The 112,146-nt window shown below is 64.9% G+C and carries 114 protein-coding genes and 1 other RNA gene (2 of these 115 cut by a window edge); 59 read left to right on the top strand and 56 right to left on the bottom strand.

The genetic code is table 11. The features are described 5' to 3' along the window. The 6 genes from ACV7JP_RS13645 to ACV7JP_RS13620 all read left to right on the top strand — a co-directional run. A protein-coding gene (locus ACV7JP_RS13645) for an EF-hand domain-containing protein (protein ID WP_457796213.1) crosses the window boundary here: on the top strand, positions 1-200 show its final stretch. It extends 202 nt beyond the left edge of the window; the window shows 200 of its 402 coding nt (coding positions 203-402); its start codon lies beyond the left edge, outside the window; the stop codon is at positions 198-200. A gap of 62 nt (positions 201-262) precedes the next feature. Next, positions 263-1,441 (top strand): ABC transporter substrate-binding protein, encoded by a 1,179-nt coding sequence (locus ACV7JP_RS13640; RefSeq protein ID WP_457796212.1) that lies wholly within the window; start codon positions 263-265, stop codon positions 1,439-1,441. Then, the gene (locus ACV7JP_RS13635; protein WP_457796211.1) at positions 1,438-2,403 is read left to right on the top strand and encodes a YVTN family beta-propeller repeat protein; all 966 of its coding nucleotides are present in this window, start codon (positions 1,438-1,440) and stop codon (positions 2,401-2,403) included. Before ACV7JP_RS13640 ends, ACV7JP_RS13635 begins: the two co-directional genes overlap by 4 nt. Positions 2,404-2,680: 277 nt before the next feature. Then, complete coding sequence (locus ACV7JP_RS13630) at positions 2,681-3,445, top strand: ABC transporter ATP-binding protein (protein ID WP_457796210.1); 765 nt, start codon at positions 2,681-2,683, stop codon at positions 3,443-3,445. A 51-nt stretch (positions 3,446-3,496) separates the two neighbouring features. After that, a complete protein-coding gene (locus ACV7JP_RS13625; RefSeq protein WP_457799091.1) occupies positions 3,497-4,363 on the top strand; it encodes an ABC transporter permease in 867 nt (288 codons plus the stop codon). Then, a complete protein-coding gene (locus ACV7JP_RS13620; RefSeq protein WP_457796209.1) occupies positions 4,364-5,104 on the top strand; it encodes a class I SAM-dependent methyltransferase in 741 nt (246 codons plus the stop codon). It abuts the gene before it with no gap. Between the two features lie 11 nt (positions 5,105-5,115). Here the strand turns inward: ACV7JP_RS13620 and ACV7JP_RS13615 are convergent, their stop codons facing one another. From ACV7JP_RS13615 to ACV7JP_RS13605, 3 genes are all read right to left on the bottom strand, one after another. Next, positions 5,116-5,895, bottom strand: coding sequence for a hypothetical protein (locus tag ACV7JP_RS13615; RefSeq protein WP_457796208.1), 780 nt, complete (start codon positions 5,893-5,895; stop codon positions 5,116-5,118). A 194-nt stretch (positions 5,896-6,089) separates the two neighbouring features. Beyond that, a complete protein-coding gene (gene infC / locus ACV7JP_RS13610; RefSeq protein ID WP_457796207.1) occupies positions 6,090-6,617 on the bottom strand; it encodes a translation initiation factor IF-3 in 528 nt (175 codons plus the stop codon). A 274-nt stretch (positions 6,618-6,891) separates the two neighbouring features. Next, entirely contained in the window at positions 6,892-7,116 is a 225-nt protein-coding gene (locus ACV7JP_RS13605) for an FmdB family zinc ribbon protein (RefSeq protein WP_457796206.1), read from the bottom strand. 129 nt (positions 7,117-7,245) lie between these two features. Here ACV7JP_RS13605 and ACV7JP_RS13600 point away from each other — a divergent pair, with 129 nt between their 5' ends. Further along, positions 7,246-8,970: an acyl-CoA dehydrogenase gene (locus tag ACV7JP_RS13600; protein ID WP_457796205.1), complete on the top strand. Its 1,725-nt coding sequence runs from the start codon at positions 7,246-7,248 to the stop codon at positions 8,968-8,970. A 284-nt stretch (positions 8,971-9,254) separates the two neighbouring features. Here the strand turns inward: ACV7JP_RS13600 and glpD are convergent, their stop codons facing one another. From glpD to ACV7JP_RS13570, 6 genes are all read right to left on the bottom strand, one after another. Next, complete coding sequence (gene glpD, locus ACV7JP_RS13595) at positions 9,255-10,715, bottom strand: glycerol-3-phosphate dehydrogenase (RefSeq protein WP_457796204.1); 1,461 nt, start codon at positions 10,713-10,715, stop codon at positions 9,255-9,257. A 311-nt stretch (positions 10,716-11,026) separates the two neighbouring features. Then, a complete protein-coding gene (locus ACV7JP_RS13590; RefSeq protein WP_457796203.1) occupies positions 11,027-12,388 on the bottom strand; it encodes a DEAD/DEAH box helicase in 1,362 nt (453 codons plus the stop codon). A gap of 478 nt (positions 12,389-12,866) precedes the next feature. Further along, on the bottom strand, positions 12,867-14,627 hold the full coding sequence (locus ACV7JP_RS13585; protein WP_457796202.1) for an OprO/OprP family phosphate-selective porin: 1,761 nt from the start codon (positions 14,625-14,627) through the stop codon (positions 12,867-12,869). A gap of 230 nt (positions 14,628-14,857) precedes the next feature. Beyond that, positions 14,858-15,064, bottom strand: a complete 207-nt coding sequence (locus ACV7JP_RS13580; protein WP_457796201.1) for a hypothetical protein — start codon at positions 15,062-15,064, stop codon at positions 14,858-14,860. 161 nt (positions 15,065-15,225) lie between these two features. Next, entirely contained in the window at positions 15,226-15,939 is a 714-nt protein-coding gene (locus ACV7JP_RS13575) for a tetratricopeptide repeat protein (RefSeq protein WP_457796200.1), read from the bottom strand. An 88-nt stretch (positions 15,940-16,027) separates the two neighbouring features. Further along, positions 16,028-17,605: a porin gene (locus ACV7JP_RS13570; protein ID WP_457796199.1), complete on the bottom strand. Its 1,578-nt coding sequence runs from the start codon at positions 17,603-17,605 to the stop codon at positions 16,028-16,030. Between the two features lie 298 nt (positions 17,606-17,903). Here ACV7JP_RS13570 and ACV7JP_RS13565 point away from each other — a divergent pair, with 298 nt between their 5' ends. Beyond that, entirely contained in the window at positions 17,904-19,124 is a 1,221-nt protein-coding gene (locus ACV7JP_RS13565; RefSeq protein WP_457796198.1) for a TCR/Tet family MFS transporter, read from the top strand. Between the two features lie 18 nt (positions 19,125-19,142). Here the strand turns inward: ACV7JP_RS13565 and ACV7JP_RS13560 are convergent, their stop codons facing one another. The 3 genes from ACV7JP_RS13560 to ACV7JP_RS13550 form a co-directional block, all read right to left on the bottom strand. Further along, positions 19,143-22,895 carry an AAA family ATPase gene (locus ACV7JP_RS13560; protein WP_457796197.1) on the bottom strand — a complete coding sequence of 1,251 codons (3,753 nt, stop codon included), beginning with the start codon at positions 22,893-22,895 and terminating at the stop codon, positions 19,143-19,145. Next, positions 22,896-24,116 (bottom strand): exonuclease SbcCD subunit D, encoded by a 1,221-nt coding sequence (locus ACV7JP_RS13555; RefSeq protein WP_457799090.1) that lies wholly within the window; start codon positions 24,114-24,116, stop codon positions 22,896-22,898. A gap of 89 nt (positions 24,117-24,205) precedes the next feature. Further along, on the bottom strand, positions 24,206-25,708 hold the full coding sequence (locus tag ACV7JP_RS13550) for an exopolysaccharide biosynthesis polyprenyl glycosylphosphotransferase (RefSeq protein WP_457796196.1): 1,503 nt from the start codon (positions 25,706-25,708) through the stop codon (positions 24,206-24,208). Positions 25,709-26,109: 401 nt separating this feature from the next. Between ACV7JP_RS13550 and ACV7JP_RS13545 the strand changes: the two genes are divergently transcribed. Both ACV7JP_RS13545 and ACV7JP_RS13540 read left to right on the top strand, forming a co-directional pair. After that, a complete protein-coding gene (locus ACV7JP_RS13545) occupies positions 26,110-26,628 on the top strand; it encodes an HNH endonuclease (protein WP_457799089.1) in 519 nt (172 codons plus the stop codon). Positions 26,629-26,649: 21 nt separating this feature from the next. After that, positions 26,650-27,135 (top strand): hypothetical protein, encoded by a 486-nt coding sequence (locus ACV7JP_RS13540; RefSeq protein ID WP_457796195.1) that lies wholly within the window; start codon positions 26,650-26,652, stop codon positions 27,133-27,135. A 25-nt stretch (positions 27,136-27,160) separates the two neighbouring features. Here the strand turns inward: ACV7JP_RS13540 and ACV7JP_RS13535 are convergent, their stop codons facing one another. Then, positions 27,161-27,760 (bottom strand): hypothetical protein, encoded by a 600-nt coding sequence (locus ACV7JP_RS13535; RefSeq protein ID WP_457796194.1) that lies wholly within the window; start codon positions 27,758-27,760, stop codon positions 27,161-27,163. A 109-nt stretch (positions 27,761-27,869) separates the two neighbouring features. Between ACV7JP_RS13535 and ACV7JP_RS13530 the strand changes: the two genes are divergently transcribed. Further along, on the top strand, positions 27,870-29,072 hold the full coding sequence (locus tag ACV7JP_RS13530) for a hypothetical protein (RefSeq protein ID WP_457796193.1): 1,203 nt from the start codon (positions 27,870-27,872) through the stop codon (positions 29,070-29,072). A 290-nt stretch (positions 29,073-29,362) separates the two neighbouring features. Here the strand turns inward: ACV7JP_RS13530 and ACV7JP_RS13525 are convergent, their stop codons facing one another. Next, positions 29,363-30,463, bottom strand: a complete 1,101-nt coding sequence (locus tag ACV7JP_RS13525; RefSeq protein ID WP_457796192.1) for an ATP-dependent DNA helicase — start codon at positions 30,461-30,463, stop codon at positions 29,363-29,365. A 501-nt stretch (positions 30,464-30,964) separates the two neighbouring features. Between ACV7JP_RS13525 and ACV7JP_RS13520 the strand changes: the two genes are divergently transcribed. Beyond that, positions 30,965-31,978, top strand: a complete 1,014-nt coding sequence (locus ACV7JP_RS13520; protein WP_457796191.1) for a sterol desaturase family protein — start codon at positions 30,965-30,967, stop codon at positions 31,976-31,978. On the opposite strand, the gene ACV7JP_RS13515 is transcribed toward ACV7JP_RS13520, so the two are convergent. Together ACV7JP_RS13515 and hemN are read right to left on the bottom strand one after the other, a co-directional pair. Next, positions 31,968-32,354, bottom strand: a complete 387-nt coding sequence (locus ACV7JP_RS13515) for a hypothetical protein (protein WP_457796190.1) — start codon at positions 32,352-32,354, stop codon at positions 31,968-31,970. The two genes, ACV7JP_RS13520 and ACV7JP_RS13515, sit on opposite strands and share 11 nt — an antisense overlap. A 31-nt stretch (positions 32,355-32,385) precedes the next feature. After that, entirely contained in the window at positions 32,386-33,732 is a 1,347-nt protein-coding gene (gene hemN, locus ACV7JP_RS13510) for an oxygen-independent coproporphyrinogen III oxidase (protein WP_457796189.1), read from the bottom strand. A 196-nt stretch (positions 33,733-33,928) separates the two neighbouring features. On the opposite strand from hemN, the gene ACV7JP_RS13505 reads away from it, so the two are divergent. After that, positions 33,929-34,303 (top strand): AprI/Inh family metalloprotease inhibitor, encoded by a 375-nt coding sequence (locus ACV7JP_RS13505; RefSeq protein ID WP_457796188.1) that lies wholly within the window; start codon positions 33,929-33,931, stop codon positions 34,301-34,303. A gap of 171 nt (positions 34,304-34,474) precedes the next feature. Here the strand turns inward: ACV7JP_RS13505 and ACV7JP_RS13500 are convergent, their stop codons facing one another. After that, complete coding sequence (locus ACV7JP_RS13500; protein ID WP_457796187.1) at positions 34,475-34,786, bottom strand: hypothetical protein; 312 nt, start codon at positions 34,784-34,786, stop codon at positions 34,475-34,477. A gap of 313 nt (positions 34,787-35,099) precedes the next feature. On the opposite strand from ACV7JP_RS13500, the gene ACV7JP_RS13495 reads away from it, so the two are divergent. After that, the gene (locus tag ACV7JP_RS13495) at positions 35,100-35,765 is read left to right on the top strand and encodes a response regulator (protein ID WP_457796186.1); all 666 of its coding nucleotides are present in this window, start codon (positions 35,100-35,102) and stop codon (positions 35,763-35,765) included. Between the two features lie 38 nt (positions 35,766-35,803). Here ACV7JP_RS13495 and ACV7JP_RS13490 read toward each other — a convergent pair whose 3' ends face one another. From ACV7JP_RS13490 to ACV7JP_RS13480, 3 genes are read right to left on the bottom strand one after another with little or no spacing between them, the layout of a single operon-like run. Continuing rightward, entirely contained in the window at positions 35,804-36,277 is a 474-nt protein-coding gene (locus tag ACV7JP_RS13490) for a Rab family GTPase (RefSeq protein ID WP_457796185.1), read from the bottom strand. A 14-nt stretch (positions 36,278-36,291) separates the two neighbouring features. Further along, complete coding sequence (locus ACV7JP_RS13485; protein ID WP_457796184.1) at positions 36,292-37,977, bottom strand: OmpA family protein; 1,686 nt, start codon at positions 37,975-37,977, stop codon at positions 36,292-36,294. Continuing rightward, complete coding sequence (locus ACV7JP_RS13480; protein WP_457796183.1) at positions 37,970-38,290, bottom strand: hypothetical protein; 321 nt, start codon at positions 38,288-38,290, stop codon at positions 37,970-37,972. Before ACV7JP_RS13480 ends, ACV7JP_RS13485 begins: the two co-directional genes overlap by 8 nt. A gap of 241 nt (positions 38,291-38,531) precedes the next feature. Between ACV7JP_RS13480 and ACV7JP_RS13475 the strand changes: the two genes are divergently transcribed. Next, entirely contained in the window at positions 38,532-38,990 is a 459-nt protein-coding gene (locus ACV7JP_RS13475; protein WP_457796182.1) for an integration host factor subunit alpha, read from the top strand. An 89-nt stretch (positions 38,991-39,079) separates the two neighbouring features. Here ACV7JP_RS13475 and ACV7JP_RS13470 read toward each other — a convergent pair whose 3' ends face one another. Beyond that, positions 39,080-40,603, bottom strand: a complete 1,524-nt coding sequence (locus tag ACV7JP_RS13470) for an acyl-CoA synthetase (protein WP_457796181.1) — start codon at positions 40,601-40,603, stop codon at positions 39,080-39,082. 148 nt (positions 40,604-40,751) lie between these two features. On the opposite strand from ACV7JP_RS13470, the gene ACV7JP_RS13465 reads away from it, so the two are divergent. Beyond that, the gene (locus ACV7JP_RS13465; protein ID WP_457796180.1) at positions 40,752-41,624 is read left to right on the top strand and encodes a hypothetical protein; all 873 of its coding nucleotides are present in this window, start codon (positions 40,752-40,754) and stop codon (positions 41,622-41,624) included. Positions 41,625-41,823: 199 nt separating this feature from the next. Here the strand turns inward: ACV7JP_RS13465 and ACV7JP_RS13460 are convergent, their stop codons facing one another. After that, complete coding sequence (locus ACV7JP_RS13460; protein ID WP_457799088.1) at positions 41,824-42,756, bottom strand: ribose-phosphate pyrophosphokinase; 933 nt, start codon at positions 42,754-42,756, stop codon at positions 41,824-41,826. 213 nt (positions 42,757-42,969) lie between these two features. Between ACV7JP_RS13460 and mnmA the strand changes: the two genes are divergently transcribed. The 4 genes from mnmA to ACV7JP_RS13440 all read left to right on the top strand — a co-directional run bounded on the left by mnmA (position 42,970) and on the right by ACV7JP_RS13440 (position 45,744). Further along, on the top strand, positions 42,970-44,211 hold the full coding sequence (gene mnmA, locus ACV7JP_RS13455; RefSeq protein ID WP_457796178.1) for a tRNA 2-thiouridine(34) synthase MnmA: 1,242 nt from the start codon (positions 42,970-42,972) through the stop codon (positions 44,209-44,211). Beyond that, positions 44,208-44,930, top strand: coding sequence for a class I SAM-dependent methyltransferase (locus ACV7JP_RS13450; RefSeq protein WP_457796177.1), 723 nt, complete (start codon positions 44,208-44,210; stop codon positions 44,928-44,930). Before mnmA ends, ACV7JP_RS13450 begins: the two co-directional genes overlap by 4 nt. Before the next feature lie 40 nt (positions 44,931-44,970). Next, positions 44,971-45,125: non-coding RNA, 6S RNA (ssrS, locus tag ACV7JP_RS13445), on the top strand. A gap of 31 nt (positions 45,126-45,156) precedes the next feature. Then, positions 45,157-45,744, top strand: a complete 588-nt coding sequence (locus ACV7JP_RS13440) for a 5-formyltetrahydrofolate cyclo-ligase (RefSeq protein WP_457796176.1) — start codon at positions 45,157-45,159, stop codon at positions 45,742-45,744. An 89-nt stretch (positions 45,745-45,833) separates the two neighbouring features. Here the strand turns inward: ACV7JP_RS13440 and ACV7JP_RS13435 are convergent, their stop codons facing one another. From ACV7JP_RS13435 to rplS, 3 genes are all read right to left on the bottom strand, one after another. Then, positions 45,834-46,754 (bottom strand): LysM peptidoglycan-binding domain-containing protein, encoded by a 921-nt coding sequence (locus ACV7JP_RS13435; protein WP_457796175.1) that lies wholly within the window; start codon positions 46,752-46,754, stop codon positions 45,834-45,836. Between the two features lie 69 nt (positions 46,755-46,823). After that, positions 46,824-47,846, bottom strand: coding sequence for a nicotinate-nucleotide--dimethylbenzimidazole phosphoribosyltransferase (gene cobT, locus ACV7JP_RS13430; protein WP_457796174.1), 1,023 nt, complete (start codon positions 47,844-47,846; stop codon positions 46,824-46,826). A gap of 75 nt (positions 47,847-47,921) precedes the next feature. After that, the gene (rplS, locus tag ACV7JP_RS13425; RefSeq protein WP_457796173.1) at positions 47,922-48,305 is read right to left on the bottom strand and encodes a 50S ribosomal protein L19; all 384 of its coding nucleotides are present in this window, start codon (positions 48,303-48,305) and stop codon (positions 47,922-47,924) included. 236 nt (positions 48,306-48,541) lie between these two features. On the opposite strand from rplS, the gene ACV7JP_RS13420 reads away from it, so the two are divergent. Then, positions 48,542-48,919: a hypothetical protein gene (locus ACV7JP_RS13420; RefSeq protein ID WP_457796172.1), complete on the top strand. Its 378-nt coding sequence runs from the start codon at positions 48,542-48,544 to the stop codon at positions 48,917-48,919. Positions 48,920-48,970: 51 nt separating this feature from the next. Here the strand turns inward: ACV7JP_RS13420 and ACV7JP_RS13415 are convergent, their stop codons facing one another. Both ACV7JP_RS13415 and nifA read right to left on the bottom strand, forming a co-directional pair. Next, entirely contained in the window at positions 48,971-49,189 is a 219-nt protein-coding gene (locus ACV7JP_RS13415) for a dodecin (RefSeq protein WP_457796171.1), read from the bottom strand. A gap of 166 nt (positions 49,190-49,355) precedes the next feature. Continuing rightward, complete coding sequence (gene nifA, locus ACV7JP_RS13410) at positions 49,356-51,083, bottom strand: nif-specific transcriptional activator NifA (protein WP_457796170.1); 1,728 nt, start codon at positions 51,081-51,083, stop codon at positions 49,356-49,358. 435 nt (positions 51,084-51,518) lie between these two features. Between nifA and nifB the strand changes: the two genes are divergently transcribed. The 14 genes from nifB to ACV7JP_RS13340 all read left to right on the top strand — a co-directional run bounded on the left by nifB (position 51,519) and on the right by ACV7JP_RS13340 (position 59,147). Next, positions 51,519-53,087, top strand: a complete 1,569-nt coding sequence (nifB, locus tag ACV7JP_RS13405; protein WP_457796169.1) for a nitrogenase cofactor biosynthesis protein NifB — start codon at positions 51,519-51,521, stop codon at positions 53,085-53,087. 111 nt (positions 53,088-53,198) lie between these two features. Continuing rightward, positions 53,199-53,423, top strand: a complete 225-nt coding sequence (locus tag ACV7JP_RS13400; protein ID WP_442754127.1) for a 4Fe-4S dicluster domain-containing protein — start codon at positions 53,199-53,201, stop codon at positions 53,421-53,423. Beyond that, positions 53,424-53,765, top strand: a complete 342-nt coding sequence (locus ACV7JP_RS13395; protein WP_457796168.1) for a HesB/IscA family protein — start codon at positions 53,424-53,426, stop codon at positions 53,763-53,765. A 9-nt stretch (positions 53,766-53,774) separates the two neighbouring features. Continuing rightward, complete coding sequence (locus ACV7JP_RS13390; protein WP_457796167.1) at positions 53,775-54,314, top strand: hypothetical protein; 540 nt, start codon at positions 53,775-53,777, stop codon at positions 54,312-54,314. After that, a complete protein-coding gene (locus ACV7JP_RS13385) occupies positions 54,304-55,104 on the top strand; it encodes a 4Fe4S-binding leucine-rich repeat protein (RefSeq protein ID WP_457796166.1) in 801 nt (266 codons plus the stop codon). The genes ACV7JP_RS13390 and ACV7JP_RS13385 overlap by 11 nt, the downstream gene beginning before the upstream one ends. Further along, entirely contained in the window at positions 55,101-55,394 is a 294-nt protein-coding gene (locus tag ACV7JP_RS13380) for a nitrogen fixation protein NifZ (protein ID WP_457796165.1), read from the top strand. The genes ACV7JP_RS13385 and ACV7JP_RS13380 overlap by 4 nt, the downstream gene beginning before the upstream one ends. After that, positions 55,394-55,627, top strand: a complete 234-nt coding sequence (locus ACV7JP_RS13375) for a nitrogen fixation protein NifZ (protein WP_457796164.1) — start codon at positions 55,394-55,396, stop codon at positions 55,625-55,627. The genes ACV7JP_RS13380 and ACV7JP_RS13375 overlap by 1 nt, the downstream gene beginning before the upstream one ends. 47 nt (positions 55,628-55,674) lie before the next feature. Beyond that, complete coding sequence (gene nifT, locus ACV7JP_RS13370; RefSeq protein ID WP_457799087.1) at positions 55,675-55,878, top strand: putative nitrogen fixation protein NifT; 204 nt, start codon at positions 55,675-55,677, stop codon at positions 55,876-55,878. Position 55,879: 1 nt separating this feature from the next. Then, a complete protein-coding gene (locus tag ACV7JP_RS13365; RefSeq protein WP_457796163.1) occupies positions 55,880-56,152 on the top strand; it encodes a hypothetical protein in 273 nt (90 codons plus the stop codon). Continuing rightward, positions 56,149-57,300 carry a DegT/DnrJ/EryC1/StrS family aminotransferase gene (locus tag ACV7JP_RS13360; RefSeq protein WP_457796162.1) on the top strand — a complete coding sequence of 384 codons (1,152 nt, stop codon included), beginning with the start codon at positions 56,149-56,151 and terminating at the stop codon, positions 57,298-57,300. The genes ACV7JP_RS13365 and ACV7JP_RS13360 overlap by 4 nt, the downstream gene beginning before the upstream one ends. Positions 57,301-57,334: 34 nt before the next feature. Next, positions 57,335-57,640 (top strand): 2Fe-2S iron-sulfur cluster-binding protein, encoded by a 306-nt coding sequence (locus tag ACV7JP_RS13355; protein WP_457796161.1) that lies wholly within the window; start codon positions 57,335-57,337, stop codon positions 57,638-57,640. A 19-nt stretch (positions 57,641-57,659) separates the two neighbouring features. Further along, on the top strand, positions 57,660-57,872 hold the full coding sequence (locus ACV7JP_RS13350; RefSeq protein ID WP_457796160.1) for a hypothetical protein: 213 nt from the start codon (positions 57,660-57,662) through the stop codon (positions 57,870-57,872). A gap of 37 nt (positions 57,873-57,909) precedes the next feature. Further along, complete coding sequence (locus ACV7JP_RS13345; protein WP_457796159.1) at positions 57,910-58,794, top strand: SIR2 family protein; 885 nt, start codon at positions 57,910-57,912, stop codon at positions 58,792-58,794. 20 nt (positions 58,795-58,814) lie between these two features. Beyond that, complete coding sequence (locus ACV7JP_RS13340) at positions 58,815-59,147, top strand: (2Fe-2S) ferredoxin domain-containing protein (protein WP_457796158.1); 333 nt, start codon at positions 58,815-58,817, stop codon at positions 59,145-59,147. Between the two features lie 215 nt (positions 59,148-59,362). Here the strand turns inward: ACV7JP_RS13340 and ACV7JP_RS13335 are convergent, their stop codons facing one another. Both ACV7JP_RS13335 and ACV7JP_RS13330 read right to left on the bottom strand, forming a co-directional pair. Next, on the bottom strand, positions 59,363-59,782 hold the full coding sequence (locus ACV7JP_RS13335) for a group III truncated hemoglobin (protein ID WP_457796157.1): 420 nt from the start codon (positions 59,780-59,782) through the stop codon (positions 59,363-59,365). Positions 59,783-59,799: 17 nt separating this feature from the next. Beyond that, positions 59,800-60,237: a response regulator gene (locus tag ACV7JP_RS13330; RefSeq protein ID WP_457796156.1), complete on the bottom strand. Its 438-nt coding sequence runs from the start codon at positions 60,235-60,237 to the stop codon at positions 59,800-59,802. A gap of 358 nt (positions 60,238-60,595) precedes the next feature. Here ACV7JP_RS13330 and nifH point away from each other — a divergent pair, with 358 nt between their 5' ends. The 21 genes from nifH (at position 60,596) to ACV7JP_RS13225 (ending at position 78,964) form a co-directional block, all read left to right on the top strand. After that, positions 60,596-61,477 (top strand): nitrogenase iron protein, encoded by an 882-nt coding sequence (nifH, locus tag ACV7JP_RS13325; protein ID WP_457796155.1) that lies wholly within the window; start codon positions 60,596-60,598, stop codon positions 61,475-61,477. 63 nt (positions 61,478-61,540) lie between these two features. Beyond that, positions 61,541-63,007, top strand: coding sequence for a nitrogenase molybdenum-iron protein alpha chain (gene nifD / locus ACV7JP_RS13320; protein ID WP_457796154.1), 1,467 nt, complete (start codon positions 61,541-61,543; stop codon positions 63,005-63,007). 70 nt (positions 63,008-63,077) lie between these two features. Next, the gene (gene nifK, locus ACV7JP_RS13315; RefSeq protein WP_457796153.1) at positions 63,078-64,637 is read left to right on the top strand and encodes a nitrogenase molybdenum-iron protein subunit beta; all 1,560 of its coding nucleotides are present in this window, start codon (positions 63,078-63,080) and stop codon (positions 64,635-64,637) included. Between the two features lie 104 nt (positions 64,638-64,741). After that, positions 64,742-66,409, top strand: a complete 1,668-nt coding sequence (gene nifE / locus ACV7JP_RS13310; RefSeq protein WP_457796152.1) for a nitrogenase iron-molybdenum cofactor biosynthesis protein NifE — start codon at positions 64,742-64,744, stop codon at positions 66,407-66,409. 8 nt (positions 66,410-66,417) lie between these two features. Continuing rightward, positions 66,418-67,809 carry a nitrogenase iron-molybdenum cofactor biosynthesis protein NifN gene (gene nifN / locus ACV7JP_RS13305; RefSeq protein WP_457796151.1) on the top strand — a complete coding sequence of 464 codons (1,392 nt, stop codon included), beginning with the start codon at positions 66,418-66,420 and terminating at the stop codon, positions 67,807-67,809. 16 nt (positions 67,810-67,825) lie between these two features. Next, positions 67,826-68,236 carry a nitrogen fixation protein NifX gene (nifX, locus tag ACV7JP_RS13300; protein WP_457796150.1) on the top strand — a complete coding sequence of 137 codons (411 nt, stop codon included), beginning with the start codon at positions 67,826-67,828 and terminating at the stop codon, positions 68,234-68,236. After that, positions 68,229-68,696, top strand: coding sequence for a NifX-associated nitrogen fixation protein (locus ACV7JP_RS13295; RefSeq protein WP_457796149.1), 468 nt, complete (start codon positions 68,229-68,231; stop codon positions 68,694-68,696). The genes nifX and ACV7JP_RS13295 overlap by 8 nt, the downstream gene beginning before the upstream one ends. A 13-nt stretch (positions 68,697-68,709) precedes the next feature. Next, positions 68,710-68,910 (top strand): CCE_0567 family metalloprotein, encoded by a 201-nt coding sequence (locus ACV7JP_RS13290; RefSeq protein WP_457796148.1) that lies wholly within the window; start codon positions 68,710-68,712, stop codon positions 68,908-68,910. After that, complete coding sequence (gene fdxB, locus ACV7JP_RS13285) at positions 68,910-69,227, top strand: ferredoxin III, nif-specific (RefSeq protein ID WP_457796147.1); 318 nt, start codon at positions 68,910-68,912, stop codon at positions 69,225-69,227. Before ACV7JP_RS13290 ends, fdxB begins: the two co-directional genes overlap by 1 nt. A gap of 6 nt (positions 69,228-69,233) precedes the next feature. Beyond that, a complete protein-coding gene (locus ACV7JP_RS13280; RefSeq protein WP_457796146.1) occupies positions 69,234-69,893 on the top strand; it encodes a nitrogen fixation protein NifQ in 660 nt (219 codons plus the stop codon). A 172-nt stretch (positions 69,894-70,065) separates the two neighbouring features. Further along, complete coding sequence (locus tag ACV7JP_RS13275) at positions 70,066-70,386, top strand: HesB/IscA family protein (RefSeq protein ID WP_442754152.1); 321 nt, start codon at positions 70,066-70,068, stop codon at positions 70,384-70,386. 16 nt (positions 70,387-70,402) lie between these two features. After that, the gene (gene nifU, locus ACV7JP_RS13270; RefSeq protein ID WP_457796145.1) at positions 70,403-71,386 is read left to right on the top strand and encodes a Fe-S cluster assembly protein NifU; all 984 of its coding nucleotides are present in this window, start codon (positions 70,403-70,405) and stop codon (positions 71,384-71,386) included. Positions 71,387-71,396: 10 nt separating this feature from the next. Then, the gene (nifS, locus tag ACV7JP_RS13265; RefSeq protein ID WP_457796144.1) at positions 71,397-72,599 is read left to right on the top strand and encodes a cysteine desulfurase NifS; all 1,203 of its coding nucleotides are present in this window, start codon (positions 71,397-71,399) and stop codon (positions 72,597-72,599) included. 9 nt (positions 72,600-72,608) lie between these two features. Continuing rightward, the gene (nifV, locus tag ACV7JP_RS13260) at positions 72,609-73,748 is read left to right on the top strand and encodes a homocitrate synthase (RefSeq protein ID WP_457796143.1); all 1,140 of its coding nucleotides are present in this window, start codon (positions 72,609-72,611) and stop codon (positions 73,746-73,748) included. After that, the gene (cysE, locus tag ACV7JP_RS13255) at positions 73,745-74,488 is read left to right on the top strand and encodes a serine O-acetyltransferase (RefSeq protein ID WP_457796142.1); all 744 of its coding nucleotides are present in this window, start codon (positions 73,745-73,747) and stop codon (positions 74,486-74,488) included. Before nifV ends, cysE begins: the two co-directional genes overlap by 4 nt. Beyond that, complete coding sequence (nifW, locus tag ACV7JP_RS13250) at positions 74,485-74,820, top strand: nitrogenase stabilizing/protective protein NifW (RefSeq protein ID WP_457796141.1); 336 nt, start codon at positions 74,485-74,487, stop codon at positions 74,818-74,820. The genes cysE and nifW overlap by 4 nt, the downstream gene beginning before the upstream one ends. A gap of 16 nt (positions 74,821-74,836) precedes the next feature. Beyond that, positions 74,837-75,688: an electron transfer flavoprotein subunit beta/FixA family protein gene (locus ACV7JP_RS13245; RefSeq protein WP_457796140.1), complete on the top strand. Its 852-nt coding sequence runs from the start codon at positions 74,837-74,839 to the stop codon at positions 75,686-75,688. Positions 75,689-75,761: 73 nt separating this feature from the next. Next, entirely contained in the window at positions 75,762-76,856 is a 1,095-nt protein-coding gene (locus ACV7JP_RS13240; RefSeq protein ID WP_457796139.1) for an electron transfer flavoprotein subunit alpha/FixB family protein, read from the top strand. A gap of 55 nt (positions 76,857-76,911) precedes the next feature. Further along, positions 76,912-78,219, top strand: a complete 1,308-nt coding sequence (locus ACV7JP_RS13235; protein WP_457796138.1) for an FAD-dependent oxidoreductase — start codon at positions 76,912-76,914, stop codon at positions 78,217-78,219. Between the two features lie 80 nt (positions 78,220-78,299). Next, entirely contained in the window at positions 78,300-78,590 is a 291-nt protein-coding gene (locus ACV7JP_RS13230) for a ferredoxin family protein (protein WP_363347010.1), read from the top strand. Positions 78,591-78,598: 8 nt separating this feature from the next. Continuing rightward, entirely contained in the window at positions 78,599-78,964 is a 366-nt protein-coding gene (locus ACV7JP_RS13225; protein WP_457796137.1) for a 2Fe-2S iron-sulfur cluster-binding protein, read from the top strand. A gap of 341 nt (positions 78,965-79,305) precedes the next feature. Here ACV7JP_RS13225 and ACV7JP_RS13220 read toward each other — a convergent pair whose 3' ends face one another. From ACV7JP_RS13220 to ACV7JP_RS13195, 6 genes are all read right to left on the bottom strand, one after another. Then, positions 79,306-80,799 carry a YcjX family protein gene (locus ACV7JP_RS13220; RefSeq protein ID WP_457796136.1) on the bottom strand — a complete coding sequence of 498 codons (1,494 nt, stop codon included), beginning with the start codon at positions 80,797-80,799 and terminating at the stop codon, positions 79,306-79,308. Positions 80,800-80,956: 157 nt separating this feature from the next. After that, positions 80,957-81,598 (bottom strand): hypothetical protein, encoded by a 642-nt coding sequence (locus ACV7JP_RS13215; protein ID WP_457796135.1) that lies wholly within the window; start codon positions 81,596-81,598, stop codon positions 80,957-80,959. Positions 81,599-82,384: 786 nt separating this feature from the next. Then, positions 82,385-83,671 carry a citrate synthase gene (locus ACV7JP_RS13210; RefSeq protein WP_457796134.1) on the bottom strand — a complete coding sequence of 429 codons (1,287 nt, stop codon included), beginning with the start codon at positions 83,669-83,671 and terminating at the stop codon, positions 82,385-82,387. A 252-nt stretch (positions 83,672-83,923) separates the two neighbouring features. After that, positions 83,924-85,342, bottom strand: a complete 1,419-nt coding sequence (gene gltX / locus ACV7JP_RS13205) for a glutamate--tRNA ligase (RefSeq protein ID WP_457796133.1) — start codon at positions 85,340-85,342, stop codon at positions 83,924-83,926. Positions 85,343-85,662: 320 nt separating this feature from the next. Then, positions 85,663-88,317 carry a DUF3772 domain-containing protein gene (locus ACV7JP_RS13200; protein ID WP_457796132.1) on the bottom strand — a complete coding sequence of 885 codons (2,655 nt, stop codon included), beginning with the start codon at positions 88,315-88,317 and terminating at the stop codon, positions 85,663-85,665. A gap of 62 nt (positions 88,318-88,379) precedes the next feature. After that, on the bottom strand, positions 88,380-89,423 hold the full coding sequence (locus ACV7JP_RS13195) for a lysine-2,3-aminomutase-like protein (RefSeq protein ID WP_457796131.1): 1,044 nt from the start codon (positions 89,421-89,423) through the stop codon (positions 88,380-88,382). A gap of 181 nt (positions 89,424-89,604) precedes the next feature. Between ACV7JP_RS13195 and ACV7JP_RS13190 the strand changes: the two genes are divergently transcribed. Further along, on the top strand, positions 89,605-89,856 hold the full coding sequence (locus tag ACV7JP_RS13190) for a hypothetical protein (protein WP_457796130.1): 252 nt from the start codon (positions 89,605-89,607) through the stop codon (positions 89,854-89,856). Position 89,857: 1 nt separating this feature from the next. Further along, complete coding sequence (locus tag ACV7JP_RS13185) at positions 89,858-90,646, top strand: tyrosinase family protein (RefSeq protein WP_457796129.1); 789 nt, start codon at positions 89,858-89,860, stop codon at positions 90,644-90,646. A gap of 2 nt (positions 90,647-90,648) precedes the next feature. On the opposite strand, the gene epmA is transcribed toward ACV7JP_RS13185, so the two are convergent. Beyond that, positions 90,649-91,704 carry an EF-P lysine aminoacylase EpmA gene (gene epmA / locus ACV7JP_RS13180; RefSeq protein ID WP_457796128.1) on the bottom strand — a complete coding sequence of 352 codons (1,056 nt, stop codon included), beginning with the start codon at positions 91,702-91,704 and terminating at the stop codon, positions 90,649-90,651. 128 nt (positions 91,705-91,832) lie between these two features. On the opposite strand from epmA, the gene efp reads away from it, so the two are divergent. Beyond that, positions 91,833-92,402 carry an elongation factor P gene (efp, locus tag ACV7JP_RS13175; protein ID WP_457796127.1) on the top strand — a complete coding sequence of 190 codons (570 nt, stop codon included), beginning with the start codon at positions 91,833-91,835 and terminating at the stop codon, positions 92,400-92,402. A gap of 137 nt (positions 92,403-92,539) precedes the next feature. Here efp and ACV7JP_RS13170 read toward each other — a convergent pair whose 3' ends face one another. The 20 genes from ACV7JP_RS13170 to ACV7JP_RS13075 form a co-directional block, all read right to left on the bottom strand. After that, positions 92,540-92,959, bottom strand: coding sequence for a very short patch repair endonuclease (locus ACV7JP_RS13170; RefSeq protein ID WP_457796126.1), 420 nt, complete (start codon positions 92,957-92,959; stop codon positions 92,540-92,542). A 4-nt stretch (positions 92,960-92,963) separates the two neighbouring features. Beyond that, on the bottom strand, positions 92,964-94,190 hold the full coding sequence (locus ACV7JP_RS13165) for a DNA cytosine methyltransferase (protein WP_457796125.1): 1,227 nt from the start codon (positions 94,188-94,190) through the stop codon (positions 92,964-92,966). A 235-nt stretch (positions 94,191-94,425) separates the two neighbouring features. Further along, positions 94,426-96,102 (bottom strand): ribonuclease J, encoded by a 1,677-nt coding sequence (locus tag ACV7JP_RS13160; protein WP_457796124.1) that lies wholly within the window; start codon positions 96,100-96,102, stop codon positions 94,426-94,428. Continuing rightward, positions 96,099-96,875 (bottom strand): biotin--[acetyl-CoA-carboxylase] ligase, encoded by a 777-nt coding sequence (locus ACV7JP_RS13155; protein ID WP_457796123.1) that lies wholly within the window; start codon positions 96,873-96,875, stop codon positions 96,099-96,101. Before ACV7JP_RS13155 ends, ACV7JP_RS13160 begins: the two co-directional genes overlap by 4 nt. 12 nt (positions 96,876-96,887) lie before the next feature. After that, entirely contained in the window at positions 96,888-98,324 is a 1,437-nt protein-coding gene (gene nuoN / locus ACV7JP_RS13150) for an NADH-quinone oxidoreductase subunit NuoN (RefSeq protein ID WP_457796122.1), read from the bottom strand. A 12-nt stretch (positions 98,325-98,336) separates the two neighbouring features. Further along, a complete protein-coding gene (locus ACV7JP_RS13145) occupies positions 98,337-99,845 on the bottom strand; it encodes an NADH-quinone oxidoreductase subunit M (protein ID WP_457796121.1) in 1,509 nt (502 codons plus the stop codon). Further along, the gene (gene nuoL / locus ACV7JP_RS13140) at positions 99,845-101,872 is read right to left on the bottom strand and encodes an NADH-quinone oxidoreductase subunit L (protein WP_457796120.1); all 2,028 of its coding nucleotides are present in this window, start codon (positions 101,870-101,872) and stop codon (positions 99,845-99,847) included. Before nuoL ends, ACV7JP_RS13145 begins: the two co-directional genes overlap by 1 nt. Positions 101,873-101,881: 9 nt before the next feature. Continuing rightward, positions 101,882-102,190, bottom strand: a complete 309-nt coding sequence (gene nuoK, locus ACV7JP_RS13135) for an NADH-quinone oxidoreductase subunit NuoK (RefSeq protein ID WP_442754177.1) — start codon at positions 102,188-102,190, stop codon at positions 101,882-101,884. 12 nt (positions 102,191-102,202) lie between these two features. Further along, the gene (locus ACV7JP_RS13130) at positions 102,203-102,805 is read right to left on the bottom strand and encodes an NADH-quinone oxidoreductase subunit J (RefSeq protein WP_457796119.1); all 603 of its coding nucleotides are present in this window, start codon (positions 102,803-102,805) and stop codon (positions 102,203-102,205) included. Between the two features lie 49 nt (positions 102,806-102,854). Continuing rightward, positions 102,855-103,343, bottom strand: coding sequence for an NADH-quinone oxidoreductase subunit NuoI (gene nuoI / locus ACV7JP_RS13125; protein WP_457796118.1), 489 nt, complete (start codon positions 103,341-103,343; stop codon positions 102,855-102,857). Between the two features lie 3 nt (positions 103,344-103,346). Then, entirely contained in the window at positions 103,347-104,378 is a 1,032-nt protein-coding gene (nuoH, locus tag ACV7JP_RS13120) for an NADH-quinone oxidoreductase subunit NuoH (RefSeq protein WP_457799086.1), read from the bottom strand. A gap of 22 nt (positions 104,379-104,400) precedes the next feature. Then, a complete protein-coding gene (gene nuoG / locus ACV7JP_RS13115) occupies positions 104,401-106,461 on the bottom strand; it encodes an NADH-quinone oxidoreductase subunit NuoG (RefSeq protein ID WP_457796117.1) in 2,061 nt (686 codons plus the stop codon). Positions 106,462-106,498: 37 nt separating this feature from the next. Beyond that, on the bottom strand, positions 106,499-107,803 hold the full coding sequence (nuoF, locus tag ACV7JP_RS13110) for an NADH-quinone oxidoreductase subunit NuoF (RefSeq protein ID WP_457796116.1): 1,305 nt from the start codon (positions 107,801-107,803) through the stop codon (positions 106,499-106,501). 18 nt (positions 107,804-107,821) lie between these two features. Beyond that, positions 107,822-108,430: an NADH-quinone oxidoreductase subunit NuoE gene (gene nuoE / locus ACV7JP_RS13105; protein ID WP_457796115.1), complete on the bottom strand. Its 609-nt coding sequence runs from the start codon at positions 108,428-108,430 to the stop codon at positions 107,822-107,824. Positions 108,431-108,434: 4 nt separating this feature from the next. Beyond that, positions 108,435-108,857 (bottom strand): endonuclease domain-containing protein, encoded by a 423-nt coding sequence (locus ACV7JP_RS13100; RefSeq protein WP_457796114.1) that lies wholly within the window; start codon positions 108,855-108,857, stop codon positions 108,435-108,437. A 134-nt stretch (positions 108,858-108,991) separates the two neighbouring features. After that, on the bottom strand, positions 108,992-110,185 hold the full coding sequence (locus tag ACV7JP_RS13095; protein WP_457796113.1) for an NADH-quinone oxidoreductase subunit D: 1,194 nt from the start codon (positions 110,183-110,185) through the stop codon (positions 108,992-108,994). A gap of 58 nt (positions 110,186-110,243) precedes the next feature. Then, complete coding sequence (locus tag ACV7JP_RS13090) at positions 110,244-110,636, bottom strand: four helix bundle protein (protein ID WP_457796112.1); 393 nt, start codon at positions 110,634-110,636, stop codon at positions 110,244-110,246. A gap of 46 nt (positions 110,637-110,682) precedes the next feature. Further along, on the bottom strand, positions 110,683-111,285 hold the full coding sequence (locus ACV7JP_RS13085; RefSeq protein WP_457796111.1) for an NADH-quinone oxidoreductase subunit C: 603 nt from the start codon (positions 111,283-111,285) through the stop codon (positions 110,683-110,685). 185 nt (positions 111,286-111,470) lie between these two features. Continuing rightward, positions 111,471-112,034: a NuoB/complex I 20 kDa subunit family protein gene (locus tag ACV7JP_RS13080; RefSeq protein ID WP_016918447.1), complete on the bottom strand. Its 564-nt coding sequence runs from the start codon at positions 112,032-112,034 to the stop codon at positions 111,471-111,473. Continuing rightward, on the bottom strand, positions 112,034-112,146 hold the final stretch of the coding sequence (locus ACV7JP_RS13075; protein WP_457796110.1) for an NADH-quinone oxidoreductase subunit A. It continues 253 nt past the right edge of the window; the window shows 113 of its 366 coding nt (coding positions 254-366); its start codon lies beyond the right edge, outside the window; its stop codon occupies positions 112,034-112,036. The genes ACV7JP_RS13080 and ACV7JP_RS13075 overlap by 1 nt, the downstream gene beginning before the upstream one ends.

The following is a 112,146-nucleotide window of genomic DNA, read 5'->3' as shown; positions in this document are numbered from 1 at the left end:
CCAAGGAGCTTCAGGGCCGTCTCTCCAAAAAGGAATTCAAGGCGGCGGATCCGGACAATGACGGCACGCTGGATAAGAATGAATTTCTTGCGGCCGTCGCGGCTCTCTTCAAGGAAGCCGACCCGGACAATGACGGCACGCTCGACGCCAAGGAATTCGCCTCCAAGAAAGGCAAGGCCGTTCTGCGCCTGACGCGCTGACGAGCGCGGGCGCGCGGTTCTTCGACTTGATCCCGCGCGCCAAAGCGGCCATTTAGAAGGCCATGAAACGCCTCGCCGCCGCTTGTTTTCTCCTTCTCGCCGCGAGCCCCGCCGCGGCCGACGCGCTGAACGTGAAGGTCGGCGTGCTGCATGAGCCGCATTCGCGCGAAACCCTCTCCATCCTCGACATTCCCGCCGCCGACGACACGCTCGCCGGCGCGCTGCTCGGCGCCGCCGACAACAACACGACCGGCAAATTCACCAATCAGACATTCGAGGCTGTGGACGAGAAGCTCGAGGAGGGCGCCGACGTCGCCGCTTCCGTCGATGCGCTGATCGACAAGGGCGCGCTGCTCATCATCGCCGATCTATCGCCTGATCGCCTGCTCGCGGCCAGCGAGCGCGCCAAGGCGAAGGGCGCTTTGCTCTTCAACGTTTCCGCGCCGGACGAACGTCTCCGCGAGGAGGATTGCCGCGCCAACGTCATCCATGTGGCGCCGTCGCGCGCCATGCTCGCCGACGGTCTCGCGCAATATCTCGTCTGGAAGCAGTGGCGCAAATGGCTCCTGATCAAGGGCTCGCATGAGAAGGACGAATTGCTCGCGCAGGCCTATCGCCGCGCGGCGAAGAAATTCGGCGCAAAGATCGTCGAGGAGCGCGCCTATGAGGATACGGGCGGCGGACGGCGCAGCGACTCAGGGTCGGTGCAGACTCAACGCCAGATGCCCGTGCTGACGCAGAGCGCGCCCGCTTACGACGCGCTGCTCGCCGTCGACGAGAGCGAAGTGTTCGCGGGCTATCTCCCCTATCGCACATGGGACCCGCGTCCGGTCGCGGGCTCGGCGGGCCTTTATCCCACGAGCTGGGATCCGGCGCATGAGCAATGGGGCGCGCATCAACTGCAGAACCGTTTCATGGCGACCTTTCGCCGCCTGATGAACGCCCGCGACAACAACGCCTGGCTCGCCATGCGCATGGTCGGCGAAGCGGCGACGCGCGCCAATTCCAACGCGCCGGAGAAGCTCAAGGAATTCATGCTCGGCAAGGAATTCTCCATCGCCGCCTTCAAGGGCGTGCGGCTGACGCTGCGCCCATGGAACCAGCAATTGCGCCAGCCTATCCTTCTCTCCGACGGCCGGATAACCGTCTCCGTCTCGCCGCAGGAGGGCTTCCTGCATCAGGCGACGGAGCTCGACACGCTGGGGCTGGATCAGCCCGAAACCAAGTGCAGGTTGAAATGAAGAAAGCCGCCTGGGCTCTGCTCCTGTCTTCCGCGCTCGTCGTTCCGGCGCACGCCTACACCGCTTATGTCAGCAACGAAAAAGGCAACTCGATCACCGTCATCGACACCGACAAGCTGGCGGCGATCGCGACCGTCAAGGTCGGCCGGCGCCCGCGCGGCATCGCGCTGAACAAGGAGGGCTCCGAGCTCTATATCTGCGCCGGCGACGACGACGCGATTCAGGTCCTCGACACGAAGACGCTGAAGCTCACCGGCAAGCTGCCCTCGGGGCCCGACCCCGAATTGCTCGCGCTGTCGCCCGGCGGCGACACGATCTACGTCTCCAACGAGAACGACAATCTCGTCACGCTCATTGACGTGAAGCGCAAGGAGCAGATCGGCGACATTCCGGTCGGCGTCGAGCCCGAAGGCATGGCGGTGAGCCCGGACGGCAAGCTTCTCGTCAATACGTCGGAAACGACGAATATGGCGCATCTCATCGACACGCAAACCAAAGCGATCGTCGCCAATATCCTCGTGGATGGGCGGCCACGCTTCGCGGAGTTCAAGAAGGACGGCTCCGAGCTTTGGGTGTCATCGGAAGTCGGCGGCACGGTCGCGGTGATCGATCCGATCAAGAAGGAATTGAAGCAGAAGATCACCTTCGAGATTCCGGGCATGTCGAAAGAGGCGATCCAGCCCATCGGCGTTTCCATCACCGGGGATGGCAAGCGCGCTTTCGTCGCGCTCGGCCCCGCGAACCGCGTGGCGGTGATCGACGCGGAGACGAAGAAGATCGAGAAATATCTTCTCGTCGGCCAGCGCGTCTGGCATCTCGCCTTCACGCCCGACGAGAAATATCTGCTGACGGCGAATGGCGTGTCGAACGACGTGTCGGTGATCGACGTGGCGAGCCTCAAGGTCGTGAAGTCGATCCCCGCCGGCTCCTTCCCCTGGGGCGTCGTGGTGGCGCCGAAATGAGGATGGCCGCGAATCGCGTTCCCTCTCCCCGTGAAAACGGGGAGAGGGTCAGGGTGAGGGGCGAGGCCGCATTAACGGGCCTTTGTCATGCGCAGCGCCCACTATTCCGCTCGCCCCTCACCCCGGCCCTCTCCCCGCAGGCGGGGAGAGGGGGCGCAGCGCGCGGCCAAACGCAGGCGTCGTCATTGCGAGGAGCGTCAGCGACGAAGCAATCCAGAGCCATATTGACGCTCCCGGATTGCTTCCCTGCGCTCGCAATGACGGGGAGAGCGGCGACATGAGCGTCGCGGCCCTCGCCATCCGCCATCTCTCCCATTCTTACGGGTCGCGTAAGGCCCTGGACGACGTATCCTTCGCCGTCCCGCCGGGGAGCTTCACCGTGCTGCTTGGCCTGAACGGCGCCGGCAAGAGCACGCTGTTTTCGCTCGTGACGCGGCTTTACGCGGCGCGTGACGGCGAGATCGACATTTTCGGCGCCAATGTCATGCGCGAGCCGGGCGCGGCGCTGCGGCGGCTCGGCGTCGTGTTCCAGGCGCGCACGCTCGATCTCGAACTCTCGCTGATCCAGAACCTCGTCTATCACGCGGCGCTGCACGGAATCGGGCCGCTGGAGGCGCGGCGCAGTGGCATGGAGGCGCTGAAGCGCGCCGGACTCGCCGAGCGCGCCAATGACAAGGCGCGCGCCCTCTCCGGCGGACAGATGCGCCGCGTCGAAATCGCTCGCGCGCTGCTGCACGGGCCGAAGCTGCTGCTGCTCGACGAGCCCACCGTCGGCCTCGACATCAAGGCGCGCGCCGATCTTCTCGCCCATGTGCGCGGCCTCGTGCGCGACGAGGGGCTCGGCGTGTTGTGGACGACGCATCTCATCGACGAGATCGAGACTAACGATCAGGTCGTGATCCTGCATCACGGCAAGGTGCTGGCGACGGGTCGCGCGGCGGATATTGTCGCGGAGAATAAGGCGGCGAATATCGGAGCGGCCTTCGCGCAGATCACAGGCGCAGATTCCCTCTCCCCGCAAGCGGAGAGAGGGCTAGGGTGAGGGGCAAGCGGCAATGACGATCATGCAGGCAAAGAGCGCGCTCATATGACGATGAGCCGGACCGGCGGCCCTGCCCCTCACTCCAACCCTCTCCCCGCGAGCGGGGAGAGGGGGTTCACGCCGCGCCAATATCTCATCTGCCTTTGGGGCGTGGTCGGGCGCGAGGGCTTGCGATTTCTGCATCAGCGCGAGCGTTTCATTTCCGCTCTGGTGCGGCCGCTCGTCTGGCTCTTCATCTTCGCGGCGGGCTTCCGGCAGGTGCTCGGCGTTTCGATCATTCCGCCCTATGAGACCTACGTGCTTTACGAAGTCTACATCGCGCCGGGCCTCATGGCGATGATCCAGCTCTTCAACGGCATGCAATCGTCGCTCTCCATGGTCTATGACCGCGAGATGGGCAATATGCGCACGCTCCTCGTCTCGCCCTTCCCGCGCTGGTTCCTGCTCGGCGCCAAGCTTCTCGCGGGCGTCGCCGTGTCGATCCTGCAAGTCTACGCCTTCCTGCTCATCGCCTATTTTTGGGAGATCGAGCCGCCGACGAAATGGGGCTATCTCACCGTGCTGCCGGCGCTCGCGCTCGGCGGGCTGATGCTCGGCGCGCTCGGCATGCTGCTCTCCTCGCTCATCAAGCAGCTCGAGAACTTCGCGGGCGTGATGAACTTCGTCATCTTCCCGATGTTCTTCGCCTCCTCCGCGCTCTATCCGCTGTGGCGCGTGAAGGAGTCGAGCCCGTGGCTCTATTACGTCTGCTCGGTCAATCCCTTCACCCACGCCGTGGAGCTGATCCGCTTCGCCTTCTATCAGCAGGTCGACTGGGTCTCGCTGCTCGCGGTCGCGGGCTATACGAGCGTCTTTCTTGTCGCGGCGATCGTCGCCTATGATCCGGCGCGCGGGATGCTGATGCGGAAAGGCGGGTAGATGCAATCCTGGAATGCGGGGGATTACCAGCGTCACGCCGCCTTCGTTCCGCAGCTCGGCGCGCCGCTGCTCGACCTGCTGGCGCCTGTCGCGGGCGAAAGGATTCTCGATCTCGGCTGCGGCGACGGCGCGCTCACGGCGCAGATCGCGCAAAGCGGCGCGCTTGTCGTCGGCGTCGATTCCTCGCCCGAAATGATCGCCGCCGCCCGCGCGCGGGGCCTCGACGCACATGTCGCGGACGGCGCGGCGCTGAATTTCGCGGAAGAGTTCGATGCGGTCTTTTCCAATGCGGCGCTGCATTGGATACGCGACTCGGACGCCGTCATCGCCGGCGTTCGCCGCGCCCTCAAGTCGGGCGGCCGCTTCGTGGGCGAATTTGGCGGGCACGGCAATGTCGCGGCGATCTGCGTCGCGCTGCTCGCGGTTCTGGAAAAGCGCGGCGTTCCGATCGCGGACGCGCTGCCCTGGCGTTTTCCCACGGTCGAGGATTACCGTCGCCGCCTCGAAGCGCATGGCTTCACGGTGGAAGACATCGCGCTCGTCCCGCGTCCGACGCCCTTGCCGACCGACATCGGCGGATGGCTCGACGTTTTCGCTAGCGGATTATTCGCGATGCTGCCCGAGGCCGAGCGGGCGGCGGCGCGCGACGACGCCATCCGGCTACTGCGCCCCGTTCTGTGCGACTCTATCGGAAACTGGACGGCGGATTACGTCCGCCTGCGTTTCGTCGCGCGGCTATAACGCCTGGGCGATCACCTCTTCTTCGCCTTCATCGCCGCCTCTTCCGCCGCGGCGGCTTCGGCATAGCCATCGGGAAGCTTCACGCCGCCCGCAAGCTGGGCGCCGAGCACAATGGCGCGAGCTTCGGTGAGACGGAGCGCGCAATAGCCGAAATCGGGCTCCTTGGCGTAGTTGCGGCACACTTCCTCGCGCCAGGAGGAAAAACCCGCCTGCTCCTTCACGACGAAGCTGCGAACCAGCTTGTCCTTCTTGTTGCGATCATAGAGCTCGCGGAAATCGGCGCGCACGGTTTTTTCCACCTTGGCGCGGGCGCCGAGCATCTCCTCGGCCTTCTTCGGGTCGAACTCGGCCTCGGCCATGCCCCAAAGACCGCTCGGATCGGCGCGGCAGTCCGCGACCTTGATCTCGCAAGCCTTGCCTTCATTGGTGACGAGGACGGCGCCGTCCAGCACGTCGAGCGCGAAGGGACAGGCCGGAAAGGCGATCTGATAGCGCCGCAAGCCCGAGCTGCTATTTTGCGGGGTCAGCTTCAGGGGCATGCCGGCCACGTCGACTCGGCACTCCTCGCCGGAGCGCGACAGGCGGTCGCCCGAAAGGGTAAGCTTCGAAACCTGGAGCTCCGTCCCGGCGCGCGAGAATTCGATCGCGCTGCCGGCGCCGTCGAGCTTCAGGGCCTTGCCGACGATGGTGTCGTCGGAGGGCGCCTTGGGCATGACGACCGGCCCGCGCGCCGCGCCCATCTCGCCGCTGCTGACCTTCTTCTTCGGCCTCGGCGCCGATGGCGTGGTCACTGTGCCCTCCGGCGTCGGCGCCACGGCCCCTGGGAGCGCAAGCTGGGACATTGCCGGAATCGAGGCCAAGATCAGCGCGGCCGACGCCGCTCCGGCGGCCGCCCGAGCGAAAATTCTCCAGGACCGCGCAATCGGCATCCGCAAAATCAGCCCCTCCCCCAACCCGCCGGATAGGAGCCGGCGAGCGAAACGCGTCATCTCGGCGCCAGCACCATCACCATCTGCCGGCCTTCCATCGACGGCTCGAGCTCGACTTTGGCCACGGTCGCCGTCTCGGACTTCACGCGCGTCATGAGACGATAGCCAATGTCCTGGTGAGCGATCTCGCGGCCGCGAAAACGCAGCGTCACCTTGACCTTGTCGCCCTCCTCGAAGAAGCGGTGGACCGCTTTCATCTTCACGCCGTAGTCGTGCTCGTCGATGCCCGGGCGCAGCTTGATCTCCTTGACCTCGACCACCTTCTGCTTCTTTCGGGCCTCGGCGGCCTTCTTCTGCTCCGCGAAGCGGAAGCGGCCGTAATCCAGGATCTTGCAGACGGGAGGCGTCGAGTTCGGCGCGATCTCGACAAGATCGAGCCCGGCCTGTTCAGCCATGCCCAGCGCGTCCAGCAATTGAACGACGCCGTGATTCTTGCCTTCGGAATCGATCAACTGCACTTCACGCGCGCGAATCTCTCGGTTGATGCGCGGGCCTTCCTTCTGCGGCGCCGCGGTGCTCTTCATTGGCCGGCGAATGGATCACTCTCCTTCAGCGGGCCGAACGTCTCGGCCTCGATTGCAAATGCGTCGACAGGGCGTCCGGACGGAAACCCCGAAGCACCGGAGATTCTCACGAAAGCGCGGCATGTCAACTGGCCAAATCGAGGGATTTGGCGTTATTCACGCCAAATCCTGCATTAAAGGAAATCATGGATGAGCGCCGCGGCTCGCCCGGCGCGCCATGGGGCGAAAAACGGCTTGGCTTCGCCGTCTTTCGAAGAAGGGCTCCATTCCCGCGTCAATCGGCCAAGGCCGGGCAGCTCGGACAGGGCGTCCCGCCCGACAAGGCGCCGCAGCCGGCACCCGCGCCCATATCGCCGCCCGGCGCCGGCCGCGCGATCAGGGAGAGCTGGCGCTCGACATGCGCGGCCCCGCAGGCGGGGCATTCCGGGGTCTCCTCGAAACGCGCCAAAGTCTCGAATTCATGGGCGCAATCCTGGCAGCGAAAGGCGTAGAGGGGCATGGCGGACTCACGGGCTGGAAAATTCGTGATCCTATGTTACGCCCTCGCGGCGCCGCGGCAAAGCAAGACCGCCCCGGCCGCCCGAATGCGCGCTAGATTTTACGTGACCACCCGCCCGCGAGAGAAGAAATGACCTACCGCATCCCCCTTCAAGACATTCTCTTCTCGCTCCGCCTCGCGGCGGGAGCCGACGCCGAGGGGCTCTATGCGGACATTGCCGGGGGCGTCGCCGAGCAGACGCTGAACGAGGCGGCGAAATTCGCGGAAGGCCAGCTTCTGCCGCTCGATCGGATCGGCGACCGCGCCGGCGTGACGTTCGTCGACGGCGACGTGACCACCGCGCCTGGCTGGCGCGAAGCCTATTCCAGGTGGCGTGACGGCGGCTGGAGCGCCATCGCCGCCGATCCGGAGCATGGCGGGCTCGGTCTTCCTGCGCTGCTCAACGCGGCCTGCACGGAAATCTGGAACGCGGCGAACATCTCCTTCGCGCTCTGCCCGCTGCTCTCCCATGGCGCGATCGAAGCGCTGGAGGCCCATGCGAGCGCGGCGCTGAAGGAGACCTATCTCGCGAGACTCGTCAGCGGCGAATGGACCGGCACGATGAATCTGACCGAGCCGCAGGCCGGCTCCGATCTCGCGCTGTTGCGCACGCGCGCCGGGCGCGGCGGCGACGGCTCCTATCGCATCTCGGGACAAAAGATTTTCATCACCTATGGCGAGCACGACCTTTCCGACAACATCGCGCATCTCGTGCTCGCGCGGCTGCCGGACGCGCCGGCGGGCGTGAAGGGCATCTCGCTCTTTCTCGTTCCGAAATTCCTTCCGGACGAAACCGGCGCCTTCGCGCGGCGCAACGCCGTGCGCTGCGGGGGCGTCGAGCATAAGCTCGGCATCCACGCCTCGCCGACCTGCACCATGATCTATGAGGAGGCGACCGGCTTCCTCATCGGCGAGGAGCATAACGGCCTCGCCTGCATGTTCACGATGATGAACAATGCGCGCCTCAATGTCGGCTTGCAGGGCGTGGCGCTCGCCGAACGCGCGACGCAGGCGGCGCTCGCTTATGCGCGCGAGCGCAAGCAGGGACGCGCGATCGGCGCCTCCGAGACGAGCGCGATCATCGCGCATCCCGACGTGCAACGCATGCTGCTCGCCATGGCGAGCCTGACGGCGGCCGCGCGCATGATCTGCTTCGAAACCGCGGCGTCGCTCGATCGCGCGCATCGCTTTGACGACGCCGAGAAGGCCAAAGAGGCCGACGAACGCGCGAGCCTGCTCACGCCCGTCGCCAAGGCCTTCTCGACCGATATCGGCAATGAGGTCACGTCGCTTGCCGTGCAGGTCCATGGCGGCATGGGCTATATCGAGGAGACCGGCGTCGCCCAGCTCATGCGCGACGCGCGCATCTGCGCGATCTATGAAGGGACGAACGGCATACAGGCGATCGACCTTGTCGGCCGCAAGCTGCCCATGTCCGGCGGCGCGGCGCTGAAGCGCGAGATCGCGGACATGCGCGCGATCGCGAAAGAGAGCCATTACGCGTCGGTGGGCGCAGCCGTCGAGGCCTTTGCGCAGGCGAGCGATTATCTCGCCACGGCATTGAAGGCGTCGCCCGCCGAGGCGCTCGCCGGCGCGACGCCCTATCTTCGCCTCTTCGCTCTGGCGCGCGGCGCGACGCTTCTGGAGAAAGGCGCGAAAGCCGCGCGCCGCGACGGCGACCCCAACGCCGCGCGCTACGAGACGCTCGCGCATTTCTTCGCAAAGAACGTCGCCGTCGCCGCGCCGGGTCTGGCGAAGATGGTGACGGAGGGGGCGGAGTCGGTGACGGAGGGCGGCGAGTTATTCACCCGCTGACGCCCGTCAGTGCGACGAGCCTATGGCGAAGTCGGGTATCCCGGCTTCGAAAAGTGCGACGAAGCAATCCAGCGGGCGCCAATGCGGCTCTGGATTGCTTCGCTCCGCTGCAATGACGGCGCGATCGACATCCCCTCTCCCCGCGAGCGGGGAGAGGATTAGGGTGAGGGGCGAGCCGCAGCGCGAGCCTTTCGTCGCTGCGCTGATGACCAGCATGCGGATGTGGCCTTGCCCCTCACCCCAGCCCTCTCCCCGCGAGCGGGGAGAGGGGGCGCGGTTCGTGATTAACCGCCCATATATTCCCGCAAAGCCTCCTGCTCTTCCCCGCTCATATGCAAGCCCAATTTCGAGCGGCGCCACAGCACGTCATCCGCCTTGCGCGCCCATTCGTTCTCGATGAGGTAACGCGCTTCCGTCTCGGTGAAGCCGCATCCGAAATCGCGGCCTAAATCATCCATCGAATGCGCGTGCTTCAGAAAACGCTCGGCGCGCGCGCCATAGGCGCGGGCGAGGCGCAGCGCGAGATCGTCGCCGAGAAACGGCTTGTCGGCTTTCAGATGCGCGAGAAAATCCTCGAAATCGACATCGCCGCCGGGAAAGACGGCGCTTTCCGTCCAGGCTTCGCCATGCGGCGGCAGGAAGCGGCGCAATTCCTCCATGGCATGTTCGGCGAGTCGGCGCGCCGTGGTGATCTTGCCGCCGAAGATCGACAGAACGGGCGCGCCTTCTTCGGGCGCGTCGAGATCGAAGGCGTAGTCGCGCGTGACGACCGAAGCGTCGAGCGAGCCGTCGTCATAGAGCGGGCGCAGGCCCGCAAAGCTCCAGACAATATCGTCGCGGGAGACGGGCGCGCGCAGGAAATGATTGATCGACTCGAGAAGATAGTCCGTTTCGGCGTCGCCGATCGACACCGCGCCCGGGGCGCCGTCATAGGGAACGTCCGTGGTTCCGATGAGCGTAAACTCGCGCTCATAGGGAATGGCGAAGACGATGCGGCCGTCGGGATTTTGCAGAATGTAGGCGTGCTCGCCCACATAGAGCTTGCGCGTCACGAGATGCGAGCCCTTCACCAGCCGCACATGCTTGCGCGAATGCACATGCAGCGCATCCTCGATCACCTGCGAAACCCACGGCCCGGCGGCGTTCACCAGCGCGCGCGCCTCAATCTCCGCGCCGCCTTCAAGCGTCGCGATCCAATGCGCGCCCTTGCGCTTGGCCTGAATGAGCCGCGTTCCCACGGTGATCGTCGCGCCGCGCTCCTTGGCGTCGAGCGCGTTAAGCGCGACGAGGCGCGAATCCTCCACCCAGCAATCGGCGTAGGTGAAGCCGACATTGTAGCTCTCGCGCAAAGGCGCGCCGAGCGCATTGCCTTTCAGCGACACCATATGCGAGCCGTCGAGCCGCTTGCGGCGCGCGAGATGGTCATAGAGAAAGAGGCCGAGCCGCAGCATCCAGACGGGACGCAGGCCCTTTTCATGCGGCAGGACGAATTTCAACGGCCAGATGATATGCGGCGCGGCGGCGAGCAGACGCTCGCGCTCGGCCAGCGCCTCATGCACGAGACGAAACTCATAGAGCTCCAGATAGCGCAAGCCGCCATGAATGAGCTTCGTCGACGCCGACGACGTGCCGCTCGCGAGATCGTTCTGCTCAACGAGGCGTACGGAGAGCCCCCGCCCCGCCGCGTCGCGCGCAATGGCGCAGCCATTGATTCCGCCGCCGATGATCAGAAGATCATATAACATGCGCGCCGCTCGCCTTGGCTCATGCCCAGTCTAATACGGTTTCCGCTTGATCACCTCGTTCGCGCGCCCCGTCATTGCGAGCCTTTTCTCGAAGTGGGTATACCCGACTTCGCAATACTGGCGAAGCAATCCAGAGCGTCGCCGCGGCCCCTAGATTGCTTCGCTTCGCTCGCAATGACGGCCGCGCGGGGAATGAATTAAACGAAACCGGTATTAAGGAAAAAGCAAGCGGGCGCAATCGCCGTCGTAATCCCGAAGCTGCGACGCCATCCTGCCCCTTGCGGGGAGGGATGGCGTCGCGACAAAGCCGATCAGGCCCTCGGCGCGTCTGGCCGTTGACGGGCGCCGCCGCCATGCGCGCGGCGCTTCTGGCCGTTCGCGGGACGCGGCGCGTTCTGCCGCTGCCCGTCGCGATGCGGCCCCTCGCGGCGCGGATGCTTCGGCGCATGGCGCGCGGCGCCGTGGCCGGCGGAATGTCCCTTGGGCGCGGCGCCATTGCCGCGCCGCGCGCGGCGCGCGGGCTCGGACTCCTCGTGACGCTGATCAGCGCTGCGGCGGTCGGTGGACGGGATCGACTGACGCGTCAGCTTCTCGATCTGGCGCAGCAGCGACCGCTCGCCATTGTCGCAGAGCGAGATGGCGCGGCCCGACGCGCCGCCGCGCGCCGTGCGGCCAATGCGGTGGACATAGGCCTCCGGAACTTCCGGCAATTCGTAATTCACGACATGCGTCACGCCGTCGACGTCGATGCCGCGCGCGGCGATGTCGGTCGCGACGAGCACGCGCGTGCGGCCCTTGCGGAAGGAGTCGAGCGCGCGGATGCGCTGGCTCTGGCTCTTATTGCCGTGAATCGCCTCGGCGCCGACGCCCGCCGCGTCGAGATGCTGCGCCACACGGTCCGCCCCGCGCTTGGTGCGCGTGAAGACGATGGCGCGGGAAATCTCGGCGTCGTTCATCAGCTCGATGAGAATGTCGCGCTTGGCGCCGCCATCGACGAGAAACACATGCTGATCGACGCGCTCGGCCGTCGTCGCGACCGGCGTCACGGAAACCTGCGCGGGATCGTTCAGCATGTCCTGCGCGAGGCCGGCGATCTCCTTCGGCATGGTGGCGGAGAAGAGCAGCGTCTGGCGCTTCTTCGGCAGCTTCGCGACGATCTGGCGGATCGGGACGATGAAGCCGAGATCGAGCATATGGTCGGCTTCGTCGAGCACCAGCACCTCGGTCGTCGCGGGCTTGAAGCGGCCGGAGGCGATGTGGTCGAGCAGGCGCCCCGGCGTCGCCACGAGCACGTCGAGGCCGCGCGCGAGCATGTCGATCTGCGGACGATGCGACACGCCGCCGACGATAACGCCGACGCTCGGGCGCAGGAACTGCCCATAGGCGCGGAAGCTGTCGGCGATCTGGGCGGCGAGTTCGCGCGTCGGCGCGAGCACCAGCGCGCGCGCCGTGAAGGGCGCGGGCCGGCGGCGCTCGGCGGCGAGCCGCTCGAGGATCGGCAGCGCGAAGGCCGCCGTCTTGCCCGTGCCGGTCTGGGCGATGCCGAGAAGGTCGCGGCCTTGAAGCAGAAAGGGGATGGCCTGAGCCTGAATGGAAGTGGGCGTCTCGTAGCCCTCGCGGTTCAGGGCGCGGAGCAGAATCTCGGCAAGGCCAAGATCGGAAAAAGTTGTCACTTAGCGTCTTTCATAGACGATCGCGCGCGCGCCTTGGCGGGGCGCGGTTCGCTCGATCCGGTTGAAATGGGAGACTTGCCCTGCGTAGCGGGCCGTCGATTGAGGCGTGGAGGCGGCTCGACAGCTGGTCGGAGGCCCCGAGAGGCAAGAATCCGATCTACGCGGCTGGAGGGCGCCTGCTGCGGCGCAGCGCCTTGTTCGTAGAGGAAGCGGCCGCCCCGGTCAATGCGGCTTTTTGCGCCGGACACGCGCCTCGCGGCCGCCATTGCGAGGGGGCTTCGCCGATGAAGCAATCCGGAACCGCAATCGCCGCTCCTGGACACATACGCGACCGCCAACAGTAACGATCCAGAAACAAAGCCTCGGGAGACGCCGGATATATTTTAGGCATTCGACCGGTCTCCATCCGCGGTCGAAACCAAGCGCCCGGCACGGCTCCGCCAGTTTGTGCCGGGCGCGCTCTTTGGCTTTCCGCCTCTCACCAATAGACCTGCGCGCGCGCCTCGAAGAGATCGGGATGGGCGCCGTTGAAATAGGGCCCCTGACGCGCCGGCGCGCCGGAAGTATAGAGCGCATAGTCGTTCAGCGGCGCCGACGCCTGCAGCACGTGAATCCAGTTGAACTGGAAATGGAATCCGTTGTCCGGATACCAGTTGAGGCCTAGCGTGACATTCTGCTGCCGGCCGCCCACGACGCCGGCATTGGCGATGGCCGTGGCGGCGGCGGGATTGGGCGCCACGAAGGTCGTATAGGCCAGCATATTGTAAAGACCGGAGCCGGAGAACGGACCGCTGTTGACATTCACTTCGCTATAGCGGGCGGCGACGCCGATGGCGCCGAAACCGCCGGCGCTGAGCGGATGCTTGATCTTGATCTGGTTGAAAGTCGCGCCGATCTTGTTCGTCACGTCATAGGCGGCGGCGCGCTCCTCTCCGGTCAGATACCACTGGCCATAAACATAATAGCCGCTGAAATAATGCGACGCGCCGCCCGGCGCGAAGGCGCCCGCCATGCGCGCGAGCATGAGATTCGTCTCATTGCGGTTGACCTGCTGCCCGAAATACTCCGCCTGCAAGGAGAGCGGCCCATGGGCGGCCGTGAGTTCGACGCCGAAGGCTTCGACATTGTTGACGCATCGGGCGGCGGCGGCCGTCGCCCAGCCCGGCAAGGCGATCGCGCCGCAGGAAAGATCCGGCGTCCCGAGCAGGCCCTGATTCAGTTGATAGGCCTCGGAGCGGATGCGGTTGCCGAGCCTCAGCACGCGGTCGTCGGAAAGTCCCGTCGCGCTGTTGGGCTGGTGATAGCGGCCGGAGACGCCGACATGCAGCAGATCATGCTCGGTCATGATCGGCGCATAGGTGGCGCGGCCGGTGAGCTCGAAATATTGACCGCCGCCGGTGGACGCCCAGCCCGCCTTGGGGGATACGCCGAAGCCGACCGGAACGCCGACCGCCGGCGTGGTGTTGAGGTCCTCGAAGCTCGTCGTGAAGACGCCGCCCTTGGCCGACCAATTGTCGCCATAGGCGCCGATGGCGGCGCCGAGGTGGCGGCTCGGCGCGAAGGTTTCGACCGGCATCGCGCGCTCGATGAAGTCGCGGAACCGCGACGACATGGTGAACTCCAGGCTGAACGGCTCGAAATAGCTGCCGATATGGATGAAGGCCGGGTCTTTCGTGAAGGGCAAGGAAAGCGCCGGATGCTGCAATCCGACATAGAAATCGCGAATGCCGCCCTGAACGGGCGCGTTGAAGGGCGTTCCGTATTGCGATCCCGCGAAGTCGTATTGCAGCTTGTAGAACCAGTATTTCGCGGCCTTGCCCTCCACTTCGAGGCGAACCTGCCGCACGCCGGCCTGCTCCGACCAGCCGTTGAGCGGCTGCGTCGTCGCGCCGCCGTCGAACTGCATGCGGCCGCCGATCTTGAAATTATACGCCTTGTCTTCCGTTTCGACGAAAAGGCCGTTCCTGAAGGAGACGAACACGGGCGGCGGGACGTTGGAATCGGCCTTGGCGTGCGCGGCGTTCGCGACATTGGTCGCCTTGCCTGCGGCGCTGGACGCCGCGGCGGCCTCCGCCTTCGCCGCGCGCGCTTCCTTGCGCAGCTTGGCGATCTCCGCCTCCAGCGCGCGAAGGCGCGTCTCGATGGCGGCTGAATCGGTCGCCGCATGCGCGGCGGAGCCTGTCATGAAAACCCCCAGCGCGCTCGCCGCGATGGCGCGCTTCTTCCTCGAAAAAATCATGCCTGCCCTCTCGAAGATCATTCGGAAAGGTGAGCGAAGACATCGAATGCTTCGCTGTCACACAACCGTCATGTTCTCAGATTTTGTGGCGAAAAGGCGCTGAAGACGGGGCGTGTCGCAGCCGGAAAATAATGGAGAAACAAAGCGTAGCGGCGGAAACGAAAGCGCGTTTCCTGAAATGAAAAGCCGCCTCGCGATGGCGAGGCGGCTGTGATTCCGCGCGGCGCTTCTTACCAATAGACCTGCGCGCGGGCTTCGAAGAGGTCCGGATGCGCGCCGTTGAAATAGAAGCCCTGCCGGCCCGGCATGGACGCACCGACGATGTTGTAATCGTTGAGCGGCGCCGAGCCGCCCGGCGCGAAGACGCCATTGGCGCGCGCCTGCAGGATCTTGGTCATGTCGCGCTGATAGTCGGTCGCGACATGTTCGGCCTGCATGTCATTGAGATTTGACCCGCCGGCCTTGGAATCAGCCCCCGTCCAATGGCCTGAATAAAGGGCTCAATGCTTATCGCCATAGGGGCGTGGTGGCGGACTTGGCTGAACGGTGCGTCGGCGGGTCCGCGGAGGAGCGGCAGGCCCTCGGCCAGGCGAGGGAGTCAGTCGCAACTCTTGAACTTCGATTCCCTGCACTTCTTCGCCATGGCCTGAGCCCTGGCGACGTCGTCCGCGGGAAGAGTCTTCGCGGATATTTCCTGCAATTCCTTCTTTTCGGCGGGGGCCATGGGCAAGGCTTCGAGTCCGACATTTGTCCACATGTAGCCGCGCAGCAGGTCGCGCTCCAGGCCCTGGCCGGTGACGTACATGGTCCCGAGATTCACCTGAGATTCGGCGTCTCCCCCCTCGGCGGCAAGGCGCATCCATTTCGCCGCTTCCCGGTAGTCCTGAGCGACGCCGCTGCCCTCGTAATACATGCTGGCGATGTTCGCCTGCGCCGCCGCGACGCCCTTGTCCGCCGCAAGCAGATTCCACTTCATAGCCTCCTTGTAATCCCGCTGGGCGAGCTGACCCTCGAGATACATCGTGCCGAGATTGGCCTGCGCGGCCGCGTCGCCGTTTTCGGCGGCGCGCCTGGTCCATTTCAGCGCTTCCTTGGGATCGGCGGTGACGCCCCTGCCGACCGCGTAAATGGCCCCGAGCTCGCCTTGCGCCCGCGCGTCGCCCTTCTCGGCGAGCGGCTTCAGGAGCTTGAAGGCGGCTGCAAAATCGCCTCGCTTGGTTGCGGCGGTCGCCGCCTCGAAATCATCGGCGCGGACAGGGCTCGCGCAGGCGACGGCGAGAAGAATCAGGAGAGAGTGGACGCGCTTTCGCATTCGAACGCCTATGGACTCCGCAAAAGACAATGAACGCCCCCGGATGACCGGGGACGTTCGCTTCGTTTGATAAGGTATCGAACTTCGCTCAGTAGTTCCACTGCAACTGCATGCGCAGCAGATCGGCGCTGAACTGGCGATAGGGAGCCGCGCCGGTATTGGTGCGGTTCATCTTGGTGTAGACGGCGGTCACCTCGACCTCGGGCAAGGGCTGCCATTCGACGCCGACGTCCAGTTCGTGAACGCGAGCGTAGGGCGCGTTCGTTTCGACCTTCCAGCCGCCGTTGAAATACTGCCACTTCACGAAGGGGAAGAAGGTCCCGAGGCCGTATAGCGTATCGTCGTATTTGTAGGTCGCCTCGACATAGCCGCCATTCAGGCCGGCCGAGCGGATATAGGTCTGGGTCGGGTCAAGAGCCGGACCGCGACCCCAGTTCCATTCCGCCTTCAGACCGAAGGGCTGCGGATAGATCACGCCGGTGATGGCGACGCGGTCGTCCTTGACGCCCTGACAGCCATTGGCGCAGCTATAGCTGTAGGCGTTCAGGGCAGGATAGGTGCCGAGAGTCAGGTTGCGGACGATGTCAAAATAGCCGGGCGCGTTGATGAAGGGCACGCCGGCGCCGGGATAGCCGACCGGACGGAAGCCCGCCCAACCCGTGGCCATGCCAAGAGACGGCGTGATTGAGGAGGTCGTCGGGACGTAACGGCCGGTATAGCCCTGGATCGACGCTTCGACGATCTGACCGTTCTCGAAGACGTAGGGATAGGTGAAGCGGCTGACGATGTGGACGCCGTTGTTCAGCTCGATGCGGTTCGCGCCCTGGCCGTTATAGATGCCGAGAGCGAACATGCCGTAGTCGCCCGTGCCCTTGAGGTTGTTCCTGACAAGGTCGCGGAGCAGGTGACGAACGTGCTCGGGCGTATAGTAGAAGAAGATGCCGAGATCGCGCTCGTCCTTGCAGCAGCTGTTGATCGCGTCCGCGCGGTCCAGCGCGAGGCGGTTTTGCGACGACTGCATGTTTTCGAAGCCGTAGGGGATCTTCGACTGACCGACGCGGAAGCGGAATTCCTTCTTGTCGTCGATCGAGATGTCGGCATAGGCGTCGCGCATCTGGGCGAAGTAGCCGGCCGAGTTGCCGTAGATGCCGATCTGCGGATTGTAGAACGCGAAGGTCGGGTTCGTGCCGGCGGTGTAGCTTGGGCTGAAGGTTCCCGACGGCGCGGAGGCGAGGTCCATCTGAACGTAAAGATACAGATGGCTGGAAACGTCGCCGCTGAAGATCAGACGCGTGCGGCGAAGCAGGAAGTTCCTGCGCGCGCCGACCGAACGATCATGCGGGCTATAGACGTCGTTCCACATATTGCCGTTGATGATGTCGTTATACCGCATCTGGGTATAGCCGCGCAGGCTGATCTTCTCGTACCAGTGCTTCGGCGCTTCCGGCGCGTGGCCGGCGGCGGCGACGGGAGCGGCGTGGGCGGCCTTCGCCGCCTCGGCCTTGGCGCGCTTGGCCGCAGCCTCTTCAGCTTCGAGCTTGTTCAACCGCGCCTTGAGGGAGCGGATTTCGGCGGCCGTGTCCGCCGCCGCCGGAGCGGCGGCGAAGGCGGCCGTGAAGCCGAACGCCGCAATGGCGAGGGCGCGATATCCAGGTCGGAATTTCATTGGTTGGTTCCCCAAGCGTTAACTTCCGAGCGGGAGTGAAGCCGTCGCTCCATGACAGAGACGTGACAATCTGGACCCAAGACAGACTGTGACAGATGACTCCAGCGCGGCTGTGTCCCGATTGCCACAGTTTAAGGGTCTACAGGACTGATTCGAGTGGCAGTCCCGCAACAGCGCGCCGTCATGTGAAGGTTGGCGCGCGCGTCGGGAGCCGCCCGGCGGCGACCTTCATCCTCGCCTTGCCGGGCGCCGCCGTTACCGCTATCGGAAGCGCCAGCCATTCAACCCAAGGCCGCCCATGATTTCCGCGCCCCAGCCTCGAAGAGAGGCGGCGTTCCTCTTCATCCTCATCACGGTTGCGCTCGACATGCTGGCGCTCGGCGTCGTCATTCCCGTGCTGCCGAAGCTCATCGCCCAGTTCGAGGGAGGGGACCTGCGCTCGGCGGCGCGCATCGCCGGCGTCTTCGGCTTCGCCTGGGCGGCGATGCAGTTCGTCTTCCAGCCCGTGCTCGGCGCCCTCTCCGACCATTTCGGCCGCCGTCCCGTCGTCCTCGCCTCCAATCTGGGGCTCGGTCTCGACTATATCTTCATGGCGCTGGCGCCGTCCCTGCCCTTCCTCTTCGTCGGGCGCGTGATCTCCGGCGCGACGGCGGCGAGCGTCGCCACCGCCAACGCCTATATCAGCGACATCACGCCGCCGGAAAAACGCGCCGGCCGTTTCGGCCTCATCGGCGCGGCCTTCGGCCTCGGCTTCATCCTCGGTCCCGCCATTGGCGGCGCGCTGGGCGATTACGACCTGCGCTTCCCTTTCTGGGCGGCGGCCTTCTTCAGCCTCGCCAATTTCGCTTATGGCTGGTTCATCCTTCCCGAATCGCTTTCGCCGGAGAAACGCGCGGAGAAGATCGTCTGGCGCAGCGCCAATGTGCTGGGCTCGCTCGAATTCCTGCGCAGCCGCCAGACGCTCTCGTTTTTCGCGGCGGCGCTCTTCCTCTCCTATCTCGCGCATGAGTCGCTGCCCGCGCTGTTCGTGCTCTATACGCAGGCCCGCTATAATTGGGACCCGAGCACGACCGGCTGGGCGCTGGCCATTGTCGGCGTTTCGCAGACCGTCGTCTCGGGCGGACTCGTGCGTCCCGCCGTCGCGCGGCTGGGCGAGAAGACGACGCTGATCATCGCTCTCGTCAGCGGCGCGCTGGGATTCCTCGCCTACGCCTTCGCCCCGACCGGCGCGATCTTCATGGCGGCGCCGCCGCTCATCGCCCTCTGGGGCATGGCCAATCCCGCCGTCCAGGGCCTGGCGACGCGCCTCGCCGGGCCGAAGGAGCAAGGACGGCTCCAAGGCGCGCTCGGGAGCCTGCGGGGCGTCTCCGGCATGGTCGGCCCGCTCTTCTTCTCCCAGATCTTCGCCCTGTCGCTGTCGCTCGATTTCTTCGTCGGCGCGGGATATTTCTTCGCCGCCCTCCTGCTCGCCGCGAGCCTCCTCGTCGCGCTGAAGGCGATCAAGCGAGGATCGCTTTAGGGGAATCTCAAGCGGCGGCTATCCCTCGAATCCCGGCGCCCGCAGCCGCACGCGGCTGACGCCGCCGCCCCGCCGCTCGACGCAGACCTTCGTCGCGATGCGCGCCTGCATCGATTCGACATGGCTGATCACGCCGACCTTGCGCCCCTGCCCTTGCAGATTCTCCAGCGCGTCGATCGCGACGTCGAGCGTCGCGGAGTCGAGCGCGCCGAAGCCCTCGTCGATGAAGAGCGTATCGACGAAGGAATCGCGCCCCTCCAGCCCCGCCAGCGCAAGGGCCAGCGCGAGCGACGCGAGGAAGCGTTCGCCGCCCGAGAGCGAGCGCGCGGAGCGGCGCTCGTCGCCGAGATCGCGATCGACGATCTGCAGCCCGAGCGATCCGATCTCGCCCGCGCGCTCGAGACGGTAGCGCGGCGACAAGAGCGCGAGGCGTCGATTGGCGAGCGCGACGAGCTGCTCCAGCGTCACGCTCTGCGCGAAGCGGCGGAACCTGTCGCCCTCCTTCGAGCCGATCGCCGCATTGATCTCGTCCCAGATCTTGCGCGCGGAGCGCGCGGCCTCGATCTCGACCGACAATGTTTCCGCGCGCGAGCGCGCTTCGTCGTCGCGAGCGAGCCTTTCGTGCAGCGCGCCGAGCCGCCCGGCGAGGCCGTCGAGCGCTTGCGCCGTTTCCGCCGCTTGCGCCTCGAGCGCCGCGCGCGGCGTTTCGGGCGCTCCTTGCGCTTCCGCCTCGCGAAGGACGTCGCCGCGCTGCTCGACGGCGGTTTGCGCGGCGCGAAGCGCGGATTGCGCGTTCTCGACCGCGCGACGCATCGCCTCCGCCTCGTCCGGAGAAATCGCGAGCAGCGCCGCGGCGGTATCCTCGTCGAAGCCGGAGGCCGACAGAAGAGCGGCGAATGCGGCGCCGGCCGCCTCCGACGCCCGTAGCGCCGCCTCTGATTCGCGCGCGGCGGCGGCGCGGCCCTCCTCGGCGGCGGCGCGCGCCTTGTCGGCCTCGGCGGCCATTGCTTGCGCCGTCTCGTGCGCCTCGCGGGCGTGAGCGCGCTTTTCCTCGTGACGCGCGCGATGCGCCGCCGTGGCTTCGCCGTCGAGCAGGCCCGCGCGGCGCGCGCGCAAGCCGGCGAGATCGGCCGCGCGCGCCGCATGATCTTCGGCGGCTGACCTTGCCCGCTCGACCGCGGCTTCGGTCTCCGCGCCGAGCGTCGCGATCCTGGGCGCCAGCTCGACGAGACGCGCTTCGGCGTCTGTCGACGCTTCGACCGCCGCCCGCCAGCGCGCCCCGGCCTCTTCCAGAAGCCGTCTCGCGCCCGACGGATCGCGATCGAGATCGCCGCTTGTCAAATCGCAAAGCGGAAGGAACGGCGAAAGCGCCCGGTCGAGGGACGCCATGCGCTCGCTTGCGCCGGCGAGCTTCTCCTCGAATCGCGCGCGCGCTTCGCCCGCGCTTCGCATGAGGCTCTCCGCCTCGGCGCGCGCGGCGCCGCGCGCTTCGAGCGCGTCGCGCGTCTCGTCGACGCGCTTGCGCAGGCGATCGACCTCATTTTGAAGATCGAGCGCGGTCGTGGCGATCGCCGCGAGCGCGGCGCGCTCATCCGCGAGCCGCCGCAGCGACGCGGCGATCGGCGCGGCGGCGCCTGCAATGTCGGCGGGCGCCCCCGCGTCGGGGGCTTGCGCGAGATGCGCCGCATATAGGCGCGCCGCATCGTCGCGCGCGACGCTCGCCGCCGCCAAACGCCGCCGGGCGTCCTCCGTCAAGGCGCGCGCCGTCGCCTCGCTTGTCGAGAAAGAGATGATCTCCTTCTCCGTCTGCGCCAGCGCGCGGCGCGCCGCGTCGCGTTTCGCGCGCAGAGTCTCCACCAGCTCGCGCGCCGCGCCGCTCGAATGGGCAAATGGATGTTCGCGCCCGCCGCACACTGGGCAGGGCGCATCCGCCTCGAGCGCCGCGCGCAGCTTCAGGGCGTGCGGGTCGGCGGCGGCGTCGGCCAGTTCGCCGAGACGCTCGGCTTCTTCGCGCCCCGCCGCCTGCGCGTCGCGGGACGCCTTTCGCGCTTCGATGTCGCGCAGAAGCGCGGCCGCGTCGGCGTCGAAGCGCGCAATGTCGGCCTCGGCGCTTTCAGCCTTCTCCCGCGCGGCGTCATATGCGGCCGCGCCGGCGGCCATGGCTTGCAGCAATTCCTGCGCGCGCGCCAGCTCGTCCCGCCTGCGGGCCGCCGCAGCCATATCGAGCGCCGCAAGCGCCGCCTCCCGCTCGCGCGTTTGAGACAGCGCCAGCGCGAGCGCCTCGCGATCCTCCCTGTCGGCCGCGTCGAAGGCGCGGCTCGAATCCGAGGCGCGCTTCAGGGCGTCGAGCGCTTCGGCCAGTTCACGCGCGGCCTCCCGCTTGTCTCGGACAAACTGCGCGCGCTTGGCGAGCCAATCCGCGATCTCGCCCCAGCGCTCGCTCAAGGGCCGCGCGGCCGAGAGCCCCTCCAGCGCCGCCCGCGCTGCGTCGCGCGACGCGGCGGCCGCGACCTTCTCCGATTGCGCCTCCGCCAGCGCCTTTCGCTTCCCGTCGAGCCAGGCCGAAGCCGCCGTTTCGGCCGCCTGCGCGCGCGCGGCTTCCTCGGCCAAAGCGTCGATGCGCGTATCGAGCGCGGCGGCCTCGTCCCACAGGGGCGCCAGACGCTTCGTCTCGTCTTCGGCGGCGGCGCGCGCCTCGGCCGCGTTTCGCGCCCGCGCCCGCGCCTCGTCGAGCGCAAGGCGCCCCGCTTGCGCCTTCTCTTCGGCGCGCGCCGCCGCGTCGCGCCTGTCGAGATGCGCGCGGCGGGCGTTGCGCAGCGCTTCGCGCGGCGCGCGCAGCGGCTCGGCGCGGGCAAGATCGGCCAGCGTCCGCCGCTCTCCGGCGAGCGCGTCCCAGGCCCGCGCGGCGCCGTCGCGCGCTTCTTCCGCCTGCGCGAGCCTGTCGCGCGCCTGCGCAACGGCGTCGAGGCGCCCCAACACGGCGCGCGCTTCCTCGAGCTCCCTGAAGAGCGCCGCCCGCCGCGTCCCGATCTCGGCGATTTCGGCGTCGATCGCGGCGCGCGCCTCCGCCGCCAGCAGGCCGATATCCGCTCGACGCGCCTCCAGCGCGGCGAGCGCGCTCTTCGCCTCCCCCCAACGTTCGAAAGCGCGCCTCGACAAGAGGCCGTAGATTTCCGCGCCGGTGATCTTCTCCAGAAGATCGGCGCGCTCCCTGGCGTCGGCGCGCAGAAAGGCGTCAAAGTCGCCTTGCGCGAGAAGCGCCGTGCGGCGGAACTGATCGAAGGTGAGGTCGGTGAGCTCCACGATCCGGCGATTGACCGGCTCGACGCCCGACTCCACCGCCTCGATCTTCTCGCCGCTCGCGTCGATGCGCCACAGCGCGCGCGCCCTTTGTTGCAGCTTGCCCGCGACCTTGCCGCGCGCCCGCATGAGATCGCAGCGCGCGCGATAGCGCACGCCGTCGCGCGCGACGAAATCCGCTTCCGCGAAGCCGCGCCCCGCGCCGCGCCGCAGAATGGTGCGCGGGTCGTTCTCCTTGATATTGGCGCCCGAGGGATCGGGCATGTCGTCGCGCGCGCCGGGCGCCGCGACGCGCGGAAACTCGTCGTAAAGGGCCAGGCACAGCGCATCGAGAATGGTGGATTTGCCCGCGCCCGTCTCGCCGGTGATGGCGAAGAGCCCGGCCGAGCGCAAAGGCTCGCATTCGAACTCGATGGCGAAAGGCTCGGCGAGGCTCGCGAGATTCTCGCCCCTGATGGCGAGGATGCGCAATTATTCCTCCTCCGCGAGAAGGTCGAAGCAGCGCAGATGCGCCTCCGAGGGCGCAACGCCATGCGTGGCCTCGAAAGCCTCGCGAAAGAGGTCGAGCGGCTTGCGCTCGGCGAGGCGCATCGGCGCGGCCTGGGGCGCGTCGGCGCGCTGCGGGCGCTCGACCGCGAGCGAGACGAGCCGGACCGGAAACTTCTCGCAAATGGCGTCGATCTCCGACTTCAATCCCGCCGAAGCGCCGTCGATTTTTACGGAAAGATGAACGAAAGGCCGCGCATCGTCCGGCGTCCGCGGATCGATGGCGAGCCCGGCCAGCGCTTTCTCGATCTCGGCCGCCTCAAGCGCCCCTCGCGGCGGCACGCGCAAATGCGCGACGCAGCGCTCGAAGGGAACATGCTCGCTCGTCGCGGCGCCGCTCGCGTCGATCTCGACGATCGTCGCGCCATGCGCATAGCCGATCTCCGTCTTCGACATCGGAATCAGCGCGCCGCAATAGCGGATCGTCTCCCGGCCGACCTTCTGCGGCTTATGCAAATGGCCGAGGGCCACATAGGCGGCGCCTTCCGGAAATATGTCGGGCGGCGCGGCGTGCTCGCCCCCGACGAGAATGCGCCGCTCCGCGCCTTCCGATTCGAGCCCGCCGGCCACATGCAGATGGCCCGTGAGCACCAGAGGCGCGGCGCCCACGCGCGCGCGCGCGGCGTCGAAGGCCTCGCGGTACAGCGCGCGTACGCCCCACACGACCGGCGAACCCGCGACATCCGCGCCCGCGATCGGCAGGTCGGCGGCGCGCGGATAGGGCAAAGCGAGAAGATAGGCGCCGATCGCGCCGGATGAGTCGCGGATCGGCAGCAGATGCGCGTCGAGATCGAGCGCGCCCTCGCGCCGCGCCACGACGCCGATTGAACGGACGCCCGCCATTTCGAACAGCGCGCGCGGCGCCTCGAGCCTGCCCGCCGGATCGTGATTGCCGGCGAGGAGCGCGATGGTCGCGCGCGGACTGGCGGCGCGCAAATCGCGCAGCGTCTCGTAGAGGAGCCGCTGCGCCTCGGCGGAAGGGTTGAGACTGTCGAAAATATCGCCGGCGACGATGACGGCGTCCAAGTCGCGCGCCTTCGCCAGCGCGACGAGCTGGCCGAGCGCGGCGCGGTGCTCCCGCTCGCGCGACCAGCCTTGCAGCGCGGCGCCCAGATGCCAATCGGCGGTATGGAGGATACGAATCACGGCCGGGGCAGTAAGCAGCAAGCGGCAGGCTCGACGCAAGCGATACGCAACCCGCCCGCCCCGGCCTGCCGCCGCCGGCCCCCCAACCGTCAAATCGCGTTACGATACGCTTTTCGCGAGAAGACGGTGAGGAACATGATCCAGATGTCGAACAGCAACGACCAGTTGTCGATGTAGAACAGGTCGTGCTCGACTCTCTGACGGATCTTCTCCGGCGAATCGATCTCGCCGCGCAGCCCGTTCGCCTGCGCCCAGCCGGTAATGCCGGGCTTGACGTTGTGGCGGCGCGCATAGAGCGCGATGCGCCGCTCGAAAAGCTGATCATGCGCCAAAGCGTGCGGGCGCGGGCCGACAAGAGACATCTCGCCGCGCAGCACATTGAGGAGCTGCGGCAATTCGTCGATATTGTAGCGGCGCAGGAAGCGCCCGACGCGCGTAACGCGCGGATCGTCGGCGGTCGCCTGCTTCACATGCCGATCGTCTTCCATCGTCGTCATCGTGCGGAATTTGACGATGCGGAAGGTCTCGCGATTGAAGCCGTAGCGGCGCTGATAAAAGAACGCCGGCCCCTCGCTTTCCAGCTTGATGAGCAGCGCGCAGAGGATCAGCAGCGGCGAGAGCGCAACCAGCGCCGTCGCCGAAACGGCGACATCGAAAACGCGCTTCGCCGCGATCTCGAGAAGGTCGAGCCGGCGCCCCGACAGGCTGAGGCTGGAAATGGCCCCGACCTTGTCGATACGCGCGTCCACGAAACGGTCGAGAACGCGCTCCGGCCCCAGATGAATGCGGGCTGGAACATGTAGAAAGGCGGTGACGCACGCGTCGATCGCCTCCATGCGGGACCAGGGCGCGAGGATGAAGATGTCGTCCGGCCGCAGCATGCGGGCGGAAGCGACGGCGAGGGTCAGATCGTCCTGGAGCGTGGCCTCGCTGTCGCGCAGCACGATCGAGGCGACGACGTTCATGCCGCAGGCCCAGGGCTTGTGGCGATAGGTGAAAGCCTCGACGTCCCGTTCGAAGCCGACGAGAAAGAGGCGCCGGGCGGAGACGCCGCCCGTCTCCGCGCTGGCGCGGACGAAATGGCACAGAATCGCGCGCTGCCCCAAGATCGCGGCGAGGCTCATGATCGAGGCGAGCACGAAGGCGACGCGCGACGTCTCCTCGGCGGTCTTGGTGAAAAACCCGATCGCGACCGCAAAGAGGCTGGCGAGCGTCCACAGGCCGAAACAGCGCCAGGCGTGGCCGCGGAGCTGGAGATAATGCGCAAAAGAATATTCGTGCCGCACCGCATTGGCGAGGAGGAAGACCCACGCGGCGGTCAAGCTCGGCTGAAGGTTGGCGGCGGAAAGGCCGCTCCAGCCATAGGCCGCCATATGATAGCCGATCTGCGCGACGACCGCCCCAAGCGCAATCGCCAGCATATCGAGCGACGCGGCGAGAACTGAAAAGGAAAGGCGAACGATCGCCGTATTGCGCCGGGGGGCCCAGCTTTGCCCCTTTCCGCGGTTTTGCGTTTTCCTGCGCCGGGCGCCTGCCCTGGACGGCTTTTCCGCGCGTATCCGCTCTTCGCGATAATCGAGCTGATGGGACAAGACTTGTCTCCCAATCGAACTCTCTTGTCCCAATACGAAACAAGACGAGCCGGCTACGGAACCTTTCCCCGCCGGCTGCAATTCGCGAGCCTTTTAAACTTTCTCGGAAAGGAGAATTGGTCGCCTTTACCCGCCGCCGACAGAAAAATGCGCGCGACTTCGCGCGCGCTCCCGGCGGCGTCGATATCAATACTTTGGCGCGGCCGTTTGAAGTCCAAGACGCGACGCCCGCCCGGGCGCCTTCACAAGCGCGTCATCCTGCCTGTAAAATACTGAGAGTCGCAAAAGGCCGGCATGGACCTTGGCGCGGTCCATCAGGCCCTTCTCGAAACCGAGAGGCTGGCAGGGTGACCGCTCACTTTCGACAACAGAATGTCTCGCCGCAGGCCTGTCCCGCGCTCGTGCTCAACGCGGATTATCGGCCGCTGAGCTACTATCCGCTTTCTCTGTGGGGATGGCAGGACGCGATCAAGGCCGTCTTCCTGGATCGCGTCAACATCGTCTCGGAATATGATAAGACGGTAAAAAGTCCGAGCTTCGAGATTCGCCTTCCTTCGGTCGTGTCGCTGAAGGAATATGTAAGGCCGGCCCGTCAGCCGGCCTTTACTCGTTTTAACGTCTTCCTTCGCGATCGCTTCACCTGCCAATATTGCGGGGCGCATGACGAGCTGACCTTCGATCACGTGATTCCGCGTTCGAAAGGCGGCGCCACGACATGGGAGAATGTCGTCGCGGCCTGCTCGCCCTGCAATCTGCGCAAGGGCGATCGCTTGCCGCATGAAGCGCATATGATGCCGGCCCAGGCGCCCTATCAGCCCGCCATTGCCGATCTGCACCGCAACGGACGGCTGTTCCCGCCGAACTATCTGCACGAAAGCTGGATGGACTACCTCTATTGGGATTCGGTGCTCGAGCCGTAAGGCGGGCGCGGAAGAGGTTTCATGCTGCGCCGCCTGATCGTCATGAGCTTCGGCTACGTCATCGCCGCCGGCGTCGGCGCCGCGTTTCTCTTTATGTCGGCGCTTTTCGATCCGGCGACGCGCGAGATCGGCTTGACCGCCCTCGTCGCCGGGTTTTTCGCCGTCTTCGACGAAGCAATGAACAATGGCGCTCCGGAAGAGACGTTCGCCGCCCTGAGCTTCGTCGTCTGGGCGGCGGCGATCGCGACCTGCGCCGCGCCGCTCGCCGTCGCCGCGCTGGTGGGCGAAGCGGCGGGCGCGCGTTCCTTCGTCTGGTATTCCGGCGTGAGTGGGCTGCTCGCCGGCGCCTCGCCCTGGATCGCGCGCGCGGCGAAGGGGCTCGAACGCGCCCAACAGGTCAATGAGGCGGAAAGCCGCCTTGCGCTTCTGTTTTTCCTCACCGGCGCGCTGACCGGCGCGATTTATTGGCTCATCGCCGCGCCGGCGCGTCGGACGCCGGCGGATTGAGGCGCAAGCGTAAAGCGACGGGCCGTCAAAGCCGCTTGCGGCGCGCGCCTTTGATCCCGGCGTCGCTATATTGCCAATAAGCGAGAACCGCGCCCGTCAGGAAGACGCCCGCGAGCATGGCCGTGGCGTAGAACTGCAGCCAGCCGCCGACGGTGAAGCCGAAGCGCGTCGTGCGCTTCGTTCCCGAGGATTCGATCACGGAGATGAAGGCGGCGTAGTCGCCGCTCTCCGCGAAGACATGCTCGACCGGAACGGCGCCGCCCGGATAGAGGCGCGGCGCGAAATAGGCGACGGTGACGGGCGCGAGATCGTCCTCCTCGGAGAGCGGCTTGCCGGGCTCCTTCACGATGCGCACCTCGATCGGAAGCGCGCGCAGACGCTCCGCGATGAGATCGATGGTGAGGATGATTCGTCCCGTCGCCGGAAACTCGCCGCAAAAGCGATCCCGGGAACGGTCCGGCATGTAAGCGACGACGCCGACAAGATCCGGCCCGATCGAGATCTCGCATTGATCGCGAATGGTCGAGGCCTTGTCCATGCTGATGGCGCGCGCGGCCGATGGCGCGAGAAGAGCCGCGATGAGAGCCGCGCAAAAGACGCGCGCCAGCGGAGGAAGCAACGACATCCGATTTCTCCCGAGGATAGCCGACACGCCAGCTCAAATCCCCGGTTTTTCCCGGATTTGCAAGGGGTCAGGATTGACGCGCCCCGAGGGAAGTGCTCTTAACCAAGGCATGGCTGATTACTATTCGTTGATCTCGCGGGCCATTGCCGCTCTTCCGCAACAATCGCCTGACGCCAGGCAGGCGGTCTATGAGCGTGCGCGCAAGGCGTTGTTCAGCCAGTTGCGAGGCATTCAGCCGCCGGTCGCGGAAGCGGATATCGCCGCGGAAGGCCGCGCGCTGGAAGAAGCGATCACCCGCGTCGAGATCGAGCTCGCGGCGAAGAATGCGCCGGCGCAGAAGCCCGCGTCCGGCAAGCCGGACTCGTCGTCGCCGCCGCGTCGGAGCGCCGCCGCAAAACCCGCCCCGTCGACGGAGACGCCTCCCGACGCGCGCAGCGCCGAGGACGCCTGGCGCGAAACCCTCGCCGAGACCGAGAGCGAAGCGCCGGCGCGCGAGGCGCAGCGCCCGGCGGCGCCGCTGCCTCTGCCGCCGAAATCCCGGCGGCCGCCGACGCGGATCATCGCGCTTGGCGGCGTGCTCGTCGCGCTGATCGCCGTTGTCGGCGCCCTCGCCTGGTATCTGCGCGAGCGGCCGGAAGATTTGGCCAAGCTGAAACCGGAAGAATCGGGCCCGGGCGAGACGGCGGACGCCGGCAAGTTCGGCGATCGCGTCGAAGGCGGGAATTCCGCGCCCGCGCCGGCTTCCGGCAAGCGCGCGCCCTCGGTGCCGGTGGCGCAGAAGGCGGAGATGTGGGTCGCCTCGCTGCAGGAGCCCGACAAGGTCGACCGCATCTACAATGCGACCGTCGTGTGGCGGCTCGAAAATGTCGGCGGCGCGCCAGGCCAGCCGATCGGCTCCGCCATTCGCGGCGACGTGGACATTCCGGACGGCAAGATGAAGATGATCATGCTGCTCCAGAAGAACAATGACTCCACGCTCTCCGCGTCGCACACGATCAACGTCGCCTTCAAGCCGCAACCCGGCAGCCCGCTCGGCGGCGTGAAGGCCATCGGCCCAATCCAGATGCGCCGCGCCGACGCGCAGTCAGGCGAGAAGGTCGTCGGCATTCCCGTGCCGATCACGGAGAACAATTTCCTCATCGGCCTGATGCGCGGCGACCGCGAGGCGCGCAACGTTCTGCTGCTGCGCTCCATGGCCGTCATCGATCTCCCGCTGCAGCTCTCGGACGGCCGCTCCGCGACGATCAATATGGAGAAAGGCCCCGCAGGCGAACGCGTCTTCGCCGACGCCATCGACAATTGGGGCAAATAGCGCGTCAGACGTCAACGCGGCTTCCGCCGTCATTGCGAGGAGCGCAGCGACGAAGCAATCCAACGCCACGATGCGATTCTGGATTGCTTCGCCTTCGGCTCGCAATGACGGGTTGCCGACGGCGCAAGCCAGGGCGACGGCGCCGCCTCTGGATCGCTTCATTCGCAATAGCGGTTGACACGGCTTCCGCCGTCATTGCGAGGAGCGAAGCGACGAAGCAAGCCAGCGCCATGATGCGATTCTGGATTGCTTCGCCTTCTGCACAGCGATGGCGGACGGAGTCACGCTGATTACATCACCAGCGTCAGCTTCTGCGCCGCGCGCGTCACGCCGGTATAAAGCCAGCGGGCGCGGTGCTCGCGGAAGGCGAAGGATTCGTCGAAGAGGGTGACGTTGTTCCATTGCGAGCCCTGCGCCTTGTGCACGGTAAGCGCATAGCCGTAATCGAACTCGTCCGAGTCCTTGCGCAGCGCGTAAGGGATCTCCCCGTCCCCGCCCTCGAAGAATTGCGGAATGACGGAGACGCGCTGGAATTTGCCCGCCTCGCCTTCTTCCGGCATGACGAGCATTCTGATCTTGCCCCGCCGCAACGCGCCGGCGCTCTTCACGGTGAAGAGCGCGCCGTTGAGCAGGCCCTTCTTGCGGTTGTTGCGCAGGCAGACGAGCTTCTCCCCGGAATGCGGGAAAGGCCCAGCCGTGAAGCCGCGCAATTCGCGCAGGCGGCCATTATAGGCCCGCCGCGTCTTGTTCAGGCCGACGAGCACCTGGTCGGCGCTGGTGACAAGCGCCGGATCGAGCTCCTGGCGCGCGACGATGCGCGTCTCGCCATAGGCGCCGCGCTGCAGCGCCCCGCCTTCGCGGATCGTCATGGAGAGGCGCACGATCGGATTGTCCGCCGCCTGGCGATGCACTTCGGTCAGCATCACGTCGGGCTCGGCCTCGGTGAAGAAGCCGCCGCCCTTCACCGGAGGCAATTGCGCCGGGTCGCCCAGCACCAGCACTTTCTTGCCGAAGGAGAGAAGGTCGCGCCCGAGCTCCTCGTCCACCATGGAGCATTCGTCGATGACGATGAGCTTGGCGTGCGCAGCCTCGCTGTCGTCATTGAGGACGAAGGACGGTTCCTCCGTCTCGGAATCCGTCGCGCGATAGATGAGGCTGTGGATGGTGCGCGCGTCCTTGCAGCCCTTGGAGCGCATGACCAGCGCCGCCTTGCCGGTGAACGCCGCGAAGGCGACGTCGCCCTCGACATGCTCGGCAAGATGGAGCGCGAGCGTCGACTTGCCGGTTCCGGCATAGCCGAAGAGCCGAAAGAGCTGCGGGCCGCGCGGCGTCGCGAGCCATGTCGCGACGGCGTTCAGCGCATTGTCCTGCTCGGGCGTCCAGACGGGCATGTGTCCCTGCGGATCGAATCGGGAACGTGCACGATGGCGAAAGGCGCCCGCCGCCACAAGCCGGTCGAAAAGGAAAGTCTGGGATCTCCTTCGCCATGTGGAGCCTCGCACGGTTGGCCGCCCGATGCCTCGCCAAGGGACTCGCGCCCGGCGTTCACGCGGTCGCTGTCGTTGCGTCAACTTGACGCCGGAAAGCGGGCTCCATCCGATGTTCCCGTCAGGGCAATCGGGTTAACGCTGGGCGTTAGTGAATCCCTCCCCTTTACGGGGAGGGTGGCCCCGCCAAAGGGCGTCTGGAAGACGCCCGTCTTACAGACGGGCTATGGCGGCGCGAACCCCACCCGGCGGTCTTCGACCGCCGACCTCCCCGTAAAGGGGAGGTATAGGGCGGCTAACGTTCGAGATTGTCGTTCACCCGATTGCCCTAATGTTCCCGTTGAGAAAAGCTTTACCTCCGCCCTTTAGCGTCGAAACGTCAAAAATCCGACAAGAGCGGTGAAGATGAGCGTCTTAGCCAGCATCGCCGAAAGGCTGCACCCCGTTCTTCTGTCCCCCGGCTCGCATTTCTCGCTCTATTCTCTGATCGTGGGCTTCTTCATCGGCTTCGGCTTCCTCGCCTGGCGCCAGCGCGCGCGCCGCGGCCATGTGCGCCTGAAGGCGCTCATGCGCGCCTTCTTCCCCCGCGGGATCCTCTTCAACCGCTCGACCAAGGCGGACGTCTTCTATTTCTTTCTCAACGTCTTCGTCACCGGCCTCCTCATCGGATGGGCCTGCCTGACGACGGGCCAGGTCGCGGACTTCACGCAGGGCGCGCTCGTCGACCGTTTCGGCTTCCGCCCTGAGACCGGCCTGCCGGAATGGCTGCTTCGCGGCGGAATGACCGTAATTGGCTTCCTCGCCTTCGAATTCGGCTACTGGTTCGACCATTATCTCAAGCACCGCATCCCCTTCCTGTGGGAGACGCACAAGACGCATCACACCGCCGAGCGCCTCACGCCCTGGACGGTGTGGCGCGCGCACCCGCTCGACTCGCTCATCTTCACGAATGTCGTGGCGGTCTGCGTCGGCCTTTCCTGCGGCGTCGCAGCCTTCGCGCTCGGCGCGCATGTCGCGGCTTTCTCGCTCGGCGGCGCCAACGCCTTTCTGGCGCTGTTCTTCTTCACCTTCGTGCATTTGCAGCATTCGGAGGTCTGGCTCCCGCTGCAGGGCTGGGCCGGCCGCCTGCTGATGAGCCCCGCCCATCACCAGATCCATCATTCGATCGATCCGGCGCATTACAGCAGCAATATGGGCAATGCGCTCGCGATCTATGACTGGCTGTTCGGCACGCTGGTCATGCCCGCGAAGGAGTCGCCGCGTCTCGCCTTCGGCGTCGAGGAGCCGGGCGTCGATCCGCATAGCGTGACCGAGCTTCTCATATCGCCCTTCCGCAATGCCGCCGTCGCGCTGCTCCCGAAGGTTCCGGCTCCCCGAGCGCCGATCGCCATCGAGAAATCCGTCGAAATCACGCGGTAAGCCCGCCGACAAGCAGCACCGCGCCGAGCAGGGCGGAGAACGCCGCATAGGCCGGCAGCTTCTCCTTGAAGCGCATGCGCTCGACCGAGCGGCGCAGAAAGCCCGTCGGCAGGAACATGGTCGCAAGCCCGCTGAACAGGCCGATCCAGCCGAGCGCCGAGACGAGCGCCTCGAGCCAGCCGCCCCAGCGATTATGCGCGGAGACGACGGCGAGCCCGAAGACGAGCCGCAGCACGCCAATCATCGATTCGAAGACGGGATCGTTGGAGATGCGGTCGACGAGACCGAGGGCGGCTTCGCGGCGCCAATACAGCCAGGCGGCCGCGAAAAGCGCATAGGCGCCGATGAACTTCGCGAAAAAGGCCGTCGTCGGCATCGGCTCTCCCAGACAGCCCCCTGCCCGGTTCTCAGACCGCCGCCGTATGGCGCGCGGCCGACGCCTCCAGATAGGCGTCGAACGCCGCGGCGGCAAGGCGAACAAAGGGCCGGCCCCGCTCGGTGACGCGCAGGCGCCGGCCCGCGACCTCCACCACGCCGTCGCGTTCGAGACCGGAGAGCAGGACCCTCGCGGCGTCGAAGGCGCCCCGCGCGAAGCCGTGCTCGACCGCGATGTCTCCGAAATCCACGGCGAAATCGCACATCAAGCGCTCGATGATCTCCGCCCGCGCCAAATCCTCGATGGAAAAAGCGAGACCGCGCGTGATCGGGAAGCGGTCGTCCTCGACCGCGCGGCGCCAGCCCGCGAGATCCGTGGCGTTGCCGACAAAGCCCTGCGGCAGGCGGCCGATGGACGATACGCCGAAAGGCAGAAGCGCCGTTGCGCTGTCGATCGTATAGCCTTGGAAATTGCGGCGCATCCGTCCCTCGCGCGCGGCGACGGCGAGCGGATCGCCCGGGCGCGCGAAGTGATCGAGGCCGATCGCCTCATAGCCGGCGCGGCTCAAAGTCGCGCGCACGGCGGCGGCCTGGGCGAGGCGCTCCGCCGCCCCGGGCAGCGCGGCGGCGTCGATGAGCTTCTGATTCGCCTTGAACCAGGGGACATGCGCATAGCCGAAAACCGCGAGCCGTTGCGGATCGAGCGAAGCCGCCATGGCCGCGGTGCGCTCCACATCGGCGACGCTCTGATGCGGCAGGCCATACATCAGGTCGAGATTGATGGCGTCGACGCCTGCGGCGCGCAGCATCGCGACCGCGCGCTCGACGATCTCGAATGGCTGCACGCGGCCGGCGGCCTGCTGCACATGCGCGTTCAAATCCTGCACGCCGAAGGAGGCGCGCTTTATGCCCGCTCCCGCCAGCGCCTCGACCATCTGCGCGTCGAGGATGCGCGGATCGAGCTCGATCGCATGCTCCGTCTCGGGCGCGACCTCGAAGAGCTCGCGCACCCGACCGACGATCTCGCCGAAACGCGCCGGCCCCAGAATGCTCGGCGTGCCGCCGCCCCAATGGATGCTCGCGACGCGGCGCGCCCGCGTCGCCCGCGCGGTCATCTCGATCTCGCGCAGCAGCGTCTCCTTATAGGCCGTGAGGGGCGCCTCCCGCCGCGCGGCCTTGGTGTGGCAACCGCAATAGGAACAGATTTCCCGGCAGAAAGGGACATGGAAATAGAGCGACAGGGAGGCATGCGGATCGAGCGCCGCGAGCCAGTCGCGCATTTCCGCGTCGCCGATCTCCTTCGAGAAATGCGGCGCGGTAGGATAGCTCGTGTAGCGCGGCGCGGAACGTTCGGCGAGGGCGAGTGCGGCCGGGTCCATGATGCGGACTCCCTGATAGCGGCTTCTTTGGCGCGAACTTAATTCGCGCGCGCGCCATGCGCAAAAGGTCCCGCTGCTACACATTACCGCGCCCCGCCTTCGGAAAATACGGCGGAATCTTGTATACGCCCTTGGCCCGCGCGCCCGAAAAGGGCAGACTGACGGCGATTCCCGCCTTTCTTTGGAGCATGCGTCGATGTTGACCTCTACCCCGCGCGCGGTGCAATTCCAGCGCCTGGGCCTCGTCGCGGCCGCCCTCGCCTTCATCCTGGCGAACGACGCGGTTCTCGCCGTCGGCGATGGCGCGCCGGGCCGCTACGGCGTTTTGCGCGACGACAAGGACACGGGCTGCATGCTCACGCTTCTGGGCGGCGGCCGCGCTCAGCTCGCGCCCGCCTGTCGCGACAATGGCATCGTCGTCTTCGATCCCGTGCGTTGGTCGATCGACCGCGGCAAGCTCGTGCTCGTCGCGCGCAAGGGCCACAAGGCCCATTTCGAAAAGGATTCGAACGGCTTCTGGCGCCGGGACCCGAATGAGGCGAAGTCCTCTCTCGCCTTCAGGCCGATCTGACGGGTTCGGGGCGACCCGGCGAAAAAGCCTCCCGGATCGCTCCGGGAGGCTCGCTGTCCGCCGCCACGCGAGAGGGGCGGGAGGGCGACGGCGGAAACGCTTGAGCTACGCGAACGCTACGAAACCCTGGGAGGCCGCCGGGAGGATGCGCGGCGGGATCGTTCGCGGGCCCTATTCACAGATTTGCGTCCGGCGATAGGCCACGACATTGCCCCAATCGTCGGCGACCGGCCGGTCGACATAATAACAATCGCCATAGCCGCCATAGCCGCCATAAGCGGGTTGCGCGGCCGAGCCCGCCACCGCGCCGAGCGCGAAGCCGCCGAGCGCCGCGGCGGCGGCCGCGCCGCCATTGTCCCAGCCGCCATGATGGCCCCAACCGCGACGCCCCCAGCCGTCGGCGGCCGCCGGCGAGACGAGGCCCGCGCCGAGGACGCCGGCCACGGCGCCGACGGCGATGGCGTTACGGAGATTCAGGCGCATCGGACGCTCCCTTCGCTCAGGCCGCCGCCAACTCGGCGGCATGGGCGGATCATTGCGCGCCTTCCCTGAACCGGACGTGTCCACGCCGTTCATCCGCCAGTCAGCTTTCTCGGCGCCGCTGGGTCCAGCTTAAGCTGCGCCAGATCGCGCGGCCGTCATTGCAATGACGTTGAACGCAGCTCTCGCCGTCATTGCGAGGAGCAAAGCGACGAAGCAATCCAGGAGCCGCAAATGACGCTCTGGATTGCTTCGCTTCGCTCGCAATGCCGCCGGAAGCGCTCTAATGTGCCGCGGAGCCGCCGGGAGAACGCGCTTGGGCCCACAGGAAAAGATACGCCTGATGATCGTCGAGGATCAGACGGTGATCCGCAAGGCGCTCGCGGCGCTATTGGCGCTCGAAGCGGATATCGACGTCGTCGCCGCCGTCGCCGACGGTCAACAGGCGGTCGCTGCGGCCCTGGCCTATGCTCCGCATGTCGTGCTGATGGACGTGAAGATGCCGCGCATGGACGGCGTCGCGGCCACCCGCGCGATCCTCGCCAAGGCGCCTCAGACCCGGATCGTCATGCTGACGACTTTCGATACGGACGATCTCGTCTTCGACGCGATTTCGGCCGGCGCGCAGGGCTATCTGCTCAAGGACGCCGAGGAGAGCGAAATTCTCGACGCGATCCGAAGCGTCGCGGGCGGCGAGCCGCGCCTTTCGCCGGCCGTCGCCGCGAAGATCATGGCCGAGTTTCGCCGGATCAAGGCGCTCCCCAAGCCTGCGGCGCCCGCGAGCCTCGAGGGCGAGGAGCCGCTCACCGAGCGCGAGAAGGACGTGCTCGCCCATGTCGCGGCCGGCAAGGGCAATCGCGAGATCGCCAAGGAAATGGGCCTCGCGGAAGGCACGGTGAAGAACCACGTCTCCACCATTCTCGCCAAGCTGCATTTGCGCAGCCGGACCGAGCTTGCGATCCGGGCGCTGTCCGAGCGCTGATCCGGCAGGCGGCCCCGCGCGCCTTCAGCGCCGGCGCGTCACGCCCGCCGCCAGATCGCTTTCCCAAGGGAAAGAAACATCTCCTCCACTCCCTGCCCCGTCTTTGCGCTGGTATAGGCCATGTCCGCTTGCAGCGTCGCCTCAAGGCGAAAGTCGGGCGCGAGGTCGATCTTGTTGAGAATGGCGGAGACGGGACGGCCGGGAAAACGCGCCTCGAAGTTTGAGACGAGCCCCGCCATCTTCACCAGCGTCGCCGGCCGCGTGGCGTCGGCGACGATGATGGCCGCCGAGGCGCCGGCGAGATAGACGGTCTCGAAGATGCGCAGGCCGAAATCTCCGTCCGTGTCCCACAAAACGAAGCGGAGGGTCGCGTTTTCCGCCTCGGGCCCCAGCGCGACGTCATGGGTGAGGACGTCCACGCCGATCGTCGTCTTGTAGTCGTTCTCGAAGCAATCGAAGACGAATCGGCGCGCGAGCGACGATTTGCCGACGCCGATGTCCCCAAGAAGCATGACTTTCGCCGAAATCATCGCACGTCGAACTCCCCCGCATAGGGCAATTCGAAGGAGACGCGGCGGCTGCGGATCGTGTCGAGCGTCGAATCGGCGATCGGATTGAGCGTCGAACGCGAGACGAGCGAAAGACGGTTGCGCGGCACGCCGCGCTCGACGAGCATGCCGACGATCTTGTCCGCGCGCTTGCGCGAGGCGGATCGGCTGGAAACCGTCGCGCCCACATCGTCCGCATAGCCCACGACGCGCAGCCCGCTGTCGCTCGCCTTCAGCAAGGCCGCCATTTCATCGAGGCGCGCGGCCGTGGTCGCCGGATCGACCAGCGTGTCGGCCTCCGAGAAGAACACGGCGAAAGTCTCGACAATGCGCTGAAGCTTCGCGCGGGACGAATCATGTTCTCCCATCAGGAGGTCGAGCGCGGCCCGCGCCTGCTTGAGCTCCTCGCGCAACGCTTCGATCTGGCCCTGCGCCTCCTGCAGCGTCGCGGCGGCGCGCGTTTCGCCCGCGCGCAAATCCTGTTGGGTTTGCGAGGCGAGCGCGACGATCTGAACTTCCTTCCCGACGCGATAGGGATCGGAAATCCGTGCGAGGGCGTCGACGACGGCCTGCGGCTCCGCCTCATTCGCGGCGAGGCCGCGCAGGACCACGCGGCCGTCATCGTGCTCGACATCGAGTCGCAACGGATATTGCGCCAGCGCGGGATGCGCCGCCATCGCTTCGCCATAGGCGCCGCGGATGCGCCATTCGCGAAAGGCGCGCAGCGCCGGATCCCAACTGAACCAGACGGCGAGACCGGCCACCAGGGCGCCGAAGACCATGACCGGCGCCTTGCTCTTCGGCTTCGCGGGCGGCTCCGCCAGGGCGCCGTTCAAGAGGCCGCCAATGGCCTCGGGCGTGCAAGCGCCGTCGTCTCTCTCATGCAGCTCCACGATCGACAGAAACGCCTCGTCGAGCCGCCTTTCCCGCTGGCCCGACAAGGCGCCGCCGAATTCCCCCGCGACGATGACCTGGGGCGAGCCGCGCAGGAACACCTTGCCCGATCCAATATCGAGCATGCGCAACTCGCCGCCCTTGTCGGCGTATACATTGGCGGCGAATTCGGTGATCGCGGCGATCATGCCGCTCTCGAGATCGGCGTTGCCGCCCTCGGCGCCCTCTTCCCTCGCGGGCCACATGGCGAGGAGGCGCCCGCTCCCGCGCTCGAGGAGCAGCGCGCGCTTGAGACGGCCCGCCTCGGCCTCGGCGAGCGCCACCTCGGCCAAGGTGCGTCCCGTCGCCATCGCGCGCAAACGCAGCCGCCAGGAATTGGCGGAGACGAGCGCGTCGATGCGCGCATTGAGGCCCTCGACGAGGTCGCGGAAGGCGCCCGCCACGGCGGCGGTCACGAGGCGGCCCATGATCGGGTATAGCGCCTCGACCATCATGTCCTTCGAGTTCTTGATCTCGGCTCGAATGATCGCGACGACGGACGGGGCCAGCGCGTTGCTGAGGTCCCTGGGGCGCTTCTCCTCGGCGCGCTTGAGCGCTTCGACCAGGGCGTCGCCCGTCGAAACGGAGAACTTCTTCTCGTCGCCCACACGGTCGTCGAGCTTCCCGACGCGCTCGGCTGTTTCTTCCAGCCGGCGATTAGTGTCGCCGAGCAGGAGGGCCTTGATCTTCTCGAAGGCCTCCACGCTCCCGGACCGCGCCAGGTCAGTCATCGCGCTTCTCGCCCATGGCCCTGATGCGCTCGCCGAGCTCCGAAAGCGCGCCGCCGATCGCCGTGAGAGACTCCGCCCGGCCCTTTTCGGCGTTGCCGGCGATTTCCAGCAGGCGGGCGTCCAACTCGTCGAAACGGGCGAGAAATTCCTGACGGAGAATCTCAAGCTTCCGATCAATTCGGGAAAGTTCTTCTTCAGTTTCTCGCCGGGACGCGCCGAAAAGGAGCTCGCGCATCTGCTCCATCGGATCAAACATCATGCCGATCGGCGTAACATCTAGTTTATGCTTTTCTTCCTGGCCGCCGTCGCTCATCCCGTTTCCTTCAAACTCCACGCTTTCGAGACCATGAGACTTTAATTTTTGAACGCCTATCAGCTTTCTAACATGCAAACCGTCCGAAAACGACAGCCAATGACGAAAGTAACGTGATGCAGGTGACGATCTGCACTGTCGCGACGGGCGGGGCGCGCGCAATTTCCCGCAATATTCCGGCGCCCTCTATGTTTATCGAACAGAGCGGGCGCGGAAGAGAAAGTTTTCAGGCGCTCGAACAATGTCGGAAAAAAATAGACAGCCCCAATCAATTGGCGCGGAAGCATGCGTCGACGCTCAACGCGGCACGCTCACCCGCCAGGACATTGCGCTCGCCATCTTCGAGCGCGTCGGCGGGATTTCGCGTCGCGAGGCCAAGCGCTTGACCGATTGCGTCATCAACGAAATGGTGTCGACGCTCATCTCAGGCGAAAACCTGAAGTTGCACGATTTCGGCTCCTTCGTGGTGCGCGAGAAGAATGAGCGCGCCGGCTGCAATCCCCGCACCGGCGCGCCGGTGCCGATCGAGGCGCGTCGCGTCGTCGTCTTCAGGGCGTCGCCGAACATGAAGGCGACCGTCAATGGCGGCGCCCAGGCGCAGCGCGGCAAGCCAAAAGGCGCCGCCAAGCGCCGGGAGGACGCCGGCGCCCGCGCCGGGGAACATCCCTCCTCCTCCAAGAAGGCCTTGGACGAAGCGTAACGTCCGCTCGCTCTGCCCCGCGAGCGGATGTGAAGGGCTCGACCGCGCAGATCTCTGCCCCGACGCGCGGTCGAGCCCGCCTTGCTTCATCAAGGCAATTCGGAGCGCTTGAGCTTGCCATTGGCGTTGCGCGGCAGGGCGTCGAGAAAGACGACGGCGCGCGGCCGCTTATAGGCGGCGAGATGGGCGTGGCAATGCGCGAGGATCGCCTCTTCGTCCCGCGGCGCATTGTCGCGCATCACGACATAGGCCTTGATGATGGTCGCATCGGCGTCGCGACCCGGGCGCTCCGCCACGGCGGCCTCCGCGATGTGATCGAAGGCGAGCAGGCATTTTTCCACTTCGGCGGGCGACACGCGATAGCCGCCCGCATTCATCACCTCGTCGGCGCGCCCGTGATGATGCATGTAGCCTTCGGCGTCGAATGCGACGAGATCGCCCGAGACGAACCATTCGCCGCGAAAGGCCTCGCGCTCCTCGTCGGGCCGGTTCCAGTAGCCGAGCATCAGGCCCGGATCGTCGCGCCGCACCGCCAGCACGCCGGCTTCGCCCGGCGGCAGCGGCGACTCGCCGCCCTCCTGCGGAAGCGCGGCGACGACCCTGCCCGGCTGCGGGCGCCCGGGAGAGCCCGGATGAACGGGCGTCGTCGGGCCGCTGGAAATGAAGGTGGAGCATTCGCTCATGCCAAAGGCTTCATAAATTTCCTTGCCCGTGCGCGCCTTCCACTCCGCGAGCAGCGCCGGCGGCAGAGCGGCGCCCGCCGAAAGGCCATGCCGCAGGCTCGACAGATCGGCCTGCTCCGGCGCGGCGTATTTCAGGATCTGGCGGTAGACGCCCGGCACGGCGGCGAAGACGGTGGCGCGATGTTCGGCGATCAGCCGCGGCCAGACATTCGGATCGGGATGGCCGTTATAGAGCACGGCGGAGCCGCCCGCGGATAGCGGATCGACGATCCCGACGCCGAGCGTATAGGTCCAGTTGATGGCGCCCGCATGCAGCATGACGTCGCCGGGACCGAGCCCTGTCCAATGCGCGCGCATCGGCCGGCGGCCCCAGGCGGCGCGATGGGCGTGGAGCACGCCCTTGGGCCGGCTCGTCGTGCCGGAAGTATAGACGAGATAGGCCGGATCGTCGGCGCCCGTGTCGGCGTAATCGTCCAGCGGCGCGCTTTCGGCGAGGCGCTCCAGATCGGCGCCGCGCAGGACGATCGCGCGAGTCCCATGCGACTCCCTTTCGAAGGCGGCGCCGAGCGCCAGCGCCGAGGCGCCGCAATCCTTGAGCAGGAAATCCGCTTCCTCGAAAGTGAGCTGGGAGGAAGCGAGCAGCGCCACATAGCCCGCCGCGATGGTCGCGAAATAAGCGAGCGCCGCATTGGCCTCGTTGCCCATGCGGATCATCACCCGCGCGCCGGGCGCGAGCCCCAGCGACCGCAGGCCGGCCGCGAGACGGCGCACTTTCAGATCGAGCTCCGCATGCGTCCAGCGCTGCGCGCCCCCGTCGCCAACGACCGTGAGCGCCGTGATCTCCGGCCGCAAGCGCGCATTTTCCGCCAGGCAATAGCGGGCGAGATTGAAACAAGCGGGGACGGGTTCGCGGAGGGGCTCGATGGTCATGCCCGCGCTTTTGGCGCCCGCGCGGCGCGAGGGCAAGAGGCGTCCGCGCCGCGCCTTAACTCCCCGTCAACCACAGGAAGAAGCATCGCTTTTGGAATGAAGATTCTCGGTCAAACTTTCCTCAAATCGATTCTTTTGGAGAGCGGCGGTGGCGAAGAAGAAATCCCAATCCTCTCGGGGCGCCTCGGCCCCGGCAAGGAGCGCGTCGGCGAAAGGCGCCTCCGCCGCGCTGATCGTCGCGATCGGCCTCGCCGGCGCGGGCGGCGGCTATGTGGTCGGCAAGAAAAGCGATTTGGTCGAACAAAACGTCGCCGCGCTGCTCGGCTCCGATAAGTCCGCCTCCGCGCCAAAGCCGGCGCCGGAATCGAAAAACGCCGAAGCGGCCCGCGCGGTGAAGGCGGCGGACAAGGCGGATCTGGCTCGCCTGCTCAAAGGCGGCGGGGCCAGGACGGCGGAATCGAGGGCGGGAGAGTCAAAGGCCGCCGAACCGAAGCCCCCGGCCGACATTCCGACGCCGCCCGCCAAGCCGGAACTCGCCAAGGCCGAACTCGCCAAGGCGGAGTCGGAACCCGCAAAGCCCGAAAGCGCCAGGGCCGAAGCCGCCAAGCCGGAAGCCGCGAAAGCCGACGTCCCACGGCAGCCCGCGCCGCTCGCCTTCGCGCTGCTGGACAGGGAGATCACGCAAAGCGCCGAGGACGGCGAGCGGGTGACGCTCTCGCTCAATTTCGAGAACCTCGCCGGCAAGCCTATCCGCGCCTTCGAAGGCGTGGTGAAGCTCACGGATCAGCAGGACAATGGCGTCTTCAGCTCGAAAATTTCCGTGAGCGCGCTGATCGCCGAGGGCGGCGCGCTGCATTGGGACCAGCATGTCGATGCGCGAAAGCTCGACGAAAAAGGCAGACGCCTGATCTCGGAAGACAAGGCGAATCTGAAAGCCGTCTTCCTGCTCAAGAAGGTCTTCTTCGTCGACGGCAGCGTGCAGAAATACGCGATGCCGCCGAGAGCGGCGCAGGCGGGCTGAAGCCAGGACGGTCGGGCGGCCGACTCTCCCGGTCGACGAGCGGCTTCCGTCACTTCTTCCTCATGTTTTCCGCCTCATTGCGAGCGAAGCGACGCAATCCAGGGCCGCGACGACGCTCTGGATTGCGTCGCTTCGCTCGCAATGACGGACGGACGCGGGCGGGTTTACGCTGCGGGGCGCCTCATGGAGGACCGCCCCCTCAGTCGAACAGGCTCGACACGCTCTCCTCGCGCGCCGTGCGGGCGATGGCCTCGCCGATCAGCGGGCCGATGGGAATCACGCGGATGTTATGCGCCGCAGTCACGCCGTCCGTCTCGCGGATCGTGTCGGTGATGACGAGCTCTTTCAGCTTCGAGGCGGCGATGCGCTCGCAGGCCCCGCCCGAAAGCACGCCATGGGTGATGTAGGCGTGGACCGATTCGGCGCCGGCGGCGAGCAGCGCCTCGGCGGCGTTGCAGAGCGTGCCGCCCGAATCGACGATGTCGTCGACGAGGATGCAGTTGTGGCCGGCGACGTCGCCGATGATGTTCATCACCTCCGACTCGCCGGCGCGCTCGCGGCGCTTGTCGACGATGGCGAGCGGCGCGTCGATGCGCTTGGCGAGGGCGCGGGCGCGCACCACGCCGCCAACGTCGGGCGAGACGACCATGGCGTTCTTCAACTGCCGGTGGGCCTTGATGTCGGCGACCATGACCGGGGCGGCGAAGAGATTGTCGGTCGGGATGTCGAAAAAGCCCTGGACCTGCCCGGCGTGAAGATCGACCGTGAGAACGCGGTCGGCCCCGGCGCGGGTGATGAGGTTGGAGACGAGCTTGGCCGAAATCGGCGTGCGCGGGCCCTGCTTGCGGTCCTGGCGGGCGTAGCCGAAATAGGGAATCACCGCCGTGATGCGGCGGGCCGACGCGCGGCGCAGCGCGTCGATCATGATCAGAAGCTCCATCAGATGGTCGTTCGCCGGGAAGGAGGTGGACTGGATCACGAAAGTGTCCTGCCCGCGGACATTCTCGAGAACCTCGACCCAGATTTCCTGATCGGCGAAGCGACGGACATGGGCGCGGCACAGCGGAATGTTCAGATGCGTCGCTATCGCCTCCGCGAGCGCCCGGTTCGAGTTGCCCGCCAGAAGTTTCATCGCCGCCATGGACCGGTCCCCACACCCCGCTACTGTCCGCGGCGTCTTAGCAGCCGCGCGGCCAAGGAACAATATGACGCGGTTATGGCGGGCCCTCCTTTCGCAGATGCGATTGCCTCGCGGATAGGTAATGCTCTAAATGTCACCTTGCCGGTCCTTGCGCCCGAGGGACGACGGCCGGCCAGTGTCACTCCAAGGCGTATCCTCCCGAAAATGACGCGTTGCACCATCGCTGCGGACGATCTGCCGACCCTGCCGGCGTCCCCCGGGGAGACGCGCGTCGTCGTGGCCATGTCGGGCGGGGTGGATTCGAGCGTCGTGGCCGCCCTGATGAAAGAACGGGGATATGACGTCGTCGGCGTCACCCTCCAGCTTTACGACCATGGCGAGGCGACCCATCGCAAGGGCGCCTGCTGCGCCGGCCAGGACATTCAGGACGCGCGCGCCGTGGCGGCGCGATTGGGCATTCCCCATTTCGTGCTGGATTACGAGCGCCGCTTCCAGGAGAAGGTGATCGACGAATTCGCCGCCTCCTACGCCAGCGGCGAGACGCCGGTCCCCTGCATCGCCTGCAACCAGTTCATCAAATTCGCCGACCTGTTCGAGACGGCGAAGGACCTCGGCGCGCATGTCCTGGCCACGGGCCACTATATTTCGTCCCGCGACGACGGCCGGGGCGGCCGCGCCTTGTTCCGGGCCAGGGACGCCTCGCGCGACCAGAGCTATTTCCTTTTCGCCACCACGCGCGAGCAGCTCGAAATGCTGCGTTTCCCGCTCGGCGACTTCACCAAGGCCGAGGTGCGGGAGATGGCCCGCCGCTACTCGCTCGAGGTCGCGGACAAGCCGGACAGCCAGGACATCTGCTTCGTGCCGAGCGGCCGCTACACGGACGTCGTCCAGCGCCTCGCCCCCGAAGCGGTCGTGCCGGGCGACATCGTTCATGTCGACGGGCGCGTGCTCGGCCGCCATGCCGGCGTCGTTCACTATACGATCGGGCAGCGGCGCGGCCTGGGCCTCGGCGCGGCGGTGGTCGGCCGCGACGCCCAGCCGCTCTTCGTGGTGCGGCTGGACGCCGCCAAGGCGCAGGTCGTGGTCGGCCCCCGCGAGGCGCTGGAAACGCGCGCCGTCGCGCTGAGAGATGTGAACTGGATCGGTCCTGGCGAGTTCTCCGAATTGCCGCCGCAGGGGATCGACATCATGGCCCGCGTCCGCTCGACCCGACCGCCCGTCCCCGCCCGCCTCATCGCCCGGGAGGGCAAGGAGGCGACCGTCGTCTTCGCCGCCGGGGAGTTCGGCGTGTCGCCGGGTCAGGCCTGCGTCTTTTACGACCGAGCCGACGATACGGCGCAGGTGCTGGGCGGCGGTTTCATCGCCGCTGTCGAGCCCGCGATAAAGAGCATTCCAGTCATGGCGCCGACGCCGCGCGCCGCAACCGCGCGAGGGGCGCCGAGATGAGTGAAGCGACAGATTTCAGCCGCGAAGCCGAGTCTCTGGACAATTGCGACGTCGAGGCGGCTTACGCGCGCTGGGCGCCGATCTACGATCTCACCTTCACGGCGATATTCAAGCCGGGCCGGCGCGCGCTGACCGCCGCGGCCTCCAAGGCGGACGGCCCGATTCTCGACGTCGGCGTCGGCACGGGCCTCGAGCTGCCGATGTTCGAGCCGCATACCGAGGTCTATGGCGTCGACCTTTCGGAGCCCATGCTGCGGCGGGCGGCCCAGCGCGTCGAGCGCGAGCGCCTGCGTCACGTCGCCGGCCTCTACAAGATGGACGCGACCCGCATGGCCTTCGCGGATTGTTCCTTCGCCTGCGTCTGCGCGCCTTTCGTGCTGACGGTCGTGCCGGAGCCCGAAGCCATGCTTGACGAGATCGCCCGCGTCGTGCGTCCGGGCGGGGAGATCATTCTCGTGAACCATGTGAGCCGGAAGGACGACCCGCTCGCCGTGCTCGACGCCTGGCTCGACCGCCATGTCGCGCCCAAGCTCGGCTGGCGCCCGCAATTCCCCTGGGCGATCATCGGCGACTGGATCGACGCGCGCCCCGACATGCAGCTTGTCGAGCGCCGGCTGCTCGCGCCCTTCGGGCTGTTCACGATGAGCCGCATCAGGCGGCTGCCCGTCGCGCAGGATATCGAGCCCCCGGCGGAGCCGGCCGAGCTGGAATATGCGTAACGCTCTGGCGCTCGTCGGCGCGCCGCGCTAGATTGTAGGCGCGGCGCTGCGGGGTGCGTGCAGGACTTTATTCCCCGGGGCCTTATCGATCCTTAAGGGAGCTGTCCCTGGCCTTGCCCGTGGGCTCGGTCACACGGCGCCCACCTACGTTGTAGGTTCCCGGGATCGATGTCCCACGGCTCATGTGGCCCCGCGCTTTCAATCTTTCTTTCCGGCCCGCCTCTCAATGACCGATGTGAAGACCGAACTGCGCCGGCATGCGCTGGCGCGCCGTGATCTTGTGACCCATGAGGAGGCCCATGGGGCCGCCGCCGCCATCGCTCGGCGCGGGCTGGCGCTGGTCGAGGCTCTTGCGGCCGAGACGGGGCTGGAGGCGCCCGTCATCTCCGTCTATTGGCCGATCCGCAGCGAGCTCAACACGCGGCCGCTGATCGACGCGCTCGCAGGCAAGGGCTACAAAGTCGTGCTGCCGGTGATGCATAAGGTGAGGCAACCACTCGTCTTCCGCGATTTCGCGCCCGGCGACGGCCTTGTGAAGGGTCCTTTCGGCCTCTCCGAACCCGCCGAGGACAAGACGGCGCGCGACCCGGATATTCTCTTCTCCCCGCTCGCGGCCTTCGACCGGAAGGGCTTCCGGCTCGGCTATGGCGGAGGCATTTACGACGCGACGCTCGCCCAGTTGCGTCCCACAAAGAATTTGACCGCGATCGGCGTCGCCTATTCCTGCCAGGAAGCGGACCGCGTCCCGACCGAGCCGCACGACCAGCGACTGGATTATCTGCTCACCGAGCGGGAGCTGATCCTTCCGGCCTGATCCTCTCTCCCGCGACGCCGGGAGGCGCGCGGCGGCGAATGGCTGCTTCGCCGCCCCTCCCCGCGCGCGAGATGCGGCGGCGCCGAGCCTTACGGCTTTGGCGGCTCCGGCAGCCTGATCATTTGTCCCGCTTTCAGCTTGGTCGCGGGCTTCACCCCCGGATTGGCGCTTGAAAGGGCCGCGAGCTTGTTCGTCTTGCCATAGAGCTTCCTGGCGATCGATTTCAGCGTGTCGCCGGCCTTGGCCGTGTAGGTCTCCGCCGGAGCCGGCGGGGGAGCCGCCGCCTCCGGGGCCTGAGCGGTCTCGGCGGGCTTTGCCTCTTCGGTCGCGGCCGGCGCCTCGGCGCTCTGGCTCTCGGCGGGCGCGGCGGCTTCGGCGCTCGGCTCGGCAGCTTCGGCGCTCGGCTCTGCGGATGTCTGCTCCACTTTCGCCTGCGCTTCGGGTTCTCCGGCGATCGGCGCCCTGTTCACGCCCATCGCGAAAACATAGACCAGCGCGGCGGCGGCGGCGGCGGCGGCGAATTCCCTCGCGCCGCGCACGCGCTTGGGCGGGAAAAGCGGCGGGCGGTGATCCTTCTCCGCGCCGTTCGCGACGGCTTCCTCCCGGCCCTTCAGCCAGTTGAACAGCTCCAGCAGAAAGTAGAGAAGCAGCAAAGCGGAGAGCGGCGGCTTCCAATAATTCAGCGGGGCGAAAATATAGGCCATCGCCGCCTGCTCGATCAGCAGGCCGATCCAGGGGATGTCTCCGTCCTTGCCGCGGCGCAGGAGCGCCAAGCCCGCAACCACCACGAAGAGACCGGCATAAAGCGCGAACAGCGCCTCGCGCGGCAGAAAACTCCAGCCGAGCGCCTTGCTTCCGAAGAGATAGACGAGACCCGCGGCCGTCGCGGCGTAAAGGCCGTTGAGAAGGCGACGCTCGCCGGCGAGCTGCGAGAGATGCGCCAGCATCGCGATGGCGACGACGGCCAGAAAGGCCAAAGAGACATTGGCGGACAAAAGGTCCGGATTCATCTAACTGGGCTCCAGTTTACGTTCAGGGAGCGTGAGCATGCGGATGTGACATCCGTTTGTAGCGGGGAATTAATTAGCCTTGCCGCTGACTCCGGCGCTTTCGAATGTCGCCATATCGCCGTGGCAGGCAAGCGCGGTCTTGATGATCGCGATGGCGAGACCAGCGCCGGACCCCTCGCCCAGCCGCATCCCGAGATCGAGCAGCGGCCTCTTGCCGAGGCGCGCCAGCACGTCCCCATGCGCGCCTTCCGCCGAGACATGCCCGGCGACGCAATGCGCGATCGCATCGGGCGTGACGGCGTGAAGCAGAGCCGCCGCCGCGCAGGCCACGAAGCCGTCGAGCACGACGGGAACGCCATTGAGCCGCGCCGCCATGATCGCGCCCATCATCGCGGCGATCTCGCGGCCGCCGAGACGCCGCATGATCTCGAGCGGATCGGAGAGATGCGGGCCGTGCAGGGTAAGCGCCGCGTCGATCGCGGCGTTCTTGCGGGCGAGCCCCGCATCGTCCACCCCCGTGCCGCGACCGGTCCAACGGGACGCCGGCCCGCCGTAAAGGGCGGCGTAGATGGCGGCGGCGCTCGTGGTGTTGCCAATGCCCATCTCGCCTGGCGCGAGCAGATCGATCCCGCCCTCGATCGCCTCGAAGCCATAGGCGAAGGTCGCCGCCGCCTCGCGCTCGTCCATCGCGGGTCCTTGCGTGAAGTCTTGCGTCGGCCGCTCCAGGGCGAGCTCATAGACCTTGAGGCCGATGTCATGCGCCTTGCAGATCTGATTGATCGCCGCGCCGCCGCTCAAGAAATTCTGCACCATCTGCTCTGTGACGCTCGCCGGAAAGGCCGAGACGCCCTGCGCGGCGACGCCATGATTGGCGGCGTAGACCGCGACGAGCGGACGCGCGACGGCGGGACGCGGCGCGCCCTGCCAGGCCGCGAGCCATTCGACGATTTCCTCGAGCCGTCCGAGCGCCCCCGGCGGCTTGGTCAATTGCGCGTCGCGCGCCCGAACCGCGGCGACGGCCGCCCGGCTCGGCGCGGGAAGGCTCGCAAAGAGCATGCGGATTTCTTCGAAGGGACGAATCTCGGGCTGCATGACCAGGCTCGCAAAACAAAACCGCCCGGACCTCTCGGCGCCGGGCGGTCGAAAAAAGATTGGCTTCCCGGAAGATTACGCGCCCGACGCCTTGGCCTTGTTGTCCACGCGCTCGGCGATGCGAGCCGACTTGCCGCGGCGGTCGCGCAGATAATAGAGCTTGGCGCGGCGAACCTTGCCGCGGCGGACGACCTTGATCGAGTCGATCAGAGGCCCATGGATCGGGAAGACGCGCTCGACGCCCTCGCCGTAGGAAATCTTGCGGACAGTGAAGCTCTCATTGAGGCCGCCGCCATTGCGCGCGATCACGACGCCTTCATAGGCCTGCACGCGGGTGCGGTCGCCTTCCTTCACCTTGACGTTCACGACGACCGTGTCGCCGGGACGGAATTCGGGAATCTTCTTGCCTTCGATGAGCCGGGCGGCCTGCTCGGCCTCGAGCTGCTCGATGATGTTCATTGTAAACTCCAGCCGTTTCGTCTGTAGCCTGTCGGCCGACGAGCGTTTCGGAACGCTGTTTTAGTTGAGACCGCCTCCCATACAGGAGACCGGGGACTTTGTCGAGTGAGCAAGCGCAACAGAAATCCTGCTGCAAAGCAAAGAAATTCGCCCGCCGGGGGCGGCCCCCCTGCGCAATGCGACCTATATAGCCCTGCCGGGGCGGCTGGCCATAAAACTCAGCAAGGGAACATAAAATGACCCAGCAAGAGGAGCGCCAAGGAGCGGGAGCCGGACAGCGGACCGCGGAATTCATGGCGGAGGGACGCCAGCGCATCGAGGACTTCGCGGAAGCGCAAGCCCAGTTTTGGGATCGCGTGCAGGACAGCAATCGGAAGTGGCTGGACCGGATGCAGGCCGAGGCGTCCATGGCGGCGGATTTCGCCAATAAGCTGACCTCCGCCAAGTCGCTCACCGACACCGCCAATCTATTTCAGACCTGGACGGTGAAGCATATGGAAATGGCGACGGAGGACGCCCGCCGCATGCTTTCCGACACGCAGGAGATCATCGCGGCCGGCGCCCGCTTCTGGACGAATGTCGGCGCGGGAGACGGCAAGGGCCGGGGCCACTGAGCCGACGCGAGACGGAGGGCCGGCGCGCCGGGCCTCCCCTTCAGGCGGTCGCTATTCCTCCTCGCGGTCGTGGGTGAAGCCGACCTTCAAGGCGACCTGATATCTTTCGACATTACCCTTCTCGATGCGCCCGCGAATTTGCGTCACCTCGAACCATTGGAGATTGCGCAAGGTGAGCCCCGCGCGCTGGATCGCCGCGGCGATCGCGCCTTCGATGCTGTCAGGCGAGGTGCCGACGAGCTCCACCATCTTGTAAACGGAGTTTTCCATGCGCCGCTCCCATCGTTCAACGCCCGCAGAGAAATTAGGGCGCGCGCCTGTCGGTCGCCAGGGCTTGAGCGGCGCGGCCGCGACTCCGACCGCGCAAAAGTGATCGGCCCGCCAATCTAGAGCGCGCTTTCCGCAAAGGCCGGCTTCCGCCTTTTCGGCGCGCGCTCTAAAACTTCTTCACCTCGATGCCATGCTTCTGCAGCGCATAGCCGATCTGGCGCGGAGTCAATCCGAGCAGGCGCGCGGCCTTCGCCTTGACCCAGCCCGCGCGCTCCATGGCGTCGATGAGCTTCTCGTAATCCGTGCGCGGATCCTTCTCGATGACCGTGCAGTTTTCGGCTCCCGGGCAGGCTTCTCCGACAACCGGCGGGCCGGGCTCGACATGCGCCGGCGCCGGCGCCGGCGGCCGCGCCGCCTGCGGAGCGACGATCGGCAAAGGCGTCGTGCCCGAGGGCCATTTCGATGACGAGCCGCTCCATAGAATGGCGGAAAGACAGCCGTCCTTGCGGCAGGAGAAATCCTTGTCGACGATGATGTCGCCATGCGCGAGCGTCGCCGTTCGATAGATGCAGTTCTCCAGCTCGCGAATATTGCCGGGGAATCCGCATTCGTTGAGCACGGACATCGCGGAATCCGAGAATCTCAGCTTGCCGCCCTGCTCCGTGTTGAACCGGCGCAGGAACTCGTTCGCGAGAAGCTCGAGATCGCCCTTGCGATCGCGCAGCGGCGGCAAAAAGATCGGCACGACGCTGATGCGATAATAGAGGTCGGCGCGGAACTCGCCCTTTTGCACGGCCTCCTCGAGATTGCGGTTCGTCGCGCAGACGAGACGAACGTCGACCTTCAGCGTCCTCGTTCCGCCGACGCGCTCGAATTCGCCCTCCTGCAGAACGCGGAGGAGCTTGGCCTGGAAGGCCGGCGTGATCTCGCCGATCTCGTCGAGGAACAGCGTGCCGCCGTCGGCAAGCTCGAAACGACCCTTGCGCATATTGGCCGCGCCGGTGAAAGCCCCGCGTTCGTGGCCGAACAGCTCCGATTCCAGCACGCTTTCGGGCAGCGCCGCGCAATTGAGCTTCACGAAGGGCTTGTTGCGGCGGGGCGACTGATCGTGAATGGCGGCCGCGAAGAGCTCCTTGCCGGTGCCCGACTCGCCGCGCAGCAGAACGGTGGACTTCGCCTTGGCGACGATGCGGATCTTCTCCACGACGGCGCGCACGGCCGGGCTGTCGCCGACAATGCCCTTCAGCCCCTCGGCCTTCACTTCCGGCGGAACCGCCGCCTTCTCGCGCCAGGCGCTTTCCTGCATCAGCCGCTCGCGGTCGCGCGCGATGAGCTTATGCAGCCGCAGCGTCTGACCGACGAGATTGGCGATCATCGTCAGAAAGCGCACGTCGTGGTCGAAGAGAACCGAAGAGCGATGGTTGCGCGCGCGATCGACCGTCAAAGTGCCGACGACCATGTCGCCATCCTTGATCGGCACGCCGATCATGGAGAAGGACTGGCCGTCTTCCGGTCCCCAGCCCGACAGATCCATGCCTTCGAAGAGCGGCGAGGCGGCGACGTCCTCGACGACGACCGGCATTTTCGTCGCGACGATCTGACCGACGGCGCGTTCGGGCAGCCGGTCGAAGAACACCTTCGCGGCGCCTTCGCTCCATCCGGAGCCGACAACCACCTCCGGCGCCCCTTTTGCGTCGAGGATCGCGATCAGGCCGTGCCGCATGTCGAGGAAGCTCGACAACAGCGTCAGAACGCCCGCGAGGACATTTTCAAGCCGATTGGCCGACGCGAGAAGTTTCGAGATTTCGTAGATGCCGACCAGCGCGGTTTCGCCGGAGACCACCGCGCGAGGCGGCGGCGGGGCGCTAACGGAGCCGCCGAGTTCAAGACCCATGTGGGAGCCTCATGACAGGCGTTGCTTTGCAGGGGTCATAAGCAAATGACGCGCCAAGTGGAAGAATCCGTCGGAAATCCCGGAACTTCAGGCTTTTGCGGCGAACCCGCTTCCTTAGAATTACTATAAGAACAATTGAAATGACGCGATTTTGGCTTTGGCGCCGAATCCTCCGGCGCCTTTCTCGGATGACGTAAATCAACCTCTTCGAATGTCGCCTTGCGAACATACCTCCGACGGCTTTGCGACAAGCCGCCGCGCCCGCAGACGCCCCGATGCGATCCAAAAATCATACGTATTTTCAGCATGTTAGATCAACGCCTCGCCCATGGCACGCTTGTTGCGGTCCGACTGCCAACGTCGGCGGCCGACATTGGAATTGTTCCAGACACCCTTCTCGCGGGGTCCAACAACAAAGCCTGAGAGGTTGATGAAATGGACGACTCTCGCTCCTTCGACACTTATGAGGCTGAACCGGCGTCGCCGCAGCTCGACGACATCATGCAGAAGATCGCCGAGCACAAAGGATGCGGCACATCCGGCGGCAGCGGCAAGGCAAGTTGCGGCTCCGGCGCCGGCGCCGGCGACATGCCTCAGGAGATTTGGGAAAAGGTCAAGAACCACCCTTGCTACAGTGAAGAGGCGCATCATCACTATGCGCGCATGCATGTCGCCGTCGCGCCCGCGTGCAACATTCAGTGCAACTACTGTAACCGCAAATATGACTGCGCCAATGAATCGCGCCCCGGCGTCGTCTCCGAGAAGCTGACGCCCGAGCAGGCCGCGAAGAAGGTTCTCGCCGTCGCTTCCGCCATTCCGCAGATGACGGTGCTCGGCATTGCCGGCCCCGGCGATCCGCTCGCCAATCCGGGCAAGACCTTCAAGACCTTCGAGCTGATTTCCGAGGCGGCGCCCGACATCAAGCTCTGTCTGTCGACCAATGGCCTCGCCCTTCCCGACCATGTCGAGACCATCAAGAAGTTCAACGTCGACCACGTCACGATCACGATCAATATGACGGATCCGGACATCGGCGCGGAAATCTACCCCTGGGTGTTCTGGAAGCATAAGCGCGTCACCGGCAAGGAAGCCGCGAAGATCCTCACGGATCGGCAGTTGCAGGGCCTCGAGATGCTGACGGCGAACGGCATCCTCTGCAAGGTCAACTCGGTGATGATCCCCGGCATCAACGACGATCACCTCGTGACGGTGAACCGCGAAGTGAAGTCGCGCGGCGCCTTCCTGCACAACATCATGCCGCTCATCTCGTCGCCCGAGCACGGCACGGTCTTCGGCCTCAACGGCCAGCGCGGCCCCTCCGCGCAGGAGCTGAAGGCGCTGCAGGACAGTTGCGAAGGCGAGATGAACATGATGCGCCACTGCCGCCAGTGCCGCGCCGACGCGGTGGGCCTGCTCGGCGAGGACCGCAGCGCGGAGTTCACCACCGACAAGATCATGGAGATGGACGTCAATTACGACCTCTCCGCGCGCCAGGCCTATCAGGAGAAGGTCGAGGAAGAGCGCATGGCGAAGGTCGCCGCGCGTAACGCCGAGCTCGAAACCCTTGCCGGGGAGAACGCGGATCTCAAGATCCTCGTCGCCGTCGCGACCAAGGGCTCGGGCCGCATCAACGAGCATTTCGGCCACGCCAACGAGTTCCAGATCTACGAACTCTCGAGCGCCGGCGCGAAATTCGTCGGCCACCGCCGCGTCGATCTCTACTGCCAGGGCGGCTATGGCGAGGAAGACGCGCTCGAAACGGTCATCCGCGCGATCAATGACTGCACGGCGGTCTTCGTCGCCAAGATCGGCCATTGCCCGAAGGACGATCTGATCAAGGCGGGCATCGATCCCGTCGATCAATACGCCTACGAGTTCATCGAGCAGTCGGCGATCTCCTACTTCAAGGACTATCTCGCCAAGGTGAAGAGCGGCGAGATCGACCATGTCACGCGCGGCGACGCCGACATTCGTCAGGGCGCTTTCGTTCCCGTGAACGCGTAGCGCGCTTCCCGATCGACAGGATCGCGCCTCTTCAGAACGCGGAGCAGGTTCTCGAAAAAGTCCGCCGACTCTTTCGGGACCTGCTCCGAAGCCCAGCAAAGGAGCTGAACCATGACCTACAAGATCGTCGCCTCTCAGTGCACGTCGTGCTCCGCCTGCGAGGCGGAATGCCCGAATGTCGCGATTTCCGAGAAGAACGGCACCTTCGTCATCAATCCGAAGAAGTGCACGGAGTGCATCGGCTATTTCGACGTGCCGCAATGCGTCGCCGTCTGCCCGGTGGACAATACCTGCGTCATCGACACCTCCTATCCTCGCTATCAGCCGAGCGCCTAAATGAAGATCGAATTCACTCCCGCGGCGGAGAAGTTCATCCGCCGCCTCGTCATGTTTGACGGCGGACCGGGCCACGGCCTTCGTCTTCTCGTATCGCCGGGCGGCTGCTCGGGCATGTCGGCGGAGTTTTCCGTCGAGCCCGCGCCGAAGGAAGGCGAGCAGGTCTATGCGCATCCGCAGTTCAAGCTGTTCCTGCCCGCGCAGAGCCGCCTGCTGCTCGACGGCGTGACGATCGATTTCAAGGAGACGGCGACTTCCACGGGCTTCGTCTTCATCGACCCCAAGGCGACGGGCTGCGGTTGCAAGACGACCGACGCCCCCGCCTTCGAGGAAACGGCGTGAGGGCGTGACATGACGCGTGACGCGGCGGTGCGAAATGGCGTGGCGGCGGAGCAGGATTTTCTCGCTTCCGTCATCCTCGGGGAAGGTCTTCCCGAGGAAGCCGAGCGCCTTTTGCACGCCGCGGCTCTGTCCTATGATCAGGACGACGTCGCGCTGCGCTATCTGACGGAGGCGCGTCTTCTCGCGCCAACCCATCCCGCCACGCTCATCGGCCTTTACCGCTTCTATTTCTACAAGGGCCGCCTCAAGGAATGCCTGCGCGTCGCGGAATCCTGCCTCACCCGCGCCGCGATCGACAATTCGCTGCCGCTCGACTGGCGCCAGGTCATGCCGGAAGACGCGGCCTTTGGCGACTATGACGCCGTTCTGCCCCGCTTCTTCATGTTCTCGCTCAAGGGCTATGCTTATCTGAGCATGCGCCTCGGCGATTTCGACGAAAGCGCGGAAGCGATCGACAAGCTCCTGCAGCTCGACCCCGCCGACAAGATCGGCGCGAAGGTTCTGCTCGGCGTTCTCGAGCGCAGGGGGCAAGAAGAAGATGTCGACTGACGACATCGACGAGGCGATCGACTGGCGTGGCGACGCCGTCGATTGCGCCGCATGCGCGCATGCGGACAGGCTCGTCCAGGAAAAATGCAAGCCTTTGCGCGCCTGCGTGCATGACCGCTATGCGCGGCGCATCGACCGCTTCTTCGACTGGAACCCCGATCTCGCGCGCGATTACGTCGCGCATGATTATTTCGAGGTTCGCGCCTGCGCCGCCAAGGCCGCGGAAATCTTTCTTCTGCCGGCCATGCTGGACGATCCTGAAGAAGCGGTCCGCTGGAGCGCAGCGCGGCGCCTTCCGCGCCGCTACATTCTCCGGCTTCGCAACGATCCCCATCGCGAGGTCCGCATCCGCATCGCCGGCCGGCTTGAAGGCCCCGACCTCCTTCCGATGATGAAGGACGAGGACTATGCGGTGCGCCAGGCCGTCGCAAAGAAGCTGTCGCCCGATTTGCTTGTGCTGATGATCAACGACGCCGACGCGGGCGTGCGCCGCATCGTGGCGAGCCGGATCGAGCGCGCCGCGCTGATGCGGCTTTCGAAGGACAGCGATCCCGTCGTGCGTCTCGAAGCCGCCAAGCGGCTGGCGCCGGCGGATCTGAAAGCCCTGATCAAGGACGCCGATTGGCGCATTCGCTACGAAGTGGCGCAACGCGCCGATGTCGAGGTCGTTGGGCCGCTGGTTGCGGATGAGGACCCGCTGGTGCGCGAATGCGCGCGCGATCGCTTCAAGGATGCGCGCATCGAGCCGCCCTCAAATGTCATCGTCGCACAAACGCGGAGCGATTCATGACCAATATCAGCCGAGACAGCGATCACGTCGAGCTCGATGGCCCGCCTTATTTCGATTATGGCGATCGCGTGCGCGCCAAGCGCACCATCCGGAATGACGGCACCTTCCCCGGCAAGGACGTCGGGGAAATCCTCGTGAAGAAGGGAGAGGAAGGCTTTGTCGTCAATATCGGCACCTTTCTCCAGCAATTCTACATCTACGGCGTCGAATTCGAGTCGACCGGCAACCGCGTTGGCATGAAGCGCAAGGAGCTGGAGATGGTCAATGTGTCGGGCGAGGAGGAGGACTAATGAGCGGACCCGCGAAATTCGACTGGGGCATGCGCGTGCGCGCCACGACCGACCTCGTCAATGACGGCTCCTATCCCGACCGCGCCGACGACGAATTGCTCGTGAAGACCGGCGACACCGGCGAGATCGTCAATGTTGGCATACATGTTGAAACGGAAACCGCCGTCTATCTCGTCGAGTTCTCTCCGCAACTCGTCATCGGCTGTCTCGAGGACGAGATCGAGCCCGCCTGAATATCCTTTTTGCAACCGGCCAAAGAAAGAGGCGCAACGTGAAAGTCATGATCCGCAGAGACTCGGAAGGCATCCTCTCGGCCTATGTCCCCAAAAAGGATCTCGAGGAGCCGATCGTCTCCGTGCAGAACCCTGACATGTGGGGCGGCTCGGTCACGCTCGCCAATGGCTGGGTGTTGCAGCTTCCGGAAATGGCGGCGGGAACCACGTTGCCCATCACCGTCGAAGCCAAGAAGATCGGCGGAGAGTGACATGACCATCGCCCCTGCGCAGGTCACGCAAATGGACGCGGCGCTCGCGACGGCCGACGCCAGCTCGCAGACGCTCGCGGCCATTCGCCAGCTTGCGCCGGGCCTGATGGTGACGCGCTGCGATGCGATCGACATGCGGGACGAGACGCCGTTCCGCGTCTATGAAAAGTGCTCGCTCTATCTCGTCGACGGACGCGACCACTGCTGGAAGATCACTCAGGATCCGGCCTGCGCGACGGGCGTCGCGCTCGCCCCCAATGGAGGCGCAGCATGAAGACGACGTTCCTGCCGCTCAACGATCCGGATCTCGCGCAAAGCGATCTCGAAGCGGTCATCGAAATTCTTCAGGGCCAGAGACTCTCGCAAGGCGAGACGGTCGAAGCCTTCGAGGAGGAATTCGCGCGCTATCTCGGACGCAAGCACGCCGTCGCCACGTCGAGCGGCGCGATCGCCCTGCTGCTGGTCCTGCGCGCGCTCGGAATCGGACCCGGCGACGAGATCGTGACGTCGTCCTATTCCTTCCGCGAAACGGCGCACGCGGTCACGCTCGCGGGCGCGAAGCCCGTCTTCGCGGACATCGATTATTGGGCCGGCACGCTCGATCCGGAAAAGGCCCGCAAGGCCGTCACCGACAAGACCCGCGCGATCCTCGCCGCCAACGCCAATGGCCATCCGGCGCCCTGGGAGGCGCTGCGCGCCCTCGCCGCCGAGCATAATCTCGCGCTTCTCGAGGATTCGACGGAAGCGATCGGCTCCGTCTACAAGGGCAAGCTTGTCGGGACGTTCGGCGATTGCGCCGTCTTCGACTTCTCGCAGCCCGGCGCCCTCGTCTGCGGGGAAGGCGCCATGATCGTCACGGACAATGACGACACGGCCGCCATGCTGCGGCGCCTCCGCAGCCGCAAGGTCGAAGAGCGCTCCTCCGTCGTGCTCGGCGCCTGGGCGCCGCTGCAAGCGACATTGAGCGACATCGTCGCGGCGCTCGGGCTCGCGCAATTGCGCCGGCTGGAGCTGCTGCTCGCGCGACGCAAGCGCGTCGAGCGCTGGTTCCTGGAATATGTTCGCTCCTTCGAGGGCATCAAGGACCCCTATATCGCGCCCGACGTCGATCAGGTCCATTGGTTCCTTTACGTCGTGCATCTCGGCACGCGCTTCTCGCGCTCGAGCCGCGACGCGATCGTCGACGATCTGCGCCAGGAAAAGATCGAAGCGACCGCCTATTCGACGCCGCTGCATCTGCAGCGTCATTATTTCGACCTCGGCTATCGGCGCGGCGACTTCTTCGTGACGGAGAAGGTCGCGGACCGCGCCGTCGCCCTCCCCTTCCACGCGCATCTTACGGAAGATCAGGTCGCCTTCATCGTCGGAACGATGAAGGACGCCTCGATCAATATCGGCGCGGGAACCGCCATCTATCTCTAACGGCCGCGTGGCCTTTCACACAAGGAGTCAAACTATGCCGACAGTCACCATTCTTCCTTCGGGCAAGACGGTCGAAGCGACGACGGGCAGCCGTCTGCTCGACGCCATTCTCGCGGCGGGCGAGCCGATCGTCAGCAAATGCGGCGGCGAAGCGAAATGCGGCCAGTGCCACGTCTTCGTGCAGGAGGGCAGGAAGAGTCTCTCCAAGACGACGCGCATCGAGAATGAGAAGCTCGACACCATTGTCGGCGTCGGCTCCAAATCGCGTCTCGCCTGCCAGGCGACGCTCGGCGCCGAAAATGTAACGGTGGAGTTGCTGGGCTTCGACTCCGGCTTCTGATCCGACAAAGGAGACAAAAATGACCGACACGATTCTCATTCACGTCCGTTTCAACAATGACGGCAGCGTGCTCGAAATTCAGGAGCGCCCGACGAGCCTGACGCCCGAGCAATGGTTCAAGAAGCTTTCGGACAAGGCGGGCAACGCGTTCCAGGCGCTGACGGGCGGCCGCGGCGTGTTCCGCATCGCGTCCGCGGACGTCGAGGCGCTGAAAGCCGCCGTTCTGCAGTGAGGCATTGCGTCAGCCGCTTGGCGAAAGGATTGAGCGAATGATCGGTGAAATTGTGACTGCCTTTCGTCAAGGCGACGTCGTTCCTTATCTGGGGCCGGGCGTCACCGGCCTTCTCGGGGAGGCGGCTCCTCCGTCGCTTCCCGAAAAACTGGTGCAGGATCTTGTCGCCGGCGCCACGGTGCCGCACAAGATTCGCAACAATCTCACGGCGGCCTCGCAATATATCGAGAACTTCAAGCATCGGAAGACGCTCACCTGCCTGATGGCGAAGGCCTTCTCCCATCAATGCGCGCCGGGCGCCTTCCATGCGTGGATCGCAAGTCAAACGCAATTGCCGCTCGTCGTTCACGCCTGGTACGACGATCTCGTCGTGAAGGCCTTCGGCGCCCGCGCCGATTGGGGCCTCGTTCAGGGCGTGACGCAAAGCGAGCATTTCGGCGATTGGGTGAACTGGTTCCGTCCGGACGGCTCGGCCGTTCCGACCAAGACGTTCATTCGCGACGGCTCCGGCGCCAAGGCGCCCGCGGAAGCGCCCGAGGAAACGCTTTCATGGCGCACGCTGGTCTATGAGCCGCTGGGCTCGGTCTGGCCGGCGTCGAATTTCATCGTCTCCGACTCCGACTATGTCGAAGTCCTGACGGAGATCGACATCCAGACGCCGATCCCGGATTCGGTTCAGACGATCCGCAAGGGCAGAAGCTTCCTTTTCCTCGGCTGCCGCTTCACCAACCAGCTCGAGCGCAGCTTCGCCCGTCAGATCATGAAGCGCTCGTCCGACAAGCATTGGGCGGTGATCGACGGAGCGCTCACGAAGAACGAAGAGAAATTTCTGCGCGAGCAGAACATCCAGCGCATCGAGGCGAGCCTCGCCGATTTCACTGCGGCGCTGACCGAAACCAAATTCGCCGCCGCGGCCGAATAAAGATCCCGGAAAGAAAGAGAATGATCGAGGAGCTTCCGCAAGTCTTCAAATATCACGCATTCACCTGCTTCCAGCAGCGCCCCCCGGGACATCCGCGCGGAAGCTGCATGAGCGCCGGCGCCAAACCGCTATGGGATCGCCTGCAGACCAGGCTCAATGCGCAGCCCATGCCCGACGTTTCGGTCACGGCGACCGGCTGCCTGGGATTCTGCCGCGCGGGCCCGCTCATGGTCGTCTATCCGCAGGGCGTCTGGTATACGCCGCGTACGGAAGCCGACATCGATGAAATCATCCAGTCGCATTTCGTCGACGGAAAGCCGGTGGAGCGGCTCATCATCGTCCCGCAGCTCTGATACGGCTTCCGCCTGATCGCATTGCGACAATGCTCACGACGTCATTGCAAGCCAAAGGCGAAGCAATCCAGGGGCGTCATCACGGCTCTGGATTGCTTCGCTCCGCTCGCAATGACGGTGCGCCAGAATGAATCAAACCGGTATGAGCGCGACGCGAAGGCGGACAAAAGCCGCCGGACACACAAATCCGGCGGCTTTTTTGTTCGTTTCCAATCTCAGCCTGGAACCTTGGAAGGCCGGCCTTCGGCGTCCTTGAAGGGGAACAGTCCGGATTGGAAGCACTGGGTCATATGCTCCGCGCGAGCGATCGCCGCGGCGGCGAGCGACTCCGGCAGCGTCTCGGTCGCGGCTTCCTTGAACAGCGACAGCCAGCGGCTGAAATGTTCGACTTCGATCGGCAGATTGACGTGAACGCCGAAAGGCGTTCCCTGATAGCGCGTCGTGCCGAGAAGCGCATGCGACCAGAAATTCGAAACGATTTCCAGATGCGGCTCCAGCTCAGGGATGGATTTGGCGAAGATCGGGCCGAGCATCGCGTCCGCATCGCCCTTCTCATAGAAGCGCCTTACGCAGGCGCGTATCGCCGCCTCGGCCGCCTCATCCTGCGCGCTCGCTTCCATGACCGCCGCTTCCATCTCCGCCTCCTCGTAATTTACTTTACATTGAGCACCGTGAGCGGAATTGTCACCCCGCCGGAGCTGCGGCCGAGCATCGCGTCGGCCTTCTGACGGACGAACTCGATCTTGAGCGGCTTGGCCAGAAAGCCGTTCGCGCCCGCGGCGACGCATTCCTTGCCATAGGCCGTATTCGCCGGCTCGACGACGACGAGGATTTTCACCTTGGGCGAGGATTCCTTAAGCTTGCCGAAGAGCTCCAGACCCTCCGCCTTCGGCAGGCTCTCCGAAAGGATGATCAGATCCGGCGGCTGCGTCTTCGCCTTTTCCACGGCCGCCGCCGAGCTCGCGACTTCATGCGCCTCGAACTCGTCATGCAGCATGAACTGCAGCGCGGCGCGGATGATCTCATTGTCATCGACAATGAACACCCGTTTGTTCTCCAGCGCTTTGGACATCTCGACGCCGATCTGCATCTCTTCGCCTCGCTCCCATTGTCACCAACGGACGAAGAAGCAAGCGACATGCCGTCCGCTGCCCCGGCTTTTTGGACCGATTCCAGAGTCAGTTCGGTTGCGAACATGACTGTCGGCTTTGACACACGTCATCCCTGCGGCGGACTAAACCTATAAATACATGATTTATAAAGCTTTTGTTAGATTTCACGTCCTTGGCACGCCCTTTGCGCAACAGGGCTCGCAAGGCTTTTGGCTGCCGGTTCAATTGGTCTCTTGGGAACGCTCCGGTCGCCCGCGCCTCGTCGCAAAGTGAAGAAAGCTCGGGCTCGCGTGTGGCGCGCGCCGACAATCTAACGGTCCAATCAAGGAGAATGCAATGTCGCTTCGACAGATCGCTTTCTACGGCAAGGGTGGCATCGGCAAATCGACGACCTCCCAGAACACCCTCGCGGCGCTCGCCGAGATGGGCAAGAAGATCCTCATCGTTGGCTGCGATCCCAAGGCCGACTCCACCCGTCTCATTCTTCACGCCAAGGCTCAGGACACCATCCTGTCGCTCGCCGCTGAAGCCGGCTCGGTCGAGGACCTCGAGATCGAAGACGTGATGAAGGTCGGCTATCAGGACATCCGCTGCGTCGAGTCCGGCGGTCCGGAGCCGGGCGTGGGCTGCGCCGGCCGCGGCGTCATCACCTCGATCAACTTCCTCGAGGAGAACGGCGCTTACGAAGGCGTCGACTACGTCTCCTACGACGTGCTCGGCGACGTGGTCTGCGGCGGCTTCGCCATGCCGATCCGTGAGAACAAGGCGCAGGAAATCTACATCGTCATGTCCGGCGAGATGATGGCCATGTATGCGGCCAACAACATCTCCAAGGGCATTTTGAAGTATGCGAACTCCGGCGGCGTGCGCCTGGGCGGGCTGGTCTGCAACGAGCGCCAGACCGACAAGGAGCTCGAGCTTGCCGAGTCCCTCGCCAAGAAGCTCGGCTCCAAGCTGATCTACTTCGTGCCGCGCGACAATATCGTTCAGCACGCCGAGCTGCGCCGCATGACGGTCATCGAATACGCCCCGGAATCTCAGCAGGCCGGCCATTACCGCAATCTCGCGCAGCGCGTCGACGGCAATGCCGGCAACGGCACGATCCCGACGCCCATCACGATGGACGAGCTCGAGGACCTGCTCATGGAGCACGGCATCATGAAGGCTGTCGACGAGTCCGAGGTCGGCAAGACCGCCGCGGAACTCAACGTCGCCTAATTCGACAACCGCCCGGCCCTCTCCAGGGCCGGGCCTACAACCCGACCATGAAAGGCCTCCGTCATGAGTGTGGCGCAAGCTGAATCCATCGAAGACATCAAGGCCCGCAATAAGGAGCTCATTCAGGAAGTCCTGAAGGCCTATCCGGAGAAGACCGCCAAGCGTCGCGCCAAGCACCTCGGCAACTTCGAGGACGGTAAGCCGGATTGCGGCGTCAAGTCGAACATCAAGTCCATTCCGGGCGTCATGACCATTCGTGGCTGCGCCTATGCCGGCTCGAAAGGCGTGGTGTGGGGTCCGATCAAGGACATGATCCACATCTCCCACGGCCCGGTCGGCTGCGGCCAGTATAGCTGGGCGTCGCGCCGCAACTATTATATCGGCACGACCGGCATCGACACTTTCGGCACGATGCAGTTCACCTCCGACTTCCAGGAGAAGGACATCGTGTTCGGCGGCGACAAGAAGCTCGCCAAGATCATCGACGAAATCCAGGACCTGTTCCCGCTGAACAAGGGCATCTCTGTCCAGTCGGAATGCCCGATCGGCCTCATCGGCGACGATATCGAGGCGGTCTCCAAGGCGAAGTCGAAAGAATACGAAGGCAAGACCATCGTTCCGGTTCGCTGCGAAGGTTTCCGCGGCGTGTCGCAGTCGCTCGGCCACCACATCGCCAATGACGCGATCCGCGACTGGGTCTTCGACAAGGCCGAAGGCAAGCCGGCGCGTTTCGAGTCGTCGCCCTATGACGTCGCGATCATCGGCGACTACAATATTGGCGGCGACGCCTGGTCTTCGCGCATTCTGCTCGAAGAGATGGGCCTGCGCGTCGTGGCGCAGTGGTCCGGCGACGGCACCATCGCGGAGCTTGAGGCGACGCCGAAGGCGAAGCTCAACGTCCTGCACTGCTACCGCTCGATGAACTACATCTCCCGCCACATGGAAGAGAAGTACGGGATTCCGTGGTGCGAGTATAACTTCTTCGGCCCGTCCAAGATCGAGGAGTCGCTGCGCAAGATCGCTTCGCACTTCGACGACAAGATCAAGGAAGGCGCCGAGCGCGTCATCGCGAAATATCGTCCGCTTATGGACGCCGTCATCGCGAAATACCGCCCGCGTCTCGAGGGCAAGAAGGTCATGCTCTATGTCGGCGGCCTGCGTCCGCGCCACGTCATTGGCGCCTACGAGGACCTCGGCATGGAAGTCGTCGGAACGGGCTATGAGTTTGGTCACAATGACGACTATCAGCGCACGACCCATTACGTGAAGGACGGCACGCTGATCTACGACGACGTCACGGGCTATGAGTTCGAGAAGTTCGTCGAGAAGATCCAGCCGGATCTGGTCGGCTCGGGCATCAAGGAAAAATACGTCTTCCAGAAGATGGGCGTGCCTTTCCGTCAGATGCATAGCTGGGACTATTCCGGCCCCTATCACGGCTATGACGGCTTCGCGATCTTCGCGCGCGACATGGACATGGCGATCAACGCGCCGGTCTGGAAGATGGCCAAGGCCCCCTGGGCGGCCTGATCCCAAAAACGACAAGGTCTCGCCTCTTCCCCCGGGGCGAGACCGGCTCGCGGAAACATGAGGAATAGCCATGCCACAGAATGCAGATAACGTTCTCGACCACTTTAATCTGTTCCGCCAGCCGGAATATAAGGAGCTGTTCGAGAACAAGAAGAAGAACTTCGAAAACCCTGTCGCGGACGCCGAGCTTGAGCGCGTTCGCGAATGGACCAAGACGGAAGAATACAAGGAAAAGAACTTCGCCCGCGAAGCTCTCACGGTCAATCCGGCCAAGGCCTGCCAGCCGCTCGGCGCCGTCTTCGCCGCCGTCGGCTTCGAGAGCACGATCCCCTTCGTCCATGGTTCGCAGGGCTGCGTCGCCTATTACCGCTCGCACTTCTCCCGTCACTTCAAGGAGCCGACCTCCTGCGTCTCCTCCTCGATGACCGAGGACGCCGCGGTGTTCGGCGGCCTCAACAACATGATCGACGGCCTGGCGAATACGTACAATATGTACAAGCCGAAGATGATCTCCGTCTCCACCACCTGCATGGCGGAAGTCATCGGCGACGACCTCAACGCCTTCATCAAGACCTCGAAGGAGAAGGGCTCGGTTCCGCAGGAATTCGACGTTCCCTTCGCGCATACCCCGGCCTTCGTTGGCAGCCACATCACCGGCTACGACAACGTCATGAAGGGCGTGCTGGAGCATTTCTGGGACGGCAAGGCGGGCACCGCGCCGGCGCTGGAGCGTCAGCCCAACGAGAAGATCAACTTCCTCGGCGGCTTTGACGGCTACACGGTCGGCAATCTGCGCGAAGTGAAGCGCATCTTCGAGTCGATGGGCGTGGAATACACGATCATCGGCGACAATAGCGACGTGTGGGATACGCCGACTGATGGCGAGTTCCGCATGTATGACGGCGGCACCAAGCTCGAGGACGTCGCGGCGGCGCTCCACGCCAAGGCGACCATCTCGATGCAGGAATACTGCACCGAGAAGACGCTGCCCTACGTCGCCACCAAGGGCCAGGAAGTCGTCGCTTTCAACCATCCGGTGGGCGTCGCGGCGACCGACAAGTTCCTGATGGAAATCTCCCGGATCACCGGCAAGCCGATCTCCGAGGAGCTGACCAAGGAGCGCGGCCGTCTCGTCGACGCCATCGCCGATTCTTCCGCGCATATCCACGGCAAGAAGTTCGCGATCTATGGCGATCCGGACCTCTGCTACGGCCTCGCGGCCTTCCTGCTCGAGCTCGGCGCCGAGCCGACCCACATCCTCGCCACTAATGGCGGCAAGGGCTGGGCGGAAAAGGTGCGGGCGCTGCTCGACTCCTCGCCTTTCGGCAAGGGCTGCCATGTCTATGCCGGCAAGGATCTGTGGCATATGCGCTCGCTCCTCTTCACGGAGCCGGTCGATTTCCTCATCGGCAACACCTACGGCAAGTATCTCGACCGCGACACGGGCACGCCGCTCATCCGCATCGGCTTCCCGATCTTCGATCGCCACCACAAGCATCGCTATCCGGTGTGGGGCTATCAGGGCTCGATGAACGTGCTGGTGTGGATCCTCGACGCGATCTTCGAGGACATCGACCGCAACACCAATGTCGTGGCGAAGTCGGACTACTCCTTCGACATTATTCGCTAACGAAAAAGCTCCGCCGGGCCAGTCATTGGCCCGGCGGATGCATCTTAGAGGCGCGACGAACGCGCGACTTGAGAAAGCGTGACTTGGCAGCAGGAGGCAATTGAATGGCGAGTCTGTCGGAAAAAATCCAGGACGTCTTCAACGAGCCGGGCTGCGGAAAGAACCAGGGCAAATCCGAGAAGGAGCGCAAGAAGGGCTGCACCAAGCAGCTCGCGCCCGGCGCCGCCGCCGGCGGCTGCGCCTTCGACGGCGCGAAGATCGCGCTGCAACCCATCACCGACGTCGCGCATCTGGTCCACGGACCCATCGCTTGCGAGGGCAATAGCTGGGACAATCGCGGAGCCAAGACCTCCGGCTCCTCGCTCTATCGCACCGGCTTCACGACCGACATCAGCGAGAACGACGTCGTCTTCGGCGGCGAGAAGCGCCTTTACAAGTCGATCAAGGAAATCATCGACAAATACGACCCGCCGGCCGTCTTCGTCTACCAGACCTGCGTGCCCGCCATGACGGGCGACGACATTCAAGCCGTTTGCAAGGCGGCCGCCGCCAAATTCGACAAACCGGTAATCCCGGTCGTCTCTCCCGGTTTCGTCGGTCCGAAGAATCTCGGCAACAAGCTCGCGGGCGAGGCGATCCTCGATCATGTGATCGGCACGCAGGAGCCGGAATACACCACGCCCTACGACATCAACATCATCGGCGAATATAATCTCGCCGGCGAATTGTGGCAGGTGAAGCCGCTTCTCGACGAGCTCGGCATCCGCATCCTCGCCTGCATCTCGGGCGACGCGAAATATCACGAGGTCGCCTCCTCGCATCGCGCCCGCGCCGCGATGATGGTCTGCTCCAAGGCCATGATCAACGTCGCCCGCAAGATGGAGGAGCGCTACCAGATTCCCTTCTTCGAAGGCTCCTTCTACGGCATCGGCGATATGAGCGACTCTCTGCGCGAGATCGCGCGCCTGCTCATCGAGCGCGGCGCGCCGGCCGAGCTGATGACGCGCACCGAAGCCGTAATCGCGCGCGAAGAGGCGAAGGCCTGGGCGCGCATCGCCCCCTATCGCGAGCGCCTGCAGGGCAAGCGGGTTCTGCTGATCACCGGCGGCGTGAAGAGCTGGTCCGTCGTCGCGGCGCTTCAGGAGGCGGGTCTCGAGATCGTCGGCACCAGCGTCAAGAAATCGACGAAGGAAGACAAGGAGAAGATTAAGGAGCTGATGGGCCAGGACGCCCATATGATCGACGACATGACGCCGCGCGAAATGTACAAGATGCTGAAGGAAGCGCGTGCGGAAATCATGCTCTCGGGCGGCCGGTCGCAATTCATCGCTCTCAAGGCGAAAATGCCCTGGCTCGACATCAATCAGGAACGCCATCACGCCTATGCCGGCTATGAGGGCATGGTCGATCTCGTCCATGAAATCGACAAGGCGCTCTACAATCCCGTCTGGGAGCAGGTGCGCCGCCCGGCGCCATGGGAAGAAAAGACCTGGGAAGAGCGCGCCGCCGAGGCCATCGCCGCCGAAGCCGCCGCGCTCGCCGCCGATCCTGTCGCCGCCGAGGCGGCGCGGCGCGACAAGCAGGTCTGCTCCTGCAATCTCGTCAGCGTCGGCGCGATCGAAGACGCCATTCACGACGGCGCGGACAGCGTCGCCGCCGTCGGAAAGGCGACGGCCGCCGGAACCGGCTGCGGCGGCTGTCAGGAGCGCATCGCCGCGATCCTCGAAGCGTCGGCCAAGGCGAGCGCGCTCGCCGCGCCGCAAGCCGCGTGAGGCGAGACATGGCGCGCGTCACCGTCTCCAAAAAGGCCTGCACGGTCAATCCGCTGAAAATGAGCCAGCCGATCGGCGGCGCCCTCGCCTTCATGGGCGTCTCGGGCTGCATGCCCGTGCTGCACGGCTCGCAGGGCTGCACCTCCTTCGGACTGGTGCTTTTCGTCCGTCACTTCAAGGAAGCGATTCCGCTTCAGACGACCGCGATGAACGAGGTCGCGACCGTGCTGGGCGGACTCGAAAATATCGAGCAGGCGATCCTCAACATCGTCAAGCGCGCCAAGCCCTCCGTCATCGGCATCTGCTCGACCGGCGTGACCGAGACGAAGGGCGACGACGTCGACGGCTATCTGCAATTGGTGCGCAAGCGTCATCCGGAGCTTGACGATCTCGGCATTGTCTATGTGTCGACGCCGGACTTCAAGGACGCTTTTCAGGACGGCTTCGGCAAGACCGTCAAGAAGCTCATCGAGACTTTCGTGCCGGCCGAAATCCCCAACCGCCGCGCGCCGCAGCGGGTCAATGTTCTCGCGGGCTGCCATCTCACGCCCGGCGACATTGACGAGCTGCGCGACATCATCGAATCCTTTGGACTGGAGCCGACCTTTCTGCCCGATCTCTCCGGTTCTCTCGACGGCCATATTCCGGAGGACTTCACGCCGACGACTTTGGGCGGCGTGACGAAGGAAGACATCGCCGCCATGGGCGCCGCCGCCTGGACCATCGCCGTCGGCGACCAGATGCGGGCCGCCGCCGAAACGTTGAAAGCGCGCGCGGGCGTGCCCTTCGAACTCTTCGAGCGTCTTACTGGCCTTGGGCCGAACGACGATTTTATCGCCTTCCTGTCGCGCATCAGCGGCCGGCCGGCGCCGATCAAATATCGTCGCCAGCGCGGCCAGCTCGTGGACGCCATGCTCGACGGCCATTTCCATTTCGGCGGCAAGAAGGTCGCGCTCGGCGCCGAACCGGATCTTTTGTTCGCAATCAGCCAATGGCTGACGGAAATGGGCGCGGAGGTGACGGCGGCCGTCACGACGACGCACTCGCCCCTGCTCGAAAAGATCATCGCCGAGGAAGTAGTCATCGGCGATCTCGAAGACCTCGAGAATCGCGCCGCCGGTTGCGATCTCATGATCACCCATTCTCACGGCCGCCAGGCGTCGGAGCGTCTCGGCGTTCCGCTTTATCGCATGGGGATTCCCATGTTCGACCGCATCGGCGCCGCGCATGAGACGTCCGTCGGCTATCGCGGCACGCGCGACCTCATCTTCAAGATCGGCAATCTGTTCATCGACCGGATCCACGAGCCGACGCCCGATACTTGGAAAAGCGAAAACGCCGCCGACGACGGCACGACGCTTGCGACGGCGACGGATATTCCGCTCACGAGCGCACACTGAAGGCAAAGGAGGCGTCATGAAAGTCGCATTCGCCACTCAGGACCTGGAAAGGGTCGACGCCCATTTCGGCTGGGCCAAGAACATCGCCATCTACGATCTCTCGCCCGATTCCTATTCCTTCGTCGAGTCGATCGCCTTCGCCGGCGATCTGCAGGAAGACGGCAATGAGGACAAGCTTCAGCCCAAGCTTGAAGCGATCAAGGATTGTTCGATTCTGTACGTCGCCGCGATCGGCGGCTCGGGCGCCGCGCGCGTCGTGGCGCAGAACATCCACCCCATGAAGGTGACGCAGCCGGAGAAGATCACCGATCTCATCGAGAAGCTGCAAACGGTGCTGCGTGGTTCGCCGCCGCCCTGGCTGCGCAAGATTCTGTCGAAGAGCGGCGAGCGCTCCTTCGATTTCGAGGAGGAGACCGAAAATGCCTGAAGCCGTCGCGGAAATCGAACAGAAGCCGGAAGACAGCCTCTTCATCAAAGAGCTGATCAAGGTCTGGCGGGCCCAGGACACGCATGGAACCTGGGAAAAGAAGACCGACGTCAGCCTGCTCGATCCCTACATCGTGACGAAGGAACAGCGGCGCGAAATTCCGATCATCGGCGACCCCGATCCGGAAATCCTGTGGCGCCTGGAGCTCTTCTATAACGCCGTCGGCCTCGCCATCGAGCGCCGCACCGGCTGCATGGTGCAGCCCATGATGAAGATGAGCCATGAGGGCTTCGGCCGCATGATCCTCACCACCGGCCGCCTCATCGTCGTCAACAAGCATCTGCGCGACGTTCACCGTTTCGGCTTCGAGTCGCTCGAGAAGCTTGCGGCCGAAGGCGCGAAGCTCGTCGACGCCGGCGTCGAGATGATCGAGAAATTCCCCGAAGTGGCCCGTTTTTGACGGAGGCGCGAGAATGAGCGGCGTCGATGAATTGAAGGCCGAGATCAAGAAGCTGTCGGCCAAGGCGATGAACATGAAGATGAACCTGCACGACCTCTCGGAGGAGCTGCCGGTCAACTGGACGACCATTCTGAGCGTTGCGCAGGAGACCTACGACGCCTATGCGGCGCTCGAGGCGGCGCGCAAGAAGCTCAAGGAACTCGAGGCTGCGTGATGACCGAGTTCAAGACGCGAGACGGCTCGCCTTATACGCCGCTCTACCTCACCGACATTAACGGGGAAACCTGCATCGGCTGCGGCCGGTGCTTCAAGGTCTGCCCCCAGGGCGTCATGGCTCTTTACGGCGTCAATGACGAAGGCGAAATCCTCGGCATCGTGACGGATGACGATGATGACGATTTCGACGGCGATCTCAACCGCAAGATCATGAAGGTCGAGCATGCCGGCGCCTGTATCGGCTGCAACGCCTGCGCGAGGGTCTGTCCGAAGAACTGTCAGACCCATGTGCCGGCGGACAAGATCGCGGCCTGATCGCCCATGACGCTGCTCGCGCCCCCGCACGAGCTGATGGCGGGCGCCCGTCCGGCGCCCGCCGCGGAAGCGCTCTATCTCATGATCCGCGCCGAGCGGACGGCGCGCGCGCAGGCGGCGCCCTTCACCGCGCATGTTCTCGCCTGCATGCTGACGGTCGCTATCGTGCAGGCGTACGAGACGGGCGACACATTGTGCTCGGCGCTCGGATTGAACCGGACGGACATCGAAACCTTGACGGCGCAGTGGGCGCCCGCGGCGCGCCGCTTTATCAACTTCGACGCCGAACCCGAGCAGCTCTCCCTCGATGAAGAGGAAACCCAGCTTCACGAATTGCTCGCGCGCTTCAAATCCGACGGCGCGCCTCTGACGGGGTGGATCACGTCGATCGTCGTCCGGCGGGCCATGTCGCCGCGCCATCTCTGGCAGGATCTCGGCCTGCTCGAGCGCGGCGAGCTCACGAGATTGATGAACGAATGGTTTCCGACGCTCGCGGCGGCGAATGTCCACAATATGAAATGGAAGAAATTTTTCTACAGACAGCTTTGCGAGCTCGAGGGCTTTTCCCTCTGCGCGGCGCCGACCTGCCAGGAATGCGGCGATTTCGACAATTGCTTCGGGCAGGAAGACGGCGCGAGCGCCCTGGCGCGGCTCGCGCATCGCTAAGCCCCTCTTCCCCAAGGACGGCCGCGTTCGAAAAGGCCTTTGTCGGTTCTCCGACAATGATGGCTTGCCGACAGGCAGCCTGCTCGGAAACCACTGCATTTCAGAGCTTTTCAGCACTGGCACATCGGTTGCTAATCCTTGAGCGAGATATCTTAACCAGGGAGCTATCGAGATGATCCAGTTGACGGATAGCGCGGTGACGGCGGTTCGGACGGCGATGGCGGGCGCGGGGCAGGAAGTCGAGGGGCTGCGCATCATGGTAGAGGCCGGCGGCTGCGCGGGGCTCAAATATATGATGGGCCTGGTGAATGAAGCCGACCCGAACGACCACGTCTTCACCACGGACGGCGTGAAGGTTTTCGTTGAGGAAGGTTCGCTCGCTTATCTCGACGGCACGAAGATCGATTTTGTGATCGGCCTCGAGGGCTCAGGGTTCACGTTCGACAATCCTCAAGCCAAATCGAGCTGCTCCTGCGGCAAATCTTTCGGTTGATCGCAAGGAGGCGGCGATGTGGGACTACTCTGACAAGGTCAAGGACTATTTCTTCAATCCGAAGAACGCCGGCGTGCTCGGCGAGGCGAACGCCGTCGGCGAAGTCGGCGCGATTTCCTGCGGCGACGCGCTGAAGCTGATGATGAAAGTCGATCCCGACACGGAAGTCATTCAGGAAGCGAAATTCCAGACCTTTGGCTGCGGCTCCGCCATCGCCTCCTCCTCCGCCCTCACCGAGCTCATCATCGGCAAGACGCTGCAGGAAGCCGTGACCATCACCAATCAGGACATTGCGGATTTTCTCGGCGGCCTGCCGCCGGAAAAGATGCATTGCTCCGTGATGGGCTATGAGGCGCTGCAGGCGGCGATCGCCAATTTCCGCGGCGAGGAATGGCACGACGATCATGAGGAGGGCGCGCTGCTCTGCAAATGCTTCGGCGTCGACGAAGGCATGATCGAGCGCGCCATCCGCATGAACAAGCTCACCTCGATCGAGCAGATCACGGATTACACCAAGGCGGGCGGCGGCTGCCTCACCTGCTTCGACAAGCTCGAGGAATTGCTGTCGAAGGTGAACGGGGAGCTCGTGGCCGAGGGTCTTCTCGCAGAGCATGAGGCCTATCGTCTCGGCGTTGCGGACGCCACGGAGCTGAAGGCCAAGGCGAAAGCCAAGAAGGAAGCGGAAAAGGCGGCCGCTGCGCCGGCGACCTCGCCGCTCACGCCCGCTTCGCCGCTGCCGCCGCCATCGGCGAGCATGACAAACCTCAAGAAGATGCGCCTCATCGAGGAAGCGATCGAGGAGCTTCGGCCATATCTCAAGAAGGACGGCGGCGATTGTGAGCTGATCGACGTCGACGGCGGCAATGTGATGGTGAGCCTCACCGGCGCCTGCATGGGTTGCCAGATGGCGAGCGTCACCGTGTCCGGCATTCAGGAGCGGCTCATCGCCAAGCTCGGCATGCCGATCCGCGTCATCCCCGTCAAATCCCACGCGCATTGAGGGAACGGCCATGCGTCCAGTCTATCTCGACAATAATGCGACGACGCGGGTGGACCCGGCGGTCGTCGAGGCCATGCTCCCCTTCTTCACGGAGCAGTTTGGCAATCCGTCCTCGATCCACTCCTTCGGCGCGAGCGTCGGTCAATCGGTGAAGAAGGCGCGCCAGCAGCTCCAGCAATTGCTCGGCGCCGAACATGATCACGAGATCATCTACACGGCGAGCGGCACGGAAGCGGACAACACCGCTATTTTGTCGGCGCTCGAAGCGATGCCCGGCCGCGACGAGATCGTCACCAGCGCCGTCGAGCATCCGGCGGTGCTGGCGCTCTGCCAGCATCTCGAGAAGAACGGCCGCGCCAAGGTTCATTATATCGGCGTCGACTCGCTCGGCCGCCTGGATCTCGAAGCCTATCGCGCCGCGCTGACCGACAAGGTCGCCCTGGTGACCTTGATGTGGGCGAATAACGAGACCGGCACGATCTTTCCGGTCGAAGCGCTCGCGGAGCTCGCCAAGGAGGTCGGCGCGCTGTTCCATACCGACGCGGTGCAGGCCGTCGGCAAAGTGCCGATCGTGCTCAAGGGAAGCGCGATCGACATGCTGTCGCTCTCCGGCCACAAGCTGCATGCTCCGAAGGGGATCGGCGCGCTTTACGTGAAGCGCGGCGCCCGCTTCAAGCCGCTGCTGCGCGGCGGCCATCAGGAGCGCGGACGCCGCGCCGGCACCGAGAACGCCCCCGGCATTATCGGCCTCGGCAAGGCGGCTGAGCTCGCCATCGCGCATATGGCCGACGAGCAGACGCGCGTGAAGGAGCTGCGTGACCGTCTCGAAAGCGCGATTTTGCAGCGCGTGCCGAATTGCTTCGTCAATGGCGATCTTCGCGAGCGTCTGCCGAACACGACGAACATCGCCTTCGAATATGTGGAGGGCGAAGCGATCCTGCTGCATCTCACGCGCCAGGGCATCGCCGCTTCGTCCGGCTCCGCCTGCACCTCCGGATCGCTGGAGCCGTCGCATGTCATGCGCGCCATGAACGTGCCCTTCACGGCGGCGCATGGCTCGATCCGCTTCTCGCTCTCCCGCGACAATGTGCCGGAGGACGTCGATCAGGTGATCGAGGCGCTGCCGAAAATTCTCGAAAGCCTCCGCGAACTCTCGCCCTTCTGGGCCGGCGCCAATAAGGGCCCGACCGAATTCAAGCCCGTCTATGCGTGAGTTAAAGACGTGAACGCCGACTGCCCCCGCATCTTCATCAACGACACGACGCTTCGCGACGGCGAGCAGGCCCCGCGCGTCGCCTTCACGGCGCGCGACAAGGTCGCCATCGCGAAGGCTTTGGTTGATGCGGGGGTGGACGAGATCGAGGTTGGCACGCCGGCGATGGGCCGGGACGAGATCGAGGCGATCGGCGCCGTCGTCGCCGAGAACCTCCCCGTCCGGGTCATGGCCTGGTGCCGTCTCCATACTGCGGATGTCGACGCCGCGCTTTCGGCGGGCGTTTCCCATGTCAATATCTCGGCGCCCATGTCGCGCCTGCAGATCGGCGTCAAGCTCGGGATCGACATCGCCGCAGTCGCCGATCGGGTGCGCGCCGTCGTTTCCTACGCCCGCGCGCGCGGCCTCACCGTCGCCATGGGCGGCGAGGACTCCTCCCGCGCCGATCCGCGCGATATCGGCGTCATCCTTCGCGCCGCCGCGCAGGCCGGCGCCTGGCGGTACCGCTTCGCCGACACGCTCGGCGTGCTCGATCCCTTCTCGACCTATGAAGCGATCTCGCATGTGCGCGAGGAGATCGATCTGCCGATCGAGTTCCATGGCCATGACGATGTCGGCCTCGCCACCGCCAATACGCTCGCCGCGATCCGCGCCGGCGCGACCCACGCCTCCGTCACCGTGCTGGGCCTCGGCGAGCGCGCGGGCAATGCGCCTCTGGAGGAGATCGCCGTCGCGCTCGGCCATGTCGCGCGCGGCCGAACCGGCGTCCGCGCCGAGAAACTTCACACTTTGTCCAAGCTCGTGGCCAAGGCCGCGCGCCGGCGGATCGGACGCGCCAAGGCGATCGTCGGCGCGGATGTCTTCACGCATGAATCCGGCATTCATGTCGCGGCGCTGCTGAAGGACGCGCGCACTTATCAAGGCGTCGATCCGGCGCGGCTCGGCCGCCGCAACACGGTGGTTCTCGCCAAGCATTCGGGCGTCGCGGCGCTAAAGCGCAAGGGCGCGGAGCTCGGCTTCGACATTGATCGCGATCTCGCAACGGCGCTGCTGGCGCAAATTCGCCAGCGCGCCAACGACAAGACCGCGCCCATGACGCGCCGGGAACTCAAGAATTTCTTCAAAAGCGCATGTGGGGGCGCGCCATGAGCCTTGTCGCTTCGCCCGCCATCGCCGCAACGCCCGCGAAACGGGGCCTTGTCGCCAAATTGCGCGGAGACGTCTCCTGCGTTCTTCAGCGCGATCCGGCCGCGCGCAATTCGCTCGAGGTGGCCCTTCTTTACCCGGGCGTTCACGCGATCGTGCTGTATCGCCTCGCCAACGGCCTGTGGCGGCGCGGCGTCAAGTTTCCGGCGCGCTTCCTCTCCTGGTTCGCGCGGCTCGTGACGAATATCGACATTCATCCCGGCGCCACGATCGGCGAGCGTCTCTTCATCGATCATGGCGCGGGCGTCGTCATCGGCGAGACGGCCGTCATCGGCAACGACGTGACGCTCTATCACGGCGTCACGCTGGGCGGCACGTCCTGGGCGCCGGGCAAGCGCCATCCGACGATCGAGAGCGGCGTGCTGGTCGGCGCCGGCGCGAAGATCCTCGGTCCGATCACGGTCGGCGCGCGGGCGCGGATCGGCGCCAATTCGGTCGTGATCGAGGATGTCGCGCCGGAGATGACCGTCGTTGGCATTCCCGGCCGCATCGTCAAGGTCGAGCGCCGCCGCTCCGGGCCCGACGGCCGCATCGATCTCGAGCATCATCTCATCCCCGATCCGGTCGGCGACGCCATCTCGGTGCTGATCGACCGCCTCGATTTCCTGGAGACGCGCCTCGCGCATCTTCAGGCGCGCAAGAGCGAACTTTCGAAGAGCAGCGAAAAGGAGACGAAGCCATGAGCGTTTTCGACGAATTGCGGAAGCTCCATTCCGCCGAGGATTTCTTCGAAGCGCTCGGCGTCGATTACGATCCGGCGGTGGTGCGCGTCGCACGTCTCCATATTCTGCGCCGCATGGGCGAATATCTCGCCAAGAACGATCTCGACGGCGCGACGGACGACGAAGCGCGCGCGGCCTGCAAGGAGACGCTGACGAAGGCCTATGAGGATTTCGTCGCCTCTTCGCCCATCGCCGAGCGCGTCTTCAAGGTTCATAAGGACGCGGTCAAGCCGAAGGCCGAGCCCGCAAAGCCTTTCGTCCCCCTTACGACGCTGACCGGCGGCGCCGGCTGATCGAGGAAGAGAGACAATGAAAATCCTCGTCTGCATCAAGCAGGTTCCGGACAGCGCGCAGATCCGCGTGCATCCGGTGACGAACACGATCATGCGGCAAGGCGTGCCGACGATCATCAATCCCTATGACCTCTTCTCGCTCGAGGAGGCGCTGCGGCTGCGCGACAAATTCGGCGGCGAAGTGACCGTGCTCACCATGGGCCCGCCCATGGCCGCCGAGTCGCTGCGCAAGGCGCTCGCCATCGGCGCGGATCGCGCGGTGCTGCTCACGGACCGCTTCTTCGCGGGCTCGGACACGCTGGCGACGACCTATGCGCTGGCTCAGGCCATCCGCAAGATCGAGCAGACCTTCGGCAAGCAGGATATCGTCTTCACCGGCAAGCAGACGATCGACGGCGACACGGCGCAGGTCGGCCCGGGCGTCGCGAAACGACTCGGCCTGCTGCAGCTCACTTACGTTTCCAAGGTCGTCGAATGCGATCCCGATAAAGGCGAGCTCGTCGTCGAGCGCCGCGCCGAAGGCGGCGTGCAGGTGCTCAAGACCGCCATGCCCTGCCTCATCGCCATGCTCGAGGGTTCGAACGAAGTGCGCCGCGGCGCCTTCGCCGACTCGCTGCGCGCGGCGCGCGCCGAGATCGTCACCTGGAGCGCGAAGGACGCGGAAATCGAGGATCTCACGAAATGCGGACTGAAAGGTTCGCCGACCATCGTGAAGAAGGTCTTCGCGCCGGCGCCGCGATCCGAGAAAGCCGCCTTCGTCGAGCCGCAAAAGACTGCGGGCGATTCCGCCGACGCGCTCATCGAGGCGATCTTCGCGCGCCATCCCGCGCTGGAAGCCGACATGACCAAGCTTGCTTCCGGACTCTAGAGCGCGCGAGCGAAAAAGTGGAAACCGGTTTTTTGCGTAATGCGCGCTCGACACTTTGAAATAGGAGCCGACAATGTCCCCGACGCCGCCGCCCGCCACCCGCGCCAGCGCGAAGAAAGAGCTCCCCGAACATTTCCGCGACTATAAGCATGTCTGGGTCTTTATCGAGCAGGAGCGCGGCGACGTTCATCCGGTCTCCTGGGAGCTGCTCGGCGAGGGCCGCAAGCTCGCCGACAAGCTCGGCGTGGAGCTCGGCGCCGTTGTGCTCGGCGGCCCCGGCGAGGCGACGAAGGAAGCGGCGGCGGAATCCTTCCGCTACGGCGCCGACCTCGCTTATCTCGTCGAGCATCCCGTGCTGACGGACTATCGCAACGAGTCCTACGCCAAGGCGATGACCCAGCTCGTCAACGCGCATAAGCCGGAGATCCTCCTGCTCGGCGCGACCAATCTCGGCCGTGACCTTGCCGGCTCCGTGGCGACGACGCTGCTCACGGGCCTCACCGCCGACTGCACGGAGCTTGCGGTCGACGCCGACGGCTCGCTCGCGGCGACGCGCCCGACCTTCGGCGGCTCGCTGCTCTGCACGATCTATACGCTGAATTACCGGCCGCAAATGGCGACGGTCCGTCCGCGCGTCATGCCCATGCCGGCGCGCGTCGCTGACCGCGTCGGCCGCGTCGTGCCCTTCACGCCGGATCTCTCGGAAGACGACATTATCACCAAGCTGCTCCGCTTCATTCCCGACCGCGACTCGAACAAGAGCAATCTCGCTTTCGCGGATGTCGTCGTCGCCGGCGGCATGGGTCTCGGCAGCGCCGAGAACTTTCAGCTCGTGAAGAATCTCGCTTCCGTGCTTGGCGCGGAATTCGGCTGCTCGCGCCCGGTGGTGCAGAAGGGCTGGCTTTCCTCCGATCGGCAGATCGGCCAGACCGGCAAGACGATCCGTCCCAAGCTCTATATCGCGGCGGGCATTTCGGGCGCGATCCAGCATCGCGTCGGCGTCGAAGGGGCGGATTGCATCGTCGCCATCAACACCGACAAGAACGCGCCGATCTTTGACTTCGCGCATATCGGAATCGCGACGGACGCGATCCGCCTGCTGCCGGCGCTGACAGAGGCTTTCCGCGCGAGACTCTCGCCTCATCAGCGCGATCGGCTCGCCGGCTGATGGACATCGTCAATTCGCCCGGCGGGACGCCGGCGGCATGTGAATGGAGACTGCCATGATCGAAGAACGGTTCGACGCGATCGTGATCGGCGCCGGAATGGCCGGCAACGCCGCCGCGCACACCATGGCGTCTCGCGGCCTCAAGGTGCTGCAGCTCGAGCGCGGCGAATATCCGGGCTCGAAGAACGTGCAGGGCGCGATCCTCTACGCCGAGATGGTGGAGAAGATCATCCCCGAGTTCCGCGAGGAGGCGCCGCTCGAGCGCCATCTCGTCGAGCAGCGCTTCTGGATGATGGGCGATCGCTCGCATACGGGCCTGCAATATCGCAATGACGATTTCAACGAGGACAGGCCGAACCGCTACACGATCATCCGTTCGCAATTCGACCGCTGGTTCTCGAAGGAGGTGCAGGCGCAAGGCGCGCTCGTCATCTGCGAGACGACGGTGATGGAGCTCGTCAGCGACGCCTATGGCAAGGTGATCGGCGTGCGCACCGACCGGCGCGGCGGCACCATCTTCGCCGACGTCGTCGTGCTCTGCGAGGGCGTCAACGGCCTCTTGGGCACGCGAGCCGGCCTGCGCGCTTCGCCCAAGCCCGAGCATGTCGCGCTCGCGGTTAAGGAGATGCACTTCCTGCCGCGCGAGACGATCGAAGCGCGCTTCAACCTGCATGGCGACGAGGGCGTCGTCATCGAGGCGGCGGGCGTCATCTCCAAGGGCATGACGGGCATGGGCTTCGTCTACACCAACAAGGAGAGCGTCTCGGTCGGCATGGGTTGTCTGGTTTCCGACTTTGCGGCGAACAAGGACACGCCCTACGGCCTGCTCGAAACCTTCAAGAACCATCCCTCGATCAAGCCGCTGCTCGAAGGCTCGGAAGTGAAGGAATATGCCGCCCATCTCATCCCCGAGGGCGGATACAAGACAATTCCGGAGCTTTTCGGCGACGGTTGGGTCGTCTGCGGGGACGCCGCGCAGCTCAACAACGCGATTCATCGCGAAGGCTCGAACCTCGCGCTGACGTCCGGCCGCCTGGCCGGCGAAGCGATCTTCCAGATCAAGTCGCGCAAGGACGCGATGACGAAGCAGAACCTGGCGCTCTACAAGAAGCTCCTCGATGACAGCTTCGTCATGAAGGATTTGAAGAAATACAAGGATATGCCAGCGCTGCTGCACGCCAATTCGCAGAACTACTTCCTCGCCTATCCGCAGCTCGTCTCGAAGGCGATGGAGAGTTTCCTGCGCGTCGACGGCACGCCGAAGATCGACAAGGAGAAAGCCACCATCGCCGCCTTCGTCAAGGAGCGCAAATGGACCGGACTCTTCGGCGACGCCTGGAGGCTCGCGCGCGCGTGGCGGTGAATATGGCTTGCGCAAGAACAAACGTAGTTGGCTTTGTTCTTGCGTAGACAAGGACAAAATGTCGCTAGAGGAGAATCCCGATGTCCCTCGCCGCCCGTGTCGAAGAGAAACTCTACCAAAATCGTTACATTGTGGACGCCGGCAAGCCGCATATCGCCATTCGTCCGCATGACAAGCCGTCCGAGAATCTGCTGGCGATGACTCGCATCTGCCCCGCGGGATGTTATTCTGAAACGAGTTCGGGACAGGTCGAAATCACGCCGGACGGCTGTCTCGAATGCGGCACCTGTCGGGTGTTGTGCGAAGCGTCCGGCGACATCACCTGGAACTACCCGCGCGGCGGTTTCGGCGTGCTGTTCAAGTTCGGATAGGAAACGCCATGCCCAACGTCACTTTCCAGTCGCCGCTTCTGCACAAGAACGTCACCGTCTATGCGATTGCGGGCGACACCGCCAGCATTCTGGCCGTCGCGGACGCGCACAAGATTCCGATTCCGCATGACTGCCGCGACGGCGAATGTGGCTCCTGCCTCATCGAGGTGGTGACGCTTTCGGGAAAGACGATGGGCTCCGCGCTGACCGAGAAGGAAAAGGCGCAGCTCAAATCGCTCGGCAAGATCACGGCCGAGGAAATCCGCCTTGCGGAAGTTGACGACATCGCGCCGAAATACCGCTTGGCCTGTCAGTACGTCGTCCGCGATCAGGACATTCTGGTGAAGTTTAGCGGCGAGCCGGGCGGCGCGTAAGGAAACCGCGCCGAAGCTGGCCGGCGACTTCGCCGCCGGCCACGCCGAAGGAGACCGCTCACGCCGCATGTCACCTTTTCGTCGCCCTGCTTCGGCGCGCCGTCACGATCCTTGCCGCCGATGAAGAATTTTCCAGCGGCCGACATTGCTGCCGCGTTATCGCCTTGCCCGCCAATATGTCGTCATTGCGAGGCGGCGCAGCCGCCGAAGCAATCCAGAGCGTGGCGGCCTCGCTTCGCTCGCAATGACGGCGGAAGACGGGAGAGCAAAAAGGACCGGCAATTCGAGTGATGACGGAAACCACTAGTTCGACATTCGCAGGACGATCCGGCGCCTGACGCTCAGGCGAGCTTGTCGCCGAAAAGAAACTCCATTGCGCGGTCGAGCCTGATATGCGGGAGGGGCAACGGCTCCCTGTCCTTCGCGATCTTCGCGACCGGCGGACGGAATTTAAGAAAACGGAATTCCGCCTCCGCCTCATCGAGCGCCAGCGCGTCGCCTCGGAACACGGCCTTGGGATCCTCCGGCAATTCGCCCGGAAAGATCGCGCCTTCCGCAATTCCATCGAAAACATCGTCGCCGATGCGTTCCCCTTCGATCGGCGTGCCGACGATCGCCGACAGCCTTTCGCCTTCATGGCGCACGGTCGCCTCGCGCGTGGCGCGCACGGCGGCGAGCGCGATCACGTCGATCGAAGCGCCGACGCCCTCGGCGCGGGCGATGGCGCGGCCGGTGAGATGGCGCAGGATCGCCTCGAGCCGGTCATGACTCGTATGATGGAGATGATCCGCCTTCGTCGCCGCGAAGAGGATGCGGTCGATCTTGGGCCGGAAGATCTGGGAGATGAGATTGGAGCGTCCCGTGCGGAAGGCGTTGAGCACGTCCGTCAGCGCATTTTCGAGATCGCGCACCGCCGCCGGCCCGGAGTTCAGGGCGGCGAGCGCGTCGACAAGCACGATCTGCCGATCGAGGCGCGCGAAATGATCGCGGAAGAACGGCTTCACGACATGGGTCTTATAGGCTTCGTAGCGCCGCTCCATTTCGCGCCCGAGGCTGCGATAGGGAAGCTCCTCTCCCTCCATCACCGGCAGCGGCGCGAAGGTCAGGGCCGGAGAGCCTTCGAGATCGCCGGGCATGAGGAAACGCCCCGGCGGCAGGGTCGAGAGCGCGAAGCGCTCCGTCTTGGCCGTGCGCAGATATTCCGTGAAGAGCCTTGCGAGCTTCTGCGCGGTCGGCTCGGAATAGCGCGCCTTGGGATCGACGCCCGCCGTCGCGCCCCGCCATTCGGCCGCGATCGGCGCGCGGGCGGCGGCGCTCGCCGCCTCCAGCGTCTCATGCGACCATTGCGCGTAGGATTTTCCGAGAAGCGGCAGATCTAGCAGCCATTCGCCGGGATAGTCGACGATGTCGATATCGAGCCGCGCCGCCTCCTGCCCGATATTGCGCAGGGAAAAGGCCTTGGAGTTGAACTCGATGGAGACGCGCAGCTCAGCGATGCGGCGCGTGGATTGCGGCCAATGCCGGTCCTCCCCGCTGGTCAGCGCCTCGAGATGCTCCTCATAGGCGAAGCGCGGGACGTTGAAGTCCGGCTGCGGATCGAGATGAGCCGAGCGGATGCGTCCCTCGGAGAACGCACGGAAGACCGGCAGATGCGCCTTGCGCCCGGCCGCCAGCGCCCGCGTGAGGTGATGGACAAGCGAGGTGATGAAAACCGTCTTGCCGGCGCGGGACAGCCCGGTGACCCCCAGCCTGAGGCGCGCGCCGGCGACGAAGTCCGCCAGACTTTCCGCGGCGACCCGCGTTTCGAACCAGATATCGGAAAGTTGCGACGACACGGCGGCTCCGGGAAAGAGACGAAACGGAACCTCATCTAATCCAAGAGCCGCTATTTTGGGAGAGCCTAGCACCCCCTGTTGGAAAGGCCCGCAGGGGCGAAGAAATTAGACTTCATTGAAGATGAAGGGTAAGCGATGAAAATGCCGGCCCACTCGCCTACGCGCTCGAACCTTTGTCGGGCCATGTCGCCAGATACCATTGGTCGTTTATGTAGCCATAGCTGGAGCTTAGGCCTTTCGCTCTCAAATCTTGGATGTACGCTTTGTTCAACTCTCCAGAACTGGTCCCAGCCCCGCCCAAATACTCGCCGCCACGATATAAATCCACGTCGTACGACTTGAAAGTTCCCATTAACTCAGTGTTTTCGGCGCGCTCGATCTTCAGCGCTCCATTTTCAAGCGCATGGCGGAAATTTGCGTCGCCGATATAGTTTGGCGCTATAGATTCGAGCACGGTTTTTCTGAAGTCCTCATCGCTCATGCGCGCGACGCTCAACTCGCCAAAATTGTGCGGCTTCCAACCATCGGCTCCCAAAGCCGCAACGAATTGCGCGACCTTATCCGGAAGCGCGGAAATGGGCTTGTGAGCAGAATCCAATTGCTCCGAAGCGTCGAAGATCGCATTCCAGACCGTTGACGAAAGAGTTGGTTGGCTTGCGGAAAAAGCTCGCGTCAGATCGGCGGGTTTCAGCTCAGAAACCGGCAATTTCACTGACGGGACTGGCATAAGAAGCTTCAAGGCGATTTCAGCGGAGGAAAACGCAGAGCTGGCGGGAATTCGAGAATAGACGGAAAGCATGTCGGCCTCATGCGCAAACGCGGCCCCATCCCGTTTCGTCATGATTTTGAAGGAGGCAAAAGCGCCAGCGCTTCATGCGCGAGCAACCAAGGTGTTTATGACCGGCCCGAGTCTGTCGGATGAAGCTTAATTTTCCATTTTCACAGTGTAGGTAAAGTCGCACGTCGTTGGATTAAAAGCTGAAGACAAAGGCGTGCACGTTGGACTGCTGGCCGTTCCGTCGCTTTTGAGAAAATAGCGATCGGGGTCGTTGGAGCAATTGCCCGACAAATTCTTATAGACGTACATAAACTTGGCATAATTTCGTTACCCCATTCCAATAATTATATCGAGCGGTAATTGAGCGCACCGCCGTACCAGCAAGCACGGTTTGCGAGAGCGCGCCTGTCGTACCAGAGTATATACTCGATGGCAGACTGCAGGCGCCGCTAGGGCTGCATATGGAGCTTGCGAGACTGATGCTCTGGCCGGTGGCGTTTTGCCAGTTGATCGTAATCGTGTCATTCGCCAAAGCGGCGTTCGCGCTCAGCGCTGCCAAGAAGGCTTCGGCGAGCAAGAGTACGGCAGCAAGTTTCACGTAAAATCCCCTGTAATCAAGATGCGCACAATAGCTTTACCTTAGCTTATCGGAAGCCATCAAGTCAGAATCTGATTATGGGCAAGGAGCGGCTCGTCGCCCTTTTGGGCAGCGGGAGAAGGGGAGCCAGACGAAGGGAGAAACAGCGCCCGACCCCTCGCGCTGCTCGAGCGGCTTGGCTCCCAGCCAAAGCGCGCCGCGCTTCAATGTCACCGTTTCGACATGGGCACGTAATCGCGCCGTTTCTCGCCCGTATAGAGCTGACGCGGACGGCCGATCTTGGAGCCCGAATCCTCGATCATCTCCTTCCACTGGGCGATCCAGCCGACCGTGCGGGCGACCGCGAAGAGCACGGTGAACATGGCGACGGGGAAGTTCATCGCCTTGAGGGTGATGCCCGAATAGAAGTCGATATTCGGATAGAGCTTCTTCTCGATGAAATAATCGTCCGAGAGCGCGATGCGCTCGAGCTCCAGCGCGACGTCGAGCAGATCGTCCTTCACGCCGAGCTCGTTTAAGACTTCGCGCGTCGTGCGCTGCATGATCTTCGCGCGCGGATCGTAATTCTTATAGACGCGGTGGCCGAAGCCCATCAGACGGAACGGGTCGTTCTTATCCTTCGCGCGGGCGATGAACTGCGGAATGCGGTCGGGCGCGCCGATCTCGGCGAGCATTTTGAGCACGGCCTCGTTGGCGCCGCCATGCGCCGGCCCCCATAGCGAGGCGATGCCCGCCGCGATGCAGGCGAAGGGATTGGCTCCCGAGGAGCCGGAGAGGCGCACCGTCGAGGTCGAAGCGTTCTGCTCATGATCCGCATGCAGGATGAAGATGCGGTCGAGCGCGCGGGAGAGAACCGGATTGACCTTATATTCCTCGCAAGGAACGGCGAAGCACATGCGCAGGAAGTTCGAGGTGTAGTCGAGATCGTTCTTCGGATAGACGAAGGGCTGGCCGATCGAATATTTATATGCCATCGCCGCGAGCGTCGGAATCTTCGCGATCATGCGGGTCGAGGCGACCATGCGCTCGACCGGATCGGCGATATTCGTCGAGTCGTGATAGAAGGCCGAAAGCGCGCCGACCGAGGCCACCATGACCGCCATCGGATGCGCGTCGCGGCGGAAGCCCTGGAAGAAACGGGCCATCTGCTCATGCACCATGGTGTGGCGCGTGATGCGATAGTCGAAATTGGCCTTCTCCGCCGCGGACGGCAATTCGCCATAGAGCAGCAGATAGCAGGTCTCCAGGAAATCGCCGTGCTCGGCGAGCTGTTCGATCGGATAGCCGCGATAGAGAAGAACGCCTTCGTCGCCGTCGATGAAGGTGATCTTGGACTCGCAGGAGGCCGTCGAGGTGAAGCCGGGATCGAAGGTGAACATCTCGGTCTCCGAATAGAGATGCCGGATGTCCACGACGGAGGGTCCCATCGTTCCCTCCTTGACCGGAAGATCGATGGTCTTGCCGCCGATTGTGAAAGAACCCTTGCTTTCGGCCATTGCGCACCTCGTTGATCGGCCCCGGCGCGGCGAACGCGGCGCCCGGCGCGCCCCACTGCTCTCATAGGATTGAGACGCGACGCTGGCAGGCCTTGAATTTTTGCGCCCAAAGGCCGGGGAGGCCGTCTTGTGCAGCGCAAAAAGGCTATATCAACCGCAAAGCCTGTCAAGCTTCAAAGCGTTGCGCGCTGCTTAGCCCTTAGGCCGCGCGGGGGGAGGCCGCGTTTAATTTTGCGTCGCCCCTCCGCGAATTCAAGCGCTTTGATCCGCGATGCGCCCGAGACTTTCTTCGCGCCCGAGAATTTCGAGCACGTCGAAAATGCCCGGCGAGGTCGAACGGCCGGTCAGCGCGGCGCGCAAAGGCTGCGCCAGATCGCCGAGTTTCACGCCGAGCTCCACGGAGAGGTCGCGCACGACGGCTTCCGTCCCGGAGGCGGTCCATTCCGGCAGCGCCGCCAGTTTCGGCCCCAGCGCGGCGAGACGCGCCTTGGCCTCCGGAGTCAGAAGCTTCCGCGCCTTTTCGTCGAGCGGGAGCGGACGCCGCACGAAAAGGAATCCCGCGCCGTCGACAAGCTCGTTGAGCGTCTTTGCGCGCGCCTTGAGGCCGGGCAGCGCGGCGCGCAGTTGCGCGCGCTTCTTCTCGTCGAGGGCGTCCAGCGCCGATTTGCCGCCTTCGAGATAAGGCAGCGTGTCGATCAGAATTGAAAACAACTCGTCGTCGGGCGTATCGCGCAGATAATGCCCGTTCATATTCTCGAGCTTCGCGAAGTCGAAGCGCGCCGGCGAGCGATGCACCTGCGCGAGGTCGAAAGCCTCGATCATTTCGGGCAGCGTGAAGAATTCTTTGTCGCCCTGGCTCCAGCCGAGTCGCACGAGATAATTTCGCAGGGCCTGCGGCAGATAGCCCATGGCGCGATAGGCGTCGACGCCGAGCGCGCCATGGCGCTTGGAGAGCTTCGCGCCGTCCGGCCCGTGAATGAGCGGAATATGCGCGAAGGCCGGCGTCTCCCAGCCCATCGCCTCGTAGATATGCTTCTGGCGCGCGGCGTTGGTCAGATGATCGTCGCCGCGGATGATCTGCGTGACGCCCATGTCGTGATCGTCGACGACGACGGCGAGCATATAGGTGGGCGTGCCGTCCGAGCGCAGCAGGATGAAGTCGTCGAGATCCTTGTTGGGGAACACCACGCGCCCCTGCACGGCGTCCTCGATCGCCGTCTCGCCGGTCTCCGGCGCCTTGATGCGCACGACATAGGGCGCGCCGGCGGGCGCCTCGGAAGGGTCCCGGTCGCGCCAGCGGCCGTCATAGCGCGGCGGGCGCTTTTCGGCGCGCGCCTTCTCGCGCATCTCCTCCAGTTCCTGCGGCGTGGCGTAGCAGCGATAGGCCATGCCCCTGGCGAGAAGCTCATGCGCCACCTCGGCGTGGCGCGCGGCGCGCGAGAACTGAAACACCGCCTCGCCGTCCCAGCGCAGTCCCAACCAGGTCATGCCGTCGAAAATCGCTTCGATCGCCTCCTCGGTCGAACGGGCCCGGTCGGTGTCCTCGATGCGCAACAGGAAGCGGCCGCCATGCTTTCTGGCGTAGAGCCAACTGAACAGCGCCGTGCGCGCGCTGCCGATATGCAGAAAGCCGGTGGGCGACGGCGCGAAGCGGGTGACGACCTCGGACATGGGAGCTGCAACGATCCTGTGGAGCGTCTCTCCCCGTCATTGCGAGCGAAGCGAAGCAATCCAGCGGCGTCGCTGGGGCTCTGGATTGCTTCGCTTCGCTCGCAATGACGGGTCGACGCCGCGACTATTCGGGAGCGCCCCTCTAGCACGCGCGCCGCGCCGGGGAAACAGGCGCGACGATCCTAAAGGGGCGACTTCGCCGTCATTGCAAGGAGCGGAGCGACGAAGCGATCCAGGAGCGTCAATAGGGCTCTGGATTGCTTCGCTTCGCTCGCAATGACGGCCGCCGGATATTCGGGAGCGCCCCTCTAGCGCGCGCGTCAGGCTTCGACTTTATCCGTCTCGGCCGGCGCCTCGCCGTCCACCGAGGAATCGTCCGGCGATGCGAGCTGCACGATTCCCGTCTCGATGGCCAGCGCGCTCGCCGCCGCGGCGGCGGCGAGCTTGTCGAGCTCGGGGAGCTCCAGAATGGTCTTGGGCGGCTCCACGGTCGCGGCCATCCTGATCCCCGCCTCGGAAAGCCGGCGATGCAGGTCGAAATGCAGATCGCTGCGCACGCGCGAGGATTTCTCGACGTCCTCGACATAGCACCATAGCTCGAACTTGAAGCCCGACGCCTCCATGCCGAGAAACATGACCTGCGGCGCGGGAATGCGCAGCACGCCCTCCTGCGCGCGGGCCGTGGCGAACATGATGTCGCGGATCTGCTCGGGATCGACCCCCGAATGAGGCGCGATCGCCACCTTGATGCGCCCGACCCTGTCGCCGCGCAGCCAGTTTTTCACAATGCCGGTGATGAGATTGGAGTTCGGCACGATCATGGTCGCGCGGTCGAAGGTCTCGATCTCCGTGGAGCGCACATTGATCCGCCGGACATAGCCCTGCTCGTCGCCGATCACCACCCAGTCGCCGACGCGGATGGCGCGCTCCCAGAGCAGGATGAGGCCCGAAACGAAATTATTGATGATGTCCTTCAATCCGAAACCGATGCCGACGGAGAGGGCGCCGGCGACGATGGCGAGCTTCTCGACGCCGACGCCGAGGCTCGACGCCGCCGTCAGCGTGGCGCCGATGGCGCCCGCATAGCCGAGCGTCGAGTTGATCGAGCTGCGCAGGCCGACATCCAGCCGCGTCAAGGGCAGCAGGCGCGTATCGAGCCAGCGCCGCAAGCCTTGCGCCGACGCCAGCACGAGGATGAAGAGGCCGATGGCGGTGACGGCGGCCGAGGGCGAGACCGTGACGTCGCCGATCCTGAAGGAGAAGAAGGCGCTGCGGGCGTTCGCCAGAATGTCGTTGGACTCGTAGCCGAAGGGCGCGAGCGCCAATAGGCCGGCGGCGCACCAGACGAGGAGCGTGACGACCCCCGCGAGGAGCACGCCGATCGGCGCAAGCTGCTCGCGCTTCACGCCGAGTCCGCCGATCAGGCTGCGGCCCAGGAGCCCATCCGCGGAGAAGGCGTGCTCGACGCCGCCGGCCGCGAGAATGACGACGACGTAGAGAAGGAAAGCGACGGCCGCCATCCATCCGGCCTGCAGGATGATGAAATTTGCGAAGGTGACATAGCCGCCGACGCAGGCGCCGAGTAGGGCGAACAGGCCGAGACCGCCGACGAGGCGCGCGACCAAGAGCCAGTCGCGGCCCTTGCCGGTCGCGGCCGCCTCCCCTTCCGCCGCCGCCCGTTCCGGCGAGAGCGAGAAAAGCGCCCATAATTGCAGCGCCGCGACGATCAGGACGCCGACGCCGCGCGTCACGATGACGACCGGGAGGCTCGCCTGCACCGTCTCCTCGATCTGCTCGACGAGGCGCGTGACCGAAAGGACGATCGCCGCCGCCGTCGCAAGGCGAACGAAGAGTTTCGCCAGCCGGTCGCCCGGATCGATCACGCGCCAGTCCGGGTGCGTCGGCGCGAAGATCGCGCGGGCGGCGCCATAAACGAAGGAGACGCGCGCGACGGCCTCGAAAATCCGCTTCCAGACCGGCTCCAGCGTCGCGTCGAGAAGATCGAAGCCGTCAAAGGCCGCGCCGAGCGCCGCGGCCCCGGCGACGGGGACGGCCGCCGCGACGAGCGCGGTCCAGCCGGCCGCCGCCGCGCGCCGCATCGGCGTGGGCTTCCGGCCGCCGTGATCGCGCGCCAGCACGCGCCGCGACAGGAGGAAGGCGGGCGGAAGGGCAAGCAGGATCAGCGAGACGAGCAGGATGAATTCGACGCGTCGGCTCGCGACGCGGCTGACGAAATTCGCCGCGCGGTCGGAAAGAAAGGTCGAGGCGGCGCTGAACGCCGCTGGCGCGTCGGCGACGGCCGCGCGCCAGAGATCGATCGAGAAAAGCCCGTTCGTGCGCAGGAAAAGGGTCTTGGCGAAAAGGTCGCGCTGGCGGGCGACGACGGCCACGGTCAATTGCCGCGTCTCGAGCAGCATGGCGCGCGCGCGCTTGAGCGTCGCGTCGATGGCGTCGAAGAGCTTGCGCTGCTCCACGAGCTCCGCGCTGGCCGACGCCTCCGCGGACGGAACGGGCTCGCTCGCGGCCGGCTGCGCCGGCCTGGCGGCGTCGGCCTTGGCGTTCGACGCCGGGAGGGCCGGACGGATCGGCGGCGCCGGCGCCGCCTTGGGCTGAGCGGGAGGCGCCGGTTGCGCGGCGGGTGCGGCCGGCTCGGCGGGCTTGATTTCCTCCGGCTTCTTCTCCGCCGGCGCCAGCTCCTTCAGCCGCGCCTCGATGGCGGCGAGGCGCGGGGTCAGGGCGTCGATCGTCTCTTCCAGCTCGCGGCGCAGCGGCTCCATCCGCTCCCGCAAATGCCGCAGGGCGCCATCGGCGAGATTGGATTCCTCAAGCGTCTTATGCGCCTCGTCGAGCGTGGCGCGGGTGCGGTCGAGCCGGGCGTTGACTTGTTCTAGCGTCGTCGGCGCCTCGTCGGCGCGCGCCAACGCGCCGGCCAGCGCAACGAAAAGCGCCACGATAAGAAGCGTCAGTCTGCGCAACGAGAATCTCCTGAGGGCGAAGATGCGAGAAAGCCGCGAATCGCGTCATTCTTGGGGCGATTCTAGAGGGCGTCCGCGTAATGATGCAGGCCGCCGGCGCGGTCCCGGACCCGCCAGCCGCCCGCCCCGTCCGGCTCCATGGAAGATACCGGAACCTTGCCGAATCCCCCGGGTATGTCGAGCACATAGGCTGGGAGGCCGACGCCGGTCACGCGGCGCGCCAGCTCGGCGTGGATTTGCAGCCCCCTCTCGATGCGCGGACGGAAATGGCTCGTGCCGGGCGCGAGGTCGGGATGATGCAGATAATAGGGCTTCACCTGCAGCGTCAGGAGATCGCGCATCAGGCGTTCGAGCGTGTCGGCGTCGTCATTGACGCCCACGAGCAGCACCGTCTGCGAGAGCAGAGTCGCGCCCGCCTCGCGCAGCCTCGCAATCGCGCCGCGGGCGGCCGCCGACAGCTCCCGCGGATGGTTGACATGCAAGGCGACGTAAAGCGCCTTGCCGCTCTCGCGCAGCGCGGCGAGCCGCTCGGGCGTCACGAGGTCCGGCGCGGCGGTCGGCGCGCGCGTATGGACGCGCAGCGCCGAGACATGCGGGATCGCGGCCAGCCGCCGCGCGACCGCCGACAGGCGGCGCGCAGAGAGCATGAGCGGATCGCCGCCGGTGAGAATGACCTCGAAAATCCGCGGGGTCGCGGCGATGTAGGCGAGCGCCGCCTCGATCTCCCTGTCCCCGAGCAGATCGCCCTTCCCGCGCCCCACCGTCTCGCGGCGAAAGCAGAAGCGGCAATAGACGGGGCAAACCGTGAGAAGCTTCAGCAGGACGCGGTCATGGTAGCGATGCACGACGCCGGGAACGGGGCTATGCGCGTCGTCGCCGATGGGGTCGGCGCGTTCCGCCGGCAGGGTCGAAAGCTCGCGCGCATCCGGTAGGAACTGGCGCGCGATCGGGTCGCTAGGGTCGCCGGAATCTATCAACGCGGCGACTTCCGGAGTGACGGCGACGCTGTAACGCGCCTCGACCTTGGCGAGCGCGCGGTCGCGCCGGGCGCTTTCGGAAGGGAAGTCGGCGCGCCCCAGCGGCTCGCGCAGATATTTGAAGTGCATTCTCGCGGATTAATCCGGCGCAACCAGCCGCGCAACAGCTTCATGCCTGCCTGCCGCGCCGATCAGCTCCGATGCGCCCCGCTTCTCGCCGATCGCTCTTCGCTTTTCCCAGGCGGACAACCGTGCTAGCATCAGTCGGTTCACAAGAAGTACATTTATTAAAAAGATAGAGGAGAAGAAAATGACCGAAGAAACCCGACGTGGATATAAAATAGAAGTAAGAAATAAAGGTAACTTCCTAACAAATTTCGCAAGGACGATCGGACTTATAAGGACGGAAGGCGCCCAATCTCAGAAGCAGGAACTGCTTATCGACGGCGCGACGGTTCCTTACATTAAAACGGAAGAAGGATACAAGATCTTTTACGGCAGGCCGAAGGATACACTCCTGGAAGCCGCCAGAAGTTATATTGATACACAGCGGGAGAAATAATATGCCTCGCAAGAATTTCGTGACGCTCGACGCGTCGGAGCGGGACACGCTGGCGGACGCGCTCAACAAGCTTTGGGACGCCGGACTGATCCAGGAAAACGCTCAGCTCCATTCGGATAACTTCTATAACGGCATTCACTTCGGTCCAGCTTTTCTTCCATGGCACCGCGATTTTCTGGCCAAGCTGGAGGCTGCGCTGCAATCTCGGAACAGCAATATTTTTCTTCCCTATTGGGATTGGACGCGTCAGGATTCGACATCCATCGACATTTCTCCCTGGAAGGAGTTCTTCGGCGGCCGCTCGAATTCCGGCGGCAAATTCGACCATTGGAGCTACACCCGGAACGACCGGCCCGAGGCGGCGTTGCCGACGCAGGACAAAATTCTCGGCGTTCTGCATTCGAACAGTTTCACGCGCCTTCGCGGGATTGAAGGGCCGGCCCATTCCGCCGGCCATATGTGGGTCGGCGGCGCCATGGCGGGAGGCGCCTCTCCGCTCGATCCGCTCTTCTACCTGCATCACGGCAATGTCGATCGTCTCTGGTACATCTGGCAGTTAAACAATTCGACGGCCGAGCAATACAGCCTGGATCGGCTTCCCGGAAATGACAGCGTGCCCCAGGCCTTCGTCGCTATCGACGCGCCGATGATCGGCGGAACGACGCCAAGGCAGGTCCTCGACATCGCCCGGCTGCCTTACGGCTATGATCGGGATTCCGATCTGGAGGCGGCATGGCAAGCGCGTTTCGGCACGCCTTTGAAAACGCAGATCGAACCCGCCATCGCCTGATTCTATGGAAAGACCCGGTCGCCGCGAGAATCGGCGGCGACCGGCGTCCAAAGCACCTGCTCGATCCGCTCGGCCCCTGTCGCGAGCATGACGAGCCGGTCGAAGCCGAGCGCGACGCCGGAAGCCGGCGGCATATGCGCGAGCGCCGCCAGAAAATCCTCGTCAATTGGATAGCGTTCCCCGTAAATCCTCTCTTTTTCCGCCATTTGCGCCTCAAAGCGCCGGCGCTGCTCCTGCGGGTCCGTCAGTTCGGCGAAGCCATTCGCGACCTCCACGCCACAGATGTAAAGCTCGAAACGATCGGCGAAGCGGGGGTCGTCGTCCCGCGCCCGCGCCAGGGCCGCCTCGCTCACGGGATAATCGGTCAGGATCGTCGGGCGCTCGCTTCCCAGCCGGCCCTCTATTTTCTCGGACAGGAGCTTGCTGAAAAGATCCGACCATGTGTCGTCATCCGCGACGCGAATCCCGTCCCGCGCGGCCGCCTTTGCGAGGCCCTCGCGGTCGCCGAGCAGGGCTTCGAGATCGACGCTCGCATGGCGCGCGAAGGCCTCGCGGACGGACAAGATCTCCGGCTCCGCGAAGGGGTCGCATGTCCGCCCTCGCCAGGAGAAATCGGCCGCCCCCGCCGCTTTCGCCGCCGCCGCAATCAGCCCCGCGCAATCCTCGTAGACGCGCAGCGTCGGCTCGCCGGCGCGATACCATTCGAGCATGGTGAATTCGGGGTGATGCAGGGCCGAGCGCTCGCGGTTCCGAAAGACGCGCGCCAGCGTGAAAATCCGCTCCTCCCCCGCCGCCAGCAGCTTCTTGCAGGCGAATTCCGGCGAGGTGTGGAGATAGAGGCGGCTCCGCTCGCCGCCTTGTCCGATCAGCTCGGTGGAAAAGGCGGAAAGATGCGTTTCATTGCCGCCCGACACCTGGAGCGCGGCGGTCTCCACCTCGGTGAATCCCTCGCTCGCGAAAAATCGCCGCGCCGCCGCCATTATCGCGCCGCGCGCCTTGAGAAAAGGCTTGCGGTCGGCGTAAACATCCCGTGCCCACCAGGGCGAAGCGCGCGTCATGTGCCCTCCTCGCGGGACGGATTTGCCGACGCGCGCGAAATATGGTCTTACCCCCGTTCATAGACCAGCCCGGCCGAGGCCGGCAATGAAACGCCAGCCGGCGCGCCGGCAATGAAGGAACCGAACCTGTGAAAGTCATCGCCAGCTCGATTCGCAAGGGCAATATCATTGAGCGTGAGGACGGACAGCTCTACGTCGTGCTCACCGCCGAAAGCTTTTTTCCCGGCAAGGGCACGCCGACGACTCAGATCGACATGCGCCGCCTCTCGGACGGCGTGAAGGTCTCCGACCGCTACAAGACCACCGAGCAGGTCGAGCGCGCCTTCGTCGAGGATCAGGACTTCAGCTTCCTCTATAATGACGACGACGGCTATCATTTCATGAATCAGGCGAGCTACGAGCAGGTCGCCGTCCCGGCGGACACGATCGGCGACCAGGCGCAGTGGCTGCAGGAAGGCATGCAATGCATCCTCTCCATGTTCAACGGCCAGGCCGTCGCGATCCAGCTCCCGGCGCGCGTGACGCTTGAGATTGTCGAGACCGAGCCGGTCGTGAAGGGACAGACGGCGTCGTCCTCCTACAAGCCAGCCAAGCTCTCCAACGGCGCCCGCGTGATGGTGCCGCCGCATATCCAGACCGGCACGCGCGTCGTCATCCAGACGGAAGACGGCGCCTATGTCGAGCGCGCGAAGGACTGATCGCGTCTTGTCGTTCCCGGCGGGCCGCAGGCCCGATCGGGAATCCAGGGCCACGATAAGCGATGTCGCGGCTTCCCTGGATTCCGTCGCCGCTTCGCAGCGCCGAGAATGACGCTGAGAGCGAGGCGTTATTAGATTTACAACGCCAGGAACGCGCGAAGCTTCCTTTCGAGCGCTTCCCTGTCTTTCAGCTCACACTCCCAAATAGTGAGGGCTTGCCAGCCGAGCGCCGCGAGACGTTCGCGATGCGCGGCGTCGCGCGCGACGTTCCTCGCGATCTTGGCGCGCCAATAATCCGCGTTGGCTTTCGGCGTGCGCGCGCCGCGCGCGCAATCATGCCCGTGCCAAAAGCAGCCATGCACGAAGATCGCCTGCTTGCGCCCGACATAGGCGATGTCGGGATTGCCGGGAACGTCCTTGCGATGCAGCCGGTAGCCGGGGGCAAAGGCGCGCAGCAGCGCGCGGACCGCGCGCTCAGGCGAAGTATTGCGCGATTTCACCGCGCGCATGATGGCGGAGCGCTGGGCGGGGCTTTCGACCTGCCGGGCAAGGCGCATATGGCTAAGCCGCCTCCCGCATGACGCAAGCCTTCAGCAGCGGCTCGATCAGATGCGCCGCGATGTGCCGGACGGCCGGCGCGACGACGCCGTCGCCTGTCAGATGGTACGCCTCATTGTAGCGCTCCGGCAGAATATAATCGTCCGGCAATCCCATCAGCCGCGCCGTCTCGCGCGCCGATATGAGCCGCGACCGCACTTCGCCCTTTTCCACGACGAGCACGAATTGTCGGCTGGAGCCGCCGGCGGGCGTGCGCAGGCAACCGGCGACGCCATCGAAGCGCGCCTCGGCGCGCTGGACCTTCTTGCCGTTCTCATAGCGCGTGCGGCGATAGAGCGCGCCCACCATCCTGCAGCCCGCGCGCTTCGCCTCTTCGATCTTTGCAAGATTCGCATCGCTCATCAGGCCGATGAGTCTTTGCGTCTTCGCCGCGTCATGCCAACAGACGCCATGCGGCGCTTCTTCGATGACATTCGCAAGCGTTGCGTTGCGCGGGGGCGGCGAAGGCAAACGCCACCAGAGCCAATTGGCTTTTAGCCTGTCCGGCAAGCGATCATATGCAACGATCAAGGCGCGGCTAATAAAAGGCGACCCTCCCGTCATTGCGAGCGAAGCGAAGCAATCCAGAGCGACATTACGGCTCTGGATTGCTTCGTCGCTTCGCTCCTCGCAATGATGGGAGAGCGCCGCAAGAACGCCCGGAACCGCCGCGTCCTCCCGCACCGCGACGATGAACAAGCGCGGCCGCGACTGCGGAAGGAACAGCGCCGCGTCGATGACGAGCGCGCCGAATCTATAGCCCTCGCCCGCCAGGGCGGCGCAGATCGACGTGAAATCCTCGCCGCCATGCGAGGTGAGCGCGCCGCAGACATTTTCGAGCGCGATCATCGTCGGCGCCCGACCTTCGGCGCACAGCGCCTTCATCAGATCCCAGAACGGCCAGAAGGTTCCCGAACGCGCGCCCTTCAATCCCGCGCCGGCGCCGGCGAGCGACAGATCCTGGCATGGGAAGGAAGCCCAGACGAGATCGGCGCGGCCGGGAAGCTGCGCGGTCGTGACCTTGGCGACGTCGCCGACATGGAGCGCCTCGCCGCCCCAGTTGCGGCGATAGCTCTCGGCTTTCTTGGCGTCGACATCATTGGCGAAGAGGCAGGTCCACCCCTCCCCCAGCCCCGCGCGCGCCATGCCGCCGCCGGCGAAGAATTCGTAAAAGGTGGATTTGGCGGACATGGGCGACTCGGGTTGGCGCAAAGGAGTTTAGCGATTGTGGCGAAAATCGCGAACTGGCCTTTCGGCCTTCGCCATGCAACCGTCATGGCCGGGCTCGTCCCGGCCATCCAGCCCGTCAACCGCGGCGAGCGCCGGCAGGGAACGCATCAGCGTTCGTCCATCGGGAGAGAAGCAGCCCGGCGTGGATGCCCGCGACAAGCGCGGGCATGATGGACGAGAAGTCGCCGACCGCCCCCTACGACGCCGACACCACCATCACATGCACGATGGGCTTCTTGCCCCAGACCGAGCTCACCGCGCCGCGCACCGAGCGCTCGATGGCGGTCGAGATCGTATCGGCGTCGCGACGGCGGGCGCGCGGCAGGCCCTCAAAGGTCGCGAAGAGCGCCTCGTCGATGACCTCGCCCATATCCTCGCCGAACTTCCCTTTCTTCGGCACGCCCGCCGTGACCACGTCCGGATCGCCGACCAGCTCGCCTTTCTTGTCGACGGCGAGCGCGATGGAGATGACGCCGGCGAAGGAGAGCTTGCTGCGCTCGCGCACCGCGCCGTCATCTTCGCTGATGACCACGTCGCCATCCTTCAGCAGCCGCCCATGCGGCACCTGATTGACGATCGCCGGCGGACCGGGCAGCAGTTGCACCATATCGCCGTCGCGGGCGGAGATCACATGCTCGACGCCCCGCGACCTGGCGAAGGCGACATGCTGCGTGAGGTGATGCGCCTCGCCATGAACCGGAACCGCGAATCTCGGACGCACCCATTCATACATCTGCGCGACCTCGCCGCGGCGGGGATGACCGGAGCAGTGGACGAGGTGATCGTGATCCGTGATCACCTCGACGCCCAGATTGCAGAGATTATTGATGACCCGATGCACCTCGCGCTGGTTGCCGGGGATGGCGCGCGAGGAGAAGATCACCCTGTCGCCCGCGACGAGCTTGATCGAGGGATGATCGTTCTGCGACGCGCGCATCATCGCCGCCCGCGGCTCGCCCTGGCTGCCGGTGGCGATGACCACGACCTTTTCACGCGGCAGGCCCGGCAGCATTTCCGGCGCGTGAAAGCCCGGCAGCCCGTCGAGATAGCCGCAATCGCGCGCCACCTGGACGACGCGGTCCATGGCGCGGCCGGCGACCACCACTGTGCGGCCGCAAGCCTGCGCCGCCTCGGCGATGGCGCGCAGACGCGCGACATTGGAGGCGAAGGTCGTGACCAGGACGCGTCCCGTCGCCTCGGCGATCAGCGGCCTCAGGACGCGCGCGACGTCGCTTTCGGAGAAGCTGTCGCCCTCGCGCAGAATATTGGTGGAGTCGCAGATGAGGACGTCGACCCCTTCGTCGCCCAGCGCGCGCAGGCGCGCCTCGTCGATGCGATTGCCGACGCCGGGCTGGGGATCGATCTTCCAGTCGCCCGTATGCAGAACTGTGCCGAGCGGCGTCTTGATCGCGAGCGCGTTGGCTTCCGGGATCGAATGCGCCACGGCGATATATTCGACCGTGAAGGGTTCGAGGTCGAGCACCGCGCCAGCGTTGACCGTGCGGATGTCGATATTGGGCGCGCCGGGCTCGTTGAGGCGGCGCACTTCGAGAAGGCCGGCGGCGAAGGGCGTCGCATAGACCTTGCATTTGAGCTTCGGCCAAAGCGTCGCCAGCGCGCCGATATGGTCCTCATGCGCATGGGTGATGCAGATTGCGACCAGGTCCTTGGCGATCTTCTCGACAAAGGCGATGTCGGGAAAGACCACGTCGACGCCCGGCAGATCGGCGCCCGGAAAGCCCAGGCCGCAATCCACCATCAGCCATTTGCGCGCGCGCGCCGGGCCGTAGCCATAGAGCGCGAGATTCATGCCGATCTCGCCCACGCCGCCAAAGGGCGCGAAAACGAAGTCGGCTTCGGGAGTCGCCGTCATGTGCGCGCTCCTTCCGCTTTCCGGGGCCCGATGAGAACGTCGCCCGCCTCGACGACGCGGCGGCCCGCGCGCGTTTCGAGGACGAGGCGGCCTGAAGCGTCGATCGTATCGAAGCGGCCTTCAAGCGTTTCATTGCTCATCGCCACCCGAATATCCTCGCCGAGCGACGAGGCGGAGGCGAGCCATTCCGCGCGGATCTCCGCAAAGCCCTCTCCGCCTTTCCAAAGATCGAGAGTCGCGGTCAGCGCGTCCGAGAGATGCGCGAAAACGGCGTCCGCCGACGGGACGGGCGCGCCGAGATCCGACAAAGCGCGCGTGGGATAAGGCAAGCCTTCCGGCGCCTGCGCGACGTTGACGCCGATCCCCACGATCGCGACAGGCGAGGTCTGGGCGTTGACGCATTCGAGAAGCACGCCGCCGAGCTTGCCGCCGTCGAGCAGGAGATCGTTCGGCCATTTCAACTGAAAGAGATTGGCGCTCGTCGTCGCCCGCAGGGCGCGGATCGCGGCGGCGCCCGCGACGAAGCCGAGTTCGGGGGCGACCCGCGCCTCCGCGAAATCGCTGAAGACGAAGCTGGCGTAGAGATTGCCGGCGGGCGAGATCCACTCGCGGCCGAGCCGGCCGCGCCCCCTGGTCTGCCGCTCGGCGACAATCCAGAGCGGGCCGCGCTCGCCGGATTCGATCAGGCGGCGCGCCTCGGCATTGGTCGAGTCGACGGCGCCGAGATTTAGAAGGCGAACGCCGCGAGCGCGCGCAATATTGCCCAACTGCACGCGCTCACCTCATCAGAACAGAGACTTGGCCGCGGCGCTCGCCGCATCCATGATCGGCGCCGGATAGAGCCAGAAGCCGAGCACCGCAATGGTCGAGGCGGCGAGGATCGCGCGCACGGCGAAGGGCGATCGATCGAAGCCCGGCGCCGGCTCGTCGAAATACATGACCTTGACGACGCGCAGATAGTAGAAGGCCGCGACCGCCGAGGCCAGCACGCCGACGACGGCGAGCGGATAGAGGCCGGCATCCACGGCCGCGAGCAGCACGTAATATTTCGCGAAGAAGCCCGCGAGCGGCGGAATGCCGGCCAGCGAGAACATCAGCATGGCCAGGAAGAACGCCATGAGCCCGTTGGTGCGCGACAGGCCGGCGAGATCCGCTATATTCTCGACATTGCGGCCATTGACGCGCATGGCGAGGATGGCGGCGAAGGAGCCGAGCGTCATCACCAGATAGATGGCGAGATAGACGACGACGCCCTTCACGCCCGCCTCATTGCCGGCGGCGAGGCCGATGAGGGCGAAGCCCATATGGCCGATCGACGAATAGGCCATCAGCCGCTTGATGTTGTTCTGGCCGATGGCGGCGAAGGAGCCGAGCAGCGTCGAGGCGATGGCGAGGAAAACGACGATCTGCCGCCATTGGGTCGTGATCGCCGGGAAGGCGGTGATGACGACGCGCGCCGTGATCGCGACCGCCGCCATCTTGGCGGCCGATGCGAAGAAGGCGGTGACGGGCGTCGGCGCGCCTTCATAGACGTCGGGCGTCCACATATGGAAGGGCGCCGCCGACATTTTGAAGGCGAGGCCCGCAAGGACGAAGACGAGGCCGAAGATGACGCCGACAGGCGGCTGTTCCGTGACGGCCTGGGCGATACCCGAGAAGGACACCGTGCCCGCGAAGCCGTAGAGCAGCGACGAACCGTAGAGCATCATGCCCGAGGACAGCGCGCCGAGGACGAAATATTTCAGGCCCGCTTCCGAGGCGCGGCCATCGTCGCGCGCGAAGGCGGCCATGACATAGAGCGCGAGCGACATCAGCTCGAGGCCGAGATAGAGCGCGATGAGATTGTCCGCCGAGATCAGCAGCATCATGCCGAGCGTCGAGAGCAGCACGAGCACCGGATATTCGAATTTCTCGAGCCCGTGGCGCTGCAGCCAGTCGACGGAGAGCAGGATCGACGCCATGGCGCCAATGAGCGTCAGGACCTTGACGAAGCGCGAGAAGGCGTCGTCGATATAGGCGCCCTCGAAGACGGGGACGTCCACCTGCTTGCTCGACAGCACGATGGCGAGAATGGCGAGGCCGAGGAAGCCCACCGCCATTTCGTCGACGAGGCTGAATCCCCTCTCGCCGCGAAAGGCGCCGATGAGGATCAGCGCCATCACGCCGATGGCGAGGATGACCTCGGGAAGAAAGTGTTGTCCGAGTTCTGCGAGGAAAGGCATTTCCACCGTCCGTCAGTGGGCCGCCGCGGCGAGCTTCACCGCATCGAGAAAGGCCGTGTGGGATTGGATGAGATTGTCGACCGAAGCCTGCGTCGAGGTCAGGATCTGACCCGGCAGCACGCCGTAATAGATCGTCAGCGCGACGAGGGGCGCGAAGATCGCCATTTCGCGCGGCGTCAGGTCCATAATGTCCTTCAGGCTCGCTTTCTCCAGGGCGCCGAAGACGACGCGGCGGTAGAGATAAAGCGCATAGGCCGCCGAGAAGATCACGCCGCTCGTGGCGATGAGCGCGACCCAGCTATTGGCCTTGAAGGCGCCCGTGAGCGACAGGAACTCGCCGATGAAGCCCGTCGTGCCCGGCAGGCCGACATTGGCCATGGTGAAGAGCATGAAGACGAAGGCATAGACCGGCATACGGTTGACGAGGCCGCCATAGGCCGCGATCTCGCGGGTGTGCATGCGGTCGTAGATGACGCCGACGCAAAGGAAGAGCGCGCCCGACACGAAGCCGTGCGAGATCATCTGGAACATCGCGCCCTGCACGCCCTGCGGGTTCATCGTGAAGAGGCCCATCGTCACATAGCCCATGTGAGCGACGGAAGAATAGGCGATGAGCTTCTTGATGTCCTCCTGCACCAGCGCGACGAGCGAGGTGTAGACGATGGCGATGACCGACATCGCATAGACGAGCGGCGCGAAATAGACCGAAGCGTCCGGGAACATGGGCAGCGAGAAGCGGATGAAGCCGTAGCCGCCCATCTTCAGCAGGATCGCCGCCAGTATGACCGAGCCCGCCGTCGGCGCCTCGACATGGGCGTCGGGCAGCCAGGTATGCACCGGCCACATCGGCATCTTCACCGCGAAGGAGGCGAAGAAGGCCAGCCACAGCCAGGTCTGCATCTCTTTCGGGAAGTCGGTCTTGAGCAGGACCGCAATGTCGGTCGTATGCGCCTGATTATACATTGCGAGGATCGCGATGAGCATCAGAAGCGAGCCGACGAGCGTGTAGAGAAAGAACTTGAAGCTCGCATAGACGCGCCGCTTGCCGCCCCATATGCCGATGATGAGGAACATCGGGATGAGGCCGCCCTCGAAGAAGAGATAGAACAGCACGAGGTCCAGCGCGCAGAAGACGCCGACCATCAGCGTCTCGAGCACGAGGAAAGCGATGAAATATTCCCTCACGCGCTTCGTGATCGACTCGAAGGAGGCGAGGATCGCGAAAGGCATGACGAAGGTGGTGAGCAGCACGAGCGGCATGGAGAAGCCGTCGACGCCCATCTTATAGGTCAGGCCCGAGCCGAACCAGCTCTTCTCCTCCACGAACTGGAAGGCGGCGCTCGACGGATCGAAGCCGGCCCACACATAGAGGGAGAGCGCGAAGGTCGCGAGCGTCGTGAGCAAGGACGCCCAGCGAATGTTGCGCAGCGTCGCCTCGTCCTCGCCCTTCTGCGTCAGCAGGAAGGCGGCGCCGACGAGCGGGAGAAACGTAAGGCCGGTAAGAATGCCGAACCCGAACATCAGCGCAGCCCTCCAGCGACGTAATAGGTGATGATGGCGGCGACGCCGATCAGCATGGCGAAGGCGTAGTTGTAGATGTAGCCCGTCTGAAGGCGCACGGCGATCTTCGCGCCGTCCGCGACGCGCGCGGCCACGCCGTCGGGACCGAGCCCGTCAATGATGGCGCCGTCGCCGCCCTTCCAGAACAGACGCCCGATCGCGAAGGCGGGCTTCACGAAGATGGCGTCATAGAGCTCGTCGAAATACCATTTATTGAGCAGGAACTGGTAGAGGCGCGGGAAAGCGCCTGCAAGCTTCTGCGCCAGGCCCGGCTTGAGCATATAGACGTAAAGCGAAAGCAGGAAGCCCAGAACCATCATGCTGAAGGGCGCGAAGCCGACCCATCCCGGGATCTCGTGCCGCGCATGCAGAATGTGGTTGTGCTCGCCGGTGAAGAGCGCGCCCTTCCAGAATTCGTCATAGGCGTGGCCCGCGAAGTCCGGCTCGAAGACATAGCCCGCGCCGATGGCGCCGAGGGCGAGAACCGCGAGCGGGATCAACATCACGAGCGGCGATTCATGCGGCGTGTGATCGCCATGGCCGGGGCCATGATCGTCATGCGCGTGCTCGTCATGGCCATGCCCGGCATGCGCCTGATCGTGGCCGTGGCCATGCTCCTTGCGCGCGCCGAAGAAAGTCATGAACACAAGGCGCCACGAGTAGAACGACGTGAAGCCGGCGGCCACAACCGTGGAGATGAAGCCGATCAGGGCCGCGGAGCTATGCGCGCTGGCCGCATAGGCCGCTTCGATGATGCCGTCCTTCGAGAAGAAGCCCGCAAAGCCGATCTCGGTATGCGGAATGCCGACGCCGGTGAGGGCCAGCGTGCCGATGGTCATCATGGCGAAGGTGAAAGGGATGTCCTTCCGCAGCCCGCCCATGTTCCGCATGTCCTGCTCGTGATGCATCGCGTGGATGACCGAGCCGGCGCCCAGAAAGAGCAGCGCCTTGAAGAAGGCGTGGGTGAAGAGGTGGAACACGCCGAGCGAATAGGCGCCGACCCCCTCCGCCACGAACATATAGCCGAGCTGCGAACAGGTCGAATAGGCGATGACGCGCTTGATGTCGTTCTGCACCAGACCGACCGTCGCGGCGAAGAAGGCCGTCACCGCGCCGATGACCGTGACGAAGGCCGCCGCATGCGGCGCATGCTCGAAGATGGGCGACAGGCGGGCGACCATGAAGACGCCCGCGGTCACCATGGTGGCGGCGTGAATGAGCGCCGAGACCGGGGTCGGGCCTTCCATCGCATCCGGCAGCCAGGTGTGCAGGAAGAACTGCGCGGATTTGCCCATGGCGCCGATGAAGAGCAGGAAGGCCGCGATTTCCAGCGCGTCGACATCCATGCCGAAAACGTGGATCGGCTTGCCCTCAAGGCCCGGAACGGCGGCGAAGACTTCGTTGAAGGTGAGCGACTGCGTCAGTTGGAAGATGAGAAAGATGCCGAGCGCGAAGCCGAAATCGCCGACGCGGTTGACCACGAAGGCCTTGATGGCGGCGGCGCAGGCCGACGGCTTCTCGTACCAGAAGCCGATAAGGAGGTAGGAAGCGAGACCGACGCCTTCCCAGCCGAAGAACATCTGCACCAGATTGTCGGCCGTCACCAGCATGAGCATGGCGAAGGTGAAGAGCGACAGATAGGCGAAGAAGCGCGGGCGCGATGGGTCTTCGTGCATATAGCCGATGGAGTAGAGATGCACGAGGCTCGACACGGTGGTGACCACGACGAGCATGACCGCCGTGAGCGTATCTACGCGCAACGCCCAATCGACCTTCAGCGCGCCGACCGTCATCCAGTTGGCGAGCACCGGCGCGAAGCCGTGATTATGGCCGAGCGCCACATCGAAGAAGGTGATCCACGACAGGACCGCGGACGCGAAGAGCAGGCCCGTCGTGACAAGCTCCGAAGGGCGCGGCCCGATCTTGCGCCCGAAGGCGCCCGCGATCAGGAAGCCGAGCAGCGGCAGGAAGACGATTGCTTGGATCATCGCTTTTGATCAGCCCTTCAGCTCATTGATGTCTTCGACCGCGATGGTGCCGCGGTTGCGATAGAAGGCGACGAGGATCGCGAGGCCGATGGCCGCCTCCGCGGCGGCGACGGTCAGCACGAAAAGCGCGAACACCTGGCCGACGAGATCGCCGAGCGCCTGCGAGAAGGCGACGAAGTTGAGGTTCACCGACAGAAGGATCAGCTCGACCGACATGAGGATGACGATGATGTTCTTGCGGTTGAGGATGATGCCCGCGACGCCGAGCGTGAACAGGATCGCGGCGACGACGAGGTAATGCGTAAGGCCGATGGTCATGGACTTTCCTCGTTAGACGCCGGTCCGGAACGGAACCTTCTTGATCTCGACGACGTTCTTGGCGTTGCGCGCGTTCTGCTCCTCGATCTTCTGGCGCTTGACGTTGGGCTTGTGATGCAGCGTCAGAACGATGGCGCCGATCATGGCGGTAAGCAGCACCAGCGCCGAGGTCTGGAAGAAGATCGCATATTTCGTGTAAAGCACCTGGCCGAGCGCCGCCGTGTTGGAGACGTTGGAGGCGATCGGCGTCTCGAGCAGGCTCCTGGCGGCGCCCGCCGGCCGCCAGCCGACCGCGACCATGCCGAGCTCCGCAAGGACCACGACGCCCACCGCGGCGCTGATCGGCAGATATTTGGCGAAGCCCTGCTTCAGTTCGGCGAAGTCGACGTCGAGCATCATGACGACGAAGAGGAAGAGCACCGCCACCGCGCCGACATAGACGACGATCAGCAGCATCGCGAGAAATTCGGCGCCCGTCAGCAGGAAGAGGCCCGCGCCGTTGCAGAAGGCGAGGATCAGGAACAGCACCGAATGCACCGGATTGCGGGCGAAGATCACCACGCAGGCCGACGCGATCATGATCGTCGCGAAGAGGTAGAAAAATACAGCCGCCACGGCCTCATCCTCTCATCATGAGCCGCTTGCGGCGGCTCGCATTCGTTCCTTACCGGTAGGGCGAATCCAGCGCGATGTTGCGCGCGATCTCGCGCTCCCAGCGGGCGCCGTTCTCGAGCAGGCGCTCCTTGGTGTAGTAAAGCTCCTCGCGCGTTTCCGTCGCGAATTCCTGGTTCGGCCCCTCGACGATGGCGTCGACTGGGCAGGCCTCCTGGCAATAGCCGCAATAGATGCACTTCACCATGTCGATGTCGTAGCGCGTCGTGCGGCGGGTGCCGTCGTTCCGGCGCGGCCCGGCCTCGATGGTGATGGCCTGCGCCGGGCAGATCGCCTCGCAGAGCTTGCAGGCGATGCACCGCTCCTCGCCGTTCGGATAGCGGCGCAGCGCGTGCTCGCCGCGGAAGCGCGGCGATTGCGGATTGCGCTCATGCGGATAGTTGATCGTGGCCTTCGGCTTGAAGAAGTAGCGCATCGACAGCCAGAAGGCGCTGACGAACTCCGACAGGAAGAGCGATTTGGCGGCTTGGTCCAGTCTCATGACTTAGCTCGCGATCAGGCCGGGGCCGAACTGCAGCGCCGCGGCGACGACGACAACCATGACGAGCGAAATCGGCAGGAACACTTTCCAGCCGAGACGCATGAGCTGATCGTACCGGTAGCGCGGCACGAAAGCCTTCACCATGGCGAAGAAGAAGAAGAAGAAGCTGACCTTCAGGATGAACCAGATCACGCCGGGCACATAGGTGAAGGGCGCGACATTGACCGGCGGCAGCCAGCCCCCGAAGAACAGGATGGTCAGCAGCGCGCACATGGTCACGATCGCCACATATTCGGCGAGCATGAACAGAACGTAGGGCGTCGCCGAATATTCGATCATGAAGCCCGCGACGAGCTCGGACTCCGCTTCGACGAGGTCGAAGGGCGGGCGGTTCGTCTCGGCGAGCGCCGAGACGAAGAAGATGACGAACATCGGGAAGAGACGCAGCCAGTACCAGCCCGCCATGCCATAGGGCGTGTCCTGCGCGCGGACGATGTCGGTGAGGTTCAGCGAGCCCGCGCAGAGCAGCACGGTGATGATGACGAAGCCGATCGAGACTTCATAGGACACCATCTGCGCGGCGGAACGCAGGGCCGACAGGAACGGATATTTCGAGTTCGACGCCCAGCCGCCCATGATGACGCCGTAGACGCCCAGCGACGACAGCGCGAAGATGTAGAGAATGCCGACATTGATGTCGCCGACGACCCAGCCGTCCGCGACCGGGATCACCGCCCAGGCGGCGATGGAGAGCGTCGCCATGATGAAGGGCGCGAACAGGAAAATACCCTTATTCGCCGTGTCGGGGATCACCGGCTCCTTGAGCGCGAATTTGATGAAGTCCGCGAAGCTCTGGAGCAGGCCCCAGGGACCGACGACGTTCGGGCCGCGGCGAAGCTGCACCGCCGCCCAGATCTTGCGGTCCGCGAGAATGACATAGGCCACATAGATCAGCAGAACGACCGCGATCAGGACGCTCTTGATGATGGCGAGCAGAACGGGGCTTTCCGCGAGATAAGCGGTGATGGCGTTCATCCAATCGCTCACGTCTTCGCTCCTATTCCGCCGCTTGGGCCAGCTTGCCCTGCGCAAGGGCCGAGCATTCCGCCATGACCGCGGAGGCGCGCGCGATCGGATTGGTGAGGTAGAAATCGCCGACCGCCGAGACGAAAGCGTCCTTCATCGCGACCGCCGGATGATTGGCGAGCCTGGCGACGTCGCCCGCCTGCCCGGCCTCGATCTGATCGATGCGCGCGAAATGCGGATGCGTCTCCACAAGCTTCCTGCGCAATTCGCCGAGCGAGTCGAAAGGCAGCGCCTGACCAACGACCGCCGAAAGCGCGCGTAGGATCGCCCAGTCCTCGCGGGCCTCGCCCGGCGGGAAGACCACGCGCGAAGCGAGCTGCACGCGGCCTTCCGTATTCACATAGAGGCCCGATTTCTCGGTATAGGCCGCGCCGGGCAGGATCACGTCGGCGCGATGCGCGCCGCGATCGCCATGCGCGCCGATATAGACGACGAAGGCGCCCGGCCCGATCGCGATCTCATCCGCGCCGAGCAGGAAGACAAGGTCAAGCGCGCCGGCCTTCGCCATATGTTGCGCGTCGAGGCCGCCCTGCGCCGGCGTGAAGCCGAGATCGAGCGCGCCGACGCGCGAAGCCGCCGTGTGCAGCACCGAAAAACCGTTCCAACCATCGCCGACGCCGCCGAGCTTCTGCGCGGCCTGCGCGGAAAGCGCAAGGATGGCCTCGCCGTCGGGGCGCGAAACAGCGCCTTGTCCCACAATCACGAGCAGCTTGCCGACGGATTTCGCCTCGTGAATGAAATGCAGGAGCGAATCCGCGCCCGCGCCCAGATAGTCATAGTCATAGGTCAGGTCGACCTTCTCGCCGACAAGCGAAACCTTGAAGTCGCCCTTGAGCCAACGCTTGCGGATGCGCGCATTGAGGACCGGCGACTCCTTGCGCGGATTCGAGCCGACGATGAGAAGCGCGTCGGCCTGTTCGACGCCGGCGACCGTCGAGTTGAAGATGTAGGAGGCGCGGCCGAATTTCGGATCGAGCCGGGAGCCGTCCTGGCGGCAGTCGAGATTGGGCGAGCCGATATGCTGCATGAGCAGCTTCAGCGCGAAGATTTCCTCGACCGCCGCGAGATCGCCGACGATCGCGCCCGTGCGCGCCGGCGCGGTGGCCTTGCGCCGTGCGGCGATCAGATCGAAGGCCTCGCGCCAGGAGGCCGGCCGCAGGCGGCCGTTCTCGCGCACATAGGGACGATCGAGGCGCTGCGTCTTAAGTCCGTCGACGATTTGCCGAGTCTTGTCCGAAATCCACTCTTCGTTCACCGCGTCGTTGACGCGCGGCAGGATGCGGATGACCTCGCGGCCGCGCGAGTCGACGCGGATCGCGGAGCCGAGCGCGTCCATGACGTCGATCGTCTCGGTCTTCTGATATTCCCACGGACGGGCGCGGAAGCTCTGCGGCTTCGGAAGCAGCGCCCCGACCGGGCAGAGATCGGCGACATTGCCCTGAAGCTCCGAGGTCATCGCGCTTTCGAGATAGGTCGTGATCTCCATATCCTCGCCGCGCCCGATGGCGCCCATCTCGCCCGTGCCGGCGACTTCCGCCGTGAAGCGGACGCAGCGCGTGCAATGGATGCAGCGGGTCATCTCGGTCTTGACGAGGACGCCGATATATTTGTCCTCGACCGCGCGCTTATTCTCATGGAAGCGCGAGCTGTCGCCGCCAAAGGCCAGCGCCTGGTCCTGCAGGTCGCATTCGCCGCCCTGATCGCAGATCGGGCAGTCGAGCGGATGGTTGACGAGCAGGAACTCCATCACGCCTTCGCGCGCTTTCTTCACCATCGGAGATTTGGTGAAGACTTCCGGCGGCGCGCCGTTCGGACCCGGACGCAGATCCTTCACCGACATGGCGCAGGAGGCCTGCGGCTTGGGCGGTCCGCCCTTCACCTCGACGAGACACATGCGGCAATTGCCGGCGATCGACAGGCGCTCATGATAGCAGAAGCGCGGCACCTCGGCGCCCGCCTCCTCGCATGCCTGGAGAAGCGTGAACTCTCCCGGAACGTCCACCTCGACGCCATCGACGAGAATCTTGGTCACTTCGCTTTCTCCGAAGTCGTAACGCGCTTGTTCATGGTCATTCCGCCGCCTCGCGCACGGGCTCGGGATGCGGATTGGCCGTATAGGAGTCGATGCGCTCCTCGATCGTCTCGCGGAAATGGGTGATGAGGCCCTGGATCGGCCAGGCCGCCGCGTCGCCCAGCGCGCAGATGGTGTGGCCCTCGATCTGCTTCGAGACGTCGAAGAGCATATCGATCTCTTTCTTATGCGCGCGGCCTTCGACCATGCGCTGCACGACGCGGTACATCCAGCCCGTGCCCTCGCGGCAGGGCGTGCACTGGCCGCAGCTCTCATGCTTGTAGAAGTAAGCGAGGCGAGCAATGGCGCGAATGATGTCGGTGGACTTGTCCATGACGATCACCGCCGCCGTCCCGAGGCCCGAGCCGAGCTTGACGAGGCTGTCGAAATCCATGGGGCAGTCGATGATCTGATGCGCGGGCACGCAGCGCACCGACGAGCCGCCGGGAATGACCGCGAGCAGATTGTCCCAGCCGCCGCGAACGCCGCCGCAATGCGCGTCGATCAATTCGCGGAAGGGGATGGACATCGCCTCCTCGACATTGCACGGCCGGTTGACATGGCCGGAGATCGAGAAAAGCTTGGTGCCCGTATTGTTTGGCTTGCCGATGCCGGCGAACCAGCCGGGCCCGCGACGCAGGATCGTCGGCGTGACGGCGATGGATTCGACGTTGTTCACCGTCGTCGGACAGCCATAGAGGCCGACATTCGCGGGGAATGGCGGCTTCAGCCGCGGCATGCCCTTCTTGCCCTCGAGGCTTTCGATCAGCGCCGTCTCTTCGCCGCAGATATAAGCTCCGGCGCCGTGATGAACGTAAAGGTCGAACGGATAGCCATGGACATTGTTCTTGCCGATGAGGTTGGCCTCATAGGCCTCGTCGACGGCCTTCTGCAGCGCGATGCGCTCGGCGATGAATTCACCGCGCACATAAATGTAGCAGGCATGCGCGCCCATGGCGAAAGATGCGACCAGCGCGCCTTCGACCAGCGTATGCGGGTCGTTGCGCATGATCTCGCGGTCTTTGCAGGTGCCGGGCTCGGACTCGTCGGCGTTGATGACGAGGTAATGCGGCCGTTTCGGATCGACTTCCTTCGGCATGAAGGACCATTTGAGGCCCGTCGAGAAGCCGGCGCCGCCGCGCCCGCGCAGGCCCGAGGCCTTCACTTCCTCGATGATCTTGTCGCGGCCCCTGGCGAGCAGCGCCTTGGTGTTGTCCCACTGGCCGCGCGCGCGGGCGCCGGCGAGCGAGCGGTCGCCGAGGCCGTAGAGATTCGTGAAGATGCGATCTGCGTCGGAGAGCATGTGGTTCCTTCCCTCCGCTTACTTCTGACCGTAAAGCGTCGTAAGACTCGTCAACGCGCCCTCGGGCTCGGACGAGACGCGGCCCTTCTGCGAGCCCGTCTTCACGGGACGGCCGGCGGCGAGATCGTCGAGCAGCTTCTCGAAATTCTCGGCCGTAAGGTCCTCGTAATAGTCGTCGTTGATTTGGACCATGGGCGCGTTGCAGCAGGCGCCGAGGCACTCGACCTCGAGCCAGGAGAAGAGGCCGTCGGCCGTGACCTTGCGCTGGGGTCCGACGCGGCGCTCCAGCACCTCGATGAGATCGTCCGAGCCGCTCAGCATGCAGGGCGTCGTGCCGCAGAGCTGGACGTAATATTTGCCGACCGGCTCGAGATTGAACATGGTGTAGAAGGTCGCGATCTCGAGGACGCGAATCTTCGGCATGTTCAGCGCTTCGGCGACCGCCTCGATCGCCTTTTGCGGCAGCCAGTAGTCATTCTGCTTCTGCGCCTGCCACAGGGCCGGCACGACCGCCGAGGCCTGGCGGCCGTCGGGATATTTGGCGATCTGCTTCTCGAGCCACGCCTTGTTTTCTTGCGTGAACTCGAAGCTCTCGGGCTGCTTTTCGGCGAGACGACGGACGGACATGATTTTAATCCACTGGCTCACTCCCTCCCCCTGCAAGGGGGAGGGTCGGGGTGGGGGTCGAATTCGAAACGCGCGGTTGAATGGCGAGCCAGATCGTCTCTACGACGCCGTCGATATTGGTCACAACCTCGTTGTTCCAGAACCGAAGGACGCGTAGTCCTTTGCTCGACAGGAAAGCGGTGCGGCGCGCATCCGCCGCCAGCTCCGCATCGAAGCCATGCTGATCGCCATCGAGTTCGACGACCAGTCGCGCCGGCGCGCAATAGAAATCGACGAAATAGGGCCCGACGGGATGTTGCCGGCGAAACGAAACGCCAAGCTGCGCATTGGTCAAGCGGCTCCAGAGCTTCTTCTCGACGCCCGTCATGTCGCGGCGCAATTGGCGAGCGCGCTCCGTCTTGGCGCGCGTTCGGTCGAAGCGCGTCATGCTCGCCTCCCGATTCGGATTCGAACGGAGGCTGACCCCCACCCCGGCCCTCCCCCTTGCAGGGGGAGGGAGAAACGCGACGGCCGTCTGACTTCCTTCCCTTGCAAAGGGGAGGGTTGGAGAGGGGATCAAGCTCACCGATCGACCTCCCCGAAGACGATATCAAGCGAGCCCAGGATCGCCGAGACGTCGGCGAGCATATGGCCCTTGCACATGAAATCCATGGACGACAGATGCGCGAAGCCCGGCGCGCGGATCTTGCAGCGATAGGGCTTGTCGCCGCCGTCCGACACGAGATAGACGCCGAATTCGCCCTTGGGCGCCTCGACCGCCGCGTAGACTTCGCCGGCAGGAACGTGGAAGCCCTCGGTGAAGAGCTTGAAGTGATGGATGAGCGCCTCCATGGAGCGCTTCATCTCCCCGCGCGAGGGCTGGGTGATTTTATGATTGGGCGTCAGCGCCGGGCCGCGGCCGTCGGCGCGCAGCAGCTTCTCGACGCATTGCTTCATGATGTAGGTCGACTGGCGCATCTCCTCCATGCGGATCACGGCGCGATCGTAGCAGTCGCCGTTCTTTCCGACGGGGATGTCGAACTCCATCTCCTCGTAGCATTCATAAGGCTGCGCCTTGCGCAGGTCCCAGGCCGCGCCGGAGCCGCGCACCATCACGCCGGAGAAGCCCCACTTCCAGGCGTCCTCCAGGGAAATCACGCCGATGTCGACATTGCGCTGCTTGAAGATGCGGTTCTCGATGAAGAGGCCTTCGAGGTCGTCGCAGAGGCGGAGGAAGGGATCGCAGAAGGCGCCGATGTCCTCGACGAGCTGGTCCGGCAAATCGCGCGCGACGCCGCCCGGACGGAAATAATTGGCGTGCATGCGCGCGCCCGAGGCGCGCTCATAGAACACCATGAGCTTCTCGCGTTCCTCATAGCCCCACAGAGGCGGCGTGAGCGCGCCGACGTCCATCGCCTGCGAGGTGACGTTCAGAAGATGCGAGAGCAGGCGGCCGATTTCCGCATAGAGCACGCGGATGAGCTGGCCGCGCCTGGGAACCTCGACGTCCAGCAGGCGCTCGATCGCGAGACAGAAGGCGTGCTCCTGATTCATCGGCGCGCAATAGTCGAGCCGGTCGAAATAGGGCACGTTCTGCAGATAGGTGCGCGCCTCCATCAGCTTCTCGGTGCCGCGATGCAGAAAGCCGACATGCGGATCGACGCGCTCGACGACCTCGCCGTCGAGCTCGAGGATCAGGCGCAAAACGCCATGCGCCGCCGGATGCTGCGGGCCGAAATTGATGTTGAAGTTGCGCAGGCCGGACTGGTCTGTCATCGCGTCTGTTCCGTATGGGCTATAAGCGAATGGCGAGTAGCGAGTAGCGAATAGTGTCTCACGCTCTTCCCTCCCGCTCGATGCGTTGTTGCAGCGAACGCATCAGCGCGCGCAACATGCGGCCAATTCCATCACACTGCGCGAGCAGCGCTTCAACGCGATCCAGTGACGTCAATTCTACCCTTGTGGCGAGCGTCAAATGGGTTTCCAACTCTTTGAGCGATCCCTGCGCAGTTCTCAAGAAGTGGACAAACGCGGCCGTCGTGCCACGACCGTGTCCCTCCGCGATATTTGCCGCCACCGACGCGGACGCCCTGCGGATTTGAGACGTCATTCCGTACATTTCCTCTTTGGGACATGTTCGCGTCAATTCATAGCAAGCAACCGCTAGACTCATAGCCTCCTGCCAGACTTTCAGATCGCGATAGGAAAGGAATTGATCCTCACTCAACGGCGTGGCCAACTCCCTATTCGCTATTCCCTACTCGCTATTCGCCCTATTTGCTCGCCTTCTCATCCCCCGGCAGCTCGTATTTCACGCCCTCCCACGGCGAGAGGAAATCGAAATTGCGGTATTCCTGCTGGAGCCGCACCGGCTCGTAGACGACGCGCTTGCGCTCGTCGTCGTAGCGCACCTCGACGAAGCCGGACATGGGGAAGTCCTTGCGCAGCGGATGCCCGTCGAAGCCGTAATCGGTCATGATGCGGCGCAGGTCGGGATGGCCGGCGAAGATCACGCCGAAGAGATCATAGGTCTCGCGCTCGTACCAGTCGGCGCCGGGGAACAGCGGCACGAGCGAATCGACCGGCGTGTCCTCCGCCGCCGGCGTCTTGACGCGGATGCGGCGATTGTGCCTGGGCGACTGGAGATGCGCGACGACCTCGAAGCGCGCCTCGCGCTCCGGATAGTCCGCCGCCGTCACGTCGACGATATTGACGAAGAGACATTCGGGATCGTCGCGAAGATAGGTCGCCGTCTCGATCCAGCGGTCACGCGCGACGGTGAGCGTGAGCTCGCCATAGGCGATCTTCACGTCCGTCACCGCGCCGGGAAGCGCGCCGCTGATCCGCGCGCCGAGTGTTTCGAGTTCCGCCGTCATTCGTCACTTTCCCCTAAGCACGCGCGTCGCCGCGCCCCCTCTCCCCGCTTGCGGGGAGAGGGCTGGGGTGAGGGGCGAAGCGACACGATCGGCGCCGCCGAATTTTCCCGCTTTCGCGGTTAGCCCCTAAGAACCCCCTGCCCCTCACCCTGACCCTCTCCCCGCAAGCGGGGAGAGGGAATGACTTACCGCTCGATCGTGCCGGTGCGGCGAATCTTCTTCTGCAAGAGCAGCATGCCGTAGACGAGCGCCTCGGCCGAAGGCGGGCAGCCCGGCACATAGACGTCGACCGGGATGATGCGGTCGCAGCCGCGCACCACCGAATAGGAATAGTGGTAATAGCCGCCGCCATTGGCGCAGGAGCCCATGGAGATGACGTAGCGGGGCTCCGGCATCTGGTCATAGACCTTGCGTAGCGCCGGCGCCATCTTGTTGGTCAGCGTGCCGGCGATGATGATGCAGTCCGACTGGCGCGGGCTCGCGCGCGGCGCGAAGCCGAAGCGCTCGAGATCGTAGCGCGGCATGGCCGCCTGAATCATCTCGACCGCGCAGCAGGCGAGGCCGAAGGTCATCCACATGAGCGAGCCGGTGCGCGCCCAATTGATGACGTCGTCCGTCGCGGTCACGAAGAAGCCCTTGTCCGCAAGCTCTTCGTTGATCTGAAGAAAGAAGGGATCGTCCGAGCCGACCGGCTTGCCGGTGCGAGGATCGATCAGGCCCTTGGGTTCGGGAGCGATCAGCGTCGTCATCAATCCCACTCCAGCGCGCCCTTGCGCCACTCATAGACGAAGCCGACGGTCAGCACGCCGAGGAACAGCATCATCGACCAGAAGCCGAAGGCGCCGGCGTCCTTGAAGGCCA

This window comes from Methylocystis sp. S23 (assembly GCF_054106005.1).
This window is presented reverse-complemented; position numbering and strand designations above follow the sequence as displayed.

Coding starts and splice junctions, on each gene's coding strand:
- ACV7JP_RS13640 (WP_457796212.1), top strand. CDS start 263: ATGAAACGCCTCGCCGCCGCTTGTTTTCTCCTTCTCGCCGCGAGCCCC.
- ACV7JP_RS13635 (WP_457796211.1), top strand. CDS start 1,438: ATGAAGAAAGCCGCCTGGGCTCTGCTCCTGTCTTCCGCGCTCGTCGTT.
- ACV7JP_RS13630 (WP_457796210.1), top strand. CDS start 2,681: ATGAGCGTCGCGGCCCTCGCCATCCGCCATCTCTCCCATTCTTACGGG.
- ACV7JP_RS13625 (WP_457799091.1), top strand. CDS start 3,497: ATGAGCCGGACCGGCGGCCCTGCCCCTCACTCCAACCCTCTCCCCGCG.
- ACV7JP_RS13620 (WP_457796209.1), top strand. CDS start 4,364: ATGCAATCCTGGAATGCGGGGGATTACCAGCGTCACGCCGCCTTCGTT.
- infC (WP_457796207.1), bottom strand. CDS start 6,617: ATGAAGAGCACCGCGGCGCCGCAGAAGGAAGGCCCGCGCATCAACCGA.
- ACV7JP_RS13605 (WP_457796206.1), bottom strand. CDS start 7,116: ATGCCCCTCTACGCCTTTCGCTGCCAGGATTGCGCCCATGAATTCGAG.
- ACV7JP_RS13600 (WP_457796205.1), top strand. CDS start 7,246: ATGACCTACCGCATCCCCCTTCAAGACATTCTCTTCTCGCTCCGCCTC.
- glpD (WP_457796204.1), bottom strand. CDS start 10,715: ATGTTATATGATCTTCTGATCATCGGCGGCGGAATCAATGGCTGCGCC.
- ACV7JP_RS13585 (WP_457796202.1), bottom strand. CDS start 14,627: ATGATTTTTTCGAGGAAGAAGCGCGCCATCGCGGCGAGCGCGCTGGGG.
- ACV7JP_RS13580 (WP_457796201.1), bottom strand. CDS start 15,064: ATGCAGGCCGAACATGTCGCGACCGACTATCAGCGCGACATGACCAAG.
- ACV7JP_RS13575 (WP_457796200.1), bottom strand. CDS start 15,939: ATGCGAAAGCGCGTCCACTCTCTCCTGATTCTTCTCGCCGTCGCCTGC.
- ACV7JP_RS13570 (WP_457796199.1), bottom strand. CDS start 17,605: ATGAAATTCCGACCTGGATATCGCGCCCTCGCCATTGCGGCGTTCGGC.
- ACV7JP_RS13565 (WP_457796198.1), top strand. CDS start 17,904: ATGATTTCCGCGCCCCAGCCTCGAAGAGAGGCGGCGTTCCTCTTCATC.
- ACV7JP_RS13540 (WP_457796195.1), top strand. CDS start 26,650: ATGCTGCGCCGCCTGATCGTCATGAGCTTCGGCTACGTCATCGCCGCC.
- ACV7JP_RS13535 (WP_457796194.1), bottom strand. CDS start 27,760: ATGTCGTTGCTTCCTCCGCTGGCGCGCGTCTTTTGCGCGGCTCTCATC.
- ACV7JP_RS13530 (WP_457796193.1), top strand. CDS start 27,870: ATGGCTGATTACTATTCGTTGATCTCGCGGGCCATTGCCGCTCTTCCG.
- ACV7JP_RS13525 (WP_457796192.1), bottom strand. CDS start 30,463: ATGCCCGTCTGGACGCCCGAGCAGGACAATGCGCTGAACGCCGTCGCG.
- ACV7JP_RS13520 (WP_457796191.1), top strand. CDS start 30,965: ATGAGCGTCTTAGCCAGCATCGCCGAAAGGCTGCACCCCGTTCTTCTG.
- ACV7JP_RS13515 (WP_457796190.1), bottom strand. CDS start 32,354: ATGCCGACGACGGCCTTTTTCGCGAAGTTCATCGGCGCCTATGCGCTT.
- hemN (WP_457796189.1), bottom strand. CDS start 33,732: ATGGACCCGGCCGCACTCGCCCTCGCCGAACGTTCCGCGCCGCGCTAC.
- ACV7JP_RS13505 (WP_457796188.1), top strand. CDS start 33,929: ATGTTGACCTCTACCCCGCGCGCGGTGCAATTCCAGCGCCTGGGCCTC.
- ACV7JP_RS13500 (WP_457796187.1), bottom strand. CDS start 34,786: ATGCGCCTGAATCTCCGTAACGCCATCGCCGTCGGCGCCGTGGCCGGC.
- ACV7JP_RS13490 (WP_457796185.1), bottom strand. CDS start 36,277: ATGCTTCTTGGGGACATCGGCGTCGGCAAATCGTCGCTCGCGCGCCGA.
- ACV7JP_RS13485 (WP_457796184.1), bottom strand. CDS start 37,977: ATGACTGACCTGGCGCGGTCCGGGAGCGTGGAGGCCTTCGAGAAGATC.
- ACV7JP_RS13480 (WP_457796183.1), bottom strand. CDS start 38,290: ATGAGCGACGGCGGCCAGGAAGAAAAGCATAAACTAGATGTTACGCCG.
- ACV7JP_RS13475 (WP_457796182.1), top strand. CDS start 38,532: ATGTCGGAAAAAAATAGACAGCCCCAATCAATTGGCGCGGAAGCATGC.
- ACV7JP_RS13470 (WP_457796181.1), bottom strand. CDS start 40,603: ATGACCATCGAGCCCCTCCGCGAACCCGTCCCCGCTTGTTTCAATCTC.
- ACV7JP_RS13460 (WP_457799088.1), bottom strand. CDS start 42,756: ATGAAACTTCTGGCGGGCAACTCGAACCGGGCGCTCGCGGAGGCGATA.
- mnmA (WP_457796178.1), top strand. CDS start 42,970: ATGACGCGTTGCACCATCGCTGCGGACGATCTGCCGACCCTGCCGGCG.
- ACV7JP_RS13450 (WP_457796177.1), top strand. CDS start 44,208: ATGAGTGAAGCGACAGATTTCAGCCGCGAAGCCGAGTCTCTGGACAAT.
- ACV7JP_RS13440 (WP_457796176.1), top strand. CDS start 45,157: ATGACCGATGTGAAGACCGAACTGCGCCGGCATGCGCTGGCGCGCCGT.
- ACV7JP_RS13435 (WP_457796175.1), bottom strand. CDS start 46,754: ATGAATCCGGACCTTTTGTCCGCCAATGTCTCTTTGGCCTTTCTGGCC.
- cobT (WP_457796174.1), bottom strand. CDS start 47,846: ATGCAGCCCGAGATTCGTCCCTTCGAAGAAATCCGCATGCTCTTTGCG.
- rplS (WP_457796173.1), bottom strand. CDS start 48,305: ATGAACATCATCGAGCAGCTCGAGGCCGAGCAGGCCGCCCGGCTCATC.
- ACV7JP_RS13420 (WP_457796172.1), top strand. CDS start 48,542: ATGACCCAGCAAGAGGAGCGCCAAGGAGCGGGAGCCGGACAGCGGACC.
- ACV7JP_RS13415 (WP_457796171.1), bottom strand. CDS start 49,189: ATGGAAAACTCCGTTTACAAGATGGTGGAGCTCGTCGGCACCTCGCCT.
- nifA (WP_457796170.1), bottom strand. CDS start 51,083: ATGGGTCTTGAACTCGGCGGCTCCGTTAGCGCCCCGCCGCCGCCTCGC.
- nifB (WP_457796169.1), top strand. CDS start 51,519: ATGGACGACTCTCGCTCCTTCGACACTTATGAGGCTGAACCGGCGTCG.
- ACV7JP_RS13400 (WP_442754127.1), top strand. CDS start 53,199: ATGACCTACAAGATCGTCGCCTCTCAGTGCACGTCGTGCTCCGCCTGC.
- ACV7JP_RS13395 (WP_457796168.1), top strand. CDS start 53,424: ATGAAGATCGAATTCACTCCCGCGGCGGAGAAGTTCATCCGCCGCCTC.
- ACV7JP_RS13390 (WP_457796167.1), top strand. CDS start 53,775: ATGACGCGTGACGCGGCGGTGCGAAATGGCGTGGCGGCGGAGCAGGAT.
- ACV7JP_RS13385 (WP_457796166.1), top strand. CDS start 54,304: ATGTCGACTGACGACATCGACGAGGCGATCGACTGGCGTGGCGACGCC.
- ACV7JP_RS13380 (WP_457796165.1), top strand. CDS start 55,101: ATGACCAATATCAGCCGAGACAGCGATCACGTCGAGCTCGATGGCCCG.
- ACV7JP_RS13375 (WP_457796164.1), top strand. CDS start 55,394: ATGAGCGGACCCGCGAAATTCGACTGGGGCATGCGCGTGCGCGCCACG.
- nifT (WP_457799087.1), top strand. CDS start 55,675: ATGATCCGCAGAGACTCGGAAGGCATCCTCTCGGCCTATGTCCCCAAA.
- ACV7JP_RS13365 (WP_457796163.1), top strand. CDS start 55,880: ATGACCATCGCCCCTGCGCAGGTCACGCAAATGGACGCGGCGCTCGCG.
- ACV7JP_RS13360 (WP_457796162.1), top strand. CDS start 56,149: ATGAAGACGACGTTCCTGCCGCTCAACGATCCGGATCTCGCGCAAAGC.
- ACV7JP_RS13355 (WP_457796161.1), top strand. CDS start 57,335: ATGCCGACAGTCACCATTCTTCCTTCGGGCAAGACGGTCGAAGCGACG.
- ACV7JP_RS13350 (WP_457796160.1), top strand. CDS start 57,660: ATGACCGACACGATTCTCATTCACGTCCGTTTCAACAATGACGGCAGC.
- ACV7JP_RS13345 (WP_457796159.1), top strand. CDS start 57,910: ATGATCGGTGAAATTGTGACTGCCTTTCGTCAAGGCGACGTCGTTCCT.
- ACV7JP_RS13340 (WP_457796158.1), top strand. CDS start 58,815: ATGATCGAGGAGCTTCCGCAAGTCTTCAAATATCACGCATTCACCTGC.
- ACV7JP_RS13335 (WP_457796157.1), bottom strand. CDS start 59,782: ATGGAAGCGGCGGTCATGGAAGCGAGCGCGCAGGATGAGGCGGCCGAG.
- ACV7JP_RS13330 (WP_457796156.1), bottom strand. CDS start 60,237: ATGCAGATCGGCGTCGAGATGTCCAAAGCGCTGGAGAACAAACGGGTG.
- nifH (WP_457796155.1), top strand. CDS start 60,596: ATGTCGCTTCGACAGATCGCTTTCTACGGCAAGGGTGGCATCGGCAAA.
- nifD (WP_457796154.1), top strand. CDS start 61,541: ATGAGTGTGGCGCAAGCTGAATCCATCGAAGACATCAAGGCCCGCAAT.
- nifK (WP_457796153.1), top strand. CDS start 63,078: ATGCCACAGAATGCAGATAACGTTCTCGACCACTTTAATCTGTTCCGC.
- nifE (WP_457796152.1), top strand. CDS start 64,742: ATGGCGAGTCTGTCGGAAAAAATCCAGGACGTCTTCAACGAGCCGGGC.
- nifN (WP_457796151.1), top strand. CDS start 66,418: ATGGCGCGCGTCACCGTCTCCAAAAAGGCCTGCACGGTCAATCCGCTG.
- nifX (WP_457796150.1), top strand. CDS start 67,826: ATGAAAGTCGCATTCGCCACTCAGGACCTGGAAAGGGTCGACGCCCAT.
- ACV7JP_RS13295 (WP_457796149.1), top strand. CDS start 68,229: ATGCCTGAAGCCGTCGCGGAAATCGAACAGAAGCCGGAAGACAGCCTC.
- ACV7JP_RS13290 (WP_457796148.1), top strand. CDS start 68,710: ATGAGCGGCGTCGATGAATTGAAGGCCGAGATCAAGAAGCTGTCGGCC.
- fdxB (WP_457796147.1), top strand. CDS start 68,910: ATGACCGAGTTCAAGACGCGAGACGGCTCGCCTTATACGCCGCTCTAC.
- ACV7JP_RS13280 (WP_457796146.1), top strand. CDS start 69,234: ATGACGCTGCTCGCGCCCCCGCACGAGCTGATGGCGGGCGCCCGTCCG.
- ACV7JP_RS13275 (WP_442754152.1), top strand. CDS start 70,066: ATGATCCAGTTGACGGATAGCGCGGTGACGGCGGTTCGGACGGCGATG.
- nifU (WP_457796145.1), top strand. CDS start 70,403: ATGTGGGACTACTCTGACAAGGTCAAGGACTATTTCTTCAATCCGAAG.
- nifS (WP_457796144.1), top strand. CDS start 71,397: ATGCGTCCAGTCTATCTCGACAATAATGCGACGACGCGGGTGGACCCG.
- cysE (WP_457796142.1), top strand. CDS start 73,745: ATGAGCCTTGTCGCTTCGCCCGCCATCGCCGCAACGCCCGCGAAACGG.
- nifW (WP_457796141.1), top strand. CDS start 74,485: ATGAGCGTTTTCGACGAATTGCGGAAGCTCCATTCCGCCGAGGATTTC.
- ACV7JP_RS13245 (WP_457796140.1), top strand. CDS start 74,837: ATGAAAATCCTCGTCTGCATCAAGCAGGTTCCGGACAGCGCGCAGATC.
- ACV7JP_RS13240 (WP_457796139.1), top strand. CDS start 75,762: ATGTCCCCGACGCCGCCGCCCGCCACCCGCGCCAGCGCGAAGAAAGAG.
- ACV7JP_RS13235 (WP_457796138.1), top strand. CDS start 76,912: ATGATCGAAGAACGGTTCGACGCGATCGTGATCGGCGCCGGAATGGCC.
- ACV7JP_RS13230 (WP_363347010.1), top strand. CDS start 78,300: ATGTCCCTCGCCGCCCGTGTCGAAGAGAAACTCTACCAAAATCGTTAC.
- ACV7JP_RS13225 (WP_457796137.1), top strand. CDS start 78,599: ATGCCCAACGTCACTTTCCAGTCGCCGCTTCTGCACAAGAACGTCACC.
- ACV7JP_RS13215 (WP_457796135.1), bottom strand. CDS start 81,598: ATGCTTTCCGTCTATTCTCGAATTCCCGCCAGCTCTGCGTTTTCCTCC.
- ACV7JP_RS13210 (WP_457796134.1), bottom strand. CDS start 83,671: ATGGCCGAAAGCAAGGGTTCTTTCACAATCGGCGGCAAGACCATCGAT.
- gltX (WP_457796133.1), bottom strand. CDS start 85,342: ATGTCCGAGGTCGTCACCCGCTTCGCGCCGTCGCCCACCGGCTTTCTG.
- ACV7JP_RS13195 (WP_457796131.1), bottom strand. CDS start 89,423: ATGCACTTCAAATATCTGCGCGAGCCGCTGGGGCGCGCCGACTTCCCT.
- ACV7JP_RS13190 (WP_457796130.1), top strand. CDS start 89,605: ATGACCGAAGAAACCCGACGTGGATATAAAATAGAAGTAAGAAATAAA.
- ACV7JP_RS13185 (WP_457796129.1), top strand. CDS start 89,858: ATGCCTCGCAAGAATTTCGTGACGCTCGACGCGTCGGAGCGGGACACG.
- epmA (WP_457796128.1), bottom strand. CDS start 91,704: ATGACGCGCGCTTCGCCCTGGTGGGCACGGGATGTTTACGCCGACCGC.
- ACV7JP_RS13170 (WP_457796126.1), bottom strand. CDS start 92,959: ATGCGCCTTGCCCGGCAGGTCGAAAGCCCCGCCCAGCGCTCCGCCATC.
- ACV7JP_RS13165 (WP_457796125.1), bottom strand. CDS start 94,190: ATGTCCGCCAAATCCACCTTTTACGAATTCTTCGCCGGCGGCGGCATG.
- ACV7JP_RS13160 (WP_457796124.1), bottom strand. CDS start 96,102: ATGACGGCGACTCCCGAAGCCGACTTCGTTTTCGCGCCCTTTGGCGGC.
- nuoN (WP_457796122.1), bottom strand. CDS start 98,324: ATGCCTTTCCTCGCAGAACTCGGACAACACTTTCTTCCCGAGGTCATC.
- ACV7JP_RS13145 (WP_457796121.1), bottom strand. CDS start 99,845: ATGTTCGGGTTCGGCATTCTTACCGGCCTTACGTTTCTCCCGCTCGTC.
- nuoL (WP_457796120.1), bottom strand. CDS start 101,872: ATGATCCAAGCAATCGTCTTCCTGCCGCTGCTCGGCTTCCTGATCGCG.
- nuoK (WP_442754177.1), bottom strand. CDS start 102,190: ATGACCATCGGCCTTACGCATTACCTCGTCGTCGCCGCGATCCTGTTC.
- nuoI (WP_457796118.1), bottom strand. CDS start 103,343: ATGAGACTGGACCAAGCCGCCAAATCGCTCTTCCTGTCGGAGTTCGTC.
- nuoH (WP_457799086.1), bottom strand. CDS start 104,378: ATGAACGCCATCACCGCTTATCTCGCGGAAAGCCCCGTTCTGCTCGCC.
- nuoF (WP_457796116.1), bottom strand. CDS start 107,803: ATGCTCTCCGACGCAGATCGCATCTTCACGAATCTCTACGGCCTCGGC.
- nuoE (WP_457796115.1), bottom strand. CDS start 108,430: ATGTCCGTCCGTCGTCTCGCCGAAAAGCAGCCCGAGAGCTTCGAGTTC.
- ACV7JP_RS13100 (WP_457796114.1), bottom strand. CDS start 108,857: ATGACGCGCTTCGACCGAACGCGCGCCAAGACGGAGCGCGCTCGCCAA.
- ACV7JP_RS13095 (WP_457796113.1), bottom strand. CDS start 110,185: ATGACAGACCAGTCCGGCCTGCGCAACTTCAACATCAATTTCGGCCCG.
- ACV7JP_RS13085 (WP_457796111.1), bottom strand. CDS start 111,285: ATGACGGCGGAACTCGAAACACTCGGCGCGCGGATCAGCGGCGCGCTT.
- ACV7JP_RS13080 (WP_016918447.1), bottom strand. CDS start 112,034: ATGACGACGCTGATCGCTCCCGAACCCAAGGGCCTGATCGATCCTCGC.